The 101,086-nt window shown below is 40.2% G+C and carries 43 protein-coding genes, 3 tRNA genes and 4 pseudogenes (1 of these 50 cut by a window edge); 12 read left to right on the top strand and 38 right to left on the bottom strand.

Annotated features, from left to right (window positions below; genetic code table 11):
- The 5 genes and pseudogenes from QTA56_RS11305 to QTA56_RS11315 form a co-directional block, all read right to left on the bottom strand.
- A protein-coding gene (locus QTA56_RS11305; protein WP_267981051.1) for a tandem-95 repeat protein crosses the window boundary here: on the bottom strand, positions 1–31,619 show its 5' portion. The gene continues 4,780 nt to the left of window position 1, outside the view; 31,619 of the gene's 36,399 nt are visible here — the first part of the coding sequence; it begins with the start codon at positions 31,617–31,619; its stop codon lies beyond the left edge, outside the window.
- 3,156 nt (positions 31,620–34,775) lie between these two features.
- Positions 34,776–34,880 (bottom strand): annotated as a pseudogene (locus tag QTA56_RS18265) (LEPR-XLL domain-containing protein); the annotation flags it as partial.
- A gap of 320 nt (positions 34,881–35,200) precedes the next feature.
- A pseudogene (locus QTA56_RS18325) lies at positions 35,201–35,479 on the bottom strand (hypothetical protein); the annotation flags it as partial.
- A gap of 51 nt (positions 35,480–35,530) precedes the next feature.
- Positions 35,531–37,117, bottom strand: coding sequence for a CAP domain-containing protein (locus QTA56_RS11310; protein ID WP_267981052.1), 1,587 nt, complete (start codon positions 37,115–37,117; stop codon positions 35,531–35,533).
- Positions 37,118–37,146: 29 nt separating this feature from the next.
- Positions 37,147–37,755 (bottom strand): hypothetical protein, encoded by a 609-nt coding sequence (locus QTA56_RS11315; protein WP_267981053.1) that lies wholly within the window; start codon positions 37,753–37,755, stop codon positions 37,147–37,149.
- A gap of 1,608 nt (positions 37,756–39,363) precedes the next feature.
- On the opposite strand from QTA56_RS11315, the gene QTA56_RS11320 reads away from it, so the two are divergent.
- Together QTA56_RS11320 and QTA56_RS11325 are read left to right on the top strand one after the other, a co-directional pair.
- Positions 39,364–39,708, top strand: a complete 345-nt coding sequence (locus QTA56_RS11320) for a hypothetical protein (RefSeq protein WP_267981054.1) — start codon at positions 39,364–39,366, stop codon at positions 39,706–39,708.
- Positions 39,695–40,546, top strand: a pseudogene (locus QTA56_RS11325) (hypothetical protein). The gene QTA56_RS11320 and the pseudogene QTA56_RS11325 overlap by 14 nt, the downstream one beginning before the upstream one ends.
- 153 nt (positions 40,547–40,699) lie before the next feature.
- Here the strand turns inward: QTA56_RS11325 and QTA56_RS11330 are convergent.
- Positions 40,700–41,647: a MobA/MobL family protein gene (locus QTA56_RS11330; protein ID WP_267981055.1), complete on the bottom strand. Its 948-nt coding sequence runs from the start codon at positions 41,645–41,647 to the stop codon at positions 40,700–40,702.
- Between the two features lie 595 nt (positions 41,648–42,242).
- Here QTA56_RS11330 and QTA56_RS11335 point away from each other — a divergent pair.
- Both QTA56_RS11335 and QTA56_RS11340 read left to right on the top strand, forming a co-directional pair.
- A pseudogene (locus tag QTA56_RS11335) lies at positions 42,243–42,943 on the top strand (hypothetical protein).
- A 248-nt stretch (positions 42,944–43,191) separates the two neighbouring features.
- Positions 43,192–43,407: a hypothetical protein gene (locus QTA56_RS11340; RefSeq protein WP_004996635.1), complete on the top strand. Its 216-nt coding sequence runs from the start codon at positions 43,192–43,194 to the stop codon at positions 43,405–43,407.
- A gap of 267 nt (positions 43,408–43,674) precedes the next feature.
- Here the strand turns inward: QTA56_RS11340 and groL are convergent, their stop codons facing one another.
- The 5 genes from groL to QTA56_RS11365 form a co-directional block, all read right to left on the bottom strand.
- The gene (gene groL, locus QTA56_RS11345; protein WP_004674885.1) at positions 43,675–45,309 is read right to left on the bottom strand and encodes a chaperonin GroEL; all 1,635 of its coding nucleotides are present in this window, start codon (positions 45,307–45,309) and stop codon (positions 43,675–43,677) included.
- A 59-nt stretch (positions 45,310–45,368) separates the two neighbouring features.
- Complete coding sequence (locus QTA56_RS11350) at positions 45,369–45,659, bottom strand: co-chaperone GroES (protein WP_000065579.1); 291 nt, start codon at positions 45,657–45,659, stop codon at positions 45,369–45,371.
- Positions 45,660–45,866: 207 nt separating this feature from the next.
- Positions 45,867–55,742 carry an Ig-like domain-containing protein gene (locus tag QTA56_RS18330; RefSeq protein WP_267981056.1) on the bottom strand — a complete coding sequence of 3,292 codons (9,876 nt, stop codon included), beginning with the start codon at positions 55,740–55,742 and terminating at the stop codon, positions 45,867–45,869.
- Between the two features lie 448 nt (positions 55,743–56,190).
- Positions 56,191–56,946: a metallophosphoesterase family protein gene (locus QTA56_RS11360; protein WP_267981057.1), complete on the bottom strand. Its 756-nt coding sequence runs from the start codon at positions 56,944–56,946 to the stop codon at positions 56,191–56,193.
- Positions 56,927–57,865, bottom strand: a complete 939-nt coding sequence (locus tag QTA56_RS11365) for a diacylglycerol/lipid kinase family protein (protein WP_267981058.1) — start codon at positions 57,863–57,865, stop codon at positions 56,927–56,929. The genes QTA56_RS11360 and QTA56_RS11365 overlap by 20 nt, the downstream gene beginning before the upstream one ends.
- Positions 57,866–58,261: 396 nt before the next feature.
- Here QTA56_RS11365 and QTA56_RS11370 point away from each other — a divergent pair, with 396 nt between their 5' ends.
- Positions 58,262–60,091 (top strand): phosphoenolpyruvate carboxykinase (GTP), encoded by a 1,830-nt coding sequence (locus tag QTA56_RS11370; RefSeq protein ID WP_267981059.1) that lies wholly within the window; start codon positions 58,262–58,264, stop codon positions 60,089–60,091.
- Positions 60,092–60,185: 94 nt separating this feature from the next.
- On the opposite strand, the gene tehB is transcribed toward QTA56_RS11370, so the two are convergent.
- Entirely contained in the window at positions 60,186–61,049 is an 864-nt protein-coding gene (gene tehB / locus QTA56_RS11375; protein WP_267981060.1) for an SAM-dependent methyltransferase TehB, read from the bottom strand.
- 241 nt (positions 61,050–61,290) lie between these two features.
- Between tehB and QTA56_RS11380 the strand changes: the two genes are divergently transcribed.
- A complete protein-coding gene (locus tag QTA56_RS11380) occupies positions 61,291–63,468 on the top strand; it encodes a TonB-dependent siderophore receptor (protein ID WP_267981061.1) in 2,178 nt (725 codons plus the stop codon).
- Between the two features lie 50 nt (positions 63,469–63,518).
- Here QTA56_RS11380 and glpD read toward each other — a convergent pair whose 3' ends face one another.
- From glpD to glpK, 3 genes are all read right to left on the bottom strand, one after another.
- Positions 63,519–65,039, bottom strand: coding sequence for a glycerol-3-phosphate dehydrogenase (gene glpD, locus QTA56_RS11385; RefSeq protein WP_267981062.1), 1,521 nt, complete (start codon positions 65,037–65,039; stop codon positions 63,519–63,521).
- A 233-nt stretch (positions 65,040–65,272) separates the two neighbouring features.
- Entirely contained in the window at positions 65,273–66,031 is a 759-nt protein-coding gene (locus QTA56_RS11390; protein WP_267981063.1) for a DeoR/GlpR family DNA-binding transcription regulator, read from the bottom strand.
- A 48-nt stretch (positions 66,032–66,079) separates the two neighbouring features.
- Positions 66,080–67,594, bottom strand: a complete 1,515-nt coding sequence (gene glpK / locus QTA56_RS11395; RefSeq protein WP_267981064.1) for a glycerol kinase GlpK — start codon at positions 67,592–67,594, stop codon at positions 66,080–66,082.
- 264 nt (positions 67,595–67,858) lie between these two features.
- On the opposite strand from glpK, the gene QTA56_RS11400 reads away from it, so the two are divergent.
- Positions 67,859–68,281, top strand: a complete 423-nt coding sequence (locus tag QTA56_RS11400; RefSeq protein WP_267981065.1) for a hypothetical protein — start codon at positions 67,859–67,861, stop codon at positions 68,279–68,281.
- A 58-nt stretch (positions 68,282–68,339) separates the two neighbouring features.
- Here the strand turns inward: QTA56_RS11400 and QTA56_RS11405 are convergent, their stop codons facing one another.
- Both QTA56_RS11405 and folD read right to left on the bottom strand, forming a co-directional pair.
- Positions 68,340–69,008 carry a class I SAM-dependent methyltransferase gene (locus tag QTA56_RS11405; RefSeq protein WP_267981066.1) on the bottom strand — a complete coding sequence of 223 codons (669 nt, stop codon included), beginning with the start codon at positions 69,006–69,008 and terminating at the stop codon, positions 68,340–68,342.
- Between the two features lie 51 nt (positions 69,009–69,059).
- Positions 69,060–69,908 (bottom strand): bifunctional methylenetetrahydrofolate dehydrogenase/methenyltetrahydrofolate cyclohydrolase FolD, encoded by an 849-nt coding sequence (gene folD / locus QTA56_RS11410; RefSeq protein WP_267981067.1) that lies wholly within the window; start codon positions 69,906–69,908, stop codon positions 69,060–69,062.
- Positions 69,909–70,078: 170 nt separating this feature from the next.
- On the opposite strand from folD, the gene QTA56_RS11415 reads away from it, so the two are divergent.
- Together QTA56_RS11415 and QTA56_RS11420 are read left to right on the top strand one after the other, a co-directional pair.
- Positions 70,079–70,152: transfer RNA gene (locus QTA56_RS11415), tRNA-Cys, on the top strand.
- An 8-nt stretch (positions 70,153–70,160) separates the two neighbouring features.
- A tRNA-Leu gene (locus tag QTA56_RS11420) sits at positions 70,161–70,246 on the top strand.
- 125 nt (positions 70,247–70,371) lie between these two features.
- Here QTA56_RS11420 and QTA56_RS11425 read toward each other — a convergent pair.
- The gene (locus QTA56_RS11425; RefSeq protein ID WP_267981068.1) at positions 70,372–72,132 is read right to left on the bottom strand and encodes an alkaline phosphatase D family protein; all 1,761 of its coding nucleotides are present in this window, start codon (positions 72,130–72,132) and stop codon (positions 70,372–70,374) included.
- A gap of 207 nt (positions 72,133–72,339) precedes the next feature.
- Between QTA56_RS11425 and QTA56_RS11430 the strand changes: the two genes are divergently transcribed.
- A tRNA-Leu gene (locus QTA56_RS11430) sits at positions 72,340–72,425 on the top strand.
- A gap of 139 nt (positions 72,426–72,564) precedes the next feature.
- Here QTA56_RS11430 and pgaD read toward each other — a convergent pair.
- The 7 genes from pgaD to QTA56_RS11465 all read right to left on the bottom strand — a co-directional run bounded on the left by pgaD (position 72,565) and on the right by QTA56_RS11465 (position 79,301).
- A complete protein-coding gene (pgaD, locus tag QTA56_RS11435) occupies positions 72,565–72,981 on the bottom strand; it encodes a poly-beta-1,6-N-acetyl-D-glucosamine biosynthesis protein PgaD (RefSeq protein WP_004760968.1) in 417 nt (138 codons plus the stop codon).
- Positions 72,982–73,013: 32 nt separating this feature from the next.
- Positions 73,014–74,270: a poly-beta-1,6-N-acetyl-D-glucosamine synthase gene (pgaC, locus tag QTA56_RS11440; protein WP_267981069.1), complete on the bottom strand. Its 1,257-nt coding sequence runs from the start codon at positions 74,268–74,270 to the stop codon at positions 73,014–73,016.
- A 13-nt stretch (positions 74,271–74,283) separates the two neighbouring features.
- The gene (pgaB, locus tag QTA56_RS11445) at positions 74,284–76,281 is read right to left on the bottom strand and encodes a poly-beta-1,6-N-acetyl-D-glucosamine N-deacetylase PgaB (RefSeq protein WP_267981093.1); all 1,998 of its coding nucleotides are present in this window, start codon (positions 76,279–76,281) and stop codon (positions 74,284–74,286) included.
- Positions 76,282–76,528: 247 nt separating this feature from the next.
- The gene (locus QTA56_RS11450; RefSeq protein WP_004760963.1) at positions 76,529–76,930 is read right to left on the bottom strand and encodes a hypothetical protein; all 402 of its coding nucleotides are present in this window, start codon (positions 76,928–76,930) and stop codon (positions 76,529–76,531) included.
- A gap of 378 nt (positions 76,931–77,308) precedes the next feature.
- Positions 77,309–77,650, bottom strand: coding sequence for an FKBP-type peptidyl-prolyl cis-trans isomerase (locus tag QTA56_RS11455; RefSeq protein ID WP_004674912.1), 342 nt, complete (start codon positions 77,648–77,650; stop codon positions 77,309–77,311).
- 30 nt (positions 77,651–77,680) lie between these two features.
- Positions 77,681–78,211, bottom strand: a complete 531-nt coding sequence (locus QTA56_RS11460; RefSeq protein WP_267981070.1) for a YaeQ family protein — start codon at positions 78,209–78,211, stop codon at positions 77,681–77,683.
- An 88-nt stretch (positions 78,212–78,299) separates the two neighbouring features.
- Positions 78,300–79,301, bottom strand: a complete 1,002-nt coding sequence (locus QTA56_RS11465) for a CobW family GTP-binding protein (protein WP_267981071.1) — start codon at positions 79,299–79,301, stop codon at positions 78,300–78,302.
- Positions 79,302–79,787: 486 nt separating this feature from the next.
- On the opposite strand from QTA56_RS11465, the gene QTA56_RS11470 reads away from it, so the two are divergent.
- The gene (locus QTA56_RS11470) at positions 79,788–79,988 is read left to right on the top strand and encodes a hypothetical protein (protein WP_267981072.1); all 201 of its coding nucleotides are present in this window, start codon (positions 79,788–79,790) and stop codon (positions 79,986–79,988) included.
- Between the two features lie 135 nt (positions 79,989–80,123).
- Here the strand turns inward: QTA56_RS11470 and QTA56_RS11475 are convergent, their stop codons facing one another.
- The 8 genes from QTA56_RS11475 to QTA56_RS11510 form a co-directional block, all read right to left on the bottom strand.
- The gene (locus QTA56_RS11475; protein ID WP_267981073.1) at positions 80,124–80,645 is read right to left on the bottom strand and encodes an acyl-CoA thioesterase; all 522 of its coding nucleotides are present in this window, start codon (positions 80,643–80,645) and stop codon (positions 80,124–80,126) included.
- A gap of 218 nt (positions 80,646–80,863) precedes the next feature.
- The gene (locus QTA56_RS11480; protein WP_267981074.1) at positions 80,864–81,487 is read right to left on the bottom strand and encodes a MarC family protein; all 624 of its coding nucleotides are present in this window, start codon (positions 81,485–81,487) and stop codon (positions 80,864–80,866) included.
- A gap of 52 nt (positions 81,488–81,539) precedes the next feature.
- A complete protein-coding gene (locus QTA56_RS11485) occupies positions 81,540–81,947 on the bottom strand; it encodes a J517_1871 family lipoprotein (RefSeq protein ID WP_353739500.1) in 408 nt (135 codons plus the stop codon).
- Positions 81,948–82,121: 174 nt separating this feature from the next.
- Positions 82,122–82,811, bottom strand: a complete 690-nt coding sequence (locus tag QTA56_RS11490; RefSeq protein ID WP_267981075.1) for a Rossmann-fold NAD(P)-binding domain-containing protein — start codon at positions 82,809–82,811, stop codon at positions 82,122–82,124.
- A 1-nt stretch (position 82,812) separates the two neighbouring features.
- Positions 82,813–83,586 (bottom strand): SDR family NAD(P)-dependent oxidoreductase, encoded by a 774-nt coding sequence (locus tag QTA56_RS11495; RefSeq protein WP_267981076.1) that lies wholly within the window; start codon positions 83,584–83,586, stop codon positions 82,813–82,815.
- Positions 83,583–84,263: a glutathione S-transferase family protein gene (locus tag QTA56_RS11500; protein WP_267981077.1), complete on the bottom strand. Its 681-nt coding sequence runs from the start codon at positions 84,261–84,263 to the stop codon at positions 83,583–83,585. Before QTA56_RS11500 ends, QTA56_RS11495 begins: the two co-directional genes overlap by 4 nt.
- A gap of 89 nt (positions 84,264–84,352) precedes the next feature.
- A complete protein-coding gene (locus QTA56_RS11505; RefSeq protein ID WP_267981078.1) occupies positions 84,353–84,787 on the bottom strand; it encodes a PaaI family thioesterase in 435 nt (144 codons plus the stop codon).
- A gap of 40 nt (positions 84,788–84,827) precedes the next feature.
- Positions 84,828–85,694 carry a metal-dependent hydrolase gene (locus QTA56_RS11510; protein WP_267981079.1) on the bottom strand — a complete coding sequence of 289 codons (867 nt, stop codon included), beginning with the start codon at positions 85,692–85,694 and terminating at the stop codon, positions 84,828–84,830.
- A 168-nt stretch (positions 85,695–85,862) separates the two neighbouring features.
- Here QTA56_RS11510 and QTA56_RS11515 point away from each other — a divergent pair, with 168 nt between their 5' ends.
- The gene (locus tag QTA56_RS11515) at positions 85,863–86,327 is read left to right on the top strand and encodes a winged helix-turn-helix transcriptional regulator (protein WP_267981080.1); all 465 of its coding nucleotides are present in this window, start codon (positions 85,863–85,865) and stop codon (positions 86,325–86,327) included.
- A 245-nt stretch (positions 86,328–86,572) separates the two neighbouring features.
- Here QTA56_RS11515 and QTA56_RS11520 read toward each other — a convergent pair whose 3' ends face one another.
- The 5 genes from QTA56_RS11520 to QTA56_RS11540 all read right to left on the bottom strand — a co-directional run.
- On the bottom strand, positions 86,573–87,637 hold the full coding sequence (locus QTA56_RS11520) for a YheC/YheD family protein (RefSeq protein WP_267981081.1): 1,065 nt from the start codon (positions 87,635–87,637) through the stop codon (positions 86,573–86,575).
- 11 nt (positions 87,638–87,648) lie between these two features.
- The gene (locus tag QTA56_RS11525; protein WP_267981082.1) at positions 87,649–89,277 is read right to left on the bottom strand and encodes a CapA family protein; all 1,629 of its coding nucleotides are present in this window, start codon (positions 89,275–89,277) and stop codon (positions 87,649–87,651) included.
- Positions 89,278–89,292: 15 nt separating this feature from the next.
- Positions 89,293–90,951, bottom strand: coding sequence for a glycoside hydrolase family 88 protein (locus QTA56_RS11530; RefSeq protein ID WP_267981083.1), 1,659 nt, complete (start codon positions 90,949–90,951; stop codon positions 89,293–89,295).
- A 155-nt stretch (positions 90,952–91,106) separates the two neighbouring features.
- On the bottom strand, positions 91,107–96,725 hold the full coding sequence (locus tag QTA56_RS11535) for a BapA/Bap/LapF family large adhesin (protein WP_267981084.1): 5,619 nt from the start codon (positions 96,723–96,725) through the stop codon (positions 91,107–91,109).
- A partial coding sequence (locus QTA56_RS11540; protein ID WP_411956100.1) for a beta strand repeat-containing protein occupies positions 96,719–101,086 on the bottom strand: 4,368 nt, incomplete at its 5' end. The genes QTA56_RS11535 and QTA56_RS11540, both read right to left, overlap by 7 nt.

Raw genomic sequence — 101,086 nt, forward strand, 5'->3', positions numbered from 1 at the left:
ACCGCAGCTACATCATTCACAAGTGTCTGTATTTCTATACGATATTCAGACAGCTTTTCAGATAGTTCCTGCTCAGGTACGCCTGCATTAATCCAGTATTGCATGGCAGCAGGTAATAAGGTTTGAATTTGTTCAATGGTTAAGCTGTTAGAGAATGTTTCCTCACCCCCACAGTTGTGTACCCAAATACCTGCTTCACCAACAAAATAGGTATGCGTATCCTCAACCTCAATATTATAGACTGTCATGGTGAGAGGTCCTTCACCCTCACCCCATTCTACGGTATCTGGATCTCTCCAGTTACCCTGTCTAAAACCATAGAACTCAGCATGTTCACGATGTTCTTCTGGAGTCTGATCAAGTAAGTGTTGTTTCCATTCATGATCATTTATCCAAAGCTTATCAATTATTGGCCTATAGGCTGGATCACTATAGTCTCTCTCGCCTGTAAGTAAATCAATAAAGCGTCCACCTGATCGCCCCGTTTCATCACTATAGTCTACAATATAGCCAAAACCTGATTTATTTGTTTTAAATAGCGGAGTAATGCCTTTATATTTGTAATTAAATCCTCCTCCTCCGAGCGTAGTAAATTGCTGATTACCTTGAGTAGTCATTATGTCCTGTGTCGTTAATTTTTCTGCTTTGACCCAGCCTTGGTTTAATGTCCAAAATGGGTGATTAGCTGTAACCAATAGGGGAGACGGTGCTGCCTGATGATCTAAAGCCCTCCTTAATTTAAAACGCTCTTTAATCGGTAGATTAGGATCAATGTAGTGATCAAATTCCATTAAGAATACAGGAACCCTCTCTGTAACCATTGTTTTGCTAATTGCTTTATAGACTAATTCGCCACTATCATCGGCAGCTTTAGATAAGACTTTATCACCAACTCTAAGTTGTTCAATTGGCACAAGCCCTCTTTCCGTATGTACCAAAGTACCCGCAGCAAAACAGGTATGCTGTATGTTGTCATCCCTACTTGTCATTAAATCAGCTAAGGTTTGTAAATGTCCTTGACTTTTAAGTAATGCTTGAACTCGAGTATCATTGATAAAATCTTTATCTGCGATAGATTTACCATCAGCATCAACCATATCCTTTGCTGCTTTAAGAATACCCAACTGTCTTAAATCATTTGTATCAAAAACTTCAAGCTCTATTTGCCCATTTACTTTTCTTAAAGCATAAAAAGTATCAGGGGATGGGCGACGACTTGCTGTATATCCTGTTTGGGCATCAGCAAAATAAATATCTTTATGTAACCAACTTAAATCTTTAATCCAAGGTGCTGGTTGACCATTAAGAGTTCGCATATTTTCTGGAATTTTCGAAAAGTCAAATGCAGATGGGTTACTTTCAAATTTTGCCAAAAAGTTTACAATATTTTCTGCCATTCCAGGAGATTGAAATTCAATAACATGTCCTCTACCAGGATTTTGCTCTAAGGCTTTACTGGCACGGAATAAGCTTTCAAGTAATTGTACTTGATCAAAAGTATCATTACTAATCTTGGCCCATTTACCACTAGCCTTACTGTCCTGAGTAAAGTTACTATATTCGCGCACCACATTGCCATAATTATCAATTACTGGCCTACCATTGGCATCCAGTGCATCCACCATGACACGTGAATCACCTAACTTAATATAATAAATCCCTCTAGTTTTAGGATTTTTATAGAGCAAAGCTTGCGCTATGGTATTACCGTCTTTATCTGCAATCCAACCCTCCGCACTACTCTCAAACTTAAACCAATTTAACTCTTTAGTTGCTTTAGTATTTTTTTCTACACGTCCGACTGTTCCTGTTTTGTCATCCGCAGCACGTACCAGCTTGGATAGGCCACTTTCATAGTACACTTTACCTGTACCATCTCCAGGTATAATTGGAACAGAATCCCTGACTGACTCACCAGTAAAACAATTATCACTATTGTGTACCCATACCCCTTGCTCACCCACAAAATATGTGTGCGTATCGGCAACTTCAATATTATACACTGTTGTCGTAACAGGACCTTCACCTTCTGCCCAGTCTATACCTGCACCATCCTGCCAGAAACCTTGTCTAAAACCATAGAATTCAGCATGCTCTCGATGCTCTACAGGCGTTTGTGCCAGTAATCGCTCACGCCATCCTGTATCTTCGATAAATAACTTTCTAAATACAGGGTCATAACTACCAAAAGATAATGTTCGACCTGTGTCTAAATCCACAAATCGCCCACTGTTCATACCATTGTGGAAATCTGGGATATAACCAATATTCCGTTGATCAGTTTTAAAAATTACATCTATTTTTCTATTTTCAGAACTTCCGCCACTAAAATGAGCTGTTTCTCCACTTTTCAGTAAAACGTTATCATTTATTTGAAGTTGTTCAGCAATAGTCCACCCTTTATTTTCAACCCAAAATGGATGATTTTCCGTACATAATACATCTGCATAAAGTGACAAGTTCATTCTTTCCCTAAAACGCAGGTTATCAACAAAACTTGGAGTGAATGAAGCAAAATATACTGGTACATTTTCAGTCATAATGGTACGTACGACAGGTTTATAGACCAACTCGCCATCAGGGTTGTTTTGGTCACGGGACAGTACCATATCACCGACTTTAATATCTTTAATCGGTACTAAACCTTTATCAGTATGTATTAATGTCCCACCTACGAAACAAAACTCAGGTCGATTCGTTAAATCATTGGTATAGGCATATTTAGACATATTGTCTTCAACAGCTTTTTCTAATGTGCTGTATTTAACATCTGGTCTACCATTGTCTCTGGCTTTTAATAACTCATAAGCATAATTAGAGATTTTATCTTCCATACGAGCTAAAGTAACTTTATAACCATCCTCAGTTTTCAGTAGGTCTTTACTCATATATATGGTTAATGGACTTGTATCATTTACCCAGTTACGATCATAACTTACCGTACCGCCTTGTTTATCTGGGATCATTGATAACTGGAATACTGAATCTACTCCTTCACCAAAGGTTTTATTCAGGTAATTCTGCTCAACCATGACAATCTGAATAGTTTTATTAATACCTCTTTCTTGAGTCGCAATACCAGTAAAGTCCTCTACTTTTAAGATTCTGACATCGGCAACCGTTACGTCACTAGGTAAATTAGAAATCTGTGCTTCCGTTACATCCAAAATCTCATTTATTTTCCAATTAACGAATACGTCATCTGCTATAGCATTTCGCATTAAATCAGTATGTGACATCACTGTAGATGTATATTGCCAATCGCCCTTATAAACCTGAGATTCTCTTGTACTCACAAAAGAGCCATCAGCAGTAATTGGTCTAATATTGGTTGGTGTTTCTTCTGTTAATTGTTTCGTAGGCGAATTATATTCCTTATTGCCTTTTAGCTTATCAATTTGCAAAAATTGTTGTTTAACTAAAGCATTACCTTTCTCTACGGCATTCATAAAAGCAAGTCTTGTCTCAGCAACTTTCTCTTTCCAAGCCAGAATTAATTTAATATCAGAAGAAGACTTACTAACTTCTAAATGCTTTTGCATAGCATATAGATACTCATTATATCTGGTCTGTATGCTCTTCTTGGCTTGTCCAGTTAAATTACTACGATAATCAACAGCCAATAAAAGCATACCAATTGAATTATCAAATAAAGCTTTAGCATCACCCTTTATAGCTGCCTCAGCAACACCTTCAAAAGTCAATGGTATGCCTACTTTATAAGGCGACAATATAGAAACACTACCTGCCAATATTTTAGCCATAGCTAAAATAGATGGGTCATCTTTAAGAGCTTCCTCTCCCATCATACTTAAAACAGGTAAATCTGGTGGCGTGTAGTTATATGTCACATCTTCATCTATGAGCCCTGTATTTTTTAGCATTACTCCTAATTTATTAAACTCCTCTATATTCCTTGCCTTAGCAAATACTAATGCTCGACTGAATACATCTGTAAACTCTAAAGGAATTTCAGCAAATGAAGAACCTATACCATCAATCATTTTTGGTATTAATGCCCCTCCCAAATAACTTAAATAATCGCCCTGATCCCAAGCAGATTCATCAAATTGAACTGTTTTTAAAGTCTGTTGGGCTTGTTTAATTTCTTCCAAATTAGAACTTGTATTAAATCCTAAAGCTTGCCCAACACTTCCTATCATTCCATTGTAAATGAGAGAGAAATTTGCACCTAATTTTACTAGCGCCCTTTCATAATTGTTCATATCGGCAAGAACTATTTGCTCAGGTGTTAACTGAGGAGGAAGCTCAACCGATAAAGGTGATGCTCTTAGATCAATAATCTCATTTGACCTATGATAATTATCAACCCCGTACACCCAACCAATATATTGATCACTGCCAGGAATCAAATCATCAAATTTATAAGGGGTTGCTTCTTTTATTTGTGTACCATTTTTATTACCTTCCACTGGAGCATTACGATCAATTGGATGAGTGAGTTTTAAATTACTCTCATAATAATGATAAATTGCTGATTCTATTAAAGCTGAGGTATTCCATACAAACAATGAATGATACATTGCGCTTGAGATATCCCAACTAGACCAATAGTCGTCAATCCAAACACTTGCCTGTAATAATCCATCAGAAGTAATAGATAAGCTTCTTATTGCCCCGCCAACAATTGGTGTAGTTGCACCTAAATATTTTGGGGAGCCATTATAGCCAAATGGATCTTCAATAATTCCTAGCTTTCCACCTACTTGATGCCCAAAGCCAAAACCATTGTCATAGCCCCAAACAGAAGGTTCATTAAATATAAAATTATAATCTGCAACAATAGCGTATAATTTTCCATTAAAAGTAACCAATACAACATCTGATGCTCGCTGAATATTCTGGAATGAAAAGCGTTGATACCATGATGGATCCTGTATTTTTGGAGTTAAGTCAACATTTTTACCTTTAACCTGTCCAGTCATATCTCCTTTCTGATCCAATTCAACAGTAATTGCTGTTATTCCACTATTCCAGTCACCAGCACTTGATATAATAAACTCACCAGGTTTTAAACCAGCGATAATATTATCTACTGTTTTACCCCTATTGGCAGCAGGAAAATTACTTGCTGTAATACTCACTACAGCATTATCTTTTAATGTGCCATCACTAGAAATCTTTGTTAAATCCAGGATATATGCATTACCAATTTGGTATTGCTTTCCAGTATTTGTTAAATATTGATAGTTCTGAGGAGCTGAAATCGCCAAATATCTATCGGCACTTAATGCTAAATCACCAAAGCCATATGGACTTGAATTTCCAGGGATAATAATTTCCTGTTGTACTTCTAGATATTCAGCAGAAGCTGTATCAATTAATATTCTAACTAAACGTCCCTCTCCATTTGAAGCCTGTTGAGCTACATACAACCATCCATCATTAATAACTACACTCCTGATACGAGTATTTGGGTCTCCTGCAAGATAAATTGTATAAACAACTGTTCGTGTTATCGTATCCAATACATAGATATTATTTGTTTTTCCAGCAATAAAAGCCAACGTTCCATCTAGACTATAAGCTATCGGATCATTTTTATGACCGAATATTTCTAAAGAGTTACCATTTTCATCTACAGTTAAATTTCTTACATAAGAATATTGAATTTCAGCCTTGTGAGTTTCCATATCTAATGGTAATTTCCCTTTATAGAAAATTAATCCATTTGGTATGCTCACTATTGTTTCATCATTTGGTTTCTCAGTCCATGTAGTAGAAAGATCACTTAAAATAGATTGATCTGACTCTTTCTGAATACCGTCATAATATTCATATGCTCTTCTTTCAATATAAATATAATGTTGAGATAGTGAAATCTTTGGATCTAATTTCAGAACTATTTTATCCTCTGAAACAGATTCAGGTGTAAACGCTTGCCATACTAATCCCCTATCTGCCGCCGCACCTTCAGGAGTAGACTGAGAAATCTGATCTCCTCTAGGAATAAGCCACACTTTTACACTAAATTGAGAGCTGGATTTTGCTGGAGGTATAAAATCTTTTCCTTTTAGTTCAATTTCATAAGTATTAGGATCATAGGATAATGAGCTGATTTGCGGTTTATAATCCGCAGTAGAAGGGGAAGTAGGATACGTTAATACTCTTGTCTCAAAATTAATTGAGGAATTAGGAATTCTTAATTGGTACGCACCAGCAATCGTATAACGTATGCTAAAAATTGGACTAGCAGATGCGGCAAAAATCCCAATCGCTGATGCAGCCATCATTGGACTAGCTGACATTGCAATCGCAGATAATGAAGACCAGAATAAGGTTACTACGTCTATCCCTCTAACGCTAACCTCACCTGTTAGATTATTTTTACTGGTAGTTACAAGCATTCGCCCAGCAAAATTTTCTCCAGAATATGGTGGGCTTGAGGTACGGGCAACACCATCTGTCCCAATATATCCATTATCTACCAAGAACCAAGTATCATGACTAATGCCTTGATCATCAACAATAATGCCCTGTCTCCAGAAAAATACTTCCCTTCCAGCCTCAAGAGTTTCCATTTCTCCTGTTTGGGCATTCTTGACTTCTTTTGGAAGTTTAATTGCCAACTGTAAAGGTAACTGCGATTTTTCAGTACCAATATCTATATCAAATGCAGCTACTGTTGTTAATACATCTGGAGCAGGTAACGGCATATCAATATCGCTCAATAATAGAGCTTTAATTGAAACTTCCGTACCATCCTTAAGAGAACCTGGCGCAACCATTAAGATGTTGCCTTGTGCATCCTGAACAACTGCGCCTTTCTTGGCATCAACAATCGCTGTACCGATTTCAGGCTGTTGGATAATCAGGCTAAAGGTATATTGATGTCCTTGATTGATGACTGTGACTTGGGCAATACCTGCTGCTTTAGCATGAATCAAACCATCCGCACTAATCTCAGCAATACTGCTGTCACTGATATAGTATTTTGTACCTGTTGATGCAGCCGATACCTTGTTGCCATCCACATCTGTCACTTTAAGCTGACGCTCACCGTTAAGAGGTAGAGTGACTGCTTTTGGATAGACATCGACTTCAAAGCCATTGATATCTGTATCTGGTTCATCACCATATAAACTCACCGAAATTGCATTCACACCTTCAATACCACGAGCAGATACATGAATCGTGGCAATACCTGCCTGTTTGGTTGTGATATTACCTTGTGCATCTACAGTGAGGACATTCGAGTTATCACTCACAAACTGTAAATAGTCTGCGGTTAGGGTGACACCATCTTCATCGGCAAAATCACCTGTGACATGCAAGGTTCCACCATTGCCGAGTGCCAATGCAGCCAAACGCTCAACATGGATCAGAACCAGTTTGGCATCACTGACATAGATTTTGAGTTCAATTGGCTGGCCTCTGCTATAACCATCATCGGCCTGTAAAGTGACTGTTGCATAACCAGAGAAGCCTGCTTCTGGTTTAAAGCTGAGGTTTTTACCATTTGATGAAAGTTGGGCGATACCATGGGTACTGCCTAAAATATTCCAGTAAACCGAATCACCTTCACGGTCTACCGCAATCTGTGCCAATGCACCACTCACGGATAAATCAGTATGGGTTTTTAAGGCTTGTGTGCCTTGTGCCACGATATTGACTGGTGCCTGATTCGATTTCCAGCCATAGTTGGCATATAAAATTTGTAGGTCGGTATTGTTAATGACACCATCACCATTGAGGTCAAATTGGCTTTGTCCTGCCTGTGCTTGCCATAGGCTACTGTCTAAGCCATCGACATTGCCATCACGGTTAAGGTCACCCACGATAGACAGACGCACAGCAACCGTGCCTGTTCCCTGTACAGCCAACTGTTTAAAGCCTGCCGAGGTAATACGAACTATAGTCAGTGTTGTGTTGCCTTGTCGTTGTTGTGACACAATGGTGGCATCCGCAACATCAATGTCCTGAACATTCCCCTGTGTTTCAATCGCAACTAAAACCGCACCTGTTGAACCCATCGCCTTAATGGTGGATGCCAATTCAGATTCACGAATGGCAAAGTCAAAGTATTGGGTCTGGTGATTGAGTTCACCCTGCCATTGTGGAGTAGACTGGTTTTGATTCAGCCAGTCCACACTTGCCCCTAGATACGCTGTGGCTTCTTCCAGATGGACTTCGCCTGCGGCAGTGTAACTATAGCGTTGAACCACTTCTCCAGTAATCAGGTTACGTACCAATTCAAGCTGGTTAGCACTATTGTATTTATACAATAGGCTGATAGCTTTGCCTTGGTTGTTCTGCCCAATGATCTGGCTGATACGCCCCTGACTGTCACGCTTAAACTCAATGCTTTGTGAGCTTTGTCCACTCACTAACACAATATTATTTTGACTAACAAGCCATTGCTCCCCTGTATTCAGATGAATAGAAAGTACTTTGCCTGTTTGGTCTAATAGGTAACATGTACCATCTGGTGCAGTCAGGCTGAAATAACTTGGAACCCATGCCAACCCTGTACTTTCGTTATACAGGCTTTGCCCTTGTTGTACCAAGTTATCGATATGTAAATCAGCCGAGCTATGCGCTGTTAAACTCCAACCTTGGTCATTGCTAAATTGTGGCGTAAGTTGGCGAATACCTGTATTTGCACCATTCACATATTGGGTTTGCAAACTTAAACTAAAGTTTAGGTATTGGGTCTGTGTTGCAGCAATCCCTGTCAAGCCCTGTGGGATTTGTAGCCAGACTTTTGCCCCTGTTTGCCATGCGGCAACTGTACCCACACTGTTGGTTAAGCGCTGGTTATGGGTCAGTTGGGTATCAAATAGTGCACTAGTCCAGTTAGAGAAATCGCCGTTTACGTCAGTTGCAATTGAACGAACCAAATCAAGCACTTTTGAGCCAAGTAGCAGGCTTGCATCAACATGCCTTGCCTGATTCAATTGTTTTGTGCTGCTATTGATCTCAATATTGGCATATAGCTCCTCAACTCGGCCAACCAGATCCCATGCGGTTAAGCGTAGCTGATAGGCTCCGTTGGCAAGTAATGCAGGATCAAGCGCAAAGATATCGACTGCCTGATTGCTATAGGTCGCTTTCAATGACACATCCTGCAAGGTCTGCCATTGCAATGCACCTGTACTGTTACGCGCAATTTCCAGCTTATAGCCCATCAGTTGCTGTTCTTTAATTAAGGCAGTTAGATCAGTGGTGTTCTGAATCACAATTGGTGCTGTATTTAATGATGCACCGCCAAGCTGCCCTTGCCATGCTAGAACTGGCGCAGTGTTATCTGCTGGATTTTTGACTCGGATAGTTTCCGTTTGTTGTTGGCTAAACCCATCAATATCAGTGGTTGTAGCACGTATCTCAATTAGACCAGGCTGCTGTCCAGTGAGTTTAACCCGCCCTGTAGAATCCAAAGTCACCACTTGCCATTGATCCGTGCCTAATGCACTACCACGAACTTCAACCACAGTATTGGCAATAGCACTGAAACTATCTGCCCGTACTGTTGCTGTTACAATTTGTCCTGCAACAACTGGGATTGCTGGTGTGGTTTCAATATGTAAGTCAGGTTGATAGGCATTGTGCTCCGCAACCACATTAAAGGTGATGGCCTGACGAACCGTATCATAACCATCGGAAACCCGTGCATAGAACACGAATTTACCAATCTGTCCTGCACTCGGTGTCCAGGATAATCGTCCTGTCACGACATCATAGCTTGCACCCTGTGGCAATTGTTCAAAGCTGACTGTTAAGCCTTGCGTTTGTGCCAGTCCATCCGCATCGGATACATACAAATTGCCATTATTGCTTAGGCTATTTTGAGCCGATTTCACCACATCTAGCTGGAATTGCTGACCAACCAATAAAGTACGGTTGCTACTCTGAATGGTTGGTGTTTTATTAATATCCAGCACTCGTACCTGCACAGTTTTAAGTACAGTTGCCTGCCCATCTGTCACCATAAAGGTCAGGTCAAATGCCTGTTGATCATTCAGGTGGTTATTCACCATGTCCTGTGCTGGTGTCCACTCCACATAACCTGTGGTGGCATCTACATAGATACCTGTTGGAGTATTGGCATCATGTACAAGTTGATAACGCAAGGCATCATTGTCACCATCTTGTGCCAATAAGTTAAATGCAAGGGTTTCACCTTCATAAACCAGTTGTAATGGCACACTGGTAAATACAGGTTGTTGATTAACATTCGCAACCTGTATTTGAATATTACGATTCAGCTTGGCACTACCATCAGTTACAGTAACCGCAAAGTTATAGTGGCCTAGCTGACTGTTACCCAAATTACCTTGTGCAGCAAACATGGATGGCAACCATTTAAACACAAGCTGGCTTTGTCCATTGCCCAAAGCTTGCGTTGTGATATTGACACCTTTTGGCAAGGCACTAAATGACCAATACAGTTGATCAAGATCAGTATCCTTAACGGTCATGCTCCATGTGAGTTGTTGTCCTTCCTGTGCTTGCAGGATAATTTGGTCCGCTTGTTGTACAACACTTCCACCTTGTTGTACCTGAACATCCAGCAATTCTGGTGCAAGATTACTTGCACGTACCACAATACGGATATCCTGCGCCACCACATTAGGCACAGCCACATAGTTTTCTGGCACTGCATAGCCCAAGTCTTTTGGTGGCAAGCCCTGATCTGATACCTGGACACTTAAATCATATTGTCCCAACTGGTTTGCTGTTGGTGTCCAAACGATTTCGGCATAACCATATTTAGTGCTTTGTACAAGCTGGGCGCCCGCAGGTAATCCCTGTACAATATAATTCAGGGTATCCTGATCCAGATCCGATACAGTAATTGGTACACGGATTTGCTGTCCAACCACGGCAACGTTTCGGGTAGGCACACTGAGGCTAGGTGCTTCACTATAGCTTCTTACTGTAACAACAAAGCTCTTGCGCTCTACCTGCACCTGATTAATATCACCATCGCCATTATCCCGTGCCGTCACGGTAATGGTGTAATCACCACGATGTCCTGCTTGCGGTGCAAAACGGATCATGCCTTTAACATTGCTGCCAGACTGGGTTTGAGTATAGGTTGCAAAGCTTGGTAGACCATCAATTTGTAACTCAATTGGATTGCCATCTTTATCAGTTGCTGTAACTGGAATTTCAATCACAGCACCTTTATCAACAATCACACTTTCAAGATTACTAATTTCAGGGGTTCGATTCGCATTGAGTACATTAATGGTAAAGATACGCTCTGTAGAAAGCGGCTGACCAGTACCATTGCCATCATCACTCGCAACCACTTTAATCTTGTAAACACCTGCTTGCTGATAATTTGGATTCCAGTAAATTTCCAGTGTTTCAGGATCAAATGTTGCCCCCTCTGGTAAACCTGTGACCACATAGCTTACAGAAGCAGGCACATCGGACATCTGCACCGCCTGACCTTGCGGATGCGATTTAAAGGCAGGTTCAAATCCAGGATTGTCAGGGTCAAAAGCAAATACGCTTAAGCGAACACTTGCACCCTCCAACACCGTCCATGTTGGGCTGGATTCAAACTGTGGTGCAGCATTGGCATTATTTACCACCAATGTCAGTGTCTGGGTTGCAACTGTACGAACAGGAATACCGCCATTGCTTGGGGTATAGGTTGCCACTAAACGGATTGGAATATCATAACTACCCGCCTGTGCATAACCTGGTGTCCATTCCAGCCAGCCCGTATCTTTATTTAGGATCGCACCACTCGGTAACCACTCTGCACTATAATTTAGCTTAATGTCTTGACCTGTATATTGCATTAGTCCATGTGGCAGATTCCCTGCCAATTGCAAGCTAAAGCGCTCACCCTCTCGTAACTGTTGTGCTGCCACAGGCAATAACACAGGTTTTTCATAGCCCTGTTTTACCGTAATATTAAACTGGTAACGGCTTTCGTGTTTTCCATCAGATACGATCAACTCAATATTTTCATATTGACCTGCCTGATCATAAGCTGGTGTCCAGGTTAATAGGCCTGTAGCCACATCAAACTCAGCGCCAGCAGGTAAATTACGCACCACCATGCTGAGGCGATCACCATCTTCATCAGCTACCAGAAGTTGCTGACTGAGACTCTGCCCTTCGGTTAAAACGATATCTCGTATCGTCGCAATGACTGGCACATGATTTGCACCATCCACCTGAATTTTGAGTCGTTTAAGTGCAACACCACCACGACTATCAACGACTTTTACCAAAATTTCACTATCCACACGATCTTGGGTCGTTGGTGTCCAGTGCAATTGGGCATGTGCTTGATAGCCCTGATCAGAAACTTGTCCTGTCGTGACTGAATCAATACTTACACCCTGTGGTGCCTCCACAATACTCCAGTAGAACTGGTTACCATCCTGATCAGTGGCGGTTAAATCGAAATTCCAGCTTTCATTGACTTTAGCCCTGAGTTTAGTTTCATCATAACTCATCACAGGTGGCTGGTTATCATAAGGAAGTGCATAAACTTGATGTGCAAGATCGAATTTTAATAAACGGGCTGCATCATTAGACAAGGTTAAATCTTCAGCTTTGACCACAGAGACAGTAATGCCCGCCAGACTTTCTCCAACTTTTAGACTACCGCCGTTCGCTTGTAGATAACTGCCTATATCCAGTAACCACAATTCATTTTGTAGTCCTTGCCCCTGTATTGCCGAAACAATACCACCATTAAAATAATGGCCTGGATCAAGTAACAATAACAGTGGTCCCTGAATATTATCCTGACCAATATTGGTGAGTTTTACATCATAGCTGACTGTCCCATTTAAACGGTCTGCACGGGTCTTATCAAACTCAATGTGAACAAAGGCACTGTAGTCAGTCACTGTGGTAAATGCCGCGGTATACACACCCTCAAGTCGAGTTTGTTTAGCACTCTGTAGATTAGAGGACACCTCAAGTCGCCATTGTCCAGCAGCAATATTTGGCAAAGTCAAAACGACACTATTGGTTGCCTTATTCCATTGCACTGATTCTGGGGTCAGGACTTGATTGACATTCTTGCCTACACCGACGAAACGATAGTTTGCTGGATTTAAAACGCTGGCAACATCAGTACTATCATTCCCATTATTTCCTAACCACATTGCCTGATCAAAGCTGATCGTTGCATAGCTTAATGGTAGTGGAATATATGCACCATCCTGAATTGAACTGGCAATCACAGTTGGTGCTTTGAGTAAGGCAATTTCATCAATCGTATTGGTTTGTGCAACCAAGATACGCTGGTCATGTGTAATCAGAATCGATTCACCACGTGAACCACCTTGGGCCAATTGAATTGCCTGACGTTTTGCCAAGCTAATCATCCAGACAGCAGCATTGTCCTGTTTTGGTAATGACTTACTGCTATTGGTAAACTGTTGGCTATTATTGGCAGAAGCAAATAATAGCCCTTCAAATGCTGTGCCTTTTTGACCAAACACCAAACTATCAATGAGACCATTTAAGGTATATTCAACTTCTGCACGACCCTTGGTTTTTCCTGTCAATGGGAAACTGATGATATCGGTTTTGCCAAGATGAGACAGAATATTTGCACTGGTCCAGCGTACTGCCCATAAACGACCATCTGGTGAGAAACTTAAATCTGATACCAGAGTATTCGAGAAATGTGTCCATTGTTGCCCAACTGGTGCATTAATATCAAAAATCTCAATACCATTGCCAGATGAAACATAGATGCGATCAGTTTCAGGTTCAACCGCCAAAGCATGGGTCAATGGTTCATTGGCAGGTCCCTTGATTCGCTCAATAATCTGACCTGTTGAATAATCCAGTAACCACAATTCCTGTCCAGTCAGCACCCATAACTGTCCTTTAGAATCCACTGCCATATCCATAATCGGCTGATCAAAGGTATAAAGTGGTTTCTGTTGAGTACCTCCATCTTCCCCATAAATAAACAGTTGATTACGGTACTGCCCAGCACTGACTAAAATACGGTGATCAGGCAATTCAACCATTGCTAATGCACCCACTTCACCCTGGCTGGCATTAAAACCACTTGCAAATGTATTTAGGGTAAACGGCGATAAAATAGAATTTAAATCAGTATTTTGATTTTTATCAATTTGTCCTGCCAGACCTTTTTGAGTCTCTACAAAAATAGAATTATTGAGATAACTACGATCCTGCGCAGCTTGAGGTACTTGGGTGGTTTGTTGTAAAGACTCATTGCTGCCAATTTCGGTGAGTAACTGTTGTCTTGAACCATCATCAGGAATCACGGCATTGGTCACTTTGGCAACTTCCTGATTTCCTGCCACATCGGTTGCAACTGCAAGAAATTCATAGTGAATACCTGCTTGCCCAATAAATAACAATTCACCTGTCGCCTGGGTCAGTTGTTTTTGCCAGATTTTAAAGTCACCGCCATTTTCTGCAACATATAAAGTCACATGTTTGACACCACTGACATCATCTTGTGCAGTCCACTGTACTTTATAATGTACCTGATTCGCCGTGGTGCTTTGCTGAGAAACCACATTTAAGGCTGTTACTGGACGTTGATTATCCAGAACATAGGTTGAGATTTGACTATCTACAGGTGGCGTATTATTCAAATAGATACGGGCCTGTGACACAATTTCCTCATTGGATTTTGCAGTTTCAATTGACTGAATGGTATAGCCAACAAAACCTTTATTATTGCCATCCAGTTTTAATAAACGATGCAGGTTCTGGGTTGAAAGCTCACCTGTATTTGGATCAATCGCCTGTATCAACCAGGTGAGTACATGGTTCTCTGCATCAATGCCTGCACTGACACGTAAAATAAAGCCCAGGCTACCTGTAAAGTCAAAATCACTGGTAAAACTACTGCGGTTCTCTGGAACATGGATATTGATGTCTCCAATCTTCATGTCCGTTAAACGCAAGGTATATGGATCAAGCTGTTCATCAATCGCTGTGACCAAGCGAATCTGGTGCAGTGATTGCTCAGTGGTGTTTTGGAAACTGATCTTAAATGGTAGTGCCGTCTCACTTGGTACATAGCTCTTACCATCAGTATGTGGCATCACCGATGGACCCTGCACATGCACCACATCAGTATTTACAGCAGCCATTTGCTGTAGATATTGGGTTAAGGCAAGCGCCTGTGCGCCAATTGGATTAAACCTCTCATCCAATAAACCTAAATGACGTAGATACTCTAACTGTGATTTATCACCAGCAAAGATGTTAAAGTTAATGAAATGCTTATTATTCTCACTATTTAGAATCAAGTCTTCTGCTGTGATATTTTTTGGAACAGGACTTAATACAAAATTCCCATCATTATCTTGTCGATATTCATAATAATCAGTCTGAGCTTTTAGGGCTTCTGGGTCCCCCGCCCATTTAGAGGTGTCACCATACCATTTTTGCATTTGTTCAAAGAACGACAATACACTAGCCTTGGTTTGGTAACTTTCCCCAGCTTTAGATAATAAAATACCCGTTGCCAAATTTGCTGTCAGGCTAAGAACCTGCACACTCTCACGAATTGCTGGGGCCTGATTTTCTGGACGTAATAATCCTGCATCCTCCAAAGCTGCCAACCAGCCCTGTACCCATTGTACCTCATCCGCAGCCAATGCTTTTAAGCCTGGATTCGCCAAATTATCATTCAAAATCGCATCACGCATTTTTAATGCATGTTTGGTTTGATCCTGAATAAATTCAGCACGCGTAATTGGAGTCGCAGCGGCAGCAATATTAAAACGAAAATCTAACGCCAACATTTCTATTTTGCTTAAACGTTCTTCAGTATCTAGGAATCGTGTTGCAAGTCCCCCTGAAATTTTATTCAGGTCATAAACACCATTATCTAATAATCCCTGTGTTTTCCATTCAGGATGAATTATATAGAGCTGATCTCGCAAGCCCTCAAAATCCATATTGAGCCATTCTTTTAGGCCAGGATAAGTTTTGATATTAAAGGTAAAACCTGTAAATCCAGAAGCATTTACATCGAAAGCATAACCTGGAGCCAAGTTAATACCAGAAGTGTTTAAGGTTGAATCCAGACTTGCCCAAGCAATTTGATTAAGCTTACTCTGGTCCGTTGGTGTAACACCATATTGCTGGGTATTTGCCTGATCTCCAATAACAATTCCTGATGGTTGTCCACCAACATTTGAACCAAAAAGAATAAATGGCAGATTTAACCCTTCAATCAGTGATTCATTATAGCCCATCTCCACTGCACCAATATCAAGACGGACGTATGGTGTGTCGACATTGGTTAAGCTTTGTAGAGAGATACTGTAAATACCCGTTTCACCTGGTGCGATTTGACTTGCTCCACCTAAACCGATGGTAACATCAGGCTCAATTGCACGTTCCACCAAGTAGCGATAAGGTTCAACCACCCGATCTCCATTTGGATTAATGACCACGATATCATACAAACCATGTGGTACTTGACGTAAGTCAAACACAGCACGGATATGGGTTGCATCCAATACCTGCCAACGTTCTGGTTCAATCTCAAAAACACCAGGACGGCTCAGTTTAACTAAAGCACCCGCTGCAAATTGGGCACCATAAATATCCATGGTGACCCAGCGATAATCATCTGTTCCTGTACCACCTTGGTCTGGTGTCACTTTAGTAATGGAGAGTGGTAATGTTTCAGCAATAATTGTTGCTGCTGTATTTTTTGCGGAATTACTGGATTTTATAAGAATATAATAGTTTCCAGCTTGTGTTGTTGGAACGAATAATTCCTGGTCTGGCGAGTTTACCAAGGTATAGGCAAAATCATATTGTCCACTGTTCGGTACAGCTTCATAACGAATATAAAGCTCATTTGAACCATTGACCGCACTGGAGTCCAGACGTACACGCAAGGTTTCACCCTGACCCACTTCCAATTTATAGAGATACTGGTCACCACTACCTAATTTTAGGTCAGTACTCGTATTCAATAATAATTTAGGTACTGTTACTGTAATGGTTGATGCCGATGCAGTTTCATTATTTGCTTCATTTGGTGCAATATTTAAACCCGTTTCGTTATAAACAATATCACCTTCATACACTTCATTATAAATATCTGGTCGAACAATAATATACCACTGCCCATCCTGAACTGTTGGTAAGAGCGTTTCAATAAAACCAGTATATTGTTGACGTGCGTCTAGACCACCTTGGTGGGTAAAACGTCCCAACAGAACATCCTGATTGTCCCACGTATTATTTCTAGATAGGTAAACCGTATCTGACCATTGACCATGTGCCTGGTAATCGGCCAGGTTTTTAACAGTATATTCTATACGAATTGCCTCACCCGTTTTAATTTGAGCAGGCAATACAATATCTGTCACCTGTAAATCAGCAGGATCAGGTTGAATAATCAATAATGGTTGCTCAGCAGCAAGGGTATTATTTAAATCATTTTCAAATTCAAAAACTCTACCTGTTACACTATCACGGTAATAAGCAGGGTCAGTCACAACAAAGACATAATAAGTCCCGTTCATATCTGTTGGAATTTGTGCCTGGATAGAAGCGGCATATTCAGCATTTGCGGCAAGACCACCATTATGGTTCACAAAGCCTAGAAGCTTATCTTTATTTAAATCAAGCACTCGGTCAGTAGACAAATAAATCAGGTCTGTCCATGAACCCTGATCTGATGGAGTTTTTCCACCAAGATTTTTTACTGTATATGAGATATCAACTTTTTGACCTGAAATCACACTCGTTGGGCTATTTACACTTGTCACCTGCAAATCGGGTGGACTTACGTAATTAATGATTAGAGCAATTGATTTTTCGTTGTTACCTTCATCCTTGAATTCCAAGACAGCCGCTTGATCATAGAAAGGAATCTTGTCAATAACATCTAGTGGTCTACGAATACTCGAAACTACAGGATAATCATAATCCTTAACATAATTTGTATCCGCCTTGATAATAATATTAAAATTACCACCGATTGCTGTTGGCAAGGTAAAGGTAGCTGACTGAGTATAACTTTGCCCAACTTTTAGGACATCTATTTGTCCCTGTGCATTACGAATAGAGGTTTGCTTAACCTTAAACCTATACTCGTATTCACTTCCTCGATCCACAACTGGATAGTCAGACATATCAATCGTATTATCAATTGATAAATAAACACCATCATACCAACCTGTTACACGAGTATCACGAGTTCCTTCATTCTTCACCGTCCAGGTAACAGTGATTGTTTCACCAGCATCTGGATTAGGGTTAGATATTTGAATATCTTTAACAACTAAATCAGGTTCACGATAAACAATATTTAATAAAGTCGAAGCTATATTATTTTGGATAAGGTTGTTTTCAAAAACAGTTTTTTGATAATCCTCTAAAGCAAGCTGATTGTATATGCCATTTACAGCATCAGTAGAAATATATAATCTACCATTTCGATCTATTTTGGCATCGCTAAAGACATAAATATAGTATTGTCCATCATAACCAGCAGGGACATTAAATTGTCCTGTTGTTGTATAACTTGTACCCGCTTTTAATCCCTGTGCATTGGAATGAACCACTGAACCAATGATTGTAGAATATTCTGGTCGATACTCAGGATAAGCACTAATGACGATATAATCAGTCCAGAATTGTGTACCAGACCAAACATCCGCCCCCTTATTTTCCACTGTCCAAGAAACATTAACTAATTCACCTGAAAAGACTTGCTGATCGACAATAACTTGAGTTACAGCCAAATCTGATGCAGATGCAGTCACATGAGAAGTAACTGAAGAAGTATTATTCTCTTTATTTTTCTCTACTTTAACTTTGTCATTTTTATCTTTCAATTGTTGTGTATTCGTCTGCACAACCAATTGTAGACCAGTCACTGACGGTGCCAATAATGGAATGATCTGTTCAACTGTATAGGTTTCGTTATAACTCAACTTCCTATTTTGGCTGAACTCACCGAGTTTCCATTTAATTGTTGCCTTAGATAAATCGGCTTGATCAGCCAACCAAACCTCATCAGTCCATGAACCCTCAAATTCGTCAGCACGGTTTTTAACAGTATAACTAAATTGATAGCTTCCCCCTGCAACAGCTTGTATCGGCGCCTGTATATCAACCACTGTAAAATCTGGTGGTGAGAAACCTAAAATATCGATTGCCCTAGCTTTGTAATTATTATTATCGCTTTGAGTTGGATCATCCAGATTTATATTGGTCGCAAGCGTATCTTCCAGAATGACATCATAAGTATCACTCCAAACTGTAATATAGTATTTACCTGAATACGTTCCTTCAGGTATTGTCACTGTAAGTTGGCCTAAATAATCTTCACCAATTTCAAGATTACCCGTATGACGAATTTCTCCTAATTTTTTATCTCCTTTAGATGGATTAGGTTGGCCTTTATCTACAGTCAACCAAACGCTGTCGATCCAGCTATTAATACTGCTTTGATCACCCTGAGTTTTTGCAGAGCCTTTATTGCTTACCTTATAGTCAACAGTAATTCTACTACCATGACTTGCCTGATCTGGTGCAACCACATCACTTGCAACCAAGTCAGCAAAAGGTGTGGGTTCAACATAAAGCTTTTCTACTCGAATATTATTATTTTCATTTGGATACTCATCTAGATTATTGCTTGAATCGGATACAACAATAATGTAAACATTCCCTCGGTAACGTAAAGGAATGTCAAATTCACCTGTAGTTGTGGTATAGCTTTGAGTAGGTGCTAATGCTGACCCACTATCATAACGACCAATCAGTATATCGTCAGAGCTTAATTTACCGTCAAGAGACAAGTAGACAGAATCTTTCCACTGTTTACTTGTAACCAATGGCCCCATATTACTAACAGTAAATTTAACGCTTGCCTTGCCACCAGCCACAACTGTATCTGGCGCTTCAATCTGAGTCACTCGCAAATCAGGACGAGGGTTTAAATCTATACGTAAAATATCATCAGAAATTAAAGTATTATTTTGACGGGCAGTATTGTACTCATAAATTTGATTAGCCGAGTTTTTACCTAAATCGGCATTGGTGACAACCTCTAAACGCCATGCACCCTCCAAGCGAGAAGGCAAGCGTACTTTTTCTGTTCGAGTATAAGTTTTACCTAATTCCAGCCCTTGTGTATAACTAAAATTACCTAAATGAATTGATGAGTTACTGTTATTAATAGAAATTAAACGGACACTATCGACCCAGTTACCCGTAGCATCCTTAGCACCTTGATTACGAACAGACCAGCTAAACTCAATTTCAGCCCCCTCAAATGCAGTTGCAGGAAGACTGATGCTATCTACTACAAGATCAGGATATTCTGCTAATTGGATTACCGTAGATAAACCTAATTTTTGGTTATTTCCATCATGTATAAATTCAAATACATTATTTCCTGCATCTGTACTCACATTTAAATAATAGGTTCCAGACAATCCATCAGGTAAAGTGACAGTAAGGGAATGCTCATAACCTTGGTTACTTGCTAAATAACCCAAATGCTGAATTGAACCAAGCTCCCAGATTTGCCCCTTTCCATCTGCCTGGCTACTCAACCAGATACGATCACCCCAGGTATCCTTGTCAGTAATTCCTATTCCTTTATTGCTTACAGACCACTTAACAGTTGTTGTTGCACCACTAATCAATTGCTGGGTATTATCAATTGACAGTGTATTAACCTGTAAATCGGCATAGGCTTTTGGCATTACATCAACAATATGATCTGATTTCGTCGTATTGTTTGATTCCAGATCATTTTCCCAAACTTGCTTCAAGCTATCTGTTTGAACAAATATATAGCCATGTTTAGTAAAGTTAGGTCCAAAACGATATTGGATAGATGAAGTGTAATTACCATCTTTCTCCAAAGCCCCATCATGTACAACTTTTCCTAAGATGATGTCATCCGAATTTCCAATCACATCATCACTAGAATAAATAACGGTATCTGTCCAGGTCGTATTTAGTCCAGCACCCGTTCCAATATTGGAAACAGTCCACTCAACTTTTAAGGTAGCAGGATCAGCAATTGTCTGTGTAGGAACACTAATATTTGTGACAATTAAGTCAGCATATTCTGCCTTAGCAATATCAACACTTTGTAGATATCTATTATTGTTCTCGGCATTATATTCGACATTTTTATTATCAGCATCGGTAACAATAATTAAACGCCAGCGACCAGATAAATCCTGTGGGATCTGATAATTTAATATCGATGAAATAAATGATTGGCCCGCAATCTCTGTATGAGTCACTTCACCAATTTTAATATCTCTAGGATCAATAACATCATCTAGTGACAGGTAAACGATATCCTTGACCTGACCAGCTTTTGCACCTCCCTGATTGTAGGTTGTCCATGATACTTCAATATTCTGGCCACCCTGCAAAATTCCTGACGTTTTTACATTACCAACCACAAGGTCAGGGCTGATCATTTCAATCAGTGTATTCGCTGAATGACTTACTACATTCAACTCACGGATATAGTCATTTACATCAGAAATGACCTCCAAACGCCATGTCCCTAAACCAATAGCTGGAACATTTAATGTCAATTGTTGTTTAAAGCTTTCACCCTTTTTAACATTACGGTTATAAGAAGGTGTCGCCAATATATACGTCTGACTTGGATCTGTGGTATTTACCAAACGGATACGGTCATATACAAAGCCTGTAAAGTCGGCTGTTCCAATATTTGTCAATGTGTAGGCCAATTGGACCTGATTTCCAGACTGCCATTGTGATTCAACCAAAAGATCAGACAATTGAATATCTGGAAGTTTTTCGCCCTCAAGTACAACAGGTTGAGAAATAACGATATTATTTCCTGTATGCTCTGGTTCATAAGCAGAACCATAACTATCTGTTTTAACAAATAAATAATATTGACCTAGATTTCCATTCAACGAAAAATCCAGATAAGCCTGATAAGACTCACCCACACCCAATGCACCTGTACGAGTAACTGAACCCAAGCTGGTTGCACTTGAATCAAATGTCGCTTTAGTAGAAATATAGACTGTATCTACCCAGCGATTAATATCCGTTGTTAAATTTCCGTTGTTGGTTACTTGCCATACAATCCGTCCAGATTCGTTTCGTCCTAATGCGGTTGGGGATGAAATAATTTCAAGGCTAAGATCCGTATAGGTTTTCACAATATTAAATTGAGCTGAGATAACCTGGTTGTTAGCTCTAGCATCAGGCTCTTTTATGCTCTGGTTGACATCACTGATCACCCCAATATAGAAAGCACCCTCAAGACGTGTAGGCATTGTCATCAGAATCTTCTGCTGATAACTTTCTCCAACGTTCAGGTCTCTCACTCGATTATAACTTGCTAAAATAATATCATCGGAGTTACCAATAATTGCATCACGGCTTAGAATGACACGGTCTACCCATTGTCCTTCAGCCGCTTTGTCGCCACTATTCGTTACAGTCCATTGAATCTCCGCTGTATTTCCCGCACCAATACTGGTTGGAACGACAATTTGAGATACAGCCAAGTCTGCATAGGTTTTTGCAGTAGAGATAAATGTTGTTGACAAAGCATTATTTGTTTCAGCATTACCTGAAGCATTCACCTCATAGATAACACCTTGTCCTGAGATATTGTTATCAGCAATCACCTCAATAATAAATTGACCAATACCATCCACACCTTCTGGCATATTAAAACTGAAACTACGGTTACGTGTTTCACCAGCCATGATTGGCAAAGCATCCTGACCATTGAATGCAACGGCAAAATTTAAAACAACCTTACCTATACTACCATCCGCATTTTTTGCACGGATAATGATCCTATCCTGATAGTTTTTAGGTGTTGCAACACTACCCTGGTTAACATCTTGCCATACAACGGTTACATGATCGCCTGACTGTATTTGTGGTTGTAAAAGCTGTAAATTTCTAACAATCAGATCTGGTCCTGCACTCACTGTAATCTGTGTTTCATTATCATTTTCCAATGAACCCTGTGTACTATATTCTGGGATAGTATTGAGGACATCGACTTTAACTTTAATGGCAAATTGTCCAATCGCATGAACATCGGATGGCCAGATAAAATCAAAGCTACGCTGAATATCAATGTTCGCATTTAGACTTTGTTCGGTCATAAAGATGTCTTTACCAACAACAACCGCACCCGTGGTGAGATTAATAATTTCAACACGTTCCACCCAGTTGCCCTGAGCCACTGCCTGACCTGTATTTTTCACATTCCAGTTAAGTGTTACAGTCTCACCTGCTTGCCAGTTAAGGGTCGGAGATAAAGCTAACTGTTCTACAGTTAAATTAGGATAGTTTCTTAATCCGCTGGCAAAATCTAAAGAGATCTGGTTATTCTTTCTGGTTTCAGCTGTTTCTTTTTGATGATTATAAAAATCTGCTTCAACAATGATTTCAAAATCGCCAGCCCCTAAATTTCCTTCTGGAAGTTTAACTACAGCTGTTCGAATTATTGACTGCTGAGCCAGAATACCTCCATTCTGCTGTTCAGAATAAGACACCAGACTTTCAGCAATAATTTCACCAGTATCTTTACGTTTAATCAAAATACGGTCAGTAAAATCACCAAATGTGCTGATATCGCCCTCATTGGTTAGCGTCCATTGAATCTCAAGCTGGCTTCCTGCCTGAATGGTGCTACCATCAACACTCTTCACATTCAAATTTTGCGCAGCCAAATTCACTTTAGGCTTATTTTCAGTCTCAATCACAATAGGATTGGATGGTGCATGTATATACACCGCCATACGGAATGGTAACTCAATATCATAACGATTCAGTTCATCAAACAATATGGTGTACTTACCTGAAACCGTCGCAACAAACTCTGAACCCAGATTATTAATATCGTTTCTAGATATTGTCTGCTTACGCCCATAAGGATCAATGACAATTAAGTTTGTTGAATAGTTTTGCTTCCACTGACCATTGTAATAGCCATAGCTTTGTGCAATTAACTCATCAAAATCAATAAATATACGATCCCCAGCATTTGCATCAATCTGATATGCAAACAGCTCACCTTGAGGTTTAAGACGGTCTTCAACAATTTGGCCACTGCTTAGCTGTTGAACCTGGGTTAAATCCAAAAGTTTAAAGCCATAAGCCTGTTGACTAAAAGAAGTTGTCTTAATCTTAACTGTATAATTTCCAGCATTAAGTGAAAGTAAGCTGCTATTGATGAGATTGTCTGAATAACCAGAAAAAATCGTACCACCATTACGATCAATGATTGTAAATAAAATATTTGAATCAGTTGCTGTTAATAGATCAAATAGTATGGTTGATTTCTCATCTATTTGTATACGATATGTTACTTCCTGATTTGCAGCATTTAAAAATCCTGAGATTTTATCATTTAAATGTAGCTGAGGAATATTCTGTAAATTTATGCTATCAAGCTGAAACGAAACAGAACCTGAATACTGATAATATTCAGAATTGTATCCATTCGATATATCGTCAAAAATAATATAATAATATCCACTATGCTTCAGACTAATCAAAGAACCATCTTGTGATGAACTCAGATTGTCTCCTGATAGGGTTTGACCGAACTCATTCACAATTCTATAGAGTGGTGTATTTCCAGATATCTGTCCAAGACTATTAAACTGTATAGTCTGGCCTGCTTCCGCATAGACTTTAAATACACGATTGGCTGTCGCATTTTTTGAATAATTTAATGTTATAGATTGACCCTGCTGAATCTCAGTTGCCTGGGCAGACAAATTACTCCATTTAAATTGAATATTTTCTGCATAAGATGGATTGCTGACGATGTATTTATATATACCAGTTTTTAAATAGTAAGTAGCATTAAAGCCTGTCCCCACAACTCTTGATTGAGCATCAAGCACAGAAACCTGATAATTATATGAAGAATTATAGGTTGACTGGATACGGTCTAAATAATATAGACCATCAGTTTTCACTTCAAAATAAAATTCCTGAGATGAATTGGTACTCATACTACCAGACCAGTTCTCTGTAGAAGTAATATTTTCTGGTAGGACTATTTGCTCAGTAAATTGTGTAACTGGACGAATAAATCCAGACTGACGGCTAAAACCAACTGTATTTAATCCTGTGTAATATCCTTCTCGTGTATTAGTACCAGTTAGTGGATTATAACTATAATTATTATACCCACTTAGCCCAATATAATAAACTCCTGTTTTTGTTGCAGTATAATAGTAATATCCCGATTCATCAGCATAATTTGTACTATAAACTTCTGTTCCCGTAGCATCAAAAATTCGTGTAAGGAAATTACCACTTGTATAAGAAGTAATATTTAAACGCTCACCAGCAACCAACATAATTTGATATAAGTCGACATCTTTACTGGCATTTGCCCCATCGCCAATATTGCTGGTAATTTTAAACTTTGTATCTGCTTTGAAATCTAATTCTTTAGCTGTGGCAAAGGTATCACCAATATCACCGCTTGTTTGCTGATTCGCCTTGGTACGGTTTAGCACAATGCTTTGTGCACCAGCATTATTATTTTTAAGTTCCAGATAATAGATACCAGTTAAAGTCGCATCATGCTGTAGAGTACCCACGGTTCCTACAATTAATTCATTTCCTGATGAATCCAATAGACGGATTTGCCCTGCTTGAGCATCAGAAAGTATTGCATTCAACATATCTCCCTGATTTAGCATCAATCTATAAATATAAGGTTGATTGATGACAGGCTGAATAACATTTATTTCAGTTTGACCATTTTTCAGGAATAATTCCTGAGCAGTAGCTAAGGTCTGACCTGCATTGGCATATAAGCCTGCTTGATCAATACGAGCATCAAATCGCAATGTAGTTGCCTGATCAGTATTTGAATTTACTCTTAATGAATAATGCCCAGCTGCAAGATAAACTCTTGCAGTTCCATTAGCAGAAAGTAAGTTGTTATAACTGAAAAGCTGATTGTTATTTTGATTCCATAAAGCTAGGGTAACGTTAGTATTGGTTGAAGCAATATTCTCCAGAATCAGCCAACCTTCATTCACCATACTAAAAGTATATTCAGCCTGATCAGCCAGCTTTAACATAGATACATTGACTGTTTGACCAGACTGTAATGGTGCTAAACTATTTAAAACGGGTACAACTTGTACATTGAAAGAATTTACTGTACTTGTATTTGATCTTCCAATGATCAGATAAGTGCGATTGTCAGGTGCAATAAATGTAGCGCTGTTATAATAATCATTGCCCGAAATGAGGACCTGCCCATTCGCATCCACGACCTGATACCAAAGATTCGTACTGGTTGTAAAGTCAAAACTGTACTTTTGCCCTGACTGTGTACTCAATTCAACAAATGCCAGCTTCTCACCAACTTTCAATTCAGAGCTAATATTGTCGATACCGCTCACTGCCAATGACTGAGTAATATAGTCAATCAACTTAAATGAGTAAGCTGGTGTATCGGATCTCGTCCCACTAAATATGAAACGATAATTTCCTGCTGCTAAATATTGTACAGAATAGCTATTTGTAGCAACTACAGTACCATCTTCACAGATAATACTGAAATTCGTATTACCTAATACAGCATCCACAATAAAAGCTGTTGGTTCATCTAATTTCAGTGTATATGTATGAACATCACCAGCTTTAACTATCTGACCTGAGATCTGATCACCAATTTTAGCTGCCTGTTTCACTTCAACTGGTTTAGTAACTAAAATTGAAGTTGTTCTTACTGAATTAGATGAATAACCCCATACCAATAGTTGATATTGACCCGATTGGGTCAAAGTATATTTAACAGAATTATCCTGACTTCCATATTGATATGATGAAATAACTCTTTTTCCTGAGGGATCATATAGTTCCCAACGAATATTCTGATAATTGTTACCTATATTTCTCAGGTCAATAAGCCAATTTTCTCCTGCCTGTCCACTGAGAGTTTGTACAGTTGCTTTTCGACTATCATCAATATTTACTTCCAGTGATTGATTTATATGAATTTCACCAGAATTATTGTTTAATAAATCAACTAATGAGAAACTATAACTTTGAGATTCATAACTATAAGAAGAAACGACAATTTCATAATTACCTATTTGTAGATTTAAATAATCACCATTATTAATATAACCATTATAAATATTATTACCAGTATCTTTGTTTTTAACAGTTAGATAAGCATTACCAGTATACCCAATAATTTTAAACAAAGAATCCTTAGTGATATCAATATTATAATTTTGTTTACTTCCAGAACCAATCAAACTCCCAGAGATAGGCTGGTTAAGTAAAATATCAATATACTGTGGCTTTTCATTGAGTGAAAAACTTACATTTCCCGTATAATTACTATAACCATAATTTATTGAATGAATATAATAATATCCAGTTTTATTAATTTCAAAACTAGCACCATAACTATAATAATTTGGTGAAATATTTTTTACAGCAACACCATCTTGATCATAAATAATAAAACCACTATAAGTGTAATAATCCTTACTTAAATCATAAAGTTTGTCTTTATCCAAATACACCTTAAATAATTTATCTGGAATACCATTATTTAATATAATAGAAGTCTGAGTATTTATATTCAAATCAACAAACTGACTTGCTATTGTCGTTTTAAAGCTAAATAAATTTGTAGTATCATTTGGATTATTACTATTGCTTACCGTCAGTGTATAGGTATCAGCAGCCAACATGTAAAGACCATAATTAGGATTTATAATTTGACCTTTACTGTTTTTAATTTGATAAGAATTACTTGCACTTGTCAAAGACAGCTGCTCAAGCTTTAAGGCTGTCAACTGTTCTACAGTAAATGTATAAGTTTGCTTTTGATTCAACCCTATAAATTGGTCATTAATTGTCGTATTCAATTCTATATTTTTCGGCTGAGAAAATTCTTTTTCTATTAAACCAAGTGTATATTGAATCTGAACATTACTTGAATTTTCAACCAATAAGATGTATTTAGAATCCAGTTCTTCTATAGGTAAAGCTTGATACAGTGTAGAAAGATTACCACTAGAAATTTTACGACCATCTTGACTATATAAGCTAAACCTTAAATTCGATAAATTTTGTCCAGATACACTATGATGTAACCAGTATTCAACATCTTGAGCCAAGGCTAGATTAAAGAATTGATAACCACCGTTTGCTGATAAATTGACTGAGATTGACTGATTTTTTTCAATATCTACAAACTGGCTTTGATCTTGAATAATAAATTCAAGATCTTTGCCATAAATTTTATTATAGAACTCTATTTGATATTGACCAGCTTTGAGCCAAAAGCCCTCTAATGCCTTTCCATTTGTATAATCCAAGATTCTAGGTGTTCCTTCAAACACTAGTCCTGATGATCCTGTAATCTTTATATTTTGAAAAGCTGACTGCAAGAAATTAAATGAGACGAAGCTGTCTTCATTTACATCAAATTCATATGCAAGTTGATCGCCCAACTCATTTTGGTTCTTTATAATATTTTGATTCAGAACAATAGATTCACTTGAAGTAGGAACTATGCTTAGATTTTCTTTCTGTACACTAAACTGAATATCTTCCTGAGTTTCTTTTCCTGTATTTTTAACTGAAATATAGAAATAAGGCTGTGTTTTTAGTAATTCAATATAATCAGGATAAAGCCTGTCACCATCCTGTGTCCAGAAATCAAACTCAATATCGCTATTTTCTGATAAATAATTAAATATAAATTGATTATAATCATCCGTATAAGTAGCAAAATAATCTTGATGAACTCGGTATAGAATTGACTCCCCAGCAGCTAACTGATCAATAATAATATCAGTATTAACAAGTAAATTTACTGCTTGTGCAGCAGGTAAAACTCTAAAAGAAACATTTCCTGTCTGCCATCCTGAGCGTAGAATAAGTTTATATACGCCTGCGGTTAAATGAACAGCTTGTAAGCTTAAGCTATTTTGCGTTTCTTCTAAGCTTCTTGCCAACATTGGTCCAGGAACAAAACTATCACCATTAAATCCAGCACCAATCAATTGATAGTCAAAAGAATCAAAAGCTGACACATCAAAGAAATATGTACCTGATTTTTCAACATTTAAAATAATTTCTTGTTCTTGGTCTTCAAAAATAAATTCATGTTCAAATGTTGTAATCACATCTTGCTTAACTAGAACCTGTATTTGCTTTTTGAGTTCCAAGAAATTTAAAGTAGTTTCAATTTGGTCATAATTTTCAAAAACTAACCAATATTTTTTTCCTGATTCTAATGGTGGTAGGAAGAATGTTCTAGAATAAGTCTGATTTGTTATTTGATACCCATTCTCATCTATCAAGATAAAACCTAAACTATTAGATTCCTGATAATTTAAAGTAGGGATATCAATAAAGTAATTAAAATCTTTATTTGCAATAAATTCAAAAACTTGTACTTCTTTATCTTCAATAATATTATCATTACCTAAAACTAGTTTTTTAGGTTCATCTTTTTGTGTAATGCTAATATTTAAATTATTTCCATTCACATATAAATATTGAAAATAAAACTCAATAAAATAACTTCCAGTTTCAAGTAAATATAAACTTTCATTTAGGTTGACCAAACTATCAATTCTATACCACTGCCCATCTATCACTTGATATAAGGTATAAGAATAACCTGTTGGTGAATCCACATAAAAACCATATAAACTTTCTTGTTCGATATTAAAATTAAAGCGTATACCCTGATAAAGATCAGTATCTGGAATAGAGTTCCCAACATTCAAATCAAGATACGGTTTTTTATCTTGTAGAATAAAAATAATATTTTCCACAATCTCAGTAGAAGCATTTGAAATACTTAAATAATATGATCTTTGACTTTTTCTAGAATCTGAATAAATTTCAAAAATTTGTTCTAAATTATCAATAGAATTAATCAAGTATCCATCTTCATCCCACAAATTAAGTTGGATATTTGGAAACTGACTGAGCTGTTTAAGAAACAGTTCATCATCTGGATTTACTGTTAATTTATAAAATACAGTTTCATTTTCTGCAAGTGAATCTATCAGAATTTCATTATTTTTAAGGATCTGGTTGTGTATCTGTGAAACTGGTAAAACACTGAACTGATACGATACATCTAAAGCACTAGGATTAATGATTATTAAATGATAAATACCTGCTTTTAAATATGAACCATTTACAATTTTTTCGTATCCCTCATAGTAAAAAGGTGGACGCATAAGTTCCCATTCCACCGCCTTAAAATTATTTAATTGTGAAATAAAATATATGCCATCTTGTTGAATGTTGAGTTCAATAATTTGATAATCTTGATCAGTTGTAAATTGTCCCTGAATTGATACCTCACTATCTTTTCCAACCAAAACCTTAGAAACTTCTGGCATAGATGTCGTAGAACTATCTTTTTCCTCAATAAATATTAAAGGATTTTGTAAATCTTCCTGTTGATCATTCCAAATAACTAAAATATATTCCTGATGTCCATATACTTTTTCTAATTGTATTGGTTCTAAAGACAATTGATCCCACCAATAATCAATGCCATCAGTGGTATATAGTCTAAAATAAATACCCTCAATTTCATCTAATAATTTTAAACTATATTCTTTTGAATCCAAAAAATTAATTCTATATACCTGATAACCATGATTAGCTATTAAGTTAAGTTCAATACTTTCATTTACCTCAAGCAACTGTTGCTGAGCATTAGTAAAAATACTTAACTCAAAGATATTTTCAATATTATTTGTTTCTGTATTAGTATCTATAGAGGGCTGCCAGAACTCGAGTTTATACTTTCCAGCCTCAAGCCAAAGCGTTTGAAATGCTTTTTGACTTTGATTATTGATATATTCTGGCCAACTTCTAAACCCAAAATCCAGCTCATTACTTAAATAAAATTCTTGATAATTTTTGTTATCAAATTCAAGTGTTACCCATCCAGTCTCTGTAACTTCAAAGGCAAAAAATGGCTGATTTGACAGTTCATCATAAGAAAACTGTAATTTTTCATTTAGCTCAATAGGCTTAAATTTACTCTTAACGTCAAAAACAATATTATTAATGCTTTCTGAAGATGTATTACCTATACTAAAATAAATATAATCCGACCCCATATCCAAATTAAATTGATGTTCTAAATCTATGCTTTCATACTGATTTCCACTCTCATCAAGGATCTGAACATATAAATCTGGATTATTGGTTTGAAGTTTAAATTGAAGATCAGTATATACTGAGTATGGAATTTTAAAACGGGTCACACTATGAGCTGCAATCTCGGGAATAACCCATTCAGAACCAATCTGATCAAGCTCAACACTATCATTAGCAGCCTTTGCATGTATTTTAATTGCGGATTCTGTATTCCACTGAGAACGTAAAATTAATCTATGTATGCCTTTATTCAGATAGTATGATGTAGTCTGATTACTTGCACTTTCATAAACCTGATTTAAGTTTCTAGCTGCTGCTTCACCACCGTTGTTATTTTGATCATCAAAAGTCCACCACACTCCATCCGAATAGGTAAAATCAAAGAAATACAAACCTGCCTGTTCTATATTAAATTCAACTAATTGATTTTGATAAGGCCCTATAAATGAATAGTCAATTGAATCTGGAATATTCATCTTGATAATTTTTTCAACTGAATTTAATTTCAAATTCAATTGAGCATTTCTGCCCTCATTTGATTCAATAATCAAAATATAATCATCAATTAAATCTTTTTTAGATAAATAAATCTTATCTGTTGTCAAACTACCACTTACTATCTCAAAACCATCTTGACTTAGAATCCTAAATTTAGATTCTGCAAAATTTTGATCTACATTAATTGAATAATTATGATTATCATCCATGCTAAAATGATAAATATTAATACCACTACTTAAACTCAGATCAACATTGGTTAATACATTTTTATCTAAAGGAGTATATTGATCTATATTTCGGATCTTAAATTTGAAATCTGTATTCTTTATTTTATTTTTAAATTCTATAAAATATTGACCTGCAACAAGCCATTGCCCAGCTACTTTGCTGGTATCATTCGAAAAGATTTCTCCCTGAGGCCCAATGATAGAAACATTTTCATAAATATTTTCCAAAAACTCAAAACTAACAAAACTATCATTTTCAAGTTTAAAATCGTAGTTAATATTTCGAGGTAAGTCTTTTGCCAACACCTCTACTTCTTGATTCAACACAATAGGTTTTATAATATTTATTGGTTGTGTATGTTCTACTTTTTCATATTTTAAATTTATATTCTCTAGAGTCTTATATAAACTTTCATTAATTACAGAAACATATATCTTATTCTGTTTATAGTCTTGATAGATGTTTGTACCATCAGTTAAATGACTGGCAAGTAGTTGACCATATTGATCCCAAACAATAATATTTAAATCAGGATAATTACTCGCTAATTTAAAAGTATATTCATCTAGATAATTCGAATCGATAGCATAAGTAACGAATTGTCCAGGTAACAAGGAATCTATAGTATAGTTTTGCTCTAAAACCAATACTTCAAGTGATTGACTTGAAATAAAATTAAGCTCAAAACTTCCTATGGCATCATAATTTGAGATGCTAAGTTTATAAGTTCCTTCTGTTAAATAAACAGCTTGGGTTAAATTTTTTCCCTGAAGTACATCATTACTCCATTCTAAATCCTTAACCCCAGGACCACTCATTTTCCATTTTGCATTTACTAACTTTTTCCCAGGATAAATGATATATGTTCCCGCTTCTGTAACATTCAACTCAACATCATAGGATTGTGCAACACTATCAAAAGTATATTCTATTTTTCTACTTTCATTTAATTCTATTTGATTTCTAGATTGATTTGAGATTCCAACTGTATATGAAAAATAAGTAGGTTTTTTTGAGGATGAATTGATCCAAAGATAATATTCTTCATTTGGGTTCAATTTTGTTTGAAGAAGATCAAGTTGCCGTATATCTGTATCAACAATTAAGTTTCCATAGCTATCTAGTAAGTATATTCTAGGGTTTTCGGCAGAATTTAATGCTATATCTACATTTATAATACCTTTGGTCGTATTGCCATAATTCCCACTATTTTCATAGAATGGACTATAATATCGGTTACTATATGTGCTAAAAGCTAAATAATACTCACCATCTGCGTTAAAGGTATAAGAAAGTGGAGAATTATCTGCTGCTGTTAACTGATATCCACTTCCATCAAAAATCTTGAGATAACCATCTATCCCAACTCCATTTGGTGTGGAAATATTAATTACATCTCCCCTTTTAACCTCTATTTTATAAAAATCAGTATCAGCATAATTTGAATTGTTGTCACCAATAACTACCTGCAATTTTTTTGTTTTGATAAGATCAAGCTGTTGAGCTGTATAAATTGAGCCACCAATATCACCAAATTGGTAATCAATTCCAGTAGCTGATTGATATTTTATTTTTATCAATACTTTTTTATTATTTTCATTTTCAGATCTTTCATTGATATTATAATTACTATTTTGATTAGTACTTACTCCCATGTAATATAGACCAGTATTAATAGCATTGAAATTTAATTCATTACTATTTGATTTTATAACTTCATTCCCATCTTTATCAAAAATACGGATCAAAGTATCTTCTTGATCTTTTTCAAAAGAAAGCTTATCATTTTTATTTAACTGTAATTCAAATAACTCATATCCATTTATGGAGACATTAGATTCAATTAATTTTTCAGAAATATTTTCTAGATCTATATACTTAGCATGCTCAATCTCTGACATATACCTTTCAGATATTAATGAAACCAAATCATTATTACCATTATTTATTTTTATAAATTTTGATTCATTTTCATTATTATTTAATATTAAACTTTTATTTGTATCATCAATTGTATGATCAACTTTAGAGCTTGATTTTAAAACAAAACTTATTTTTCCAATAACATTATTTAGACTATTAAATTCTAAAATATATTTTCCAGATTTTAAGAGTTTTGGAGGTATAATATTATCGCTTTGGGTTGTACTTTCTTCTGAAAAAATAGTGTTACTATTCTCATCTTTGATCAGCCATTCCGTATTCTCCAATCCCTGTGTCAGCTGATCAAAACCAATCCATTGATCTTTCTCGAGAGTAAAAGAAAGTTGCTTTGACTCAAATGGTTTATTAAAGATGATTTCTTTTTTTTCATTCAAATTCAATGTAGTAAGTTCAGGTTTTGATACATGTAAAACGAAACTACTTTCTAAAATATTAGAACTACCAGTACTATCTATAGATAGCCAATAAGTTCCACCTTTTGAAACTTCAAATCCTTGATTGTCTGAAGTATCAAGTCTATTTTTAACTATCTGAGCATCTTGATCAAAAATGCTCCATGTAGCGTTACTAATTTGATTCTCAAAAAATACTCTATCGCCTTTGCTTAAATCTATTTTATATAAAACAGCTTGACTTGATGGATCAAGCTTTATATTGGTTTGTTGATTTGCTAATAATGCTAGTGCTGCACTTTCACCAAATATTCTAAAAGAATAGCTTCCAGTTTTGTCATCTTCTCCATCAACTGTTAATTGGTATGTATCTGGCACAAGATCTAAAAATTTATGACTGTCTTGTGAAAGCTCAACTGTTGAAAAGTTTTGTCCAAATTCCTTACCTTTCAAGGACCAATTGAATTTTGTTCCTTCAACCCCATCAAAAAAGAATTTTGTTTTTTCAGTTACTACAAACTCATATTGTTTTTGTTCACCAGGCTTATCAATACTCCCCGAAATTTCATGTACACTTGGCATTAAATCAGCTGAAAGCAAAAGTTTTGGCTCAAGCTGTTCAACTGCCCACATTTGCTCTTGTGTACGCGTATTCATTTCTTTATTACTCATTACTTACCCCAGTTCGTTACTAATTTGTGATTTTTTGTTAAAAACAAGTTTATGGAATGAATTGTAAAGATTGTTTTTATATTCAGCAATTTTTTTCTGTTTTTATAAAAAAATAATTTAATCTAATTTGTATTTTAAACAAACTTAAATTGAATCCATATTATTTTATATATAATCAACTATATTTATTAAATTTAACTAAACAATAGTGCTAATAAATATTATCCTCTAATAAAATCAGGTTTGCTTGATTTAATTTTTTAAAAAAGTAAACCTGTAAATCAAAATATTTCTCTCTAATTTTTACCAACTCACCTTTCCTAAGTTATTAATTGCTCAACCCACTTAAAATAATAACCCAACGTATCATCTTTCGAGTCATCCCAAGTTGTTGAGATGTGAGTCAGTTCTACGTCATGCTTATTAATGCTTTTGACTCTAATATAAAAACTACGAGGTTGAAAAATTTGATTGATGCTTAAGTTTTGTCATCTAACCTGAAATGGCAAAGGATCCTGACATTGCCCTAATTCAGCATACATGGCAGTATCTTTACCATTTTTGGAAAAGAACAATCCTGCACATTCAGTATAGGGTACTGATGACTACAACAAGGTTAAACATTAATCTTTTCATTTGATTGCTATCCTTTATTTTTCATCGACTTTAAACCAGTAAGAATATTCCTTTGGCTGACCATTCACCAAAACATTGCTGAGTTTGACATCGTAGATCACGTTCAGTTTTAAATCGTCAAAGTTAAACTGGATATGGTTAGGAACACCTATATTTTCATAGCGAATGTTGCTGATCTTTTGTTTAGCTCCACTACTTCGTTCAGTGACAACAACAGTGGCTTTGGCGTAATCCACATTTCTATTGGCAAAGAAATTCTTTTGATCGGTTAAAACTGAAATCGAGAGAATTGAACCCGCCATATAATATTTGGCTGGATAGTTGTGGTAGGGATAGGCAATCACACCGAGTGGTGCAGTGGTTGGATTGTCGAAGGGATAAACCACTTTGTAGGACGTACCGACCACATAAGGGAATCGGGTATCTTTAAATGATGGCGCATTAACTGAACCATACGCCGATTTTTGTAAGAAAGGATTCAGCATCCAGAGGCGATGCCCCACATCTCCTGCAAACAGATTTAATTTGTCATGCACCATATTTGTAATGCTTTCGGCAGGTGAATAGTCATATTTATTCTGTCTTACCCCCATTTCCAAACTACTGGTTTTTGCACCCACTGCACCAATATCTGAATAGCAGTTTGTGGTCGCTTCAGGGTAATGAGTCAAGATGTTGTTTGCCGCAAGAATCAGGGCAGTCTGCATCATCTCATCTTCATGGGCATAATCGTATGTAATACTTGGCAACCCATGCAAGGCACGAACCGTATTGAGCTCATGTAAAAACTCATTTCTAAACTTTGCTCTGAGCTTACCTGCATAACAGTTATTGATATCGGGTGCATCACCCATAGATGAAGCTTTAAACACATCAAAGCTGATGGTTTTACTCTCTGCTGCCAGTGTTTTAGCATCCCCCTCTTGAGTAAGTTTAAGGGTACATAACCCTGCACCAATCCCTTTGAGTTCCCCCTGACTATAGGTACAGGTTGATGAAGAAAGGCTGCTAATCGTGACAGGTAGTTTGGCACTGGATTCCGTATCCAGTGAATACACACTCTCCGTCAGGATATATTTGATTTTTAGTGGGGTAATGGTTTGCTTGAGCTTATTCACGCACACATTATTTTCTAGATATTGCTCAGCCGCACAACTCACATTGACGGTCATGCTGCTATTCAGTGCTAGAACTTTTGCCGTCCCTGCCTGTGTCAATACCAGATTACATTGACCGACTTTATGCGCTTTAAGTTCACCGCCACTTACACTACAGATGTTGGGTGTGTTACTGCTAAACGTTACTACTAGACCTTGATCTGTTTGCAGCGATAATGGATAGCGTTGACCTTGAATCAGCGTACTGAATGGTAGTGACTGAATATTCTGCACTACCTTGTTTTTACATACACCCTCTTCCAGATATTGGCTTTCAACACAGGTCACGGGCTTAGGGATTGGATTGCCATTATCTGGATTATCCGTTCCACCGCCATTGGATGAACTGGAATCTCCACTTGAACTACCGCCACCACCACATCCGAGCATTACAGTACTGATTGCCATCATCAGAACTGATGGCATAAACGTTTTTGAAATCATCTGATTAACTGCCTAGTATTTATATATTGTTATTGATAATGATCAGCCGATAATAATTGACGGATTTCACTGGCCATTTGAGGGCTACGCCAAGGAAACAGCACTTTAAGGCTGTAATTTGGCTTAAATTGATCCCGTGTTCCAATATTGACCTGAAACTCACGCTTTATCGGTGTCCGATGGACTTGTTGATTAACATGAGTCCCTATCATTGGGTTACTGATCACCGTGGTTGTCGTTCTGAAGCGGTCTTCAACCAGATTGTAATGACCCACAGAGGTAATGTAGTCAAATGGATATTTCACTAGACGTTGATCAGGCTGATCAAACAGGATGATGGTTTTGTCCCGACTGTTTATCCAGACACCACGGTTTTGATAATTAAAGGTTTCACCCTGACGTTTAAGCTGTTCGGTCATCCCATCAAAGTAGGTATTTCCATATTCATAGAGATAGTAAATGATCACAAACCAGAATAGGTCAAAGCCAAAGAAAAAGTAGCCAAACCATCCAAAAGAAAAGAGTTTGGCGATAATCAGAAAGATCACAATCGGCAGCACCACACATTTTAAAAAGAGCTTGGATTTCTGAGGACGGTTTTCGATTGGAATGATTTTAGGTTTCGTTAATTCAGTCATGGTTGTTCCCCGCATGTTCAATGCAATTTACAATCACCAGCAGATATAAGTATAAAAAGGTCTATTTTTTTATAGGCGTGATTTAGCCATCCACCGTTGGATTGTTCTTGTAAAATGTTTTTTTAATACAGACGAATAATAAAAGTTAGCCGTCTAGCCCCCGTTGAAAGGCACAACAGGATTGAACAGGTGGTGAAGCACAAATGAGAAAATATGAATGTGACATAACGAACTCCTTGAATCTAAGAAGCCCTGTCAATTACTGCTAAATAATGGTGACAGGACGAAAAGGGGTTAGCAGACTGGGATCCAAGGAACCAGCACATCACAAGGATGTCCCCCTTCCGCCCTATCATAGAGAAAAAGAGGGACGAGAGGGTTCACAAAAAATAGACGGACTATTTTCTGTGCCGGATCAACGGTCTGCTAAAACCGACTGACCATGAGGGCCAGCAAGTGCATGATAAAATTAAGTCTGTATTGAGTCAATCTGAAGATTACCACTTCAACAAAAGTGTGCTGAAACAGAAGCCAAACTGGACTAATTGTAATTTTTTGTATCCAAAGCAATTTAAATTTATTACAATTTTAAGTTATCTACTTAATCTTTAAATACAAATTGGAATTAGAATAAATATTTATTCTATTTTTATCAAATAGTTAATATTTTATTTTTGTCTTAGCAGACTGGGGTCACAGAAAGATGCCTTACTGGCATCTTTCTCAGCTTAGAACAATCTCGCCTTTCCTATAATAAAACTTTTAGTTCTTTCTTCTTTATATTTTTGACGAAAATCAAATCTCCTCTCTTATCCTATGCCAGCACTTTATCCTAATGATCAGTTAAGTCCTTGATTTTTTCCATAAGCTCAAATTGAACCCATCAATCCATTCATTTTGGTATATTGGATAAGCCTAAAATGAACTGTTCTTCTTTATTAAAATTAAAGAATAAAATGAATCAATAAATCTCCCAAAATTCACCTTTCCATATTGAATTCATTTATATTGATTTGGTAATGGTGAGGTCATTGCATTGGATGAGTCCACTTGCTACACAACCCGATATAAAAATGATTCTAGCAATAGCTACATCCAATCGATGGTGAATTCATCCCATTATTATACTATGAGCAATCACACTCGATTTTATGATTTACCATCTTCTACTCCTTATTTAGCTGATTGCCCAAAATGTGAAAAAGAATAAACATTGAACAATGACCATCGTGTATAAATACTTCTGACAACCAGTTTCCTAGCCGTCAGCAATCCAAAATATCTTCAGGTTAATCAATACATTATTTAATGTTAAGATATGTAAAAAGATTGAATTGGATCGTTGACAGGTTAAGGTATACCCAGCTAACCCAGTATTACACAGCAAAATCTGTGTTCAGGCGTGAGAACCTGATACAATCTAGGTGCAAATTAATGTCGCACTAGCGGCTATTTTTTTGTCTACTGTTCAGCAGTCATTATGGCAGCTTGCAGGGCAACCGTAAGGTTGGCTGATCCTAGATTCAGTATTCTCACCCCTGTCTTGCTGCCACCATTACCGTGAGAAGTAATGATGGTAAGTGTTAAAACTTATCTAGGACTACTGCTATGAACGCCATTCTTCATGGTGCAAACACTTGCACACCTAAAAAACAAGCCTCTCAACTTATTGTTGAACTTGGCAAATCTATTTCAAATCCTCAGCGTCAGACACTAGCCAATCTTTATATTGCTGTTGATACTGCAAATTCCTTGCTCAAAGAGCTTGAACAAGCACATCAGATCATCCGTGAATGTATGCATGAAATGAATGATGAGCAAATCATTGAAGTCGCAAAGCTTAATCAAAATAATAACCTCTCCTCTCTGTGGGCATTCCGTACGCATCAACGTCACAAGTTGATTGAGCGCGCACAGTGTGTGCTGTTTGGAGCTGGTCATGTCAAAGGCTAAGAAGAATAACAATCTTCTGATTTCGGGAGACTATCCTTTAATTGCTTCGCCTACGCTTGCAAAAGCGTATGGCGTTGCAGCCGCCAATTTTCTACAGAAATTGCATTATTGCTTAGAAAATAACGAGGGGAAAATTTTTAATGGAAAAAAGTATTGGTTCCATAGCTACTAACAGTGGCAAACGACGCTTGGCGTTTATAGCTTATCAACGATTAAACGAATTGTCGCAAAGTTAAAGCAAGATGGAATTTTAGTCATTGAAAAATTGGCACAAAATAAATGGCTACAAACTAATTTCTATAGGATTAACTATAAAAAATTGAAACAGCTCATGGCTGTGAACAATGAGCAAAGCAATCAGCCTAACGAGATCGTCCCAGCTCCCGATCAAGTCGTAGTCACACTACCTTTGGAGAAACCTGCTCAAGCCGTCCAATCATCCATGTTAATGAATTCAATTCAACAGAAATTTCAAAATATCAAGGTTAAATCAAATGTGGTTAAACCAACATTAAAAGTGGCAAAAGAATCCCTTCTGCGCCCCAACTTTGTCACGTGTGAATCTTATTCAGTAAAAGGATTGAGCCAACCACTCCACCCTACTGCATCAAAAGAAACGTTAGAAAATATGGATATGAATTACCGCTGCTTTTATCAAGCACTCAGGCAGCAACGTGTAGATATTGATTATGATGATCAAAGTATTCAACAACTCTTAAAGTATCAGAAGCGGATTCTTCAACATATTGCATATATCAAACAGAATTTTGCAGGACATGAGCGCTATCAATGGCATCAACTTGAGCAATTGCAAATGGAAAATTATTTAAAGAAGTAGGTCAAATCGTACTAAGACCAATTTCAAATGATCCATCTATTAAAGTTCATAGATGGATCATTTGATTAAATCAAAGGTTGAACAAAGACTGATTAAATCCATTGAACTTGCTCATCGGAGATAACCGTCCGTGGTCTTATGAATCATCATGAATTAGAGGTCAAAGTCATCTTTATCTGATTTTTCTAGAATATGATTACTTTCATGTTGCTGTTCATGTTTTTTAGATAATTCTAATTCATATTCTTTTTTATAAATTTCATACAGATTATTTTGACGAATTTCTTTAATCAACTTTCTATATTCTGCTACCTTTTCCTGATCTTCAGGATTAGCACTATAAAAAATTTCCCGAGGGATTTTAGGAACATCCTTTAACTTAGTTCCATATTTTTTATTATAATCTTCATTTGATAAGCATGATACTGTATTACTCACCTCTAATTTAACACCATAGATTTCTACCATTTTTATTGGTGCATATTTTTCTAAAAATTCATTTATTATTTCTTCAGTTTTTGTTCGGTAGTGAAATAATATATTACGACCAAATCCAAGCACATCAGCTGTAATTTTTAATGCACCGCCTTTATCAGGATTTTTTTGACGATATTGCTTAAAAAAATTTTCTGGGGAACGTTGAATATTATCCATCATACTTTTTTCTGAAAACAATAAATGTAAATGTGGCTGCGCTGAGCTTCCATCAAGAGCTGCAACATGATTATGAATTGCAATGGTAGATGGCATTTCATATTGACCACAAAACTCTTGCATTAGTCTTTCAGATAATTCTATACGGCGATTTTTATCCAATTCTTTTGGTAAAGCAATTGTAATGTGGGATGATGTTCGTCTAGTCACACTTGTATATTTATCTGCCGCATACCAAAACTGATCGGGATGATTATCGATCCATTCCGGCATATGATATGAAGCACAATATTCAAGCTCCTCAACCTTACTCTTATGCTTAGAAAAATATAAAGTACGAGTAATATAATGATAAGCACTTTTTGATAGTCGATATTTTGAATGATCGTCAATCAATTTCTTTTGACTATCACCTTTGACATTGTGGCATAAATGAAAATAATACATTTCTATCTCCGATATTGATTAATTTGGAATATCGGATCCTACAAAATTTTAAAAATTCATGATGAGTTTCGTGAAGAAAAATGAAAAAAACTTAAATTTCAATCAAAAAACACACATTCAATAAAATTGCACGAGTAACAAAACTCAAAAATAAGAGTAACAGACGATAAAAAACAAAAAATATCAATTTTTATAAATAAAAACAGTCATATAAGAGATTTATAAAATATGTGTAACAGAATCAAAATATAAGAGTAACACCCTTTGAAAAATATGAGTAACACCAATAAATCATATGAGTAACACCCTATAATCATTAATAATCATAGACTTAAAAATTAACAGGCTGCGCAGCACGAGGAGAAGTGTCTTTTAAATGAGAGCGAAGTGAAATTTAAAAAGACACGGATACGAGATATAAAAAATCTTTTTTGCATTCGCAAAAAAGATTTTTTATCTGTCCCACTATTAACAGCCATAAATTAACAGCTCAAATTAACAGAAGAGTAGTATTTTTTGAAAAACTCAACATATGGCGATTTTTTTTTAGACTCTGTGATATACCAACATTTTCTTAAATAAAGATGGTTTAAAAATGGCTAGAGTTAAATTAACAGTGAATGAAATAACTTTAAGAGTTGAAAAACACTTAAAACAGATAGCAAGACGTACTCATTCAGATGAGTTGGTGCTCCAATTAATTCAATCGAAAACAGCAAATCAATTTACCGAAGAAAACACAAAAAGATTAAAAAATAAATATCACAAAATTTTAGAATTACAAAAACTTGAAAAGTTAATAGACTTTATCTGCACAATCGCAAAGAGTGATCGCTCTGATATTGAAAATGATATCGTTGATTTTTGCGGATATGAAGAACACTTTTTTCAGACTGATGAAAAAAGAGAAATCGCATTAAAAATGTTAAAAAATTACAATAAAAAAATTCCCAATGAAATTAAACAAAAAGCACATGATGAGATTAAAAACTCTTTCAGAAATTCATATCAGCAAAGAAATCAGAAGATAAAAGATCGAAAGAAAGAAAATCATGAGAAGTTTTTTCTTGGCAGTGTGCTTATATCATTTTTAAAATCTAAAGATGTTGAAATGAATTATCTGGATATTACACTTAAGATGATAGAGCTTTATCAGACTAAAAATTATTTTAGTAAAGAATTATTTATAGAATCAGAAATTGACGAATTTAAATTTTCAGAGCAAGGTAGAAACTTTAACGATAAAAAAACATTATTTTTTCTGACCCTAAAAATCCTTTTAAAAATGAATTATAAATTAAAAGATAAAGCAGTATACGTTTAGCTCATTTATTTTAAATGAGCTGAGTAGTCAACGTTGTTATTACCTACAGCTAACAAAAGATTATTTACTGATATAATAAAAAAATAAGTTTTTTTGATTTTTTTAAACATATCTCATCTTTTTTTTGAGTTTTTAAACATATCTCATCTTTTTTTTTAATATTCTGATAGCCTTTATTTTAAGAGGTTTTCTCTTAAAACTTTATTGAAAGAGATATTTAATGGCTGTATCTATAGACCTAACTAATACCGAACGTCGAGTATCTACTGCCGAATTCGCTTTGCGCATGAATATTTCAGAAAAGGAGCTATATGATCGAATTAAAACTGGCCGCGTGACAAGACCAATCAAAGATGGACGTAAAAATTACTGGCTTAATAGCTATGTCCTTTCCTGTATTATTCATGAGGAAAACTCCATTCTTACGTCAGAATGAAATAGCTGTTGTTCTAAGTCAAAAACGCCTGATTTTTCTCAGGCGTATTTTTTCAATATTTTCATTCATCCAATAGTTAAATTCTTATCTAATATGATGACTTTAGTTTTTAAGAGATATAGTAGATCTATAAAATTAAAAAGGTCACAAATAAAATTTGTGACCTTTTTTGTAACAAACTCGAATGTGAGTAACATTATGAGTAAGTTTAACAAACTTGGTTTAAATATTATTAAATTACAATAACTTAAACTACATATGAGCGGTTTACATCATTCCGCCCATACCACCCATTCCGCCCATATCTGGAGCAGCTGGTTTATCTTCTGGGATATCAGTAATCATTGCCTCGGTCGTCAACATCAAACCAGCAACAGAAGCTGCATGTTCAAGTGCTGAACGGGTTACTTTAGCAGGGTCAAGAATACCCATTTCCAGCATATCGCCATATTCGCCAGTTGCAGCGTTATAACCGAAGTTACCCTCACCCGCTTTAACAGCGTTGATTACAACAGATGGCTCATCACCCGCATTGGCAACGATCTGACGAAGTGGCGCTTCAATCGCACGGCGTAAAATGTTGATACCTGCTGTTTGGTCTTCATTCGCGCCCTTTAGGCCATCTAATGCATTAACCGCACGTACCAGCGCAACACCACCACCAGCAACCACACCTTCTTCAACTGCGGCACGCGTTGCATGAAGTGCATCGTCTACACGGTCTTTCTTCTCTTTCATTTCCACTTCAGTTGCAGCACCAATTTTGATGACTGCCACACCGCCAGCTAATTTAGCAACGCGTTCCTGAAGTTTTTCTTTGTCGTATTCAGAAGTTGACTCTTCAATTTGCGCACGGATCTGTTGAACACGTTCAGCGATTTGCTCTGCATTGCCAGCACCATCAACAATCACAGTGTTTTCTTTAGATACGGTGATTTTGTGCGCAGTACCTAAATCTTGAAGAGAAGCTTGCTCTAAAGACATACCTACTTCTTCAGAAATCACGGTTGCGCCAGTCAAGATCGCGATGTCTTGAAGCATTGCTTTACGACGGTCACCAAAACCAGGCGCTTTCACTGCACATACTTTGATGATACCGCGCATGTTGTTTACAACTAATGTTGCAAGCGCTTCACCTTCAACATCTTCTGCAATGATGAGAAGTGGTTTACCTGTTTTAGCAACCGCTTCCAATACCGTGATCAATTCACGAATATTGCTGATTTTTTTATCAACAAGAAGAATGAATGGGTTTTCAAGTTCAGCAGTTAGGGTATCTTGCTTGTTTGCAAAGTATGGAGAGATATAACCACGGTCGAACTGCATGCCTTCTACAACGTCTAAAGCGTCTTCGAAGCCAGAACCTTCTTCTACAGTGATCACACCCTCTTTACCCACTTTTTCCATTGCTTGCGCAATCAATTTACCCACAGTGGTGTCAGAGTTTGCAGAGATCGAACCTACTTGTTCAATCGCCTTGAAGTCATCAGCAGGTTTAGCATTAGTACGGATATTTTCAACCACAGTTCTCACTGCGATGTCGATACCACGTTTCAAGTCCATTGGGTTCATACCAGCAGTTACTGACTTGATCCCTTCGTTTAAGATTGCTTGAGCAAGTACAGTTGCAGTTGTTGTACCATCACCTGCAATGTCATTGGTTTTAGAAGAAACTTCACGAACAAGTTGAGCACCCATGTTTTCAAACTTGTCTTTTAATGAAATTTCTTTCGCAACAGTAACACCATCTTTAGTGATGTGCGGTGCGCCGAAAGAACGGTCAATGACAACGTTACGGCCTTTAGGACCTAAAGTTACTTTTACCGCATCTGCAAGAACGTTTACGCCTGCAATCATTTTTGAGCGAGCTGAATCACCAAATTTTACGTCTTTAGCTGACATGTTAAACTCCGAATCTTTTTAAATACTTAATCTGATAATAAATGTGAGTTATGTGTCGATTAGCCTTCAAGCACAGCCAAGATATCTGACTCTTTCATAATCAAGAGTTCTTCACCGTTTACTTTTACAGTTGTTCCCGCATAAGTACCAAACAATACTTTGTCTCCAACTTTAACATCCAAAGCACGCACACCATTGTCAGTGATCTGACCATTGCCCACTGCAATCACCTCACCCTGAGATGGTTTTTCAGCAGCAGAACCTGGAAGTAAAATACCGCCAGCAGTTTTGGTTTCTTCTTCTACACGACGAATCACAACACGATCATGTAATGGACGAATGTTGCTCATAATTAACTCCATCAGACTTAGTCTTTTTTGATAAATTGTTATGACAAGACAAAAGCGCCATAACAAAATTTGATATGCCACTTTTGTGGGGTTAAAAAAAATGGCTTCAAGGGGTAAAAAGAATTTTTTTTATAAAAAAGATGCCTCAGGTTAAAAAAAATACAAAAAAGAGACCATTGCTGATCTCTTTTCTATCTTGCACGATTTCTAGATAATAAGTTGCTGATTTGCCAACAACTCATCCAGAGTGGTATGGATCTGGTTTAAGGTTACAAGTTGAACCTGTGGATAGCCATTTGCACCGCCATCACGGTCAATACTGATCACGGTATTGTCCCCATCCTGACTCACATTGATAAAGCCAGACAAGGAATCGACTGAACCATCACCCGCATAATCGGTTAATAGCTCACTCAAATCAATTTTATCTGCCTGTGAATCTTCCTGCACATTGCCAACATGGAAATCCTGCCAGCTATCGACCAGCCCATCACTATAGTTCAAGAGGTTATAGATGACCGTATCCGAACCTGCGCCGCCAAAGAAAGTATCGTGCCCACCACGTCCATCCAGAATGTTATCTCCTGTATTACCTGTGATGACATTATCCAGCCCATTGCCTGTAGCACTTAAATTCGCACTACCAACAAGTTCTAAATCCTCAACATAACGACCACTTTCCAAATAAGACTCAGCACTGGTTGGATCATTAACTGAATCATAGTGGTCCACCAGGCTATAACTGACAGAGCTAATAATCTTGTCATGGCCACCAAAGTCTACATCTCGATATCCCTGATCAACCAGTTGGTTTTCCCAATAACCGCCTTCAACCCATACATCTTCATAATGACTGGTGTCTACCCATACATCCTCATAATAGCCATCTACCCATTGCTGCTCATAATGACCATCTACCCATTGGTATTCATAATAACCATCACCAAACCACTCTTCTTCAACAAATGGACCATCAAGTGCATATCCCTCCTGCCATTGACCAGCACTATAGTCATAATAAGTACTGAAATAAGAATCATACGAACCGTCATCGGTATAGTAACGCACACCATATTGATCACTATAATAATCACGATAACGCCATTCACCACTGTCTACCCAGACATAGTCATAATAGCCCTCTACCCAGACATCCTCATAATGGCCCTCTACCCATTGCTGCTCGTAATGCCCCTCTTCAACCCACTGTTGTTCATAATAACCAGCACCTACCCAAACTTCTTCATAAGTTTCATAGTATTCAACAATATATTCCTGAACAAAATCATAAGTATGATCAACCTGATAGATGTTATCGGTATTATCTCCCCTCAACTGGTCTACGGTAATATGCGGAATTTCCGTCTGGTTCACCGTCACAGTCGGACTATGGTTTCCTGCACGATCCACCACAGTCACATCAAATGAAGTGGCGTTGTCATACATATAGATTTCAAAAGTTCCCTCATTCACTGCTGTTGCACTATTGGTATAAGGTTCCTGATCTGCAAAATAATAGGTCACTTCGACTGTGGCATTGGTTTCGGCATGGCCAGTCAGATAACCCCACTCATTTATTGCAAGTTGCGTTGCCGCATCTGGTGCTGTCGTATCATTCGTCGCAACAATAGTACTATCTGGACTTTCATTTTGGTTGCCGTCAACCACTTTTACAGTCAAGGTTTCGCCATGCCAGTATGGATACCATAAGTAGGTCGTGAACGTTCCATTAGCATCTACTGTAGTCTGCCCAACCTGATTGTTATCGGCATCAAAAATCTTAATGGTTAAATAAGCTTCTGCCTGTCCTGAAAGTAGTTGTCCATTTTCCAATACGAGTTCTGTTGCCGCTTCAGGCACAACATTATCTATTGGTGCAGTAATTTCGATATAGGCACTTTGGTATCCATTTTCCTCCACAACAACACGTAGGACTTCACCATTTGCCTGAGGTGAATATAACTGAATGTTAAAGTGTCCAAACTCATCCACCAAACCACTACCAATCGCATTGCTTTGTGTATTCACAATACGGACGTAGCCATTTGGTACTGCATCGCCCTCAATAAAGAAGCCATTTTCAGACACCACTACATTTTCGGCTGGGTTCGGTGCATTGCTATCCGCATTAAAACTAATGCTGAATGGGTTGCTCACGTTTTTTGCTAAGTCCGTGGCTGTAATAAAGAGCTGTTCACCACGCAAGATTTGTGGATAGACACTGAAATTGAAATAACCTGTCTCATCGGCCTGATATTCGCCTCGAAGATCACCATCCGCATCCACAATCTTAATGGTTGATTTAGGTTCTGTTTGTCCAGCAACGGAATAGCCATCCTCACTGATCACGACATTTTCAACAACAGGAAGAATATCGTCCAAAGGTGCAACGATTTCAGTAATTGGGCTATATTGGTTTGTTGATAAATCAACAACACGGACTTGTAATGTCTGCCCCTGTAGATAATAGTCATTTAGCTGAATACTGAATGTGCCATCCTCATTAACCAGTGTATTCCACCAACCACTATCGACACGCTCACCAGCCGCATTGGTCACCACAATATAGAAACCTGCTGTTGCCATACCTGTTAGAACATGCCCCTCGGCATCAAGCACCAAGTCAATCGCCGCCGCTGGTGTATCCACCAATGCAGGCAAAAGCTTGTAGACAGGATCACTGCGATTTCCAGCGGCATCTTTCACCACAATACTTAACTCTTGTGACTGGTATTGGCTCAGGTTAATCAATTGACCAAAGGAACCATTATAATTCACATAAATCGATGTAATGACTGCACCATATTTGTCAATAACATCAACCATTGCATTCGGCTCAGCTTCCCCAGAAATCCATCCTTCAGGTGTAACCGTGACATTTTCAGCGGCTAGAGGCGCAATGTCATCATTTAATGCAATAGCGGTTACTGGATTACTTTCATTTTCCGCACGGTCAACCACAATAAAGGTGAGCTCCTGACCATCCAGGAATACCTGATTGAAAGAACCATAAACATTACCGTCACTATCAGTGTACCCCTGTCCGACCTCATTGCCCTGATACAACACTTTAATGGTGCTATTGGCTTCGGCAACTGCGGTAAAATTCAAGCCGTTTTCATTGAAAATAATATGCTCAACATCCAGTGGGTCAGGTTTAACCTCATCAATTGGGGCATCAATTGTTGCGACTTCACTGATATTACCAGCACGGTCAGTGACAGTAACCTTTAAGGTTTCACCATGTAGATAGTAGTCATTTAAGTTGATTCTAAATGTGCCATCTACCTGCACAGTGATATTCGCCAACCATGCAGTTACTGAGTTTCCATTGGCATCAGTCACCTGAATGGTTGCGTACGGCTCCGCTTTGCCAAGCAGAATAGAACCAAAACCACCCTCAATCAGTTCAAGATCAGTCGCAACCGCTGGAGCATCACGGTCAGTCAGGGCATTTTGATTAACTGTGTCACTTTCATTCTGTGCACGGTCAACAACGATAAATGAAAGTTCCTGCCCATCCAGAAATACCTCATAGAAATAACCAGATACCTTGCCCTCACTATCTGTGTAACCACTGCCAACTTCATTCCCCTGATAAAACACTTTCACCGTGCTATTGGCTTCGGCTGTTGCAGTGAAGTTACGCCCATCCTCATTAAACTCAATATTCTGGATTGGTTCAGGATTAGTATTATCCAACGGCGCAACAATTGTGGCTTTTTCGCTGACCAAACCAGCACGGTCAGTGACAGTGACAGTTAAGGTTTGCCCTTTTAGATAGTACTGGTTGAAATAAATCTCAAATGTGCCATCAGCCTTGACATTGTTGTTCCATTGATAGACAAGGTTATCATCCTGATCATAAACCTGAATGGTGGCATTCGGTTCGGCTGTACCTGTTAAGACTGAACCACCATTCTCTTCGATCAAGACAAGATTTGTTGCTGGATCAGGTATAGAGTCATCATTTATCGCATTCAATGGCACTTCAGCACTTTGGTTTCCAGCACGGTCAAATACGATAAATGTGAGTAACTGACCGTCCAGATAAACATGATCGAACCAGCCTGAAACATTTCCCTCACTATCCGCATATCCAGTACCGACCTGGTTGTTGTCTATATCGTAAACCTTAACAGTACTATTGGCCTCGGCCTGGGCTGTAAAGTTCAAACCATTTTCATCAAAAACAACCTCATCAATCGGTTCAGGATTCGTATTGTCCGTTGGCGCAACAATCGTTGCACTTTCACTGACATTATCAGCAGCATCTGTCACTGTTACCGTTAAGGTTTGTCCTTTTAAATAATACTGGTTCAAATAAATGGTAAATGTGCCATCAGCATTAACATTGTTGTTCCATTGATGGATGAGGTTATTATCCTGATCATAAATTTTAATGATGGCATCAGGTTCCGCTTTACCTGTTAAAATCGAACCACTGCCACCCTCACTAAGTTCAAGCCCTGTCGCAGCTTCAGGTCGGGTCACATCACCCAATGCAACGACATTCGCTTCATCACTCTCGTTCCCTGCACGATCACGCAATACAACCGTGAATTCTTCATTATCAACATAGGATTTGTCGAGTTGCAGACTAAATTCACCATTAGCATAGCTTTCAGTAGTTCCAACCAATAACCCATTTTGATCAAATACATTTACCTTTAAACCAGCAGCTTCGGTCAAGCCTGTTAAAGTCCAGCCATCTTCACTGATGAATAAATCGGTTGCGATTTGAGGCTTCAAGGTATCCACCACAACCGTTTCAATCGCTGTCTCTACGATATTGCCCGCAACATCGGTTTCAATCGCCTTAAACTGATACGTTCCATCTGCCAGATTTGTCTGTTGTGCTGTAGTGGTTATCCATGTCAATCCACCATCTGTAGAAACCTCATAATGATCAGTAATCGCAGCTTCTTCTCCAATTACGATTGGATGTAAAGACTGCAAATCAAAGCTGTTGTCTTGAGTAATTCGGTCAATTGCTGACGCACCAGTGTCATTCAAATTGCTAAATGTTAAGGTTCCTGCAACAGGTGGTGTATTATCCACAACAACAATTGGAGACAGGGTCTCTGCACTATTACCTGCCTTGTCAGTTACAATTGCCTTAAATTGATAATGGCCATCGACCAAATTGCTTTGTGCAATATCAGTATTAACCCATACACCATTATCTTTAGAAACCTGATAAACGACCGTTGTTCCTGCCTCCTGTCCCGTTAAACTTAGGTCAAAGGCTTGGTCTTTGGTGATGTAATCTGTAGCCAAAATACCTGTATCATTGAAATTTGCGAAAGCTAATGTTCCAGTTACGGGTGCAGTATTATCTACAGTCACAATTGGGGATAAAGTTTCAGCACTGTTCCCTGCAACGTCTGTCACAATGGCCTTAAACTGATACACACCATCTGCCAGATTACTTTGTGCTGTATCAGTATCAACCCAAGTCTGTCCACCATCGACCGATACTTGATAGACAACAGTTGTACCCTGCTCTTGCCCAGTTAAACTTAAATCAAAAGCTTTATCCTGTGTAATTCGGTCTGTGGATGAAATACCTGTATCGGTCAAATTGTTAAATGACAGTGTGCCTGCTGCTGGTGGCGTATTGTCCACAGTTACAATTTGAGAAAAGGTTTCCGCACTATTTCCAGCAACATCAGTCACAATCGCCTTAAACTGGTAAATGCCATCAGCCAGATTGGTTTGGCTTGCAGTCGTTGCTGTCCATGCACCATTATCTTTGGACACCTGATAGACAACTGTCGTTCCTGCTTCCTGTCCTGTTAGACTTAAATCAAAAGCCTTATCCTGTGTAATCAGGTCAGTAGATGAAATACCTGTATCAGTTAAACTGCTAAATGACAGTACGCCTGCTGCTGGTGGGGTATTGTCCACAGTCAATTTGGGTGATAGTGTTTCCGCACTGTTCCCTGCCACATCGGTCACAATTGCCTTAAACTGATAGACACCATCTGCCAGATTGGTCTGGTTTGCAGTGGTATTGGCCCATGTACCATTATCTTTAGATACTTGATAAACAACAGTGGTTCCAGCTTCACGCCCAGTTAAACTTAAATCAAATGTTTTGTCCTGCGTAATCAAGTCTGTAGTTGAAATACCTGTATCTGTCAAATTACTAAATGACAATGTGCCTGCCACTGGTGGAGTGTTGTCCACCGTTACCGTTGAAGACAGGGTTTCTGCACTGTTCCCCGCAACATCGGTCACAACCGCCTTAAACTGGTAAACACCATCTGCCAGATTGGTTTGGCTTGGTGTCGTTGTTATCCATGCACCATTATCTTTAGATACCTGATAAACAACAGTAGTTCCTGTCTCTTGTCCCGTTAAACTTAAATCAAAACTCTTGTCCTGCGTAATCAGGTCTGTAGATGATGAACCTGTATCACTTAGATTCGTGATTGATAAAGCTCCTGCAACTGGTGCTGTATTATCAACCGTAACTTTGCTAGATAACACCTCTGCACTGTTACCCGCCTTGTCAGTCACGATTGCCTTAAACTGATACACACCATCTGTCAGGTCCGTCTGGTTTGCGGTGGTATTGGTCCATGCACCATTATCTTTAGACACCTGATAGACAACCGTAGTTCCAGCCTCTTGTCCTGTTAAGGTGAGATCAAAAGCCTTGTCCTGTGTAATCAAGTCTGTAGATGATGAACCCGTATCGGTTAAATTCGTAAATGAAAGCGTGCCTGCAACTGGTGCCGTATTATCAACCGTAACTTTGCTGGATAATACCTCTGCACTGTTCCCTGCAACATCGGTCACAATCGCCTTAAACTGGTAAACACCATCAGTCAGGTTGGTTTGGCTTGGTGTCGTTGTTGTCCACGCACCATTATCTTTAGATACTTGATAAACAACTGTGGTTCCTACTTCTTGGCCTGTCAGGCTGAGATCGAAGGCCTTGTCCTGTGTAATTAAATCCGTAGAGGACAAACCCGTATCTGTCAAATTAGTGAACAACAGGCTGCCAGCGACTATCGTGTTGTCTACTGTTATTTTTGAAGATAATGCTTCTGAGCTATTACCCGCCTTATCCGTTACAATCGCTTTAAACTGGTAAATTCCATCTGTCAGGTTGGTTTGGCTTACCGTTGTTGTTGTCCACGCACCATTATCCTTGGATACTTGATAAATGACTGTTGTTCCAGTCTCTTGTCCTATTAAGGTGAGATCAAAAGCTTTGTCCTGTGTAATTTGGTCAGTAGCTGATGAGCCTGTATCCGTTAGATTGGTAAATGAAAGCATGCCTGCAACTGGTACAGTATTATCAACGGTTAATTTGGTAGATAATACCTCTGCACTGTTACCCGCCTTGTCAGTCACGATTGCCTTAAACTGGTAGACTCCATCAACCAGGCCACTTTGTTCTACACTGGTATCTGCCCAGACACTGCCATCTTTAGAAACCTGATAAATAACAGTGGTTCCCGCCTCTTGCCCTGTTAATGCCAAATTAAAGACTTTATCTTTTGTAATACCATCTGTATCAGAAACACCTGTATCATCTAAATTAGCAAAAGATAATATTCCTGTAGCTGGTGGAGTATTATCTACTGTGATTTTTGTTGATAAGGTTTCTGCGCTGTTTCCTGCCTTGTCAGTCACAATTGCCTTAAACTGATAGACTCCATCTGACAGGTTCGTCTGGTTTGCAGTGGTATTGGTCCAAATCCCACCATCTTTAGACACCTGATATTGAATTGTGGCCCCTGTTTCCTGCCCTGTCAGGCTTAAATCGAAAGCCTTGTCCTGTGTAATTTGGTCAGTAAATGACGAGCCTGTATCGGTAAAATTGGTAAATGACAGGGTTCCCGCTATCGGTGCTGTATTATCAACGGTAACTTTTGCAGATAGCACCTCTGCACTGTTTCCTGCCTTATCGGTCACGATCGCCTTAAACTGGTAAATTCTATCTGTCAGGTTGGTCTGGTTTGCTGTCGTTGTTGTCCACGCACCATTATCCTTGGATACTTGATAAACGACTGTTGTTCCAGCCTCTTGTCCTGTTAAGGTGAGATCAAAATTCTTGTCCTGGGTAATGCGGTCAGTAGATGATGAACCTGTATCGGTTAAGTTAGCAAATGAAAGAACACCTGCAACTGGTACTGTATTATCAACCGTAACTTTGCTAGATAATACCTCTGCACTGTTTCCCGCCTTATCAGTCACGATCGCCTTAAATTGATAGACGCCATCTGTCAAATTACTTTGTTTGGCGGTTGTATTGCTCCATACTCCACTATCTTTTGAAACTTGATAGATGACAGTCGTTCCAGTTTCCTGCCCAGTTAAGCTGAGATCAAAAGCTTTGTCCTGCGTAATATGATCAGTTGCCAAAGCACCACTATCAACAAAATTAATAAATGATAAATTGCCAGCTACTATCGTGTTGTCTACTGTTATTTTTGAAGATAATACCTCTGAACTGTTACCCGCCCTGTCAGTCACAATCGCCTTAAACTGGTAGATACCATCTGCCAGATTATTTTGATTTACAGTAGTATTAGTCCAGACCCCACCATCTTTAGAAACCTGATACATAATCGTTGTATTTGCTTCCTGACCTGTCAGGCTAAGATCAAAATTCTTGTCCTGGGTAATGCGGTCTGTAGATGATGAACCAGTGTCTGTTAAGTTGGTTAGGGTTAAAGTACCTGCCGCTGGTACAGTATTGTCCACTGTTACTTTCGGTGACAGAGTCTCAGCACTGTTACCCGCCTTGTCAGTTACAATCGCCTTAAACTGATAGACACCATCTGACAGATTCGTCTGGTTTGCAGTTGTATTGGTCCAAGCTCCTCCATCTTTGGAAAGCTGATATTTAACTGTACTACCTGTCTCTTGCCCCATCAAATTCAGGTCAAAGGCTTTATCCTGCGTAATTCGATCTGTAGATGAAGTACCCGTATCTATTAAATTGGTAAAACCCAAGGTGCCTGCAACTGGAGCTGTGGTATCAGGTGCAGTGATACTTGCCACTGTACTTTCGTTACCTGCTGAATCCTTGACAGTCACATTAACCTGTTCACCGTTACTCAATGCATTTGGCAAAGTCACACTAAACTTGCCATCAGCACCTACCGTTGCCTTAGCCAGCTCTTTACCTGCCGCATCTTTCACAATCACGGTACTGCCAGCTTCAGCCTGTCCAGTAATAGTTTTGCCATCTTTATTATCAGTAAAAGTACTCTCTGGCTTCGTTGGTGCGGTTGTATCAGGCGCAGTGATACTCGCCACTGTACTTTCGTTGCCTGCTGGATCCTTGACAGTCACATTAACCTGTTCACCGTTACTCAATGCATTTGGCAAAGTCACACTAAACTTGCCATCAGCACCTACCGTTGCCTTAGCCAGCTCTTTACCTGCCGCATCTTTCACAATCACGGTACTGCCAGCTTCAGCCTGCCCAGTAATGGTTTTGCCATCTTTATTATCAGTAAAACCACCCTGAGGCTGAGTTGGTGCTGTGGTGTCTGGAAGATTATCCTTTTTATCACTTCCTCCACTGACGGCGGCACCAATGGCTCCAGCACCAGCAAGTCCACCTGCAACCAAAGCCCAAGTGGGTACTGTAGTCGCGGCGATAGTACCTGCCGTGGCCGCACTTGCTGCAGCACCTGTAGCTTCAGGTACAATTGCGGCTGGTATCTCAGGGTTTAGGCCAGCAGCAGGAACAATCGAACTATCAGGAACCACAGCCTCAGGTGGCACACCATCCAGTACCAGATAATCATCTATAGGTTGCTCTGTAACCTCATCCTCAACAAGTGTTGCCCATAAGCTTTGCCCATCCTGTAAGGGAAGTTGTAGAAGCTCCTGAACAAAAAAACCCTCTAAAACAACTTGAGTGCCATCTATTAAATGTACAACCGCGTTATTTCCCACCCGCACAATTGAAGAGACTTGTTCTGGATGAATCTCAAACTTTGCCATTAAGCGTTGATCTAAAGGAATTGCTGTTGATTGCCCAGTTGCTATGACCTCAGATTTAGTTGTTGTTTTATGAATACTTTTATCCACCAAGTATATACGTGTCATTTTGTCACCTTTCAGCATGCAGAAATCGCAAAAGTACTTATATTTATTACTTTGTGCGTATGTATATGTTATTTAAAATGATTATTTTTCCAGTTTTAGAGTTTTCCGATATCTTACAAATGAAGAATTTGGGGAGCAAAATTTCATCAACTCTCAAAAGATTTTATGTATTTTTTTGTGGCAGTTATATTCCTCAAATGGGGAATAGACTGACCTGTATTAAGAGATTTTTCCAGTTAAAAATCGACTGATAATTTTAAAAAAAATCAACACAATATTCTGATATTTAAAATATTAATATTTTTCAAGCATTCAAAAATCAAGTCTAATATGCTTATTTTTATATCAGTGTAAGGAACTCATAATTTAAAGATATTTAATAAGTTATGTTTTTCATATAACAGGATAGATTTAAAAGATTTAGCCAAACTTTTCATCTTGTTTTCTATTATAAGTTTTTAAACATTCCCAAGCGTTCATCAAACCAATAATGCTCAATCTTTCCATTCTCTAAAATGGCATTAAAACTATTGGTTGAGTCATGGTGTAAACGGCTCGAAATTGCGGTGCCTGCATGAATGTCATAGATGGGATGATTGACATTTAACTGATAAATCTTTGTGAGATCATATACTGCTGTTTGATGTAAATGCCCATGCAACAAGCCAAACAGTCCCGTTTCGCCCCAGCGTTCCAAAGCAATCTTTCCTAAAACAGGACAATCCTTATCGTCATGCTGATCGGGAGATATATAAAAAGGCTGATGAAAAACCACCAGCTTTATTTTATTTGAGGGTGCATTGTTTAACTTTTCATAGGTTTCATGAATTTGTTCCAGGGAAATATGTCCCCGCGTGTGGTAACGCCGCCGAATACTGTTTACCCCCACAATATAAAAATGCTCAGTTTCCAGCGTTGTTTCCAGGCGACCAAAAAATGCCTGATACAGTACAAAAGGGGAAAAAAATCGGTTCCAGACCTGATACAGAGGGATGTCATGATTTCCTGGCACCACCAAATAAGGCAGTGACAGGGAATCCAGAAATTGTCGGCAAGCATAGAACTGCTTAAAGCGGGCACGCTGGGTTAAGTCCCCACTCACCACAATCGCCTCTGGCCGATGCTGTTGGCAAAACTGCTGTATGGCCTGAATACATACTTCTCTTTCAGTACCAAAGTGTAAATCAGACAGGTGCAAAAGCATTTGGCACCATTACCTTTAAAGCCGATTTTTCAACTGAGAATTTTAGGGGAGTCTGCATTTCCATCAGTTCTCCATCCACTGCCACAGTGAGCTTTTTCTTTTTACACTCCACCTGAATCTGTTCAGCACAGAATGAATAAACGTCGGAAGCCTGATCAATTTTCCCCTGAATCAGTGTCCATAACATTTTCAGCAAGCTTAGCCGATCACTTTTAGCCACCACCACCCCTGCCAGCTTTCCATTGGCAGCACATTCCGCAATCCTCAGCCTCATGTCACTGAGTTGAAGCTGGTTATTGCCAAAGAAAACCAGCGGTGTTGCAACAGGATATTTTTGTCCATCTACAGTGACCGCCAGTTTTAACGACTTATGTTCACGCAACAGCACATCCAAACCCGATGTATAGGCATTCAAGGGGAAACGGCCAAAACGCTGGTTATATAATTCCCGTTTTTTTATAAATAAGGGATATAAACCCAGACTGGCATTATTCAGGTAAATCTGGTCATTCAGGATGGCAACATGAACCTTATGTTCAATACCTGTGGCAATCACCTCCGCAGCCAGACCCAGATCAATTGGGATATTCAGGGCGCGGGCAACATAATTAAATGTCCCTAATGGCATGATTCCCATTGGAATATCGGTATGCATCAATTTTTTGGCAACCGCATTCAAGGTGCCATCCCCTCCTGCCGCCACCACAACACCACGCGAATCGGCCTGCTGATGTCTGGAGAGTACCGATGTCATCATTTCATCAAAATTAACTTGCTGATTTAACTCAAAAACTTGGATTTCAAATCCATATTGTGTCCAAAACGTCATAAGACGTTCATATTGCTCATCTTGTTGTGCTGCATGAAAACCTGATTTTTGATTATAAATGAGGGATAAAGGCCGTAAATTTTGACTCATACAACTTAACCTGAATAAAGTTAACAATCTTATTTTTGTTTACAAAATCAACAAATAAAAGCTTGTTTATGTAAATTTTGAATGAACCTCATTCATATAATCAATAATAATTCTCAAAAAATCATAATATTTTAAAATATTGTTTTTAAATATAATTTTTAATAAAAATAACACATATAAAAAATTCAAATAATAACTCAAAAAACGATCAAATCAATTAAAAACAACTACCTATATATAAATATACATGCTTGCATTAACAGATTCTGACATTCTTTAGTCTTATTTTTTTTATGATTTTATGCTTTAATACAGCCACTTTTTTTACTTCATCTATCTTACTGTCATCCAGTAAATGGAACTTGTACGTTGTACACACTTTAAAAAGGCATCACCATGACCCAAGTGAACGCACCAGAATTCGTTCGTCACCCTAAGCTAATTGCATGGGTGGAAGAAATTGCAAAACTAACCAAGCCAGCAAAAATCGAATGGTGTGACGGCAGCGAAGAAGAATATCAACGTCTGATCGACTTGATGATCGCTAACGGCACCATGCAAAAACTTAACCAAGAAAAACATCCTGGTTCTTATCTTGCAAATTCTGACCCTTCTGACGTTGCTCGTGTTGAAGATCGCACTTATATCTGCTCTCAAAACAAAGAAGATGCTGGCGCAACCAACAACTGGGTTGCTCCTGCTGAAATGCGTGCAAAATTAAATGGATTATTTGACGGTGCAATGGAAGGCCGTACCATGTATGTGGTTCCATTCTCAATGGGACCTTTAGGCAGCCACATTGCCCACATTGGTATTGAATTAACAGACTCACCTTACGTTGCGGTTAGCATGACCAAAATGGCGCGTATGGGTAAAGCAGTTTATGACGTGTTGGGCACAGATGGCGAGTTCATCCCATGTGTACACACTGTTGCAGCACCATTGAAAGATGGTCAAAAAGACGTTGTATGGCCTTGCAACCCTGAAAAATATATCGTGCACTATCCAGAAACCCGTGAAATCTGGTCTTATGGTTCAGGTTACGGCGGTAACGCGCTATTAGGTAAAAAATGCCTTGCATTACGTATTGCATCTGTCATGGGCCGTGAACAAGGCTGGTTGGCTGAACACATGTTGATTTTAGGCGTGACCAATCCACAGGGCGAAAAACATTATATCGCGGCGGCGTTCCCGTCTGCATGTGGTAAAACCAACTTTGCAATGTTGATTCCACCAGCTGGTTATGAAGGCTGGAAGATTGAAACTGTAGGTGACGATATTGCTTGGATTAAACCAGGTGAAGATGGTCGCTTATATGCAATCAACCCAGAGGCTGGTTTCTTCGGTGTTGCACCAGGTACAAATACCAAAACCAACCCGAACTGTATTGCAACAATGCATAAAGACGTGATCTATACCAACGTTGCCGTGACTGAGAATGGTGAAGTATGGTGGGAAGGTCTGACCAAAGAAGTCCCAGCAAACCTGATCACATGGAAAGGTCAGCCATATGTTGAGGGCGAAAAAGCAGCACATCCAAACTCACGTTTCACTGTTTCTGCTGGTCAATGCCCATCTATCGACGCTGACTGGGAAAATCCAGCAGGTGTTCCAATTTCCGCGTTCATCTTCGGTGGTCGCCGTGCAGACACTGTGCCTTTGGTATCAGAAGCATTTGACTGGGTGGATGGTGTTTATAAAGCAGCAACCATGGGTTCTGAAACCACTGCTGCGGCAGTTGGTCAACAAGGTGTTGTCCGCCGTGACCCATTTGCAATGCTTCCATTTGCTGGCTACAACATGGCTGACTACTTTGGCCACTGGTTACAATTAGGTAAAGAAGTTGGTGCGAAAGCTGAAGCTGCTGGTAACAAGCTGCCAAAAATCTTCAACGTAAACTGGTTCCGTCGTGACGCTGAAGGCAACTTCGTATGGCCTGGTTTCGGTCAGAACATGCGTGTTCTTGAGTGGATCATTGACCGTTGTGAAGGTCGTGCAGAAGCAACTGAAACACCAATCGGCCTAGTTCCTGCTTATGAGCAGTTAAACTGGGAAGGTATCGACTTCTCTAAAGAGCAATTCGACACAGTGACAACTCAGGACAAAGACCAATGGATCAAGGAACTTGAAAGCCACACTGAGTTATTTACCAAACTGGGTGACCGCTTACCTCAGGCACTTAAAGATCGTCAGGCTGAATTATTAAACGCGGTTAAATCTGCTTAATATTTCAGATACATTAAAAGGTCGCTTCGGCGACCTTTTTTTTGGTTTATATCATAAAAATAATTTGTCTTATTTCAAAACAGATATCAAGGCATTAACATTTCTGTGCCAACAATGTGGCAAAGCGTTGTTTAATCCTCTGCCCTTGCGTATCCACACGATGCAACTCACCTACATCCTCATTATATTTAATCAATGTCCAGCTTTGATAGGCCTCCCTTAATTCCCCCGCCCGAAAACTAAATGGAAAATCAGGTTGTACAGGATAATTCTCACTGTCCATTGCACAGACAATTAAATTAAAACCTCCCACTTCAGTCGCCTGCTGCATCTGTGTAATCAGTTGCTTCACTGTTTCAGGTTGTAAAAACATCATCACCACCGTACAGCAAATAAAATCATATTGCCGCGAGATGTGGCGATTCAGGTTTAAATCCCTAAGCTGGGTATGAAGATTGCTGATATTCTCCTGCTGAATCACTTTATTCAGTGTTTCAATACTATTCGGATTTACATCCCACGCATCGACGGTAAAGCCCTGCTGACTTAAATATAAACTATTCCGTCCACTGCCACAGCCGACATCCAAGGCTTTTCCTCCATGTAGATAAGGCGTGGCGGCCAAAACCTCTGAATGTGTCGCAGTCAATTGATATTTCTTGCTAAAGTAATCTTGAGGCTGACAATAGAAACTGAGTTGGCATGCCACATCATCACTACTAGAGACAATTTTATGCCATGCCTGTGGAGGAATAAATGGCGGTTGTTGTTCCCTGGAAAAGCTGTGTTCTGAAATCGTCTCACCTGCTTCATTGAGCATGGCAAATTGAACCTGTCCTTTTAAAATATGAAGCCTTGCCCATGTCCCCAGCTTGGTATTGTGTGCTTTCTGAAAACCACTCGGAATCGTGTCATGCGTCCAAATCGGCATTTGTTTATAACAGACGAGGTTTTCCATCTTACATTTCCTGCAAATGACCACTTTATTAAATGACTATAGTCCATCAGAATTAAAACGGCTAATTCTTGAGGGGGGTTTTGAGATTACTGCATAAAACAACGCCCCCGATTAAAAATTCTTATCAATCGTTTTTATATTCTTTAATTTTTCTATAAGCCAAACGATGAAATAAATTGCAAAATAAGCAAACAGTAATAATAATTGTAATAACAATACTTCTCATCTATATGGTTATTATATGAGCCAATTCCCGTTCACCAAACGCACTCCCTTATTTATTGCCATATCTGGGATACTTTCAATCAGCGCATATAGCCATGCTGCCGATGAAACCTCCCAGTTGCCAACCATCAAGATTCAGGCTATCCAGGATGAGAACAATTCTGAAAAAACCAAAGCCTATACCATTAAAAATAGCAACAGCGCCACCAAGTTAAATATCGAAGCCAAGGAAATCCCTCAAACCATCAATGTGGTGACGCGCCAGCAGATGGATGACTTTGGCCTTACCTCATCCAGAGATGTGCTCAACAACACTCCTGGTGTAACCGTAAACTCAGTGGAAACTGAACGTGCTGTTTATATGGCGCGTGGATTTGAAATCTCCAATATCCTAGTTGATGGTGTCGGTTTCCCATCTAGTCAATGGAACTACAACGATACCAACCCAGACAGTTTTTTCTATGATCGCATTGAAGTAATTAAGGGTGCGGATGCACTGACCAATGCATTTGGTGATCCAAGTGCAACCATCAATTATGTGCGTAAACGTCCAAGCCAAGAACTTCAGGCAAACACCAACCTCAGTTATGGTTCATGGAATACGCAACGCTATGAGGCGGATGTATCAGGTAGCCTGTTGCCAAATGACCGTGTTCGTGGACGACTTTCAGGTTTCCAGCAAACGGGTGACTCCCATTTAGATCGTTATTCTCTGGAAAAGAATGGGATTGCAGGTGTTTTAGAGGCAGATCTTACTGATAAAACATTACTCACAGTAGGTGCCAGCCAAGCAAAAAATAAACCCAATGCCAATAACTGGGGTGCTCTACCTCTTATGGATTCATCGGGTAAACAGCTCAGTTTTGATCGCTCATACAATCCAAATCCAGACTGGGCCTACTGGGACAATACCTCTAAAAATGCATTTATTGAGCTAAAACAGCAATTCCTCAACACCTGGTCGGCCAACCTCAGCTACAACTATAATGAAAAAGACCGTCAAAGCCAGCTGCTCTACTATTATGGCTATCCAAACACGGATGGTTCAGGCATTTCATTAACACCGAGCGGATATCTGGAAAATAATAAACTACATACCGCTGACTTCAACCTACAGGGTAAGTTTGACCTATTAGGCCGTGAGCATGAAGCGATTATTGGCTATACATTCTCAAAAAGTGATCAGAACGACCATGAAAAAAGCGGAACCCTGCATGACAGCAACATCGACTTTCAGGAATCAGTATACGATGGGGTAACCTATACCACGCCATACACCACCAACTGGGCAAGCTGGACACCGAAAAGCGTAACTTGGTCAGATTTTGCAAAAACGGCAGATTATACCCAACGCAACCAGTCCATTTATGCAGCAACACGTTTACATTTAACCGATGAGCTAAAACTCACACTAGGCGCGAACTATGTCAAGGCAAAAAGCGAGGGTGTAAGTTACGATGCGCCAATGGCCTATGATGAAAGCAAGGTTTCACCTTATGCGGGCATTACCTATAACTTTAGTCCTGAATATACAGGTTATATGAGTTACACCTCAATTTTCCGTCCCCAAACCTCTGTGGATGAAGCAACAGGAAAAGTTGCCGATCCAATTGATGGTAAAAGCTATGAAGTCGGGTTTAAAAGTGTCTGGCTGGATAATAGGCTAACAGGAACATTGGCCGTTTTTAGAACTGAGGAAAACAATTATCCACTGCGTTCTTCCGATGGCAATCCGCTCAACCGTAAGGTGGGAATCAGTGATTTACGTTCACAAGGGGTTGAGGTTGGTCTGGCTGGACAATTGACCAATCAGGTCAATGTTTCGCTTGGCTATACCCAGTTTAGCTTGAGAGATTTGAAAAATGGTGGTGCGGCTAGAACCTATAACCCAAACCAGACCTTTAACCTGTTAACCACCTACAACCCATCACTACTTCCAAAACTTAAAGTTGGTGCAGGTCTGCAATGGCAAGGCAAGATTAGCCGCTTTGATGAAAACTATGGAACGTCTTTGAGACAAGGTGATTACGCACTTCTCAATTTGATGGCAAGCTACGAAGTTACCCCTCAATTCACCATTCAGGCCAATGCGGATAATGTCACAGACAAAAAATACCTAAATAGCTTTACCGATGGTCAGGCTTTCTATGGTGAACCAGCCAACTATACGGTCGCATTCAAATTTAAGTACTAATCGTTTTGACCCTCTATCCCTACACCAATGAGATAGAGGGTTTCAATGCTTTAAGCCGCTTCGTTACCATGAGTTTTCACAGTAAGATAGGCATCCAAAGCCTCTGTTTCTTTCTGAGTGAAGCTGAGTCCCAGTTTAGAACGTCTCCACAGCACATCCTGACTGCTTGTTACCCATTCAAAGCGACATAAATAATCTACTTCTTTGGCATACAGGCCCTGACCAAAATGTTTTCCGAGTTGGTCAACCGATGTTGTTTCACCCAGTATATTCCAGATCCGTGAACCATACGATGAAGCCCAGCGTTTTGCCAGTGCTTCTGGAGCATCTGTGATTTGTGCACGGATTTCCTGTATCAACTGTTCAACAGAATGCATATTTTCACCACCAGGCAATGCCTCTGTCGCAGTCCAGCTTCCCTGCATCTCAGGGAAAAATGCCTTGAGCTGCTGCATGGCGGATTCAGCCAGTTTACGGTATGTCGTTAATTTTCCACCAAACACAGAAAGTAATGGAGCCTGCCCCTCCTCACCTTTGGACAAGGCCAAAGTATAGTCACGGGTAATGGCTGATGGATTATCCGATTCATCATCACATAAAGGACGCACACCCGCAAAAGTTGAAATAATATCCTGTGGAGTGAGTTGTTTCTTGAAATGCGCATTGCTCACTTCAATCAGATAATCAATCTCCTCCTGGGTAATTTTCACCTGTGCTGGATCACCCTGATATTCACGGTCTGTGGTGCCAATCATGGTGTACTGGTCCAGATATGGGATTGCAAACACAATACGGCGGTCATCATTCTGCATAATAAAGGCTTTGTCACATTCATACAGCTTCGGCACAATAATATGACTGCCCTGAATCAGGCGGATACCATAAGGAGACTTAAGCTGTAAATCCTGCTTGATAAATTGTGCAACCCAAGGCCCTGCCGCATTAACCAAGGCTTTCGCCTTAATCTGGAATTGACCATGCTCATTTTCCAGATCGACCAGCCAATATTGCCCATCACGTTGTGCAGAAAGACAACGGGTTCGGGTCACTACATCGGCCCCTTTCTCACGGGCATGCATGGCGTTTAAAACCACCAGACGAGAGTCATCCACGGCACAGTCTGAATACTCAAAACCACGGGTAATGGCAGAGTTTAGCGGGCTATCTTCTTTAAAATAAACATTGTTTGAACCCAGCAGCTTTTCACGTTTGCCCAAATGATCATAAAAGAACAAGCCTGTACGAATCAGCCATGCTGGACGCAAATGTGGTCGATGCGGCATGATAAAACGCATTGGACGGATGATATGCGGTGCTTTGGCCAACAAAACCTCACGCTCAGCCAGTGCTTCACGTACTAAACGAAATTCTTTATGTTCAAGATAACGTAGGCCACCATGAATCAGCTTACTACTCGCAGAAGAAGTATGGCTGGCTAGATCATCTTTTTCACATAAGAATACGGATAAACCACGTCCTGACGCATCAGCAGCGATACCAACACCGTTAATACCGCCACCAATAACAGCAAGGTCATAGATTTTGTCATTTGACTGAGGAGAAGTTTGCATATGATCACCGCAAATTTTCATTATTTTTCGATAATGAAAATTTAAACATATAAAATGAAAATAAACAATAAATTTTGTGCAAAAAAATGCCAAATTATTGGCATTTTTAATAAGTGAATAAAAAGAAATTGATTATGAAATAGATGACAAATGCTTTAGGTCAATTTTCTAATCATAGGGACAAACTGTGTTCGACCAATAAAGAGGTACAAAACAAAGCATTTAATGAAAAATTATTGAGCAACAACCAGATTCACACCCAAATCATGAATGGTTTTTAGATATTGCTCATTGGGTTGCTGATCAGTAAAGATACTATCTACCTGCTTCAATGAACCCAGACGGATCATGGCATTACGGCCAAACTTGCTGCTATCCGCCGCCAAGAAAACCTGACGTGCACTTGAGAGGATTTCCTGTGACACACACACTTCCTGAAAGTCAAAATCCAGCAAAGTGCCATCCTCTTCAATACCACTAATTCCAATCAGCGCATAATCCGCCTTAAACTGCTTAAAGAAATCAGCCGTTGCCTGACCAATCACACCACCATCAGGGCGAACCCGACCACTGGCAATCAGCACTTCAAAATCCTCCTTGGTACTGAGAATTTTGGCAACATTCAGGTTATTGGTAATGATTTTCAGCCCTGTATGGTTGAGTAAGGCATGGGCAATAGATTCCGTGGTCGTTCCAATATTAATGAATAATGACGCATGATCAGGCACAGCAGCAGCCACCGCCTCTGCAATCCTGCGCTTTTCTTCAAGCATATAGCCGACACGCATCGTATATTCGGTATTTTCAACACTGGAATCATGCGCGGCTCCACCATGATAGCGCCGCAGCAAGCCCTCATCCGCCAACTGATTAATATCACGACGGATGGTTTGAGGGGTAACATCAAAATATTGAGCAAGCTCTTCAATACTGATATAGCCACGCTCTCTCACCAGTTCGAGGGTTTTTTGTTGGCGTAGTATCAAGCTCATGCTCATCCATCCTAAGTTATTTTAAATTACGAATGGCGTTATTTTACCTTAATTTTCAGCCCAGTCACGTGTGCGCCCCACAGCTTTTAACCAGCCTTGATAAAGTTTTTCGGTTTCATCCTGACTACACGCGGGTGTAAATGTTCGCTCAATGGTCATTCTGCTCTTCAATTCATTCAGATCAGACCAGAAGCCAACGGCTAAACCTGCCAGAAATGCCGCTCCCATACCTGTGGTCTCTTTCATGGCTGGACGTTCAACCGAAGTCGATAAAATATCCGCCTGAAACTGCATAAGGAAGTTATTGGCAGTGACACCGCCATCTACACGGAGTGTACGTAACTTCTCACCCGAGTCCTGCTGCATGGCATCCAGCACATCACGGGTTTGATAAGCGATGGATTCCAGCGTTGCACGGATAATATGCTCAATACTCACGCCACGGGTAATTCCCAGAATCGCGCCACGTGCGGTTGGGTCCCAATATGGCGCACCCAACCCCGTAAATGCAGGAACGACATAAACGCCATTACTGTCTTTCACTTTGGTTGCATAATATTCCGAGTCATGCGAGTCGTTAATGGCCTTTAATTCATCACGCAGCCATTGCACACATGAACCGCCATTAAATACCGCACCTTCCAGGGCATAGTTCACTTCACCTCGTGGCCCACATGCAATCGTGGTTAGTAAACCATGTTCAGATTGAACAATACGTTTACCTGTGTTCATCAGCAGAAAACAGCCTGTACCATAGGTATTTTTTGCCTGTCCCGCCTCAACGCACATTTGACCGAACAAAGCCGCCTGCTGATCCCCCGCAATTCCCGCGATTGGAATTCCAATTTCCTGACCACTGATGGTATGGGTATGCCCATATATTTCAGACGAGCTACGCACCTCAGGTAACATGGCTTTTGGGATATTCAAGGCCTCAAGCAGTTTATCATCCCATTGCAGTGTTTCGATATTAAACAGCATGGTACGTGAGGCATTGGTATAGTCAGTCACATGCGCCTGACCATTGGTGAGTTTCCAGATCAGCCAAGTATCCACCGTACCAAACAACAGCTCGCCACGTTCTGCCCGCTCTCTACTTCCCTCAACATGATCCAGAATCCACTTGATCTTGGTTGCCGAAAAATATGGGTCAATCACCAGCCCAGTGACCTTACGTATATACTCATCCCAGCCGTCCTGACGGAGCTGGTTGCAGATCTCATTGCTTTGGCGGCTCTGCCATACAATCGCGTTATAAATCGGTTTGCCCGTTTTTTTATCCCAGATAATCGTGGTTTCACGCTGGTTGGTGATACCAATCCCGGCAATCTGGTCACTTGAGATACTTGCCTGTGCCAAAGCCTCAACCCACACCGCACTTTGCGTTGCCCAGATTTCCATTGGGTCATGCTCAACCCAGCCTGGTTGCGGGTAGATTTGGGTAAATTCACGCTGAGCGATACTAATGACATTTGCATCGTGATCCAACACGATTGCACGTGAACTCGTTGTACCCTGGTCAAATGCAACCACATATTTTTTTTGACTATCTGTAGAGATCATGGCATACCTACTCAGACTTGCCTTATGTATCAAAGCAATAAATGAAATGTCCATTAAAAAATGGGCTTCAACACTGCGATACAGCAATGACTTGTGTATAAAAATAAAAAACTTGGACGATTATATGCAAAATTGTTCGAAAACGAAAATTCTTTCTCTCATTTTGAACCCAAATCATGATGAACAGCGTGGGTTTTAAAGATTCATCACAATACAAAATCCAATTTATGCGATACTAAGACTAGAAATAATAGGACCACTAATATGAAAAAAACTAATTTATTGATTATTGTGAGCGGTACACTTCTGGTTGCGGCATGTCAAAGCACTCCACATCAATACAATGGTGTGACAGGTTATGAAATTGAAAATAAAACAGCAACTTCGGCAACACTGGCCTATACCTTGGCAGCACGTGGCAACAGTGATGTTGATGAGAAAAAGCTACAGCATGCCTGTAAACAGGTGTTAGGAATGGAAAAAGCCTATAAAATTTCGATACTCAGCGTCAATGAAATTATGAACCCTACCAAACAGGAACAATATGGGGTGCAACTTGGCAACAGCCGTGCAACTTTTGGTCTATCCAACTCACCTGATTTAAACAACAGTGAGGGCTATGCAACACGTCAGGCAATGGAAACACGCCCAACAACACTGAAAGTGGTCCGCTACACCTGTTCATAATAATTAAAAAAAATAAGGTGGTTGATTGAAACCACCTTACCCTATAACTGTGTACTTATTATAAGGTCTTATAAAAACTGACATTACGAAACTCTTTGGCCTCATCCAGATCAGGCCAGGTGGTTGCACTGCGCTCATCAATCTTCATATATTGGGGATGGCTAAAGTTTTTAACGCGACTATCCGCCACCCAGACTTCTGGTGCGAATTTTAGAAACTCATCCAGAAAGAATCGGTTACATTGATCATAAAGCACATCCGCAGCCAGCAAGACATCCACCTGTTCTGACTTGTACAAATCATCCAGATACTCAAGCTCGACATTATTTAACAAGGCATTTTCACGACATGATTCCAGACTGACCTGATCAATATCACAGCAGATGACCCGCTTTGCCCCCGCCATTTTTGCGGCAATCGCCACCACGCCTGAACCAGCCCCAAAATCCAGCACCACCTTGTCTTTAACATGATGCGGTTCAGCCAATAACCATTGCGCCATTGCCAAACCCGATGCCCAGCAAAAAATCCAGTATGGCGTTTCATTCCAGATACGGCGAATTACCTCATCATCTAGACGATCTGTTGGAAATACAGGGGGAATCAGCCATAAGGAAATTGGCGTTTCAGGAAGCTGTTGCGCCAATAAATCTGTGTTTGGAATAACTTCATGCAAAGCTTTCAGCAATTGCTCAGGCGCTTTGGCAAATTGAAAAGTACAACTCATATCGTTTCTTTAATTCTTGAAAAAGCCCCTCTAAGTAGAGGGGCTAAAAGATTAACCTAAAGCTTTTTCAGCGGCTTCAACGGTCTGACGAATCAACGTGGTAATTGTCATAGGACCAACACCGCCTGGTACTGGTGTATAGGCAGATGCAACCTCTTCAATACCAACAAGCTGGATATCCCCCACACCACCACCATCACGAGGATGGAAACCAGCATCAACCACAACCGCACCTTGCTTGATCCAGTCTTTCTGAATCAATTCAGCCTTACCGACTGCGCCGACAATAATATCTGCCTGTTTAACCAGCTCAGGAAGATTCCGGGTACGTGAATGGCAAATCGTCACTGTCGCATTGGCCTGTAATAGCATCATCGCCATTGGTTTACCTAAAATCGCTGAACGCCCCACCACAACCGCATGTTTACCTGCGATTTCAATGTTGTTTTCCTGCAAAATGGTCATGATGCCCGCTGGCGTCGCTGAACCATAAGCAGACTCACCCATTGCCATACGACCAAAACCAAGGCAAGTTACCCCATCCACATCTTTTTCCAGTGAAATAGCATCAAAACATGCGCGTTCATCAATCTGTTCAGGAACTGGGTGTTGCAACAAGATGCCATGCACATCAGGGTTGGCATTGAGTTTTTCAATTTCAGCCAGAAGTTGCGCTGTGGTGGTCTCTTTCGGTAATTCGATTTTAAGTGAGTCCATTCCCACACGATGGCAAGCATTGCCTTTCATACGCACATAGGTTGCCGATGCACCATCATCCCCGACAAGAATGGTTGCCAGAATTGGGGTACGCCCCGTTTTTGCTTTAAGTGCCTCTACACGTACCAACAAATCTGCCTCGATTTGTTTTGCCAATGCACGACCGTCTAAAACCAATGCCACAGCGTATCTCCCAAGTGAGTATAAGTAAGCGCTTACTAATCAGATAAGTATGCAAATGATACATGATAATTTGCCCAATATGCTTTTAGATGTTGTTTTTATGTGCATATTCACCCGAAACACTATTGTTTTTTTCCTAAAGATTGCTAATATGTGCATCACCAAGAGATGGCGGGGTGGCAGAGTGGTCATGCAGCGGACTGCAACTCCGTGTACGCCGGTTCGATTCCGACCTCCGCCTCCATTGGTAAAGCCCGAGTGGTGAAATCGGTAGACACAGGGGATTTAAAATCCCCCGCCCACAAAGCGTGCCAGTTCGAGTCTGGCCTCGGGCACCATTTTTCAGCAAATGAAATATGGTGCTAAAAATTCCAGCTTAATGCTGGTTTTTTTATGTCTAAAAATATGTGCAATAAAAATAAAAAAAGCCAAACACAATGGTTTGGCCTCTACTGAAACAGGATTACGCTACTTGTTGCGCTGTTTTGACTGGTAATAAATTCATATCCAAACTCAACTGATGTTGTCTGGTTTTATCAACACTATATTCAGGCTTCTTGATTGAATCTACATAGACCCATTGTGACTGTACCTGTGTTTCATCAAACTGAACCGTGAGGTAACCTCGTTGGTTCAAGTTGCAATAATTCAACTCATCAATCAAGGTGGTAAATGCAAATTCAAACTGCTGTAGCTGGGCCAATGGAATATTTAAATATTTTTCCAGACCTGGCGAGGATACCGAACTGGTTGCCAGCTCAACACCGACGAATGCACCATCCTTACTATATAAATTGGATGACCACGCATTATGGGTATCCCCTGCAAGCACAACGACTTTCTTCTTCAACTGCGCCAAAGTGCCATACAATATTTCACGCTCTGCAAAATAACCATCCCAGGCATCCAGATTATACGGCGCAACGCTAAGAACACGGGCTTTGTCCTGGTCGGTTAAGCTCGGATCACCTTGCTTTAAGCGCATTTTTAAGGTGACCAGCTCCGTAATTTGCGTGTTCATTTTATTTAAGGTGTCAGCAGTTGGATTGCCTGAAGTAATTTCTGCCAGTAATAATAATAGTTCCGCTGGAATCAGCATTTTTGTCATTAAAATCTGCTGCCCCAGTACATTCCATGTGGATGTGGATTGCTGTAGTTTTCCAAGTAACCAATCACGCTGGCTATAACCCATTAAGGTACGTGCTGGATTGGTTAAATCTGCCTGAAACTTTGCAATATCCAAACCATTCGCTGTTATATAGTTGGCATAGTCCAACTGCTCATCACGGGCGATAATCCGAGTATCAAGCATAGTGAGTTGCACCAGCTTGCCAAAGTCAAACTGGCGATAAATCCTGGTATGTTGTTCATCTATGGGACGAATTGGCATCCACTCAAAATAAGCCTGTAAAGCTGCCAGTTTACGCTCCATAAAAGAACCCTCATTGATCTGATGATTCTCTGCCCCATCTCGCCATGTGTCATTGGCCAATTCATGGTCATCCCAAATCACAATAAAGGGATGACGATGATGTAATGCCTGCAAGTCCTTGTCTTTGCGGTATAAAGCATAACGTTTACGGTAATCATCTAATTTGATAATTTCTTTATTGTTATCAGCCGCGAGTGTTCGTCCTAATTTTTCTGCATCTTCTGTGGCATAGCCATCTGCGCCATATTCGTAAATATAGTCACCTAGATGAATGACCACATCGACATTTTGCTTCGCCATTTCCCGATACACATAGAAATAGCCTGCTGGATAATTTGAGCATGAACATACCGCAAAACTGACTTTTAAGGTGCTGGTTGGTAAGGTTTTAGTTTGACCAACTGGAGAAATCTTGTCACCAAAGATAAAGCGATAGAAATAACGCTGGTCTGGTTTTAAACCCGTGACATCGACCTTGGCAGTAAAATCCTGCGATGCCGAGGTAAGGACTTTATCGGTTTTAATGATTTGCTTAAATTGATTGTCTAGTGCAATTTCCCAACTCACCTGTAAACGAGCACTGGCATCATTCGGTGTCAGGCGTGTCCATAAAATCACGCGATCCTGCAATGGATCACCACTTGCCACACCATGTTCAAAATTCACCTGAAGTGTTGCCGTTTCCTGGTCTGAACTGTCATTACATCCTGTAAAACCAGTGGAGAGGGATAATGCCCCGAAACCGAATAAGCTTTTTTGAATGAGTTCCCGTCGTGAAATTTTGGCTGTCATTTGATGGCTACCTTAGCTTTTATCGCAATAAATGGATAAAGCTAATGGACATACATGAAGCTTTAATCTCAGTTTGATGAAAGAATCATGAAAACAGTTTGTCCAAGTTTGGTTTTATCCGATAAATACATGAATTGACTGAAAAGAAAGCAAATACGTGGTTTTACTCTTGCCAAGTTTTCAAGTGTCCTCTATTATTGCGCTCATGCCCGAGTGGTGAAATCGGTAGACACAGGGGATTTAAAATCCCCCGCCCACAAAGCGTGCCAGTTCGAGTCTGGCCTCGGGCACCATTTTTCAGCAAATGAAATATGGTGCTAAAAATTCCAGCTTAATGCTGGTTTTTTTATACCTGAAATTTAGGAATATAAAAAAATGCCTTAATTAAAAAACCAAGGCATTCAATATTATTTTCAGGCTCAAACAATAAAATTATTCCACACGGATAATTTTACCATTTTCATCGTGGTGTACGGTGGTGACTTTGTTCTGACGCCCCAACTGGATTTCCTGTTCAGGCAATTCAAAATAGCGCGCATAATCAGGCAGTGATTTTTCCACCACATGGGTTTTATGCACACGTTTTGCAGGTAAAAAACCCCATAGCAACAAGGCAACAGCACACAATACCAAAGCCGTTACGCCCTGCTCAATGCCATCACCAAAGGCTTCAACCAGACGTTGCGCCAGGTAGGTTTTCTTAATTTCCACCAAGACCCAAACCAGAATAAATGGTCGCCATAGCAGCAACCAGCCTGCCCACATCATTGCTGTCGTTGTTGTTGATGCATAACGTTTATGCCATGGGAGCTGGCGACGTAAATCAATAATCAAACTGTTTGCTTTCATTGCTCTTTACTCAGCAAAATGAATCTTTAGATTCAACGAATACCACGATCAGGACTGATCCAGCGGGCACGTTTTCCATCATTGCGTAGCAGCACTTTTGGAAAGGCGACGATTGTAGCAGTAATCGTGATTAACCAAAATACAAATGGGTACCAAATCATCCAATAATAATTTTTCCCTAAGCTTGGTTCATAACGACTATCCATCCATTTGCTTAAAGCAAACTGAATTAAACAGGTGGCGCCCAATAAAATTCCACTGCCATAGGGTAAGAAAGGCGAGCTGACCACAGTGAGTGCAGGAATTGGCAAAATAAAATGCAGTAGCCACATCACCGCCATGATCAACATCAAGTATGACCAGACTAATGTCAAACAAAGTTCCAGCATCAACGGCCATAAAAAGTTCAACTTAGGCTTGAAGAACACGTCAATATTCTTCACCAGTACTTGTGCCCCACCCATCGCCCAGCGTAAACGCTGTTTCCATAAACCGTTCATGGTTTCTGGCATTAAAATCCACACCAACGCATTTGGTTCAAAACGGACATCCCAACCTGCGCGCTGCAATTTCCAAGTGATATCAATATCTTCAGTCAACATATTTGGAGACCAGTAATCGACCTGATGCACCGCACTTTTACGGAATGCGGTAATCACACCTGATACTGTGAATAAGCGTCCAAAGGTGCGCTGGGCACGTTTAATCATGCCCACAATTGAAGAAAACTCCCCAACCTGAATCCGCCCCAACAGGGTTGAACGGGTACGGATACGTGGATTTCCCGTTACCGCCGCCACAGTCGAATCTTCAAGGAAATGTCGTATCATCCACTTGGCGGCATGTGGGTCAAGCAAGGCATCACCATCAATACCAATTAGGAATTCAGCATCAGTCATCAGGCTGCCTGCCTGCAAACCCATCGCCTTACCCTGATTCTGGGCCAAATGCACCACCCGCAATTTTTCATACTGGCTTGCCAGACGATCTAGCATCTCGCCCGTGTTGTCGGAACTGCCATCATTGATTGCAATCACCTCAAAATCTGGATAGTCCAGTTGCAAGGCATGGCGAATGGTTTCATCTGCATTCTCCCCCTCATTAAAGCAGGGAATCAGCACCGCAACTTTAGGATAGCGTTGCAATGCGGCTGGTTGTTGGTAAGGTGGGTCCTGACGCTCTTTCCAGTAAAAAATCAGTGCCCCAATCATCCATAGATATGACATGAACAATGGATAATAGAACACAAACTTAATGGCTGACGACCATAATAAAGCAATCCAACTCATTGATATGACTCCATTATGGGACAAGCTGAGATGATTTTAGCCCAAATGCGTTATGCATGGTTTTTACATCTGGATGATCCTGAATCGGGTCATCTGGATAATAAGCAATATGCATTGCCCCTTGTTCATACAGTGACTTGATGGTTGCCGCCATCTCCTCTGAGGGAACTTTCTGGTCATTGCGCCAGTTGGTTGCCTGTAGTTCCATCACCGTTTTCTTAATGCCGTTCGGATATCTCTTGACCCGATTTAAAATATCAGTGTAGAACTTGTCTGGATTTTTCACCTGTTCCATATAGGGCATCGCCATAATGGCGGTGAAATCATAACGGTTAAGCGATTCCTCCAGAGACTGTGCATACCAGTTTTCCGCATATGGATTCAGCGCAACCTGTGCATATAGATTCCGTGCAGTCATTAGATAAGGCTGATATTGACGTACCTCGCCTGCAAGGTCCATTGCAAAATCATCCAGATAACGAGTTTTAAAGGCCGTCCATTTTTGCAGGTCAGCATCATTGTTGCGTATTTTGGCAAGGTCGGTTGGCAAACCCTGTTTTGCATAAGCCGCCAATGCTTCTGGGCTGGCATCTTCATAGTCAGACAAAGTGACATCATCATGGAACAGCAGGCCATCAAATGGGGTGGATTTCGCCAGGTCCTGATAAATTTCCTTAATGGTCTGCCGAGCTTCTGGCGAGAATGGACTTAAACGGATATAGCCCATATTTAAATGTTCACCTGATTTGGCCTGCTGGGTTTCAACCAGCTCATCTGCAACAGGATCTTTTTTTGGTAATTCCCACGCCAGTAACGGCATCCACGCATATAAACGCTGTACCTGTGTTCTGGTCTGAATTTGCCAGGCCACACGGTTAAACAGGTCTGCACGCATCGGGATATGACGGTTTGGGAAATACACCATATCTGCCGAACCATTCGCATCGGGGTCAGAAAAGGCCTGTAGATAAACAGTGTTTACGCCCATACCATTAATTCGATCCAGTAAATGTCCCAGATTACGTTCCTGCTGCTGCGGATCAGGATCATAGATATAGTCTAAATCGACATGCATGATTTTTTGCGGACGATTATTATCGTTGAGGTTCAGTTCACGGTTCTTGATTTCCTGCGCGAGCGCGCTGGTTGACATATTGCCCTGAATCAAGATACGACTCATATTCTGAATGGATTGTTTGGCGTGGTCTGCCCCATCATCCAAGGTAATGGTGATCGGCATGCCCAGTTGCTTGGCGGTTTTGACCAACTGCATATTGTAGCGACCGTAAGGCCAGACCATCACCCGCGGCGAACGCAAACCATGTGCTTTTAACAGGTCATTGTTCTTTTTTAGGTCCTGATAGACACGTGCCTGATAATCGGCATCATTTTCATAACTTTTGCTTTTAGTATCATAAATGCGGGTAATGGCGGCAGGCTCCAGATTACCCTGTGGATTTGCATTAATCCCCTGATGCAAATGATAACTATGGCTGGCAATCTCCACCAAGCCACTATTCTGCATCTCCTTAAGCTCGTCCCAGCTCAAGATTTTGTTCCTTGCGATGCTTTCCCCACCAAAATCCACATTCTGGTTCTCTTTCGGTTCCAGCCATGAACCGACCACAGCCAAAACCACAGGGATTTTTTTGGCGCGAATTACGGGATAGGCATTTTGATAGAAAGATTGATAGCCATCATCCACCGTCAGCAATACAGGTTTACTAGGCAATTTATACTGGCCTTGATGGGCCTTGATCAGTTGATCCACATTAATAAAATGGAAGCCATTATTCTTTAACCAGTCAATATGTTGACTAAACTGCTGTGCAGTAACCGCATAACTTGGGATCAGTGCATCTTTATGTTCTGTGATTTCATGGTAACCAATGACGGTTAACGTTGTCGCATCAATTTTTGGATTTGCCGCAAAAATGGTGGTGGTTGCAACCACACCGAATACAAGACCCAAAAATGTTTTTAAGGTCGGAGACACTAAACGTGTTGTCATAGAGATATTGTCTCGATACAGGAAAGTCGCTGGGGACGAAGCAGGCATGAATGGTCTTAGGATTTAGGCAAAATCATAAGCGTTCTAGCGTGTCAGCTGGAAGTAAGGATTGTATTTATAATTTTGCAAACTGAAAATAATCTTAAAAGTATATATTATGAAATTTATCGTAAAACAATAGATATGATGGAAATACAATCATACTCCTAACCTTTAATAAGGTTAGGAGTGTAAAACGTTATAGAGATTAATATTCAATACTTTGGAAATTTGGATTTTCCGATAACTGCTGTAAATAGTAGCGCTCTTTCTGGTAGAAATATTTACATAAACGGTTGACCCACTCACCACGGCGGAACGTCAATATTTTTTTATGGATACCATCATATTCCAGCAGCACCACATTGCGGTCATCTTCAGATGAGGCCAGGCGGGTAATCTTATAATTATGAGGTGCATGCTGGTGAGCAGGTTGCAAGGCCCTTACGATTTCAACTTTATAATCGCCATCAATCCAGTAATGCCGATCCATAAGCGCCTGTTCATTGACCCAAAATCCTGTTTGCGCCCCATCATGCGTATCAATCAGGAAAAAATGGTCCAGCTCTTTTAACAACTCTGATGCAGTGATATCCAAATAATCATTCATATCATACCTCTACTCATTCAAATTTTTATCGCTTGCCTGAGGCAATTACAGCATTTTTATATTTAAGCAACTATCATACGTGACCAAGCACAACCCTATAGTGACCTTATAAGCAAATTTCCCAAATTTTAAAATATGATTTTTTATTCAGCACATTGTCATTTGCAGGGAAATTGCTCTTTGAACTCAAAGATATACAGGACTGTATAGAGAATCAACCATTTTTTCCCAGACTATGAAAAAAATCAGATAAAAAGAAAGTCATTTAAAATCAAAAAGTTATTATATAATTATTAATAGTGTTTTATATAGCTGATTTTAAAGTGATTTAGTAGAAATTCAAGCCTAAACCACTTTATTGTTTCTACAACGAACGGTCTATTCGTCGCGTGTCTTGACATCAAACAGTTCAATTTCAAAGGTCAGGTTTGAATTGGCAGGAATAATTTTTCCCATCTTACGTTCACCATAAGCCAAGTGTGCAGGAACAATCAGTTTACGCTTGCCGCCAACCCGCATCCCCATAATGCCCTGGTCCCAGCCCTTGATCACTCGTCCAGTGCCAATCACGGTTTCAAAATAATTACCACGGTCTATTGAAGAGTCAAACTTGGTTCCATCTTCCAACCAGCCTGTATAATGGGTGGTAATCAGGGCACCTTTTACGGCCTCCTTACCCTCACCCACTTTCAAGTCAATAATCTGTAATTCCGCACTCATCGCTCTCTCCAAATTTCTTTCAGTTCAACATTATTGCAATTGTTGCCACTGGATGTCGACCTGTCCCTTGTCACTGAGCAAGGTCCATTCACCATCCATGATATTCAGTTGCAACTGCATGGTACGTTCACACAACTGTTCAAGTGCCTGTGTGGTTTGCAGAGCCAGTTGCCAAACCTCGACATTGCTGAGTGTCTTGATCTTGGTATTTTTCTGCCACCAGTCATCTGCCTGCGAACCATAGGCAATCACGGCAACTTTCTTGCAACGCGCGCTAGCTTTCTTTACTTTATCTTCCGATGGACACCCAACTTCAATCCATTTTTCCAGCAAACCCGTCAGGTCTTTCTGCCATAAGGCTGGTTCATCGGTTTCAAACAGGTCTTTGGTGAATTCCAGTTGCTCAGCCGCATAACGCGCATAGGCTAGAATCCGCACCATTAAACGTTCAATGGTTTCTGATGGATGCAATGCCAGCGTCAACTGGTAATCCGCATAGATATGCTCATCCATATTAGCAATATTCAGGTCTGCCTTATATATTGTTGCTTTTAACGCCATAAACGGTGCTCTTAAATATAGTGTGTTCAAATTTGGCGCTAAGCATACTCTATTTTATAGGACAACATGAGCTAATTTGACCAACTGGTTATCCATCTCTATTGATACGACACGCCAACAACTGCATTTCAAATGCCAACCAATCCTGCTGGACTTGGGTAATGATTTCTATTCGGTTATCAATACTTTCTTCCGCCGACTTATAGTTAAACTGTTGGGGATTAAAATTAAAGCTTTTCCAGCCCTGATCGGTATTAAAAATTCCCTTGATACGCACCCAGTCTTGCTGGGCACACAACATGTCTAACAACTCATAAAAATTAAACTGCCAGCGCTTTGGTAGTTTCCACCCTGCCACCGTAAATCCCTGGGCAGTCTCAACATAGTGGTAAGGAAGCTGCTTGATTTCCTGTTCCTGAACGGCGGCCTGTGTTTTTTGCAACTTTAATAAGGGCTGAATTTTACGTTGTACAGGTTGTTGGGCAATATCAATTTTTTCAAGCTCGACCTGTCCCTGCTTAGTCTCAAACCAATGTTGCACATAGGTCTGGTATTCTAGTTTTAACGCCAGATAAGCTTGGTGGTCAGCCTCATTCATCAAATCAATATGTGAGATGACCACGATTTGTGCCGCTTTCAACTGATCGGTATATAAGTTCTGCTGTACCCAATCATGGTCATGCAAACGGCTGCCATCCACAACCACTACCAAGGCACGCATCGCCAGACTGCTTTGCCAGTGGGGTTCTGTCAGTTGTTCCAGTAATTGTGCAGGATGCCCTAAACCTGTGGGTTCTATAAATAGTCGGTCTGGTTTGCTTTCACTTAAAAGACGCGCAAGCGCAATTTGCATCGGCAGTTGACTACTACAGCATAAACAACCACCCAGCAATTCTTTGACAGCATAGCCCTGTTGTTGACTAATCAATTGCTGGTCAACACCGATTTGACCAAATTCATTCATCAATACCGCCCACACCTCATGTTCAGGCTTTTGGCTCAGTAAATGTTGTAGTAGCGTGGTTTTACCCGCCCCTAAAAAGCCAGAAATAATATGGGTTGGAACGGGTTGAGGTGCAATAAATTTCACAGTGTCTGACAGGTGCAAAAGATTTATTCTAACGGCAAAGTTGCCCATCAAAAAGGAACTTTAGAGATTTTATGGGGATTCACCCCAAAATAAATACAAAACACAATTATTTTTAAAAATACAAACCAAGTCACAAAAATATCTTAATTTTTTCCATTTAAGCTCATTTTTAAATGGAATATCCAATTATGGATATTTCTTAAACAAAGGATGAATGTTATTCATCCGTAAACCACAAGATTATTTTTTAATCAACCCAACATATTTACATACATTTCACATCGAAATATCACCTATTGTTTTTACAAATACATTACACAGACGGCCAAAATGATTCAGATTGTTAAGAACAACGTAATAGATTGTTAAGAATATTGCTGCAAATAGATTTGACACATAGCATGAACTTCATGCCGAAATGAGGAGTTTGGATAAATCGAATTCCATATTGAGGCTGTTATTTTAAACGAAATAAGGATGCCAAACATGAAACTTATTAAGACACTTCTTGCTACAACACTTACTCTTGTTGCGGCTTCAACATTTGCTGCTCCAACCAAAGAAGCCAAAACTGAAACTGAAGAAAGAGTTGTTGTTTCAACCCAGGAACAACCTGAAACTCAAGCTGCAACGACTGATGCAACAGCGACTGAAGCTGCTCCAGCATCTACACCAGCAAGCAACTAAACCGATCTTAAGGTTCCTCCAGACCTTTAGACCAACATTTGTAATGACTTAAATTTATTTCATTACAAATGTTAAAGATCGAGCCATGCTGCGGTTCGATCTTTTTTATTGGAGGCTTTTTTTAATCTTTATCAATCAGCACTGCGTTGATTTCTTGAAAATGCTGCATGAGGGCTGATGGACTTCCTGTAGACGCATCTCCTTACGCTGTTCCGCGGCTTCAAAACGGCAACGCTTCCAGTCAGTATCCAGCTTTAATGATGGAACCTGTTTCGGCTTACGTTCCTCATCAACCGCAACCATCGTGAAATAACAGGTGTTGGTATGGCGAATGGTACGTTTCTGGATATTCTGTGCCTCCACACGTATTCCCACTTCCATTGAAGTACGTCCAACATGATTGACACTGGCAAGGAATGTCACCAGTTCGCCCACATAAATAGGCTCTTTAAAATTCACCTTGTCTACCGACAATGTCACAACATAACTGCCTGAATAACGGCTTGCACAGGCATAGGCCACTTGGTCAAGCAGCTTTAAAATTGCCCCACCATGCACATTGCCTGAAAAATTAGCCATATCAGGAGTCATTAAAACTGACATGGTTAGTTCTGACTGGTCATCAGGTGCGTGGTTCAATTGATCTAATCGAGACATGGGGAGAACTCATTGGGAATACAACTATAGTATTATCGTTGATTCAGCCTTTTAAAAATATGCATAAACGCATAAAACATCATCAAACTTTTTGATGATGTTTCATTTATTATTTCAGAATGATTACATTTAAGGCATTTCTATAAAATTCCACCTCAAATATGGATTGTTTATTTTAATAAAAAATATTTTCCATATTTGAAAATGATATTCATGGATCAACCGAGGTTTGCCGAACGAATCAGACCTGTCACACCATTGACGATCATATCCACGGCAATGGTACCAATCAGCAGTGCAGACAGGCGCCCGACAATGTCAAAGTAACGGTCTATATATTTGGCATGTTTATAACGTAGATGATCATGCCCATATTTCATGAGAATGAGGATGCTACAGGTCAAAAAAAGCGTCAGCGCAATCACTGCCATGGCACCTGTAAATGGCACGGTTACCCCTGTCACAACGGCTGCGCTGATGGTGCCTGGCCCAATCATAAACGGCATGGCAATGGTTCCAGCCAAATGCTCAGGTGCTCCACGCATTTCACCAATGGTTTCAGCACCCTGAAACACATAGCGGTAGCCAATCACTAGAAAGATCAGGCCACCGAAAATCTGGAATGACTCAAAACGTACATTAAGGTAACGGCTAAAAATATTCTCCCCGCCCCATGCGAATAAGACAAATACACCAAAGGCAATCAGGCTGCCCTGAATCAAAGCCTTATTAAACACCTTTACTTCTGTATTACGGATCATCCCCACCATATAGACACTCATCAGGAAAGGATTCAGCAATGAGAAAAACAGTGCAAATGCATGAATATAAGAAGAAAACATAACAACTCTCTTTAATGTCGCAAATGGAATCTTTTATAAGGAATTTAATTCATTATCGATTGAGAACCTGCTGGCAACGTGCACTGGTCTGCTTGAGCTGATCATCCTTGCCCATGTTGAAAGTTGCCCCCACACCCAATAGGCTCATCTGCATAACTGCGGTTTGGGAAGTTAATTCTTTTACCTTAAACTTAATACCCTGATCGGTATAAAGTTCATTATTCAGTAGCTTGACCTTATAGCCCATCAAGTCCTGACGGTTATCCATACAAAGCTGGCCTCGGCCTTGACGGTCAAGCTTCAATGTGGAAATGGCAGTACCCGTTGTGCCTGACCAATAGCCAAAGAACGGGATTTGAGTCGGAGTCAATTGATTAAACTGGGCTGGAGTCATTGTTGTCATTGAAGTACATCCCAGCAGACCAAGCGCAAGAGCACTAGACAAAAGAACTTTTTTCACAACCGCCACCTAAAATTAGAAAAATCAAATAATTCTTATAATTTTCACATATTGAGATGCAGTTTAATCCGCGAGCCATGTATATAAGTCGTAGTACGAATGTAAAAAAGCTTTATTTAAAAATTTAACTTACGCTCTTATTTATTTGTTAATAGATTTGAACAGCCCATTTGCTTATTGAAACAGACTGAGTTCCTGAGTCCAGGTAGAAGCTGGTTGCTGATAAACATGCCAGCAAACCTGTTGAATGGAGTGCATCAACTCAAGGTTCTGACTTTTCCAATATGGCAACATACAATAAGCAATATGAATCCCTTTTGGATGAAACTCCCTTGCCAAGGACTGGGCCAATGCGCGGATACTGGCAAACATACTTTGGCTAAGCAGGTCATTTTCGGCAGCCAGGTTCTGTTGCATACCTAAAAAAATTAATGTGCCTTTACCTTTGCGAAGCATCTGCCGAATCATGGCTTGTGAAATGCTAACCGCGCTTAAACCTGTATTTTGCCACTGCAACTCTATCTGTTGGGCTGATAAAGGATTACTTTCAAGTAACCTTGTAAAATCAGGCTGAAATACACATAGGTCGATCAGGTGACCTGCATGATGAATCTGTTTAATTAAATCTTTTACAGCAGCATAATTAATTAAATTCAGGCGAACCCTGGTGAGACCCGAATTTAAATGCTCAATCTGAATGTTCTGCGGTGCAGGGTCATGCTCAACCTGGTACACATGCATTTTGCTTTTTTCCGCCTGCTCAACAAATGTCTGACCAAGCTCATCTATGTCATTTCCAACAACGACGACACAGCGCTTTATTTTCTGTTTCGATCTAAATAACTGAGGAATCAGGCGATTCATATTAGAAGTTCTCCTGATAAGGACGTAAGTCCAGTTCATGTGTCCATAAATCACGGCTTTGTTGATAAAGCATCCAATAATTCTCGGCAATCGCCTCAATATTTAAGCCACCGCCGCCACGTGTTAGCCTGACTAAACGCCCCAATCCTAATAAAGCCTTGTTTACACGGTCACCATCTACCATTCCATCCACAACCACATGGGCAACATGGATATTTTGAGGTCGACATCGTTGCGCAAGATTAAGTGCATAAGCCCGCAATGCTGATTTTCCCATGGTAAATGCGGCAAAAAAAGGTTTACCACGCAACGAGGCACTTGCACCCGTAAAAATCAAAGTTCCCTGCTGTTGCCGCTGGAAGATTTTCAAGCTGCCTTGAGATACCAAAACGGCAGATAAAAAAGTCGAACGCCACATCTGGTTAAAGAACTGGAGAGAGGTCTGCAAGAATATGGAGGGAATATTGCCGCCCACATTATGGATAACCGCAAAAAGCTGTTCCTGTTGATGGGAAATACAGTCAAACAGTTCCTGAACCTGCTGTTCATCTTCGGCATCCAGCCCATAGGCTACAGCCTGGCCACCCTTGGCATTGATTGCCGCGGCCACAGTCTCGACTTTCTTTAAGGTACGTCCGACCACATATACCTTTAATTTTTCCTGGGCAAAACGCCGACAGACTGCCGCACCAATTCCCTGTTCAGCGCCCACGCCCACCACCACAACACAAGCAACCTTTTCAGGAGCTGTCGAGCTTAGCGCAGACGTATTCATAATAAACTGATCCATTGGGCAATATGGGGATAACTCTGAATTTTCGCACCCCACACCTTGCTGGTTCTTACAATTTCTAAAAGCTGTGAACCCACTGCGATATCCGCTAGTGTTTTGCTTTCGCCAACCAGCCAGCCTGTTTGTCCCAATACCAGTTCAATACGTTCCAGATGACGAATAAACTCAGCCTCAATATCTGCCTTTGCCATACGTCCCGTACCCTGCATTTTAAGTTGCAAGGTCAGGGCTGATTTCAGCAATGGCTTCATCAAAATAAGCTCATGCTTGGGACGGCCTTCAGCACTGATGGCAACGGCATGATCGAGAGCATCAGCATCACTGACCCGAAAATGAATCTCGTAAAAATAGAGCAACTCATCGGCCCAGTCTTCCCAAAGTTCGACATAGGCCTTTTGCATGGGATCGCTTGGATATAAAAGAGGTAAATCTGGATAGGCCTCATCAAGATAACGTGCAATACGGGTACTGTCCTGAATGCGTTTACCATCAATATCCAGTACAGGAACCTTTCCAGCCTTACTAAGCATGGGAACCTTTGCTCCCAATACACCGTTATAGTTCACGGTTTGATAAGGAATTTCCTTAAATTGCAGCATCCTTGCCACTTTTTGGCAGAAAGGTGAAATTTCCCATTGATGTAAAACAACTGAACTCATTTTTATATTCCCATCTTTTTATTCATTGATCTGTATAACAGTCCATCAGCCAATTACTGATCAAGCCCATCATACAGATATTTGGTGATTTAACGACGGATAATCATGTTGGTTGCTGTCGCATGCGCATACAGCTTCCCATCCTCATCACGGAGATAGCCCTCCGAAATCACTAAATTTTTACCAATATTGATGACCTTTCCTTCCGCAATTAGTTTTTTATTAAATGGCATAGGACGGCACATTTTAATTGCAAGATCGGTTGTTCCATACCCCTCACCCGCAGCCAATACGGTATGGGTGGCACACCCTGTCACGGAATCAAGTACAGTAGCGGCGAAACCACCATGTACACCACCCAGCGGATTGGTATGACGTTCATCAGCAGTCGCAATAAATACAACACGGCCATATTCAACCTCACCAGCCTCCATCCCCATGGTTTTTGCAATCCCAGGTGCAGGTACCAGTCCTTTCTGAAAAGCCTGCATAATTTCCAAACCCGTCATATTTAATGGATTCATACTATTTTTCCTATGTGATGAATAAAACGTATTAAGATGTTTAATGAATAAAAGTTGATTGTTCAGGAGCTAAACCAATTTTGACTTTTGTCTGGGCCACAATTTCAGACTCATCTGTATCATTGGGATGAAAATCAAAACGATAATAGGAGAAAAACTGAGGCACTAATTTACGATAGGCTTGTAGCGTAAACCCAGCAAATTTAGCCCAGGATTTTAGATTGAGCAATTGTCTATCCCTTGACATTAATACAAGCTGATAGGTATTGGAAATCAGGGTAATCAAGACCAGACTAAAGGTAAAAATTGCGACACGGGGAATATAGGCATCCAATCCCCTGCCATAGAGATATTCATACATATCATAGGCAACAGCCTTATGTTCTGTTTCTTCAACACTATGCCATAACCATAAATCACGAATAGTTTTATCCGTCATTAACTGATTGACATTTTTCATCATTTCCACCACCAGCACAGCGGTGTAATGTTCCAGTCCCACCGTAACCAATAAATTCCATTTCTTTGGAAAAGTACGTTCAATCGCTTTCAGTATAATCCCTGTTGCCTTTTCCAATGATTCAGGGTCTAGACCATATTGCTGGGCACTCACATGAAAAGCATGATGCTCCTTGGAATGCATGGCTTCCTGTCCAATAAATGCACCAATATCCCGATCGAGTTGTGGATTATTTTTGATGTTCTCGCGCAATGCACGAACTGAACGGACAAAGTAGGATTCTCCCTCAGGGAAAAGTGTAGAAAGTCCCGTAAAATAGTGGGTAAATGTTGATTCATTATTACACCAATACTTCGGCATATCCTGAAATTCATAATCCATACGACGCACAGGAAATGATGCAGGCATTTTTTGCTTTGATTTTTCTTTCACCGCAGACATAGACATAACTCACCTCAAGGATTCATTTTTAAAATATAAAGTTCCAAAAAGGAACTTATAGCATTTAAAATAGCTAGGCCCAAATAAGTTGTCAATCTAGTTGATGACGTGACGACCAATATTGTCCTAAAATGACAGTCGTCTTCCTATAAAGATAAATTGATGGAGTATGCGATGAAATGGCATGAACTTGGCGAAATGAATTGCCCAATTGCGCGAAGCCTGTCGATCTTTGGTGATCGCTGGACTTTGTTGATCATCCGTAATGCATTTATGGCAACCCGTCGTTTTGATGATTTTCAAAAGCAGTTAGGTATTACTCGTCATTTATTAACTGAGCGTATTAATCGACTGGTTGAAAATAATATTTTTGAAAAAGTGCTTTATCATGAAGCCCCAAAACGTTATGAATATAAATTGACGGAAAAAGGGCTGGCGCTTTATCCAATTATTGTCTCTATGAGTACGTGGGGAAATATTTGGCAAAATGAGAACAGGCAGTTTCAGGAATTACGTTATTTGCATAAAAGCTGTGGTCATGTCACTCAACCGAAGCTGACCTGTGATTGTTGTGGTCAAGAACTGCATGCTAAAGAGATGAGGCCTATCTATGTTTCAACTGATGCGGGCACTACATAACAAAAAAGCTATCATTTATTTGAACAGCTAATAGCTATATTGTCTATAAATGTCTTCATTCTGGTTAAAACTTTAATTGTTACCTACTTTAATGAATCTATTGCTTTGCCAATTTTGACTTTATCAAGGATGCATTATGCAGAATAGTCTTAACCTGTTCAGCATTAAAACCCATATCTCGTTTCCCTGTAGAGCCACCTATACAAGAAGACAGCATATATAAATTTCTCATATAAAGAATATGTTTATACCTGATCATAATAATGACGATAACGTTTTGGTAGAAAATTATTGACACCTATTTTATCTGTATTTTCCAGCAACCATTCATAATATAGAATCTGTTGTTCTGCCACAGGATAAGCCATAAAACCGACTCCAGGCCCAGCATTGATTTCAAATATTTTTATTTCACCTTGCTGATCGATACCAATATCCAAGCCTACGGCATCTATTGAACATTGATAAAGATCAAGCATAAATTGGGAGGTATCCTGAAATAAAATATCTATTTTTTTTAAAATACTTTCATAAAAATCTGGATAATACTGTTTTAAAAATAGTTCTTCCCGTGTTGAAATAAGCGCACCTTGTATACCATTTGCAATATCCTGATGATCTTTTAAGTTTACATAAGGGAAAAACTTTATTTTATGCCATTCACCTTGCTCTCCCAATACCATGTGTAATCTAAAAACAGTCGATAAATTATTATTTGTCTTACTGTGAAAAAAAGGACTGACAAAAAAGTGATATTCTGTTTTCTTTTGTTCAAACAGTTGTTCTAGTTCAAACTCGTCTAATGTTAAGATTTTATCAAGTTCTTTAACCCAAAATTTTTTATTTATTAACTGGATGGTACAGATACCAATCGCTTGCTTACTTGAAGCAGGCTTCAATATAACATATTGATATTTATTTATAAAGCCCATCAAAACTTGAAAACTTTGGCAAGATTGAGATTCAATTACATATTTTTGCATGAGAGGATGAGCTTTCATTTTTTTATAAAGTTCAACCTTGGTTTCAATGTGATGGGTCGTAAAAGGAATTTCTTTGGCAAGTTTTACATAAGCCATCACATCTTGTTCATGAATAGGAAGCCGATTTTGTATAATGTCTGGAAAAGGAAAAGTTTGTTCTATAAGCTTCCCTTTTAGCATTGTTTTTCCATGTATTATTTGTTGAGTAAAATCAACATTTTTTGCAGTAAAAACAAAACTCTGATGACCATGACATTGTGCCACTGTCATGAACACTTTTTCGGTATCAATAATTTTATCATTTGGTTTTAAAATTCCCACTAACATATTTTCAGTCCTCATAATTGTAGTTTAAAGAAGAATCCAAGTTCATCTTTATCTGTTATAAAGCTATCTTCCTTATAAATGGCTTTGAGTTGTATAAATTCATCTTCTGTGACAAATCTTGGCTTCCAGAATGTTTTTAAATTATTGGTAAAAATTGGATAAAGCTGAAGCTCTTTATTCAGAATATTTATTCTTGTTAAAAATCCATAGGGTAAAGCCTTTTGCTTTTCATACTCTCCATTACTATTAAAAATACCATTCCCTACACTATAAATGATAAATTTTTCCTGATATTTTTCTATTTTTTGTATGGTATGTGGCCCATGCCCAACGATAATATCTGCCCCCACCTGTAACAATCTTTTTGCTACGCGTTCCTGATAAGGATGAACAGGTTTAAAATCAATCCCCCAATGGCAAAAGCAGAGTATTGTATGATCTGGGTTTAATTTTTTATATAATTTAATTTGATAGAGCATTACACCATTTAAGATATTAATTCCTGCGCGTTCATTTAAGGCATAAAACTCATAATCGATATAGGCATTAACTTTGTTCCAATAACCATTAAAAATAGCAATTTTTTTTCCTTCATACTCAAGCTCTAGAATTTTATTTGCCTGATACTGATCATCCCCTCCACCTAAAACAACAAAATCATCTTCCATAAAGTCATGCAGAGTGCTTATAAAACTATTTTCGCCATAGTCTAAAGCATGGTTATTTGCCAGGCACACCACATCTATGTGATTATTTTTTAGCTCTTTCCGAGTTTTTCCCGAATGAGCACCAAGGATAAAATCTTTTCTTCCGTCCAGAGGAGAAAAATCCCTTATATTAAATACAGCTTCAAAATTTAAAATATTAAAATCATCTTTCCTAAAAAAAGGAGCTATATCCAGAAATGAATAGCTATAGCCATATTTTGTTAAGGCATCCTCAACATTTCTCTTCTTTCTTCTTTCAGTGTACTTTTCTCCAAAATAAGTATCTCCCATAAGATTGATATCAGGTTCTTTTAATTGAATATTTTCTATGTTTAAATTTTCTATATCATTTTTAATTAGATAAGGTATTAAAGTATCATATTCACGGTCTATAAAATCTCCACCAACAACCATATATCCCTTTCTACCCTGCTCCCTGTATCCAGCCAATAGAATTTTTTCATCGTCTACTGTAAGTTGAACAATAAATTCAACCATATGATTGATACAAAGATAAGAAAATGGATATATTTTCTTTTCTCCAAGACTGAAAGTATCAGGATTAAATAGTTTTAGATATTCAGGTGCAAGCTGATGATAGAATTTCAATACTTCATGTATTGATTTTTTCTCTCCATTTAATCTCAATAATTCTAAATGGACTAGATTCTGAATAAGCTTTCTGGAAGCAAAATTATTGATAAGATAAAGATATTGATTTAGATTCAATTTTTCAAAAGTTAATTCATTCTTAAAATAAACAGGCTGACCAAATAAGATTTCATCTGTATATTTTTTTCTCTTTTGAATAACTTCGAGTAATTCTTGCTCAAATATATAACTTAACTCAAAACAGTAACCATGCTCCAATATTGCTTTTGCATTATATTCTCTTAAAACATTTAGATCGGAATCAAATTTTATATAAAACATATTTATCTTCTAATATTATGAATGATTAAAATAATTCACATAAGCAATATAGCCCGACAAGTTATGTTCCTGGTCATCAATTCGGGTTCTGAATCGGTCATGTCGCACATAGAAAGCGTTTAAGATTTTGTCTGGCCGCGCCATATACATTGCCACTTCAGGATAGAAGAAACCATTACGCTGAAACTCACTGCGTAGTTCAATCAATTCTTCCAACTTCTCAAACTTGGCCTGCTGGTAAAGTTCTTCATATCCCTGCTCTTTCAGGCGATTTACCATTTTATATGCTGACATCAGCATTTCCAGAAAGGTGGCGTAGACCGTTTTTCTATTTTTTATAAAGTCCATATGCTGTAGATAATTATTTAGGCCAAACTGAAAATATTTTTCTTCTGGACATATTTTGGTGAGTTCGTTGGTGCAGTAGCTTAACCAATGGTCATGATATTTATCATATTTTTTCGTTATAAAATGCTCAAACATTAACTTTACTGTCGCCAAAAGTTTTTTATCATGATTGAGTTGGTAAAGGCGAAGTAAGGCAAGTGCAGCCTCACCATCATAATAGACAATGCGAAACTTTTCTTTTAACTCATAACTTGGATAATGCAATACATGGGTGGTTTGTCCCTCGGCATCAACCATTTCCAAAATACCATTGGCAATTGCTTCAGCATATTTCAGGTATTTCTTGTCATTGGTCAATTCCTGATATTTGCTAAACATTAAAATTGCTGCGGCATTTGCACCCAACTTAATTTCCTGATTCTTTTCCCCATCAATCATAAAGGCAACTTTGCCTTGTTTTTCCCTGTAGAACGTATCAATTGCATATTGTATGGAACTATGTATTTTGGACCAAAACTCGTCATTCTCCTCCACTTCAAAACTTTCCAGTAATGCGTAGATAGACGTACAGTGACGCACGGTGTTATAGCCTTTTAGCTCTCGGTCATAGGCAGGAAAATAACCGTAAACAAAACGTCCATTGTCATGGATCTGCCGATATAAGAAATCCGCATCTTTTTTAATCAGTTGTTTAAGATGTTCTTTTTTATTGCCTTGTAGTTCACGAACCCCGTTTTGACAGCCACCACTTTGTAGCGGAATAAATTGACCCTCTTCATAGATTGCAGCATAGGTTTCAAATGTCCAAATATGCTCAATTGGATCCAGTACAACGGTTTTATTTATGTTTGGATATTTTTTCTGAATGGCAGCATTAAAATTTGCCTCATCAAAAAAATTCGGTTCATCGTATTTTAGCCCCTTGATGATTGCCCGACCATACACCTCCTGTTCCAGAAATGCGACTTCAAAATTTTCATCCAGACTTAAACCCTTTCGGTAATGATTATTATGCTGTTGGTGTGATACTTCATAAACCACATTTTTCCAGGGCTGTTTCTGAATCTGGTAAGCAATATCAAGCTTGATTATTTCCAATAGGTTTTTGTTCTTTTCAAATGTTTTTTCAACAAAATTTATTAGTCGCTTAATGACCCTGGAACTTTCCACATCACTGCTGTTCCATACCTGACATCGACTTGAAATTTGACCATAGGACAAAAAAATGCATATTTGACTTTCATTAACCTGTTTTTCCTGAATTGTATTTTCTAGCCATTTTGTTAACTGTAATTTTAAATGCTGTAATTCATTATAGCTCTGCATATATTTATTCCGTTTCTAGTCATTATAAGGATTTTTAAAAAAACTATATCGTATATGCTTTTGTTTTGAAATGAATAAACTGTATGTTTTGTGAAAAAAGAAAAACCGCCCCATGTTTTCATGAGGCGGTTTTTTGTGGGTTGAATTAAACTAGGTTAGAACAGGATTTGCTGATTATGCAGCAATTCAGCAAGTGTCACTTCATTGGTTTGATTAGTCAGGATGAGCAAGTTGGTTGAATCCGCACCACCTGTGCCATCTCGATCAATTTTTACAGTTGCTGTATGGTTATCTGCATCATATTGGACAGAGAGGTACTGTTCAATATTGCCTGCATTCGCACCAGAACCACTGAGCAAATCACGGACATCTATGCGATCAGCCTCGGCATCGGCACCAACCTGACCCACATGGAAGTCAGTCCAGGTATCTGTACCGTTGCCACCTGTTGCATCACCTGCAACGAGTAACTGGTAGATTGCTGTATCAGAACCTGCACCGCCCTCCAAGGTATCATTGCCTGCTCCGCCAATGAGAATGTCGTTACCTGCTCCGCCATGAAGTTCATCATTGCCAGTGCCACCATCGAGGTAGTCATTGCCTGCATTGCCAAACAGTTTGTCATTGCCTGCACCACCACGAACGATGTCGTTGCATTGACCACCAGTGAGTGTGTCATCTCCATCATAACCATAGATTCTCACGTTGTGGTCGGTTACTGCGGATTGATCAATCACATCAGCAGTCGCTCCACCTTCAACAACATAGCTTGCTGTACCATGACCCAATAGATTGCTTAACAGACCCACATCAAGCAGTTGAGCCAGGCTTTGTACTGTTGGCTGCGCATGTACGCTGTCATAGGCAGTGACGGTTACGCTATCAGCAAGGTTCAACTGTACCAAATCCTTACTTGCATGAATCGTCGCCATGAACTCCATTAGTTTTTGATTGTCAATGGTTCCATTATCCGCAGCAGTGATGATAATTTTCATCGAATCGCTGCCGAAGAGGCTGATACCCTGCAATCTGTCAGTCACATCCACATTTAGGCCAAACTCTGCTGCCAGACCTTGTGAGTATGCGAATCCAACACCATTACCGCCCAACAATGTTGTTAAGAGGTTAATGACATTGAGTCCAACGATACCTGAGTTGTATTCAACCTCAACTCGTTTAATGTCGTTGTTGACATCAACTGCAAGGAGTGGTTGCTGATCCAGGGTGATCAAGCCAGCCACATCTGCACCCACGAGACCCAACAATGCATTATTGGTTAATGCCACCTCTGGTTTTTGTTGACCTACAGAAGCAATGATATCCAGGTCAAACTCAGCACTGGTGAAAGTATGGCCTGTGGTATTGGTTGCCTCGACAGTGAAGATATACTGACCCAAGTGGGTAATTGGTGTTGTTGTGAGACTCCATTTACCATCGGCACCTGCGGTGGTTGTACCCACCTCTGTACCATTAGCAAATAGAACCACGGTACTGCCTGCCTCTGCCACACCATAGAAAGTCGGTGTGGTGTCGTCAGTTGAGCCACCATTGAACACATTACCCTGTTCCGCACCGAAGTTGTCTGCAACCGCAAGGATGGCTGGATTCATATCCTGTCCCGCGATGGTGATGGTTAAGGTGGCTGACGAAGTAAAGTCAATACCTGTTGGGTCAGTCACATGATAAGTGAATGTTTCCACCTGACCTAGACCTACCAGATTTGTGTACGGTGTATAGGTGTAGTGACCATTGGCAGAGATCACCAATGTACCGTATTGACCGTGAATGGTGGTCGCACCCATTTCATTGACAGCCACACTTTGTCCATTGAAGTCAACACTGGTGACTTTGGTAAATACAGTCACGCTGTCATCTGCAAGAACATTGCCTGTCACTGGTAGAACTGCATGCTGACTTGGATCATATACATCTGCTGTTGCAGTCAGTTTACCTGCCAGACCTACACCAACTCCATCGTATGCCATGAATGCACGGTATTGACCTGCATCGAGGTTATTCACTGTCGCCACAACCTGACCATTTGCAAGCAGATCGAGGTTAATAATGCCACTGGTGTTAGAACCTGCTACGGCCACCCATTCGCCATTGACCAGTTTTTGAACCACAACTTTATAGTCATCATTCAAGATACCCAAGCTGACTGCCGTACTATAGCTAAAGGTCATATTTTGTGTATGTCCATCCGCTACCGTGAAGCTCATGGCTGGTGTTCCAAGGATCGGTAAATTAATACCAGCAACACCAATCAATGCAGCATAGGCCTGTTCACCAATCATCAGGTCATTGCCCACCAGCAATGCGCCAGCGTCGATTCCTGCCACTGCTACATCTGCATCAGCCGCGATATTAACGGTTGCAGGTGCCAATGGATTCATCGGATCCCAAGTCATGTCCACAAGATCGCTATCGATATGGATAATCAATTGGGCAGATGCCTGATAGTCATTGCCTGTTGGGTCAACAATGTTATAGGTGAAGTGTTCAACCTGACCTAGACCAACATTATCCGCATTTGGTGTATAGGTGTAGCTGCCATTTGCATACATCACCAATGTACCGTATTGACCGTTGATGGTGATGACACCACTCGCTCCGATATCTACAGTATTCGCGCCATAAGTCACTGAATGGACCACTGTAAATGGTGTGGTGGTATCGCTATGTCCTGTGACACCCACATCACCAAGCACGTTGCCATGAACAGCCACTGAAGTGTAGCCATTGACAATGGTGTTTAGATCATAGAGGTCGGCTGTTGCGGTCAACGTGCCTCCTAAACCACCACCAAGTACGCCTGTGTAAACCATCGCGGCACGGTATTCACCTGTTTCCAGACCAGTCAGTGTGACACCCGTACCTGAGTTGAGCAGTTGTAGATCCAGCACATTCCATTGACCAGAACCATTCAATGCCACCCAATTACCTGATGCATCTTTATGTTGAATCACCAGTTGGTAATCACTCAATGCGCCTGCACCAATCAAGGTGCTGTAACTTAAGGTGACATCACCTGTTGCGTTATTGACATTGAAGCCAACACTGTTGCTACCGATGATTGCAGCATTCAGGCCAAGCAAGCCAACAAGAGCAAGGTATCCATGACTACCAAGAACTGCATCGTGTTCAGCCACCGCATATTGTGGTTGGGCAATTTGATCCAGATCGTAGATGTCGGCTGTGGCGGTGAGTTTACCAAGCAAGCCCACTTCACCAAGAGAACTGTCATAAGTCATGAATGCACGGTATGTACCTTCACCCAGACCATGCATGGTTGCAGCAACCTGTCCAGAGGCAAGCAATTCAAGGCTAATGAAACCATCTGTCATCGCATTGTTGACAGTGACCCACTGGTTAGTGGCTGTATCGAATTTTTGGACAAGGACACCATAGCCATCACCGAGGACACCAACAGTTGCCAGAGCGCTGTAACAGAATGTCACATCGGCACTTTCGCCTGCTGCCACGGTGAAGTTAATGTCGCCGTTATCAAGCAATGACAGGTCAAGATCTGATAGACCAACCAGTGCAAGGTAACTATGGCTACCAAAGTCCACATCATCGCCAACTTGTAACAATGATGGGTTAATCGCTGCGGTCACCAGATCATCAACTGCGTTGAAGTCAATGGTTGCAGGTTGTGCAGGATGATCTGCATCGCCCCATGTCATATCCACCTGATGACTATCTAAATGGAAGTACAAGGTTGCTGATGAACTCATGCCAGTCGCTGGGTCATGCAAGGTATAGGTAAACTGATCAACCAGACCTAGACCTGCACTATTTGCATTTGGTGTATAGGTGTATTCACCCTGCTCATCAATCTGTAGCGTACCGTAATGACCGACGATAGTCAGGCCAGCACTTGTCATGTCTGTGGTTGTGCCATTGAAAGTGACACTTTGTAGAACAGTGGTCGCGGTAAGAACATCAACCTCTGTACCATGCAAGCCTACATCTTCAATCACATTACCCGTTGCGGCCGTTACCACATAGTTCACTTGGGTTGTGCTATAAACATCTGCGGTTGCGGACAATGTTCCAAGCAAGCTTACATCAATGACCGCTCCTTCATGGGCCAGGAATGCACGGTATGTACCAGCAGCAAGGTTGTTCAGTGTGACGCTGTTGCCTGACAGTACATCTAGATTCAGGAAGTCAGCATCGCCTGTGCCCTGCACCGCTACCCAATGCCCTGACGCATCCAGTTTTTGAACCACGAGTTTGACATCATCAAGTACACCCGCACCCAGTGGCAAGCTATAACTGAATGTGACGTTATCTACAGTGCCACCTGCAACATTGAAGTTGATCGCATCTGATCTTAATGCCTGTAGATCAAGATTTGCGATGTCCACCATTGCGAGATAACCATGACTACCCAGGTTGGCATTATCGAACAGTTGTTGTGGAACAACATCGATATAAGCGTCTGCCAGGTTGTCAAAGGCATGTATTTGCAATAATGGATCAACCACAATTCCGATCTGCGCATTTGCAGTATCAATATGACCAAATCCATCGGTTGCCGTTGCCACAATGTTCACAACACCATTGACCGCAGCAGAGGCTGGAAGACTGACGGTGATATAACCATTGTCCACATCCGCTGAATTGACAGTGTAAAGCGTACCATTGACGTTAATCACAGTACCATCAACCGCATCAACACCCAGATTCACATGGATATCGAACACGCCATCTGTACCAAGCTCATCCAGATTGATAACACCATCACCATTGAGGTCTGCCACGACATCAATCGTAGTGATCAAGTCCTGAACATCCAGCGCATAGTCATGTGCCGTAGTAATTGAACTACTATTACCTGCCGCATCAGTAAAGGTTGCTGTTGCATCAACGGTGAGATCATCATCAAGTGCGAGATCACCACCATCAACATTGACAGTCCAGGTTGCATTTGTACCCGTGAAATTCACGGTAGCATCATAATCCACACCATTGATCGTTACAGTCACATGGGTATTGGCTGAGTTCGCAGCCTCTCCTGTAACACCTGTCAATGTACCTGTCACAGTCACTGTGCCGCCTGCTTCAAGTGCATCAAGAATGTCATCACCAGTGATTGGATCAATCGTAATGACTGTGCCATCCGTACTTGGTGGGATGGTATCCACACCAATCCATGTTGCTGCGGAGTCGAGATTACCCCAGACATCATGTGCCTGTGCAGAGATATTCATCAACTGATTGACACCAACAATACTGGCTACGATATAGCCATTTTGTAGATCGGTTGAGTTGACTGTATATGATTGACCATTCACCGTTACCACCATGCCATCATAGGCATCGGCACCCAAACCAACCTGAACATTGAATGTTCCATCTGAACCAAGCTCAGCGGCATTGATCAGGTTGTTATGGTCAAGATCATCAATCACCGTGATGTTGGTAATCATGTCCTGTGGTGCAACGATTACACCTGCATTTACTGTATCAGTATGACCATCTGTATCGGTTGTGGTTGCTCCAATTGTAATTGCGCCACTGCCAATCGTTGGAATTGTGATTGGGAATGAGTTGTTTGCAAGATCAGTTGCTGTAACCGTATGGTTGATCGTAATCGTACCACCTGCTACAGGACCAGTTACGGTCACTTGAACCTGCATTCCCTCATAAGCGTCATCTCCAAGTCCTATATGCGCCTGAACATTGGCACTACCATTGAGTTCATGTCCTGTAATTGTTCCATTGGCATTCAGATCAGTGTCAATCGTAATGTCAATTAGCAAGTCATGATCGGAATCACTGTCGGAGTCCGAATCGCTGTCGGAATCGGAGTCACTGTCAGAGTCGGAATCGCTGTCAGAATCGGAGTCGCTGTCTGAATCTGAATCACTGTCAGAGTCGGAGTCGCTGTCGCTATCTGAATCGGAGTCAGAGTCGCTGTCGGAGTCGGAATCTGAATCACTGTCGCTATCTGAGTCGCTGTCGGAATCAGAGTCGCTATCTGAGTCGGCGTCGCTGTCGGAATCGGAATCGCTGTCAGAATCTGAATCACTGTCAGAGTCGGCGTCGCTATCTGAATCAGAGTCACTGTCGGAGTCGGAATCACTGTCGCTGTCAGAGTCAGAGTCGCTGTCTGAATCGGAGTCACTGTCGGAATCTGAATCGCTGTCGGAGTCGCTGTCAGAATCTGAATCGGAGTCGGAATCGCTATCTGAGTCGGAGTCACTGTCTGAATCAGAGTCACTATCGGAATCAGAATCGCTGTCGGAATCTGAATCGCTGTCGGAGTCGGAATCGCTGTCGGAGTCGGAATCGCTGTCGCTATCGGAGTCACTGTCGGAATCGGAGTCGCTGTCTGAGTCGGAGTCGCTGTCTGAGTCAGAGTCACTGTCGGAGTCAGAGTCGCTGTCGGAATCTGAATCGCTATCTGAGTCGGAGTCGCTGTCGGAATCGGAGTCACTGTCGGAGTCGGAATCACTATCTGAGTCAGAGTCACTGTCGGAATCGGAATCGCTGTCTGAGTCAGAGTCGCTGTCTGAGTCAGAGTCGCTGTCGCTATCTGAATCGGAATCGCTATCTGAGTCACTGTCGGAGTCAGAATCACTGTCTGAGTCGGAGTCACTGTCAGAATCGGAGTCACTGTCAGAGTCGCTATCTGAGTCTGAGTCGCTGTCTGAATCGGAGTCGCTGTCAGAATCGGAATCGCTGTCGGAGTCAGAGTCGCTGTCGCTATCTGAGTCGCTGTCTGAGTCGGAATCACTGTCGGAATCGGAGTCGCTGTCAGAATCGGAATCACTGTCGGAATCGGAGTCGCTGTCGGAATCGGAGTCGCTGTCTGAGTCAGAGTCACTGTCAGAGTCAGAATCACTGTCAGAATCGGAGTCACTGTCAGAATCGGAGTCACTGTCTGAGTCGGAGTCACTGTCAGAATCGGAGTCGCTATCGGAATCGCTGTCTGAGTCTGAATCACTGTCAGAATCGGAGTCACTGTCAGAGTCGGAGTCGGAATCTGAATCACTGTCAGAGTCAGAGTCGGAATCGCTGTCTGAGTCGGAGTCGCTGTCGGAATCAGAGTCACTATCAGAGTCTGAGTCGCTATCTGAATCGGAGTCACTGTCTGAATCGGAGTCGCTGTCAGAGTCGGAATCGCTGTCTGAGTCTGAATCACTGTCAGAGTCGGAGTCGCTGTCGGAGTCTGAGTCGGAGTCACTGTCGGAGTCTGAGTCACTGTCGCTATCTGAATCTGAGTCTGAGTCGCTGTCGGAATCGGAGTCACTATCAGAGTCGGAATCGCTATCTGAATCGGAGTCACTGTCAGAGTCGGAGTCACTGTCTGAATCGGAGTCACTGTCAGAGTCGGAGTCACTGTCTGAGTCGGAGTCACTGTCGGAGTCAGAGTCACTGTCTGAGTCTGAGTCGCTATCGGAATCGGAGTCGCTGTCGCTATCTGAGTCTGAGTCGCTGTCAGAGTCGGAGTCACTGTCGGAATCTGAATCGCTGTCGCTATCGGAGTCACTGTCTGAATCGGAGTCAGAGTCGGAATCGGAGTCGCTGTCGGAATCGGAGTCGCTGTCGCTATCTGAATCGGAGTCACTGTCGCTATCTGAATCTGAGTCGCTATCAGAGTCACTGTCTGAGTCGGAGTCGCTGTCGCTATCTGAATCTGAGTCGCTATCAGAGTCACTGTCTGAGTCGGAGTCGCTGTCGCTATCTGAATCGGAATCGCTGTCTGAGTCAGAGTCACTGTCGGAATCGGAGTCGCTATCTGAGTCGGAGTCGCTGTCGCTATCTGAATCGGAGTCGCTGTCAGAATCGGAATCACTGTCAGAATCGGAGTCACTGTCGGAATCTGAATCGCTGTCAGAATCGGAGTCGCTGTCGGAATCGGAGTCGCTGTCGGAATCGGAGTCGCTATCTGAATCGGAGTCACTGTCGCTATCTGAATCGGAGTCGCTATCAGAGTCACTGTCAGAATCGGAGTCGCTGTCTGAGTCAGAGTCGCTGTCGCTATCTGAGTCGGAGTCGCTGTCGCTATCTGAATCGGAGTCAGAGTCAGAATCTGAATCGCTGTCGGAGTCACTATCAGAATCAGAGTCGGAGTCACTATCTGAATCGGAGTCGCTGTCTGAGTCGGAATCACTGTCAGAGTCGGAGTCACTGTCTGAGTCAGAGTCACTGTCGGAGTCGGAATCGGAGTCGCTGTCGGAATCGGAGTCGCTGTCTGAGTCTGAATCACTGTCTGAGTCGGAGTCGCTGTCGGAGTCTGAATCGCTGTCGGAGTCTGAGTCGCTGTCGGAGTCTGAATCGCTGTCGGAATCGGAATCTGAATCGCTGTCTGAATCTGAATCGCTGTCGGAGTCGGAGTCGCTGTCGGAGTCGGAATCGCTGTCAGAGTCGCTGTCGGAGTCTGAATCACTGTCTGAGTCCGAATCGCTGTCTGAGTCGGAGTCACTGTCAGAATCTGAATCGCTGTCGGAGTCGGAGTCACTATCAGAGTCGGAGTCGCTGTCAGAATCTGAGTCACTGTCGGAATCGGAGTCTGAGTCGCTGTCGCTATCTGAATCGGAGTCACTGTCGGAGTCGGAATCACTGTCTGAGTCAGAGTCGCTGTCAGAATCTGAGTCACTGTCTGAATCAGAGTCACTGTCGCTATCTGAATCGCTGTCAGAGTCGGAGTCACTGTCGGAATCTGAGTCGCTGTCAGAATCTGAGTCACTGTCTGAATCAGAGTCACTGTCGGAATCTGAATCGCTATCTGAGTCAGAGTCACTGTCGGAATCGGAATCGCTGTCGGAGTCCGAGTCGCTGTCTGAATCGGAATCACTGTCAGAGTCTGAATCACTGTCTGAATCAGAGTCACTGTCGGAGTCGCTGTCGCTGTCTGAATCGCTGTCTGAGTCTGAATCTGAATCACTGTCTGAATCAGAGTCACTGTCTGAATCAGAGTCACTGTCGGAGTCGGAATCACTGTCGGAGTCGGAGTCACTGTCGCTGTCTGAATCGGAGTCGCTGTCGGAATCAGAGTCACTGTCTGAATCTGAGTCGCTGTCGGAGTCTGAGTCACTGTCTGAATCTGAGTCGCTGTCGCTATCTGAATCGCTGTCTGAGTCTGAATCTGAATCACTGTCGGAATCTGAATCGCTATCTGAGTCAGAGTCACTGTCTGAATCGGAATCGGAATCGCTGTCGGAGTCAGAGTCGGAGTCACTGTCTGAATCAGAGTCGCTGTCTGAGTCAGAGTCGCTGTCGGAATCTGAATCGCTGTCGGAATCTGAATCGCTGTCAGAGTCGGAGTCGCTGTCTGAGTCAGAATCGGAGTCGCTGTCGGAATCGGAATCGCTGTCGGAATCAGAGTCGCTGTCGGAATCGGAGTCAGAGTCGCTGTCGGAGTCAGAATCGGAGTCACTGTCGCTGTCTGAGTCACTATCTGAATCTGAATCGGAGTCGCTGTCTGAGTCGGAGTCGCTGTCGGAATCAGAGTCACTGTCAGAGTCGGAGTCACTGTCGGAATCTGAGTCGCTGTCAGAGTCTGAGTCACTGTCGCTATCAGAATCGGAGTCGCTATCTGAGTCGCTGTCAGAGTCACTGTCGGAGTCAGAATCGGAGTCGCTGTCGGAATCAGAGTCACTGTCGCTGTCGGAATCGCTGTCAGAATCAGAGTCGCTGTCTGAATCAGAGTCACTGTCTGAATCAGAGTCACTGTCGGAGTCCGAATCGCTATCGGAATCTGAGTCACTATCGGAGTCAGAGTCGCTGTCAGAATCTGAGTCACTATCGGAGTCAGAGTCGCTGTCAGAATCTGAGTCGCTGTCGCTATCTGAATCGGAGTCAGAGTCGCTGTCGGAGTCAGAGTCGCTATCGCTATCTGAGTCGCTGTCAGAATCTGAGTCCGAATCTGAGTCACTGTCGGAGTCGCTGTCGCTATCTGAGTCGGAATCAGAGTCACTGTCAGAGTCGGAATCGGAGTCTGAGTCACTGTCAGAATCTGAGTCGCTGTCAGAGTCTGAGTCACTGTCGGAGTCTGAATCACTGTCGCTGTCAGAGTCTGAGTCGCTGTCGGAGTCTGAATCGCTGTCGGAATCGGAGTCGCTGTCAGAGTCGCTGTCGCTGTCTGAATCGGAGTCGCTGTCTGAGTCAGAGTCAC

It is taken from the genome of Acinetobacter thutiue (genome assembly GCF_030385805.1).
Classification (GTDB): Bacteria; Pseudomonadota; Gammaproteobacteria; order Pseudomonadales; family Moraxellaceae; genus Acinetobacter; species Acinetobacter corruptisaponis.

Bases quoted from the DNA above. Each gene is read 5' to 3' on its own strand.
- QTA56_RS11310 (WP_267981052.1), bottom strand. From the start codon at position 37,117: ATGATTTCAAAAACGTTTATGCCATCAGTTCTGATGATGGCAATCAGT.
- QTA56_RS11315 (WP_267981053.1), bottom strand. From the start codon at position 37,755: ATGACTGAATTAACGAAACCTAAAATCATTCCAATCGAAAACCGTCCT.
- QTA56_RS11320 (WP_267981054.1), top strand. From the start codon at position 39,364: ATGAACGCCATTCTTCATGGTGCAAACACTTGCACACCTAAAAAACAA.
- QTA56_RS11330 (WP_267981055.1), bottom strand. From the start codon at position 41,647: ATGTATTATTTTCATTTATGCCACAATGTCAAAGGTGATAGTCAAAAG.
- QTA56_RS11340 (WP_004996635.1), top strand. From the start codon at position 43,192: ATGGCTGTATCTATAGACCTAACTAATACCGAACGTCGAGTATCTACT.
- groL (WP_004674885.1), bottom strand. From the start codon at position 45,309: ATGTCAGCTAAAGACGTAAAATTTGGTGATTCAGCTCGCTCAAAAATG.
- QTA56_RS11350 (WP_000065579.1), bottom strand. From the start codon at position 45,659: ATGAGCAACATTCGTCCATTACATGATCGTGTTGTGATTCGTCGTGTA.
- QTA56_RS18330 (WP_267981056.1), bottom strand. From the start codon at position 55,742: ATGACACGTATATACTTGGTGGATAAAAGTATTCATAAAACAACAACT.
- QTA56_RS11360 (WP_267981057.1), bottom strand. From the start codon at position 56,946: ATGCTTTTGCACCTGTCTGATTTACACTTTGGTACTGAAAGAGAAGTA.
- QTA56_RS11365 (WP_267981058.1), bottom strand. From the start codon at position 57,865: ATGAGTCAAAATTTACGGCCTTTATCCCTCATTTATAATCAAAAATCA.
- QTA56_RS11370 (WP_267981059.1), top strand. From the start codon at position 58,262: ATGACCCAAGTGAACGCACCAGAATTCGTTCGTCACCCTAAGCTAATT.
- tehB (WP_267981060.1), bottom strand. From the start codon at position 61,049: ATGGAAAACCTCGTCTGTTATAAACAAATGCCGATTTGGACGCATGAC.
- QTA56_RS11380 (WP_267981061.1), top strand. From the start codon at position 61,291: ATGAGCCAATTCCCGTTCACCAAACGCACTCCCTTATTTATTGCCATA.
- glpD (WP_267981062.1), bottom strand. From the start codon at position 65,039: ATGCAAACTTCTCCTCAGTCAAATGACAAAATCTATGACCTTGCTGTT.
- QTA56_RS11390 (WP_267981063.1), bottom strand. From the start codon at position 66,031: ATGAGCTTGATACTACGCCAACAAAAAACCCTCGAACTGGTGAGAGAG.
- glpK (WP_267981064.1), bottom strand. From the start codon at position 67,594: ATGATCTCTACAGATAGTCAAAAAAAATATGTGGTTGCATTTGACCAG.
- QTA56_RS11400 (WP_267981065.1), top strand. From the start codon at position 67,859: ATGAAAAAAACTAATTTATTGATTATTGTGAGCGGTACACTTCTGGTT.
- QTA56_RS11405 (WP_267981066.1), bottom strand. From the start codon at position 69,008: ATGAGTTGTACTTTTCAATTTGCCAAAGCGCCTGAGCAATTGCTGAAA.
- QTA56_RS11425 (WP_267981068.1), bottom strand. From the start codon at position 72,132: ATGACAGCCAAAATTTCACGACGGGAACTCATTCAAAAAAGCTTATTC.
- pgaD (WP_004760968.1), bottom strand. From the start codon at position 72,981: ATGAAAGCAAACAGTTTGATTATTGATTTACGTCGCCAGCTCCCATGG.
- pgaC (WP_267981069.1), bottom strand. From the start codon at position 74,270: ATGAGTTGGATTGCTTTATTATGGTCGTCAGCCATTAAGTTTGTGTTC.
- pgaB (WP_267981093.1), bottom strand. From the start codon at position 76,281: ATGACAACACGTTTAGTGTCTCCGACCTTAAAAACATTTTTGGGTCTT.
- QTA56_RS11450 (WP_004760963.1), bottom strand. From the start codon at position 76,930: ATGAATGATTATTTGGATATCACTGCATCAGAGTTGTTAAAAGAGCTG.
- QTA56_RS11455 (WP_004674912.1), bottom strand. From the start codon at position 77,650: ATGAGTGCGGAATTACAGATTATTGACTTGAAAGTGGGTGAGGGTAAG.
- QTA56_RS11460 (WP_267981070.1), bottom strand. From the start codon at position 78,211: ATGGCGTTAAAAGCAACAATATATAAGGCAGACCTGAATATTGCTAAT.
- QTA56_RS11470 (WP_267981072.1), top strand. From the start codon at position 79,788: ATGAAACTTATTAAGACACTTCTTGCTACAACACTTACTCTTGTTGCG.
- QTA56_RS11475 (WP_267981073.1), bottom strand. From the start codon at position 80,645: ATGTCTCGATTAGATCAATTGAACCACGCACCTGATGACCAGTCAGAA.
- QTA56_RS11480 (WP_267981074.1), bottom strand. From the start codon at position 81,487: ATGTTTTCTTCTTATATTCATGCATTTGCACTGTTTTTCTCATTGCTG.
- QTA56_RS11490 (WP_267981075.1), bottom strand. From the start codon at position 82,811: ATGAATCGCCTGATTCCTCAGTTATTTAGATCGAAACAGAAAATAAAG.
- QTA56_RS11495 (WP_267981076.1), bottom strand. From the start codon at position 83,586: ATGAATACGTCTGCGCTAAGCTCGACAGCTCCTGAAAAGGTTGCTTGT.
- QTA56_RS11500 (WP_267981077.1), bottom strand. From the start codon at position 84,263: ATGAGTTCAGTTGTTTTACATCAATGGGAAATTTCACCTTTCTGCCAA.
- QTA56_RS11505 (WP_267981078.1), bottom strand. From the start codon at position 84,787: ATGAATCCATTAAATATGACGGGTTTGGAAATTATGCAGGCTTTTCAG.
- QTA56_RS11510 (WP_267981079.1), bottom strand. From the start codon at position 85,694: ATGTCTATGTCTGCGGTGAAAGAAAAATCAAAGCAAAAAATGCCTGCA.
- QTA56_RS11515 (WP_267981080.1), top strand. From the start codon at position 85,863: ATGAAATGGCATGAACTTGGCGAAATGAATTGCCCAATTGCGCGAAGC.
- QTA56_RS11520 (WP_267981081.1), bottom strand. From the start codon at position 87,637: ATGTTAGTGGGAATTTTAAAACCAAATGATAAAATTATTGATACCGAA.
- QTA56_RS11525 (WP_267981082.1), bottom strand. From the start codon at position 89,277: ATGTTTTATATAAAATTTGATTCCGATCTAAATGTTTTAAGAGAATAT.
- QTA56_RS11530 (WP_267981083.1), bottom strand. From the start codon at position 90,951: ATGCAGAGCTATAATGAATTACAGCATTTAAAATTACAGTTAACAAAA.